General features: G+C 74.0%; 67 protein-coding genes (1 of these 67 only partly in view). 48 read left to right on the top strand and 19 right to left on the bottom strand.

Features of this window, described 5'->3' with window-relative positions; genetic code table 11:
• Positions 1–1,159: 1,159 nt before the first annotated feature.
• The 13 genes from ACH436_RS05360 to ACH436_RS05300 all read left to right on the top strand — a co-directional run bounded on the left by ACH436_RS05360 (position 1,160) and on the right by ACH436_RS05300 (position 17,919).
• The gene (locus ACH436_RS05360; RefSeq protein WP_430559120.1) at positions 1,160–1,993 is read left to right on the top strand and encodes a hypothetical protein; all 834 of its coding nucleotides are present in this window, start codon (positions 1,160–1,162) and stop codon (positions 1,991–1,993) included.
• Entirely contained in the window at positions 1,990–3,003 is a 1,014-nt protein-coding gene (locus ACH436_RS05355; RefSeq protein WP_430559119.1) for an HAD-IIA family hydrolase, read from the top strand. The genes ACH436_RS05360 and ACH436_RS05355 overlap by 4 nt, the downstream gene beginning before the upstream one ends.
• A 297-nt stretch (positions 3,004–3,300) precedes the next feature.
• On the top strand, positions 3,301–3,555 hold the full coding sequence (locus tag ACH436_RS05350; protein ID WP_430559118.1) for a hypothetical protein: 255 nt from the start codon (positions 3,301–3,303) through the stop codon (positions 3,553–3,555).
• 5 nt (positions 3,556–3,560) lie between these two features.
• Positions 3,561–4,451 (top strand): TlyA family RNA methyltransferase, encoded by an 891-nt coding sequence (locus ACH436_RS05345; protein ID WP_430559117.1) that lies wholly within the window; start codon positions 3,561–3,563, stop codon positions 4,449–4,451.
• Complete coding sequence (locus ACH436_RS05340) at positions 4,448–5,434, top strand: NAD kinase (RefSeq protein WP_430559116.1); 987 nt, start codon at positions 4,448–4,450, stop codon at positions 5,432–5,434. Before ACH436_RS05345 ends, ACH436_RS05340 begins: the two co-directional genes overlap by 4 nt.
• A 1-nt stretch (position 5,435) precedes the next feature.
• Entirely contained in the window at positions 5,436–7,211 is a 1,776-nt protein-coding gene (gene recN, locus ACH436_RS05335) for a DNA repair protein RecN (protein WP_430559115.1), read from the top strand.
• 5 nt (positions 7,212–7,216) lie between these two features.
• Positions 7,217–8,410 (top strand): putative cytokinetic ring protein SteA, encoded by a 1,194-nt coding sequence (steA, locus tag ACH436_RS05330; protein ID WP_430559114.1) that lies wholly within the window; start codon positions 7,217–7,219, stop codon positions 8,408–8,410.
• 62 nt (positions 8,411–8,472) lie between these two features.
• Positions 8,473–9,471 carry a copper transporter gene (locus ACH436_RS05325; RefSeq protein ID WP_430559113.1) on the top strand — a complete coding sequence of 333 codons (999 nt, stop codon included), beginning with the start codon at positions 8,473–8,475 and terminating at the stop codon, positions 9,469–9,471.
• Positions 9,471–10,379: a hypothetical protein gene (locus tag ACH436_RS05320; protein ID WP_430559112.1), complete on the top strand. Its 909-nt coding sequence runs from the start codon at positions 9,471–9,473 to the stop codon at positions 10,377–10,379. Before ACH436_RS05325 ends, ACH436_RS05320 begins: the two co-directional genes overlap by 1 nt.
• Positions 10,380–10,383: 4 nt before the next feature.
• Positions 10,384–12,072 carry a murein biosynthesis integral membrane protein MurJ gene (gene murJ / locus ACH436_RS05315; RefSeq protein ID WP_430559111.1) on the top strand — a complete coding sequence of 563 codons (1,689 nt, stop codon included), beginning with the start codon at positions 10,384–10,386 and terminating at the stop codon, positions 12,070–12,072.
• A gap of 58 nt (positions 12,073–12,130) precedes the next feature.
• Positions 12,131–13,819, top strand: a complete 1,689-nt coding sequence (locus ACH436_RS05310; protein WP_430559110.1) for a CTP synthase — start codon at positions 12,131–12,133, stop codon at positions 13,817–13,819.
• A complete protein-coding gene (locus ACH436_RS05305; protein ID WP_430559109.1) occupies positions 13,816–14,484 on the top strand; it encodes an NUDIX domain-containing protein in 669 nt (222 codons plus the stop codon). Before ACH436_RS05310 ends, ACH436_RS05305 begins: the two co-directional genes overlap by 4 nt.
• A 21-nt stretch (positions 14,485–14,505) precedes the next feature.
• Positions 14,506–17,919, top strand: coding sequence for an AfsR/SARP family transcriptional regulator (locus ACH436_RS05300; protein ID WP_430559108.1), 3,414 nt, complete (start codon positions 14,506–14,508; stop codon positions 17,917–17,919).
• Here the strand turns inward: ACH436_RS05300 and ACH436_RS05295 are convergent.
• From ACH436_RS05295 to ACH436_RS05270, 6 genes are all read right to left on the bottom strand, one after another.
• Positions 17,901–18,752, bottom strand: coding sequence for an ABC transporter permease (locus ACH436_RS05295; protein ID WP_430559107.1), 852 nt, complete (start codon positions 18,750–18,752; stop codon positions 17,901–17,903). The genes ACH436_RS05300 and ACH436_RS05295 overlap by 19 nt on opposite strands.
• Positions 18,749–19,735: an ATP-binding cassette domain-containing protein gene (locus ACH436_RS05290; protein ID WP_430559106.1), complete on the bottom strand. Its 987-nt coding sequence runs from the start codon at positions 19,733–19,735 to the stop codon at positions 18,749–18,751. The genes ACH436_RS05295 and ACH436_RS05290 overlap by 4 nt, the downstream gene beginning before the upstream one ends.
• A 98-nt stretch (positions 19,736–19,833) precedes the next feature.
• Positions 19,834–20,562: an aminotransferase class IV gene (locus tag ACH436_RS05285; protein WP_430559105.1), complete on the bottom strand. Its 729-nt coding sequence runs from the start codon at positions 20,560–20,562 to the stop codon at positions 19,834–19,836.
• Between the two features lie 29 nt (positions 20,563–20,591).
• Entirely contained in the window at positions 20,592–21,563 is a 972-nt protein-coding gene (locus ACH436_RS05280; RefSeq protein WP_430559104.1) for a heme A synthase, read from the bottom strand.
• 96 nt (positions 21,564–21,659) lie between these two features.
• Positions 21,660–22,433, bottom strand: a complete 774-nt coding sequence (locus ACH436_RS05275; protein ID WP_430559103.1) for an ABC transporter permease — start codon at positions 22,431–22,433, stop codon at positions 21,660–21,662.
• Positions 22,430–23,461, bottom strand: coding sequence for an ABC transporter ATP-binding protein (locus ACH436_RS05270; protein WP_430559102.1), 1,032 nt, complete (start codon positions 23,459–23,461; stop codon positions 22,430–22,432). Before ACH436_RS05270 ends, ACH436_RS05275 begins: the two co-directional genes overlap by 4 nt.
• Positions 23,462–23,529: 68 nt before the next feature.
• Here ACH436_RS05270 and ACH436_RS05265 point away from each other — a divergent pair, with 68 nt between their 5' ends.
• The 9 genes from ACH436_RS05265 (at position 23,530) to ACH436_RS05225 (ending at position 31,210) form a co-directional block, all read left to right on the top strand.
• Positions 23,530–24,168, top strand: coding sequence for an HdeD family acid-resistance protein (locus ACH436_RS05265; RefSeq protein ID WP_430559101.1), 639 nt, complete (start codon positions 23,530–23,532; stop codon positions 24,166–24,168).
• Positions 24,169–24,317: 149 nt separating this feature from the next.
• Positions 24,318–25,103 carry a helix-turn-helix transcriptional regulator gene (locus tag ACH436_RS05260; RefSeq protein ID WP_430559100.1) on the top strand — a complete coding sequence of 262 codons (786 nt, stop codon included), beginning with the start codon at positions 24,318–24,320 and terminating at the stop codon, positions 25,101–25,103.
• Positions 25,100–26,563 carry a Fe-S cluster assembly protein SufB gene (gene sufB, locus ACH436_RS05255; RefSeq protein ID WP_430559099.1) on the top strand — a complete coding sequence of 488 codons (1,464 nt, stop codon included), beginning with the start codon at positions 25,100–25,102 and terminating at the stop codon, positions 26,561–26,563. Before ACH436_RS05260 ends, sufB begins: the two co-directional genes overlap by 4 nt.
• Before the next feature lies 1 nt (position 26,564).
• Complete coding sequence (sufD, locus tag ACH436_RS05250) at positions 26,565–27,791, top strand: Fe-S cluster assembly protein SufD (protein WP_430559098.1); 1,227 nt, start codon at positions 26,565–26,567, stop codon at positions 27,789–27,791.
• A 7-nt stretch (positions 27,792–27,798) separates the two neighbouring features.
• A complete protein-coding gene (locus tag ACH436_RS05245; protein WP_430559097.1) occupies positions 27,799–28,146 on the top strand; it encodes a non-heme iron oxygenase ferredoxin subunit in 348 nt (115 codons plus the stop codon).
• Positions 28,147–28,199: 53 nt separating this feature from the next.
• Positions 28,200–28,967, top strand: a complete 768-nt coding sequence (sufC, locus tag ACH436_RS05240) for a Fe-S cluster assembly ATPase SufC (RefSeq protein ID WP_430559096.1) — start codon at positions 28,200–28,202, stop codon at positions 28,965–28,967.
• 48 nt (positions 28,968–29,015) lie between these two features.
• Complete coding sequence (locus tag ACH436_RS05235; protein WP_430559095.1) at positions 29,016–30,314, top strand: cysteine desulfurase; 1,299 nt, start codon at positions 29,016–29,018, stop codon at positions 30,312–30,314.
• Positions 30,315–30,335: 21 nt separating this feature from the next.
• Entirely contained in the window at positions 30,336–30,800 is a 465-nt protein-coding gene (sufU, locus tag ACH436_RS05230; RefSeq protein ID WP_430559094.1) for a Fe-S cluster assembly sulfur transfer protein SufU, read from the top strand.
• Positions 30,801–30,838: 38 nt separating this feature from the next.
• Positions 30,839–31,210 (top strand): metal-sulfur cluster assembly factor, encoded by a 372-nt coding sequence (locus ACH436_RS05225; protein ID WP_430559093.1) that lies wholly within the window; start codon positions 30,839–30,841, stop codon positions 31,208–31,210.
• Positions 31,211–31,277: 67 nt separating this feature from the next.
• Here ACH436_RS05225 and ACH436_RS05220 read toward each other — a convergent pair whose 3' ends face one another.
• The 5 genes from ACH436_RS05220 to ACH436_RS05200 form a co-directional block, all read right to left on the bottom strand.
• Positions 31,278–32,444 (bottom strand): alpha/beta hydrolase-fold protein, encoded by a 1,167-nt coding sequence (locus ACH436_RS05220; protein ID WP_430559092.1) that lies wholly within the window; start codon positions 32,442–32,444, stop codon positions 31,278–31,280.
• Complete coding sequence (locus tag ACH436_RS05215) at positions 32,441–33,214, bottom strand: heme ABC transporter ATP-binding protein (protein WP_430559091.1); 774 nt, start codon at positions 33,212–33,214, stop codon at positions 32,441–32,443. The genes ACH436_RS05220 and ACH436_RS05215 overlap by 4 nt, the downstream gene beginning before the upstream one ends.
• Positions 33,211–34,257: a FecCD family ABC transporter permease gene (locus tag ACH436_RS05210; RefSeq protein ID WP_430559090.1), complete on the bottom strand. Its 1,047-nt coding sequence runs from the start codon at positions 34,255–34,257 to the stop codon at positions 33,211–33,213. Before ACH436_RS05210 ends, ACH436_RS05215 begins: the two co-directional genes overlap by 4 nt.
• The gene (locus ACH436_RS05205; protein WP_430559089.1) at positions 34,254–35,306 is read right to left on the bottom strand and encodes an ABC transporter substrate-binding protein; all 1,053 of its coding nucleotides are present in this window, start codon (positions 35,304–35,306) and stop codon (positions 34,254–34,256) included. Before ACH436_RS05205 ends, ACH436_RS05210 begins: the two co-directional genes overlap by 4 nt.
• Positions 35,307–35,864: 558 nt before the next feature.
• Entirely contained in the window at positions 35,865–36,431 is a 567-nt protein-coding gene (locus tag ACH436_RS05200) for a TetR/AcrR family transcriptional regulator (protein WP_430559088.1), read from the bottom strand.
• Between the two features lie 114 nt (positions 36,432–36,545).
• Here ACH436_RS05200 and ACH436_RS05195 point away from each other — a divergent pair, with 114 nt between their 5' ends.
• A complete protein-coding gene (locus ACH436_RS05195; RefSeq protein ID WP_430559087.1) occupies positions 36,546–37,286 on the top strand; it encodes an SDR family oxidoreductase in 741 nt (246 codons plus the stop codon).
• Between the two features lie 204 nt (positions 37,287–37,490).
• Here ACH436_RS05195 and ACH436_RS05190 read toward each other — a convergent pair whose 3' ends face one another.
• Both ACH436_RS05190 and ACH436_RS05185 read right to left on the bottom strand, forming a co-directional pair.
• Positions 37,491–38,180, bottom strand: coding sequence for a sigma factor (locus ACH436_RS05190; RefSeq protein ID WP_430559086.1), 690 nt, complete (start codon positions 38,178–38,180; stop codon positions 37,491–37,493).
• A gap of 148 nt (positions 38,181–38,328) precedes the next feature.
• Positions 38,329–41,121 (bottom strand): AAA family ATPase, encoded by a 2,793-nt coding sequence (locus tag ACH436_RS05185; RefSeq protein ID WP_430559085.1) that lies wholly within the window; start codon positions 41,119–41,121, stop codon positions 38,329–38,331.
• 125 nt (positions 41,122–41,246) lie between these two features.
• On the opposite strand from ACH436_RS05185, the gene ACH436_RS05180 reads away from it, so the two are divergent.
• The 8 genes from ACH436_RS05180 to ACH436_RS05145 all read left to right on the top strand — a co-directional run bounded on the left by ACH436_RS05180 (position 41,247) and on the right by ACH436_RS05145 (position 49,144).
• Positions 41,247–42,977, top strand: coding sequence for an FAD-binding protein (locus ACH436_RS05180; protein ID WP_430559084.1), 1,731 nt, complete (start codon positions 41,247–41,249; stop codon positions 42,975–42,977).
• A gap of 136 nt (positions 42,978–43,113) precedes the next feature.
• Positions 43,114–44,064, top strand: a complete 951-nt coding sequence (locus tag ACH436_RS05175) for an alpha/beta hydrolase (protein ID WP_430559083.1) — start codon at positions 43,114–43,116, stop codon at positions 44,062–44,064.
• A 40-nt stretch (positions 44,065–44,104) separates the two neighbouring features.
• Positions 44,105–44,839, top strand: coding sequence for an alpha/beta fold hydrolase (locus tag ACH436_RS05170; RefSeq protein ID WP_430559082.1), 735 nt, complete (start codon positions 44,105–44,107; stop codon positions 44,837–44,839).
• A 620-nt stretch (positions 44,840–45,459) separates the two neighbouring features.
• The gene (gene rpmB, locus ACH436_RS05165) at positions 45,460–45,696 is read left to right on the top strand and encodes a 50S ribosomal protein L28 (RefSeq protein WP_430559081.1); all 237 of its coding nucleotides are present in this window, start codon (positions 45,460–45,462) and stop codon (positions 45,694–45,696) included.
• Between the two features lie 97 nt (positions 45,697–45,793).
• Positions 45,794–46,099, top strand: coding sequence for a 30S ribosomal protein S14 (gene rpsN / locus ACH436_RS05160; RefSeq protein ID WP_430559080.1), 306 nt, complete (start codon positions 45,794–45,796; stop codon positions 46,097–46,099).
• A gap of 165 nt (positions 46,100–46,264) precedes the next feature.
• Positions 46,265–47,641, top strand: coding sequence for a zinc metallochaperone AztD (gene aztD / locus ACH436_RS05155; RefSeq protein ID WP_430559079.1), 1,377 nt, complete (start codon positions 46,265–46,267; stop codon positions 47,639–47,641).
• Between the two features lie 88 nt (positions 47,642–47,729).
• The gene (locus tag ACH436_RS05150; protein WP_430559078.1) at positions 47,730–48,617 is read left to right on the top strand and encodes a metal ABC transporter substrate-binding protein; all 888 of its coding nucleotides are present in this window, start codon (positions 47,730–47,732) and stop codon (positions 48,615–48,617) included.
• Between the two features lie 116 nt (positions 48,618–48,733).
• Positions 48,734–49,144: a Fur family transcriptional regulator gene (locus tag ACH436_RS05145; protein ID WP_430559161.1), complete on the top strand. Its 411-nt coding sequence runs from the start codon at positions 48,734–48,736 to the stop codon at positions 49,142–49,144.
• Positions 49,145–49,235: 91 nt separating this feature from the next.
• Here ACH436_RS05145 and ACH436_RS05140 read toward each other — a convergent pair whose 3' ends face one another.
• On the bottom strand, positions 49,236–49,820 hold the full coding sequence (locus tag ACH436_RS05140) for a TetR/AcrR family transcriptional regulator (protein WP_430559077.1): 585 nt from the start codon (positions 49,818–49,820) through the stop codon (positions 49,236–49,238).
• A gap of 209 nt (positions 49,821–50,029) precedes the next feature.
• Between ACH436_RS05140 and ACH436_RS05135 the strand changes: the two genes are divergently transcribed.
• The 9 genes from ACH436_RS05135 to ACH436_RS05095 all read left to right on the top strand — a co-directional run bounded on the left by ACH436_RS05135 (position 50,030) and on the right by ACH436_RS05095 (position 63,044).
• Positions 50,030–51,898 carry a flavin-containing monooxygenase gene (locus tag ACH436_RS05135; protein ID WP_430559076.1) on the top strand — a complete coding sequence of 623 codons (1,869 nt, stop codon included), beginning with the start codon at positions 50,030–50,032 and terminating at the stop codon, positions 51,896–51,898.
• Positions 51,895–52,932 carry an SMP-30/gluconolactonase/LRE family protein gene (locus ACH436_RS05130; RefSeq protein WP_430559075.1) on the top strand — a complete coding sequence of 346 codons (1,038 nt, stop codon included), beginning with the start codon at positions 51,895–51,897 and terminating at the stop codon, positions 52,930–52,932. Before ACH436_RS05135 ends, ACH436_RS05130 begins: the two co-directional genes overlap by 4 nt.
• 320 nt (positions 52,933–53,252) lie before the next feature.
• A complete protein-coding gene (locus ACH436_RS05125; RefSeq protein ID WP_430559074.1) occupies positions 53,253–53,822 on the top strand; it encodes an alpha/beta hydrolase family protein in 570 nt (189 codons plus the stop codon).
• Positions 53,823–53,940: 118 nt separating this feature from the next.
• The gene (locus tag ACH436_RS05120; RefSeq protein ID WP_430559073.1) at positions 53,941–55,344 is read left to right on the top strand and encodes an ABC transporter substrate-binding protein; all 1,404 of its coding nucleotides are present in this window, start codon (positions 53,941–53,943) and stop codon (positions 55,342–55,344) included.
• A 74-nt stretch (positions 55,345–55,418) separates the two neighbouring features.
• A complete protein-coding gene (locus tag ACH436_RS05115; protein ID WP_430559072.1) occupies positions 55,419–56,402 on the top strand; it encodes a carbohydrate ABC transporter permease in 984 nt (327 codons plus the stop codon).
• Between the two features lie 5 nt (positions 56,403–56,407).
• A complete protein-coding gene (locus ACH436_RS05110; protein WP_430559071.1) occupies positions 56,408–57,349 on the top strand; it encodes a carbohydrate ABC transporter permease in 942 nt (313 codons plus the stop codon).
• A 5-nt stretch (positions 57,350–57,354) separates the two neighbouring features.
• Positions 57,355–60,555 (top strand): sugar-binding protein, encoded by a 3,201-nt coding sequence (locus tag ACH436_RS05105; protein ID WP_430559070.1) that lies wholly within the window; start codon positions 57,355–57,357, stop codon positions 60,553–60,555.
• A gap of 80 nt (positions 60,556–60,635) precedes the next feature.
• The gene (locus ACH436_RS05100) at positions 60,636–62,039 is read left to right on the top strand and encodes a Gfo/Idh/MocA family protein (RefSeq protein WP_430559069.1); all 1,404 of its coding nucleotides are present in this window, start codon (positions 60,636–60,638) and stop codon (positions 62,037–62,039) included.
• A 9-nt stretch (positions 62,040–62,048) separates the two neighbouring features.
• Positions 62,049–63,044, top strand: a complete 996-nt coding sequence (locus tag ACH436_RS05095; protein ID WP_430559068.1) for a LacI family DNA-binding transcriptional regulator — start codon at positions 62,049–62,051, stop codon at positions 63,042–63,044.
• Between the two features lie 33 nt (positions 63,045–63,077).
• Here ACH436_RS05095 and ppsA read toward each other — a convergent pair whose 3' ends face one another.
• From ppsA to ACH436_RS05080, 3 genes are all read right to left on the bottom strand, one after another.
• Positions 63,078–65,477 (bottom strand): phosphoenolpyruvate synthase, encoded by a 2,400-nt coding sequence (gene ppsA / locus ACH436_RS05090; protein ID WP_430559067.1) that lies wholly within the window; start codon positions 65,475–65,477, stop codon positions 63,078–63,080.
• 25 nt (positions 65,478–65,502) lie between these two features.
• Complete coding sequence (locus ACH436_RS05085; protein WP_430559066.1) at positions 65,503–66,354, bottom strand: pyruvate, water dikinase regulatory protein; 852 nt, start codon at positions 66,352–66,354, stop codon at positions 65,503–65,505.
• A 216-nt stretch (positions 66,355–66,570) separates the two neighbouring features.
• Entirely contained in the window at positions 66,571–67,557 is a 987-nt protein-coding gene (locus ACH436_RS05080) for a LacI family DNA-binding transcriptional regulator (protein WP_430559065.1), read from the bottom strand.
• 288 nt (positions 67,558–67,845) lie between these two features.
• Between ACH436_RS05080 and ACH436_RS05075 the strand changes: the two genes are divergently transcribed.
• The 8 genes from ACH436_RS05075 (at position 67,846) to ACH436_RS05040 (ending at position 81,083) form a co-directional block, all read left to right on the top strand.
• Positions 67,846–68,685: a carbohydrate ABC transporter permease gene (locus ACH436_RS05075; RefSeq protein ID WP_430559160.1), complete on the top strand. Its 840-nt coding sequence runs from the start codon at positions 67,846–67,848 to the stop codon at positions 68,683–68,685.
• Positions 68,686–68,688: 3 nt separating this feature from the next.
• Positions 68,689–69,603, top strand: a complete 915-nt coding sequence (locus ACH436_RS05070; RefSeq protein ID WP_430559064.1) for a carbohydrate ABC transporter permease — start codon at positions 68,689–68,691, stop codon at positions 69,601–69,603.
• 46 nt (positions 69,604–69,649) lie between these two features.
• The gene (locus ACH436_RS05065; RefSeq protein WP_430559063.1) at positions 69,650–70,996 is read left to right on the top strand and encodes an ABC transporter substrate-binding protein; all 1,347 of its coding nucleotides are present in this window, start codon (positions 69,650–69,652) and stop codon (positions 70,994–70,996) included.
• A 107-nt stretch (positions 70,997–71,103) separates the two neighbouring features.
• Positions 71,104–72,897 carry a beta-galactosidase family protein gene (locus ACH436_RS05060; protein ID WP_430559062.1) on the top strand — a complete coding sequence of 598 codons (1,794 nt, stop codon included), beginning with the start codon at positions 71,104–71,106 and terminating at the stop codon, positions 72,895–72,897.
• 111 nt (positions 72,898–73,008) lie between these two features.
• A complete protein-coding gene (locus ACH436_RS05055; protein WP_430559061.1) occupies positions 73,009–76,287 on the top strand; it encodes an RICIN domain-containing protein in 3,279 nt (1,092 codons plus the stop codon).
• A gap of 136 nt (positions 76,288–76,423) precedes the next feature.
• Positions 76,424–78,088 (top strand): FAD-dependent oxidoreductase, encoded by a 1,665-nt coding sequence (locus ACH436_RS05050; protein WP_430559060.1) that lies wholly within the window; start codon positions 76,424–76,426, stop codon positions 78,086–78,088.
• Between the two features lie 95 nt (positions 78,089–78,183).
• Entirely contained in the window at positions 78,184–79,317 is a 1,134-nt protein-coding gene (locus tag ACH436_RS05045; protein ID WP_430559059.1) for a PIG-L family deacetylase, read from the top strand.
• An 11-nt stretch (positions 79,318–79,328) separates the two neighbouring features.
• Positions 79,329–81,083, top strand: coding sequence for an ATP-binding protein (locus ACH436_RS05040; protein WP_430559058.1), 1,755 nt, complete (start codon positions 79,329–79,331; stop codon positions 81,081–81,083).
• Here the strand turns inward: ACH436_RS05040 and ACH436_RS05035 are convergent.
• On the bottom strand, positions 81,055–82,299 hold the full coding sequence (locus ACH436_RS05035) for a hypothetical protein (protein WP_430559057.1): 1,245 nt from the start codon (positions 82,297–82,299) through the stop codon (positions 81,055–81,057). The two genes, ACH436_RS05040 and ACH436_RS05035, sit on opposite strands and share 29 nt — an antisense overlap.
• A protein-coding gene (locus ACH436_RS05030) for a glycosyltransferase (protein WP_430559056.1) crosses the window boundary here: on the bottom strand, positions 82,227–83,483 show its 3' portion. Its footprint extends 18 nt past the window's final position; 1,257 of the gene's 1,275 nt are visible here — the last part of the coding sequence; the start codon falls outside the window, past its right edge; the stop codon is at positions 82,227–82,229. Before ACH436_RS05030 ends, ACH436_RS05035 begins: the two co-directional genes overlap by 73 nt.

The following is an 83,483-nucleotide window of genomic DNA, read 5'->3' as shown; positions in this document are numbered from 1 at the left end:
CTCGCGAGGGGGTGGGAGAGTAGGACGCCGCCGGACACCCATTCACGAAAGGCCCACCCCACACCCGGGGTGGGCCTTTCGCATACCCCGAACACTCGGTGTCATTCCCGGCGGGCGCCGACCCCGAACACCGGTCCTGACCTGTGCCCGTGATGACAGGGCCCGTACCCCGGGGGACGCCGTGCCTGCCGTCACATGCGGAGGGGCCCTTGCGGCCCGTCCCCACCGAGGCTGGCGTGGGAGAATACGGGTCGTGTCGGCGTCGGAGAGGAAGACCGTGAACGATTCATCGCGGGACGAGAGCAAGGGCGGTGCGGGCGGTCGCGCACCGTCGTCCCGTGACGGGGGCGCCCGCGGGGGATCGCGGGACGCGAACCGGGGTTCGCGGGGGTCGGCGGGCGGACGCGGAGATCGTCCGCAGCGCGGCTACACGGACCGTGGGCAGAACGCGGGGCGCCCGACGAGGGGCGACGCGTCACGCGACGAACGCGGCGGCTTTGGCGGCCGCGACCGCGCGGCACAGGCGGGGCGGCCGTCCGAGAGCCGTGGGCGGCCCGACCGCCGACCTGACGGCGCGCGCGATGAACGTGAGGACCGCCGGACGGAGCGTCGCCCGGCCCGCGGCGCGGGAGACCGGCGTGACTTCGCCACGCGCGACCGCCGGGACGAGCGTCCCGGGCGGGGTCGCGCTCAGGAGCGCGACGGCTACGTCAGCAGGGACGAGCGCGGAGGCGATCGGCGAGGATCGGAGTACCGGTCGAGCCAGCAGCGGGACGGCCAGGGTCGCGTCGACTCGAGGCGTACGCCCGGTCGGGAAGAAGGCCGCTACGACGGGCGTCCCAGCACCCGCGACGCCCGAGGCCGCGACGACCGCGCGTCGTCGGGTGACCGCGGGTACCGACGTGGTGACGCGGGGGACCGCGCACGTCCGTACGAGCGCGGTGAGCGCCGTGGACAGCAGGTCGAGCGCCCTGGGCAGCGAGACGGCAGGGGCGGTGGCTCGCGCCCGGACTCCCGCGTCGCAGGCTCTCGGGGACCGGCGACGGGTCGGCGCGGCGGGGACGGGCAGGGCCACGGCGGCGGACGTCCCGGTCGGCCGGCGGCGGGTGCCGAGCGGCGCCCTCGCGTCGTCGAGCCGGATATCGCCGATGACGCGTCGATGGGACAGCTGAGCCGAGATGTCCGGGGTCGCCTGCGCGGGCTGACCAAGGAGAACGCGGAACGCATCGGTCTGCACCTGGTGATGGCGGGCCGGCTCCTCGACGTCGACCCGGAGCGTGCCTACGAGCACACCCAGGCAGCGGTCCGTCGGGGCGGCCGGGTGGACGTCGTCCGGGAGGCCGCGGGCATCGCGGCGTACCGGACCGGGCGGTTCGCCGAGGCCCTCCGCGAGCTGCGCACGGTGCGACGGCTCAACGGGTCGTCCGAGCACCTGCCGCTCATGGCGGACGCGGAGCGCGGCCTCGGCCGTCCCGAGCGCGCCCTGGCTCTCGCCGCGAGCGAGGAGGCGCGCACGCTCGACGCCGAGGGGCGCACCGAGCTCGCCATCGTGGCGAGCGGGGCGCGCAGCGACCTGGGGGAGCACGACGCCGCACTGGCGGTGCTCGACCGCATCCCCGCGGCCGAGCGGCGCGGTGACCTCGGTCTCCGGGTGCTGCAGGCGCGCGCGGCTGCCCTGGAGGCGGCCGGACGCCAGGACGAGGCGGCTCAGCTCCTGGCCGGTGTCGACCCGGCCGACCTCGAGCGTGCGTCCGGCGCACCGCAGGAGGAGGACGACGTCGTCGTGTACGACACGTACGACGAGGACGCCGTCGACGAGGACCTCGATGTCGGTGCGGGGGACGCGGACGACGCCGGGCGGCCCGACCAGTCTGACGCCACCGTGGCGAGCGAGGGCGCTGAGCCGGTCGAGCCGGAGCAGACGGAGCAGGAGTCCGTCTCGGCGCCGGAGCAGGGCGACGAGGTGGACGGCCCGGACGCGGGCAAGGCATGACGGCCACGCTGTCGGGCACTGCCGTCCCGCTCGCTGCTGCGCACGACCTGGCCCTGGTCGACCTCGACGGGGTCGCGTACAAGGGCCACCTGCCCATCCCGCACGCCGCGGACAGCCTGACGGCGGCGCGGACCGCGGGGCTCCGGCTCGTGTTCGTCACCAACAACGCCTCGCGCGAGCCCGAGGAGGTGGCCGCCCAGCTCACCGGGCTGGACATCCCCACCGCTGCGGACGAGGTCATGACGGCTGCGCAGGCGTGCGCGGCCCTGCTGCGCACGCGGCTGGAGCCGGGCGCCAAGGTCCTCGTCGTCGGCGGGGCAGGCCTGCGGACGGCTGTCGCCGGGGCGGGCCTGACGATCGTCGACTCCGCTGACGACGCCCCCGACGCCGTGGCCCAGGGGTACGCGCCGGGGCTGGGCTGGAGCGACCTGGCGGAGGCCGCGTACGCGGTGGCCGGCGGTGCCCGGCACGTCGCGAGCAACCTCGACCTCTCGCTCCCGACCGCCCGGGGCTTCGCCCCCGGCAACGGCGCCCTGGTCGGCGCCGTCGTGGCCGCGACGGGGGTCGAGCCGGACAGCGCGGGCAAGCCGTCGCCCACGATGTACCGCCTGGCGGTCGACCGGGCCGGCGCAGAGCGTCCTCTGGTGATCGGGGACCGTCTCGACACCGACCTCGCGGGGGCACGTACCGGCGGGTACCCCGGCCTGCACGTGCTCACCGGCGTCTCCACGGCGCGCGACGCCGTGCTGGCGGAACCGGGCCTGCGCCCGGACTACGTCGGGGCCGACCTGCGCGCGCTGCACGAGCCGCACCCCCGCCCCGAGCCGGCGGACCAGGGGTGGTGGACGTGCGCGGGCCGCGCGGCGCGCGTCGTGGACGGGGCGCTCGAGCTCGACGGCCAGGGCCCGCGCGGGATCGACGTGATCCGCGCGGCCTGTGCGGCCGCGTGGGACGCCGCCGACCGGGGGCGTCCGGCCGCGGCGTCGACCGTGCCCGAGCTGCTCGCCTGACCACCGCGCCACCAGGTCTGCGCCACCGGACCTGCGCCTCACGGTCCGCGCGACGAGGTGGCCGCCGCCCCCCCGTGCGCGCCGCGGGCCGGCGCGGAGGCCCACGCCCCTGCGGGCTCACGACGGACCCGGTCGCCGGCTGTGCGTCGTGCGCAGGACGTCCGCGCCAACGGGTAGCGTGGACCCGGACCTCGGACGGCGGCTTCCCGCGCGACCAGCCCCCTCGGGCCGACGGTCCGCGCGCACCCGCACGGGTGCCGGCGACGAGAACAGGACCGCGAGCCGTAGGGAGGGATCATGACGCAGGACCCACCGACGCACGACGGCTCGACCGCGGGGACGAGCCACCGCGACGCCTCCGACCAGGCGCCCCGGCCGGTGCCGACGGCGCCCCGTGATCCCGGCAGCGGCGCGGGGATCGACGATCTCGACGGGCTGGACGACCTCCCCGTCGCCGAGCACGTGGAGCGCTTCACCCGGGTGCACGACGCCCTGCGCGCGCGGCTGGACGCCGGACAGGACGACGCCCCGGCCGCGGAGCCGCGACGTTGACGGCGGTGGCACGGACCGACGGGCGGATGGACGCCGAGCTCGTGCGCCGTGGCCTGGCCCGGTCGCGCCGCCAGGCCGTGCAGCTCATCGACGCGGGTCGCGTGCGCCTCGGTGACCGTCTCGTCACGAAGCCGTCCACGCCGGTGCCCGACGGCGCCCAGGTGAGCGTCCTCGCCGACCCCGCCGACCCGGGGTACGCCTCGCGCGCCGGCGGCAAGCTGGCCGGGGCCCTCGACGCGCTCGGGAGGGCGCCCGCCGGCCGCGAGCTGCTGCAGGCGGTCGAGGGCGGGTGGTGCCTGGACGTGGGTGCCTCGACCGGGGGCTTCACGGACGTGCTGCTGCGCCGGGGCGCGCGACACGTGGTGGCGCTCGACGTCGGCCACGACCAGCTCGTGCCGGCCCTGCGGGACGATCCCCGGGTCACGGTCGTCGAGGGCTTCAACCTGCGCGACCTCACGCCGTCGGACCTGGAGCGCACCCCCGACGTCGTGGTGGGCGACCTGTCCTTCATCTCCCTCACGCTCGTGCTGGCACCGCTCGCCGACGTGCTCTCCCCGGAGGGTCACGCGTTGCTGCTGGTGAAGCCGCAGTTCGAGGTCGGTCGGGAGCGCCTCGGCAGCGGCGGCGTCGTGCGCGACCCGGACCTGCACGTCGAAGCGGTCCTCGCCGTCGTGCGGGCCGCGGCGGCGCACGGGCTGCGCGCCCACGCGGTGGTGCCCAGCCCGTTGCCCGGGCCGAGCGGTAACCGCGAGTACTTCTGCTGGTTCCGGCCGGGCGGCGGCGCCGCGGCGGTCGGCGCCGAGCCGGCTGCGGAGGCTGCCGTCGCCTGGGAGCCCGGCGCCCCCGACGCGCCGCCGTCCGTCCCGCCCGTCCTGCCGATCGGAGGAGCACCGTGAGCCGCCGAGTCCTCATCGTCACCCACGGGGGCCGCCCGGAGGCCGTGGCGGCCCTCTCCGAGGCCGTGCGCGAGCTCACCGAGGCGGGCTTCGAGGTCGCCCTGCACGACGACGACCTGGCCGAGTCGTTCGGCGACCACATGGCCGCGGCGCGCGTCCGGGAGGGGGTGACCGACTCCGAGGCCGTCATGGTCCTGGGCGGTGACGGCACGATCCTGCGCGCCGCCGAGCTCACGCACGGCACCGGGGTGCCGCTCCTGGGCGTCAACCTGGGACACGTCGGCTTCCTCGCCGAGAGCGAGCGCGACGACCTGCGGCACGCGGTGCGGAGGCTGGCCGCCCGCGACTACGAGGTCGAGGAGCGCGCCGTCGTCGACGTCGCCGTCCACCTGCCCGGGGAGGAGTCGCCGCGCACCGGGTGGGCGCTCAACGAGGCCACCGTGGAGAAGGCGCGGCGGGAGCGGATGGTCGAGGTCGGCATCGCCGTCGACGGCCGCCCGCTGTCGTCGTTCGGCTGCGACGGCGTCGTGATGTCCACGGCGACGGGGTCGACGGCGCACGCGTTCTCGGCCGGCGGGCCCGTCATGTGGCCGGAGGTCGACGGCGTGCTGCTGGTGCCCCTGTCCGCGCACGCCCTGTTCGCGCGCCCGCTCGTCATCGGACCGCGCTCGACGTACACGGTGAAGGTGCTCGAGCGCAGCCCCGTGCCCGCGGTGCTGACCTGCGACGGCCGGCGGCGTATCGACCTGCCGGTCGGCTCGTGGGTGGAGGTGCGTCGGGGCGCCCTGCCGCTGCGGTTCGCGCGACTGTCGCCGGCGCCGTTCACCGACAGGCTCGTGTCGAAGTTCTCGCTGCCGGTCGTCGGCTGGCGGGAGCTGGCGGCGAACCGCCCCGACCACCGGGCCCCCGCGTCGGACGAGCACGACGCGCACGGCGAGCACGACACGCACGGCGAGCACGACGAGTACGACAAGGAGGCGTGAGGTGCTCGAGGAGATCGCGATCGAGAACCTGGGCGTGATCCGCGCCGCCCGGGTCCCGCTGGCCGACGGGCTGACCGTCATCACGGGCGAGACGGGCGCGGGCAAGACCATGGTGCTCACCGGCCTGGGCCTGCTCATGGGCGGCAAGGCCGACCCCGCCGCGGTGCGCCCCGGCGCGGACGGCGCGGTCGTCGAGGGTCGGCTGCGCGTGGCCGCGCATCCCGCGGTGGCGGCGCGGGTGGACGAGGCGGGCGGCGAGGTCGACGACGACGGGACGGTCGTGGTGCTGCGGACCGTTGCCGCGGCGGGCCGCTCCCGCGCCCACCTCGGCGGGCGCGGCGTGCCGCAGGCGGTGCTCGCGGAGATCGCGGACGAGCTCGTGACCGTGCACGGCCAGTCGGACCAGCTGCGGCTGCGCACGGCGGCCAAGCAGCGCGAGGCCCTCGACTCCTTCGCGGGGCCCGACCACCAGGACGACCTCGACGCCTACCGGGCCGCCTGGACGGAGCGCGCCGGGCTGCTGGCCGAGATCGAGGACCTCACCGCGCGGGCCGCCGAGCGCTCCCGCGAGGCGGAGCTGCTGCGCCTCGGGCTGGCCGAGGTGGAGCGCGTGGACCCGCAACCGGGGGAGGACGCCGAGCTCACGGCCCTCGTCGGGCGGCTGGGCAACGCCGAGCAGCTGCGCGTCGCCGCGCAGGAGGCGCACGACGCGGTCGCGGGCGACGACGTGGAGACCGCCGGCAGCGCGGTCGAGGCGGTCGAGCGGGCGCGTCGCGCGCTCGAGGCGGCGGCCGCCGACGACCCGGCGCTGGGCGGGCACGCGACCCGCCTCGCGGAGGCGGGGTACCTGCTCGCCGACGTCGCGACCGAGCTGTCGTCGTACGTGAACGACCTGCAGGCCGACCCGGCGGGCCTCGAGACCGCGCACGCGCGGCTCGCGGAGCTCACGACGCTCACCCGGAGCTACGGCGAGACCATCGACGACGTGCTGCGGTGGGCGAGCGACGCCGGCCTGCGGCTGCTCGACCTGGACGACGGCGGCGAGCGGCTGGCGGGGATGCGCGAGCGCACCGCCGAGCTGGACGCCCAGCTGGCCGATGCCGCGGACCGGCTGACCACGGGGCGCCGCAAGGCGGCGGAGGCGCTCTCCGACGCGGTCACGCAGGAGCTGTCCGGGCTGGCCATGAAGGGCGCGCGGCTCGTCGTCGACGTGGCACCCGCGGACGAGCCGGGTCCGTGGGGCGCCGACCAGGTCGCGTACCTGCTGGAGCCGCACCCCGGCGCGCCCGCCCGTCCTCTGGGCAAGGGTGCCTCCGGCGGCGAGCTCTCGCGCGTGATGCTTGCCGTCGAGGTGGCGCTCGCCACGTCGCGGGTGGAGGCGGGAGCCGGTGCGGACCCGGCGTCCGGCCGGGTCGTGGCACCGTTGCCGACGTTCGTCTTCGACGAGGTCGACGCCGGCGTCGGCGGGCGCGCTGCCGTCGAGGTGGGGCGCCGGCTCGCGGTGCTCGCGCGCAGCACGCAGGTGGTCGTCGTGACGCACCTCGCCCAGGTGGCGGCCTTCGCCGACTCGCACCTGGTGGTGACCAAGTCCACGCCCGAGGCCGGGTCCGACGCCGAGAACGGGACGGAGGCGGGCATCACCGTGACGGGGGTGCGCGAGGTCACGGACGACGACCGCGTCCGTGAGCTGGCGCGGATGCTCTCCGGCCAGGACGAGTCCGCGACCGCGCGTCAGCACGCGGTCGAGCTCCTGGCGTCCTCCACCGTGGGACGATAGGGGCGATGAAAATGATCCTGCGCAAGTCCGAGCGTGCGCCCGACGCCGGCGACGAGGGCACCGACGTGGCGGGGCCCGCCCGGGTCGGCACGCGGACCAAGGACCTGACGAAGCGGCTGCACGCCGGCGACGTGGCCGTCATCGACCACGTCGACATCGACCGGGTCGCCGCCGACGCGCTGGTGGCGGTCAGCCCCGCGGCGGTGCTCAACGCCGCGCGGTCGACGTCCGGCAGGTACCCGAACGCGGGGCCCGGCATCCTCGTCGACGCCGGCATCACGCTGGTCGACGACCTCGGCCCCGCCGTCATGGCGCTGCCCGAGGGCGCCGCGGTGCGGATCGACGGCGGCACCGTCCTGGTCGACGGGGCCACCGTGGCGGAGGGCGTCCGGCAGACCCCGGAGACCGTCGCGGCGGACATGGTCGCGGCGCGTGAGGGCCTGTCGGAGGAGATCGAGAACTTCGCCGAGAACACGATGACGTACCTGCGTCGCGAGCGGGACCTCCTGCTCGACGGCGTCGGCGTGCCCGAGGTGCGCACGAAGTTCGACGGCCGGCACGTGCTCATCGTCGTGCGCGGGTACCACTACCGCGAGGACCTGGCGATGCTGCGGTCCTACATCACCGAGAACCGACCGGTGCTGGTCGGCGTCGACGGTGGTGCGGACGCGATCATCGACGCGGGCTGGAAGCCCGACATGATCGTCGGCGACATGGACTCGGTGTCCGACCGTGCGCTGTCGTCGGGCGCGGAGATCGTGGTGCACGCGTACCGCGACGGCAACGCGCCCGGGCTGGACCGCGTGCAGGCGCTCGGGGTCGAGCCCGTGGTGTTCCCCGCGACGGGCACCAGCGAGGACATCGCCATGCTCCTCGCCGACGACAAGGGCGCCGAGCTCATCGTCGCCGTGGGCACGCACGCCACCCTGGTCGAGTTCCTCGACAAGGGCCGGGCGGGGATGGCCAGCACGTTCCTCACGCGCCTGCGGGTGGGCGGCAAGCTGGTCGACGCCAAGGGCGTCTCCCGGCTGTACCGCACACGGATCTCGAACCTGCAGCTCACCCTGCTGTCCCTGGCAGGAGTGGCCGCCGTCGTCGCAGCGCTCTGGTCCACGGCCGCGGGACAGACGCTCTTCGGGCTGATCGGTGCCCGGATCGACGACCTCGTCTCCTGGGTGGGTAGCCTCTTCGGCGGGTGACGCCCCGGCACACCCCTCCCCGCACCCGCCCGACCCGACCCGACAAGGAACCTCTGCCGACCGTGATCGACTTCAGGTACCACCTCGTCTCCCTGATCTCCGTCTTCCTCGCCCTCGCGGTGGGCATCATCCTCGGTGCCGGACCTCTCCAGGGCACGCTCGGCGACCAGCTCACCGAGCAGGTCGACGCGCTGCGCACCGAGCGCAACACGTTGCGGGAGGAGCTCGGGCAGGAGCAGACCACGGCGCAGGACCAGCGGCGCTTCATCGAGAGCGCCGGCGACCAGCTCGTCGCCGGCTCGCTCGCAGGGATGAACGTCGCGGTCGTCGAGGTGGACGAGGTGAGCGACGCGAACCGGAACGCCGTGCTGGACGAGCTGGAGGCCGCGGACGGGACGGTCGTCGCCCAGGAGCGTCTGGCCGCGTCGTGGACGTCGGCCGACGAGCTGACGATGCGACAGACCGTCGCCGACGGCCTGCGCGAGAAGCTGCCCGCCGACACGGTCGAGGGCGTCATCGACGACGAGTCCGGCCCCGCGGCCCTGCTCGCCGCGTCGCTGACCGTGGCGCTCACCGACGCTGCGCCGGGGGAGCCGGGCACGTTCAGCGACGCCGCCCTCGAGCAGCAGCACCTCCTGGAGCAGGTGGGCCTCGTGGAGCAGGTCGCCGAGCCGAGCGCCCCGGCGGACGCGATCCTCCTGCTGTCCGGCGGCGACACGGCCGCCGCCGCGGACGACGAGACGCAGGACGCCGACCCGGAGCAGACCGGGATGGGGGCGCTCGCGGCGCTCGCGGGCACCTCCGCCGAGATCGCCGGCACCTCCGTGGTGGCCGGCCCGACGACGCAGGACGGCGACCTGGTGGCCACCGTCCGCGCGGACGACGCGCTCGCCGACACGGTCAGCACGGTCAGCGGCGTGGAGCTCACGACCGGGCAGATCGTCGTGCCGCTCGCGATCGCTGCCCAGGCCGCCGGCGCGGTCGACCAGTACGGCTTCGAGGACGGCGCCTCGGTCCTGCCGCCCGTGGTCGAGCAGGGCGAGCCGCAGGGGAACGGCTGATGGCCCGGGGGAGCGGCGTGGGCGCGCTGCTGCGCGGGGCGCTCGTGGCGGCGGCGGGCACGACGCTCGTGCGCCGGGTGCTGGACACCGACCCGCCCGGTGGCGCAGCGCGCTGGACGCGCACCAACCACCGCGGCGAGCCCGTGAGCATGCTCGAGGGGCCCGCGGTGGCCGCGGGGCTCGTCGCCGGGACCCTGGCCGCAGGCGGCGGACGGCAGCGCGCCGGTGCGGCGGTCGCGACCGCGGGCGCGGCGGCGTTCGGGCTCGTGGACGACCTCGCCGAGGACACCAGCACCCGCGTGAAGGGCCTCCGCGGTCACCTGGGGGCGCTCGCCGAGGGCCGGCTCACGACCGGTGGCCTCAAGGTGCTCGGCATCGGCGCGACGGCGCTGGCGGGCGCGGCGGTCGGGACCGCGCGCCGGCCGGGCGGGCACGCGGCCGGGCACCTGCTGGACGTCGCCGTGAACGGCGCGCTCGTCGCCGGCACGGCGAACCTGCTCAACCTCCTCGACCTGCGTCCCGGCCGGGCGCTCAAGGCGTCCGCGGCCCTGAGCCTGCCCGTCGTGTGCGGGGCGGCGGGAGCGGGGACCGGCGTCGTCCTCGGGGCGGCCGCCGTGGCGGCGCCCGGAGACCTCGCCGAGCGCGACATGCTGGGGGACGGCGGGGCGAACGCCCTCGGCGCCCTGGTCGGTGCGCAGTGGGCGTTCGGTGCGTCGCGCCCGGCGCGGCTCGCCGCGCTGGCCTCCGTCGTCGGGCTGACCCTCGCGTCCGAGCGGGTGAGCTTCTCCGCGGTGATCGAGCGCACGCCGTGGCTGCGCGCCGCGGACGGCTGGGGTCGCCGCCCGGCGGAGAACCCGGCAGACGACCAGGAGCAGGGCCCGGCGCGGGAACCCGCCGCGGGGGAGTGAACCAATGACGTCGCGCCCGGGCGGGCTGCGGGCGGCGACCCAGACGCTCGCCGGCGCCGCCGTGATGATCACCGTCGTGACGGTGGCGAGCCGCCTGGTCGGCTTCGCACGGTCGCTGGTGCTGTCGTGGGCGGTCGGCACCGAGGGTGTCGGCCCGGCGTACAGCGCGGCCAACCAGCTGCCGAACGTCCTCTTCGAGGTGGCCGCCGGCGGTGCGCTCGCGGGCGCCGTCGTGCCGCTGCTCGCCGGCCCGATCGCGCGCCGCTCCGCGCGGGAGACCTCGGGGGTGGCCTCGGCGCTGCTGGGCTGGACGCTCGCCGTGCTGGTGCCGCTCGGCGCCCTCCTCGCGGTCCTGGCGGGCCCGATCGCCGCGCTGCTCATGGCCAGGCATCCCGAGCTCGTCGACGTCACCGCGACGTTCGTGCGCACGTTCGCCCTCCAGGTGCCCCTGTACGGCGTCGCGGTCGTGCTCGGCGGCATCCTGCAGGCCCACAAGAGGTTCTTCTGGCAGGCGTTCGCGCCGCTGCTGTCCAGCCTGGCCGTCATCGCCGTCTACCTCGTGTTCTTCGCCATGGCGGACGGGGACCAGGCCGACGTCGCGGAGCTGTCGACGGCCGCGATCGGCTGGCTCGGCTGGGGCACGACGGCGGGCGTCGCGGTCCTGGCGCTGCCCCTGGTGGCGCCCGTGCTGCGGACGGGGACCCGGCTGCGCCCGACGCTGCGCTTCCCCGGCGGAGAGGGTGTGCGCGCGCGCAACCTCGCCCTCGCAGGCATCGGGGCGCTCGTGGCGCAGCAGCTGTCCGTGCTCGCCGTGATGGGGGCGGCGTTCCGGTTCGGGCCGGAGCAGACCTTCCCCACGTACACGTTCGCCCAGCAGGTCTACCTGCTGCCCTACGCGGTGCTGGCGTTCCCGCTCGCCACGAGCGCCTTCCCGCGGCTCGCGGAGCACGTCGCGCACGGCCGTCTCGACCGGTTCCGCGGCCTGCTGGCCACCACCACCCGGACGCTCCTGGTGGTGTCCGGGCTGGGCGTGGGCGCGCTCGTCGCTGCCTCCGAGTCGGTCGAGGCGGTGTTCGCGCGCATCGCGAACGGCTCGGTGGCGGGGCTCGGGGAAGCCGTCGCGTGGATGGCCCCGGGGATCGTCGGCTTCGCGCTGATCCTGCACCTGTCGCGCGCGCTGTACGCGATCGACCACCAGCGCGTGGCCGTGATCGTGACGGCGGCCGGCTGGCTGGTCGTGGCCGGTGCGGCGTTCGCCCTGCCGGCCGCGACCGGCGTGCGGGACCAGGTGGGCGTGCTCACCCAGCTCGGCCTGGCCACGGCACTCGGCATGACCGTGGCGGCCGTCGGGCTGCTCGCCGCCGTCGGCCGGTTCGCCGGCCGGGACGCGTTGCGCGGGGTGCCGCGGACCCTGGTCGTGCTCGTCGTGGCGACGGTGCTCGGCGCGGCCGCGGGGGCGCTCGTCTCGGGCGCGCTGCTGCCGACGGACGCCACGATCCTGCCCGCCCTCGGCGTGGGGATCCTCGCGACGCTGGTGGCGGGGGCCGTCGTCGTGGGCGTGTTCCTCGTGGCCGACCGGTCCGCCGTGACCGGGCTGGTCCGGCGCGGGCGCCCGCCCGAGCAGCCCGTCGCCGACCCGGCGGACGCCACGGAGGACCCCGCTGCGGGCTCTGACGAGCGACGCGCGAAGTGACCAGGCGCACCGCGCGGCCCGCGTGCCGGCGTGCTACCCGCTGTTAGCATGGAGTTCCGTGGCCGACAGCGCGAACAGACTCCAGCCCCGCTCCTCCAGCCGTACCGGTGCCACGCACCAGACACGGCACATCTTCGTGACGGGCGGTGTGGCCTCCTCGCTCGGGAAGGGGCTCACGGCCTCCTCGCTCGGGCGCCTGCTGCGCTCGCGGGGCCTGCGGGTCACGATGCAGAAGCTCGACCCCTACCTCAACGTGGACCCGGGCACGATGAACCCGTTCCAGCACGGCGAGGTCTTCGTCACCGAGGACGGCGCCGAGACCGACCTCGACATCGGCCACTACGAGCGGTTCCTCGACGTCGAGCTGCCGGCCTCCTCGAACGTCACGACCGGTCAGGTCTACTCCCGCGTGATCGCCAAGGAGCGCCGGGGCGAGTACCTCGGTGACACCGTCCAGGTGATCCCGCACATCACGGACGAGATCAAGTCGCGCATGCGCGACCAGGCGGGCCCCGAGGTCGACGTGATCATCACGGAGATCGGCGGCACCGTCGGCGACATCGAGTCCCAGCCGTTCCTCGAGGCCGCCCGCCAGGTGCGGCACGAGCTGGGCCGCGACGACTGCTTCTTCCTGCACGTGTCGCTCGTGCCCTACATCGGACCGTCGGGCGAGCTCAAGACCAAGCCGACCCAGCACTCGGTGGCCGCCCTGCGGTCCATCGGCATCCAGCCCGACGCGATCGTGCTGCGTGCCGACCGGGTCGTGCCGGAGTCGATCAAGCGCAAGATCGCGCTCATGTGCGACGTCGACAACGAGGCCGTCGTCAACGCGGTCGACGCGCCGAGCATCTACGACATCCCGCGCGTGCTGCACGCCGAGGGTCTGGACGCCTACGTCGTGCGCCGCCTGGACCTGCCCTTCCACGACGTCGACTGGGACGGCTGGAGCCAGCTCCTGGAGCGGGTGCACGAGCCGGAGCACAACGTCGAGATCGCGCTCGTCGGCAAGTACATCGACCTGCCCGACGCGTACCTGTCGGTGACCGAGGCGCTGCGTGCCGGCGGCTTCGACAACGACGCCAAGGTCGGTGTCCGGTGGGTGGCGGCGGACGACTGCCAGACGCCGGAGGGCGCGCAGGAGGCGCTGGAGGGCGTGGACGCGGTGCTGGTGCCGGGCGGCTTCGGCGTGCGCGGCATCGACGGCAAGGTCGGCGCGCTGCGCTGGGCGCGCGAGAACCTGGTGCCGACGCTCGGCATCTGCCTCGGCCTGCAGTCGATGGTCATCGAGTACGCACGCAACGTCCTCGGGCTCGAGGACGCGTCGTCCACGGAGTTCGACCCGCACAGCACCCACCCGGTGATCGCCACGATGGCCGAGCAGCTCGCCATCGTGGGCGGCGACGGCGACCTAGGCGGCACGATGCGTCTCGGGGCGTACGACGCGCACCTCGGGGCCGGCTCGGTCGTGGCGAAGGCGTACGGCAGCGAGCGGGTCTCGGAGCGCCACCGGCACCGCTACGAGGTCAACAACGCCTACCGTGCGCGGCTCGAGGAGGCGGGCCTGGTCTTCTCCGGAACGTCGCCCGACGCGAAGCTCGTCGAGTTCGTCGAGCTGCCCGCCGACGTGCACCCGTACTACGTGAGCACCCAGGCGCACCCGGAGTTCAAGTCGCGCCCCACCCGCTCGCACCCCCTCTTCTCGGGGCTGGTCGCGGCGGCGCTCGAGCGGCAGGGCGGCCAGGCGTGACGACGTCGCCCGCCGTGCCGTCCGGCGCGGCGGGGGACGGCCCGTCGATCTCCGACGAGGCCGCCCCGCGCCCGGTCGTGCGCAGCGAGGTGCTGCACCGCGGCCGGATCGTGGACCTGGTGCGCGACGACGTCGACCTCGGTGCCGCCGGCACCGTCACGCGCGAGTACGTGGTGCACCCCGGGGCGGTCGCGATCGTCGCGCTCGACGACCACGACCGCGTGCTTCTGCTGCGCCAGTACCGCCACCCGGTACGCTCCCGGCTCTGGGAGGTCCCCGCGGGTCTCCTCGACGTCGACGGCGAGCCTCCCGTGCTCGCCGCCGCCCGCGAGCTCGCCGAGGAGGCGGACGCCACCGCGGAGCAGTGGCACGTCCTGGCGGACTTCGCCTCGTCGCCCGGCAGCAGCGACGAGGCGGTGCGGGTCTTCCTCGCGCGCGGACTCGGCGAGGTGCCGGTCGGCTCGCGCCACACCCGCACGGGGGAGGAGGCCGGCATCGAGGTCCGGTGGGTCCCTCTGGACGAGGCCGTCGCCCGGGTGCTCGACGGTAGCCTGCACAACCCCTCCGCCGTGGTGGGCGTCCTCGCCGCGGCGGCGAGCCGGTCGGGCGGCTGGTCGTCGCTGCGGCCGGCGGACGCCCCCTGGCCCTCCCGGCCGGGCGTCTGAGCGCCGGTAGGCTCCACAGGCGTGCGTGACACCTCCGGCCGGCTCCCCGGTCCCGACGACGGCGCGGCGGCCGGGAGCCCCGCGGTGCGCGTGCTGGGTCCGGTCCGCGTGGTCGGGCCGGACGGCGTGGAGCGCCCGCCGCGCGGGGCACGGTCGGCGGCGCTGGTCGTGCTGCTGGCCCTCGCCGGGCACCGCGGGGCGTCGTCGGCGACGCTCGTCGACCGGCTCTGGCAGGAGGACCTGCCCGCCGACCCCCGGGCCGCTCTGCAGAACCTCGTCTCACGGCTGCGCGCCGTGGCCGGGCGCGGCGTCGTGCGGGCCACCGAGACGGGATACGCCCTCGGTGTCCCCACGGACCTCGACCTGGTGCGCGACGCACTGGCGGACGCCCGCCGGGACGTCGTCTCGGGGGACCCGCGCACCGCGGCGGGCACCGCCGGGCACGCGCTCGACCAGTGGACGGGGTCGCCCGGCGCCGAGCTCGAGGGCGGCGGGCTCGCCCCTGTCGCACGCGAGCTGGCGACCGTCGCCGAGCGCTGCCGTGACGAGCTGCGGGTCGTGTACCGGGACGCGGCGGAGGCCGCGGGGCAGCACGCCGTCGTCGCCGAGCTCGCCGGCGCGGACGTGGCCGCCGACCCCACGGACGAGGACGCGGCACGCGCGCTCATGGGTGCGCTCGGCGGACTCGGCCGTCCGGCCGAGGCGCTCCGGGTGTTCACCCGACTGCGGTCGGTGCTGGTCCGGGAGCTGGGTGCCGAGCCGGGACCGGCGACGGCGGCCCTCTACGACCGGCTCGCCGCCGACGTCGAGCGCGCCGGTGGCGGGGACGCGCGGCCTCCGCGAGCGGCGGCCGCGGCGGCGGGGGAGCCGGACACGGCCGGGGTGCCGCCCGCCGGCGGCGGGACCGCCCGAGGCCTGCGGCGCTACCCGACACCGCTCCTGGGCCGCGAGGCCGACGTCGCCGCGGTGCGCGAGGCGCTGGCCGCCGCTCGCCTCGTGACCGTCCTCGGCCCCGGCGGGCTCGGCAAGACCAGGCTCGCGCAGGAGGTCGCGCGGCGGGCCTCGGGCGGTACCGGTCTGGTGGTCGTCGTGGAGCTGGTGGGCGTCCGCGCCGACGAGGACGTCGTGCTCGCGCTCGCCGACGCCCTGGGCGTTTCTCCCGGGGCGGGCTCGGTCCGGCTGGCGGACCGGCTCCAGGCCGGCGACGTGTCCGGCCAGGTCGTCGCGAGGCTGCGCGACGCCGACGCGCTGGTGGTGCTGGACAACTGCGAGCACGTGGTCGAGGGCGCGGCCCGCTGGGCCGAGACGCTGCTGGATGCCTCGCCGCGACTGCGGGTCCTCGCCACCAGCCGGACCCCGCTGCTGCTCGAGCAGGAGGTCGCCTACGCGCCCGCACCGCTCGGCTCCGACCTCGACGACGAGGACGGTGGCCCCGCCGTGCACCTGTTCGTCGAGCGGGCCCGCGCCGTGCGTCCCGACGCCCTGCTGGACCGTGCCACCGTCGCCCGCCTGTGCGATCGTCTGGAGGGTCTGCCCCTGGCCATCGAGCTCGCGGCGGCCCGCGTGCGCACGTTGAGCGTCGCCGAGGTGGAGGCGCGGCTCGACGAGCGGTTCGCCCTGTTGCGGGTGCGCGACCGGTCGGTGCCGGACCGGCACCGCACGCTCGAGGCGGTGCTCGACTGGAGCTGGAACCTGCTCACGGCCGCGCAGCAGGCGCTGTGGCGGCGGGCCGCCGTGCTGCCGGACGGGTTCTCGGCCGAGGCGGCGCGCGCGCTCGTGCCGGACGAGCCCGGCTGGCAGGTGGACGACGACGTGGCCGCGATCGCCCTGCAGTCGCTCGTCCGCGTCGAGGAGGCGGACGGCGCCGCCCGCTACCGGATGGTGGAGACGGTGCGGGAGTTCGGCCTGCTGCGTCTCGCCGCCGCGCGGGAGGAGGAGCAGACGGACGCCGCCGTGCTCGGCTGGTCGACCGGCGTCGCGCGGCGCTGCTCCTCGCGCCTCCTGTCGCCCGCGCAGCGCGAGGCCGTGTCCGAGCTGGCCCGCGAGCAGGAGAACCTGCTGTTCGCCGTCCGCCGCGCGATCGACACGGGCCGGCCCGACGCCGTCGTGCACGGGTTCGTGGCCCTGCTGGGCAGCTGGGCCTCGCGGGGCGCCGAGGAGCGTGTCATGGGCCTGGCCCCCGCGGTGCTCGACGCGCTCCGGGGGTGGGACGTCCCCGAGGAGCACGCCGACGCGACCGCCATCGCCCTCGTGGTGATCGCCGGGACCTCCGTCTTCGGGCCCCCCGGCCGGGCCGGGCGGTCGCTGGGGCGCCTGCGCCGCCTGCTGCGTACCAGCCGCACCGTCGGTGCACGCACCCGCGACCTGGCCCGCGTGGTGCTGTCGAGGACGACCGCGGAGCTCGCCGAGGTACTCACCGCGCTGCAGGCCTCCGACGACGGGTACACGTCGCTGATCGCGCACATGTTCGAGGCGCAGCAGCGGGAGAACGACGGCGAGCTCGCGCGCGCCGTGGACCTCGCCCGGACCGCGCACGAGGTCGCGCGGGCCCTGGGGGACGCCGCGGCCTCCGCCATGACGGCGATGGTCGTCGCGTCGTTCATGGCGGAGCGCGGCGACGCCGCCGAGGCCGTGCGCTGGGTGGACGCCGCCCGGGACGGGCTGGGCGCGATCGGGGTGGACGAGATGGAGCGCCAGGTGCAGTGGGTCGAGCTGAGCGCGGCGCTCCTGGCCGGGGACCTCGCGGCCGCGGACCGGACCGTCGCGGCGATGGCCGCGGCGCTCGACGGGCAGCAGGGCGACCGGGCGGCCGAGATGGCGTCCATCCTGGAGCTGGGGCGCGGCGAGGTGGCGTGGCTGCGCGGGGAGCGGAGCGCGGCGCTCGAGCACCTGGCCCGGTCGGTCGCGTCGTTCGGGCCGGGGCAGCCGCAGGGGGACGGCGCGCCGTGGCTCCTCATGACGGCGTCGGCGGCGCTGGTGCGGCGCGTGCAGGCAGGCGTGGACGTCAGGGCCGACGGTCTCGTACGGCGCATCGTCGACGTCGGACGGGAGGTCCGCCGGTCGGGTCGGGGGTTCGTCGACCGGCCCGTGCTCGCCACGTCGTCGATCGGTGTCGCGTACTGGGCATGCCTCGGGGACGGCGCAGGACCGGAGCAGCAGGACCGCGTGGCCGCCGGGGCGGAGCTGCTCGCGCTCGCGGGCCGCCTGGGCGCGCGCCAGGACCTGCCCGCCCTGCGACTGACGGACCTCCGGGACTCCGTGGCCGAAGCGCTCGGGGGACCCGGCGCCGGCGTCGTCCGGGAGACAGAGGCCCGGGTCGCCGCGCTGGGCGCGGACGAGCTGGTGCCGCGCGCGGAGGAGCTCCTGGCCCGCCTCGCGCACGAGGCGGGCCGGGAGCTCGGCCCCGACGCGGCCGCTCAGGCCTTCTTCATGTAGCTCCGCACGGCGAGCGGGGCAAAGACCAGCACGACGACGGCGCAGCTGAGGAGCGCGACGCCGACCTGCCCGGTCACGCTGCCGGTGCCGGCGAGGTCGCGCACAGCCGTCACCAGGTGCGACACCGGGTTGACGTTGACGAACCCCTGCAACCAGCCGGGCATCGTGTCCACGGGGACGAACGCGTTGGACAGGAACGTCAGCGGGAAGAGGATGAGGAACGACATGCCCTGCACCGACGACGCGGAGCGGGCCACCACGCCGAGGAACGCGAAGATCCAGCTCAGCGACCAGGCGCAGACGACGACGAGCAGGCCGGCGAGCAGCACGCCGCTGACGCCACCGCCCGGGCGCCAGCCCATGACGAGGCCCATGACGATCGTGAGGGTCGTGGCGATGAGGTAGCGGACCGTGTCCGCGACCAGGGCGCCGGCGAGCGGGGCGATGCGGGCGATCGGCAGGGACCGGAACCGGTCGAACACGCCCTTGTCCATGTCCTCGCGCAGCTGGGTGCCGGTCACCGCCGAGGTCGTGATGACGGTCTGCACGAGGATGCCCGGGATGATGACCGGCAGGTAGGCGGAGACGCTGCCGGAGATCGCGCCGCCGAAGATGTACGTGAACATCAGCGTGAAGATGATCGGCTGCACGGTGACGTCGATGAGCTGCTCCGGCGTGCGCCGGATCTTGATCAGCCCGCGGCGGGCCATGGCCAGCGAGTCGGACACGGCCTGGCCGACCGTGACGCGGTTGCGCAGCGTGCGCTCGGCGCCGGGGACGATGCGTCCCCCGGACGCGACGGACGCCGCGGGGGCGGTGGTGAGGGTGGTCATGCGGAGATCTCCTCGAGCTCGGGGGCACCGGCGTCGTCGGACTCGGTCGCGCCGTGGCCGGTCAGGGTCAGGAACACCTCGTCGAGGGACGGCTTATCCATCGACAGCGCGTCCAGGTCGACGCCGGAACCGCGCAGGCGGACCAGCAGGTCGGTGACGCGGGCGGGGTCGGCGACGGGCACCGTGAGGCGCCCCGCCTCGGGGGACGGGGTCGCGGCGACGCCGAGCACGTCCCGGACGGCCGCCACGGCCGCGGGGGTGTCTTCCGGGCGCACCAGGGTCAGCTGCAGCGACTGGGAGCCGACCGACGCCTTGAGCTCGTCGCCCGTGCCCTCCGCGACGACGTGGCCGCGGTCGATCACCGCGATGCGGTCGGCGAGCTGGTCGGCTTCGTCGAGGTACTGCGTGGTGAGCAGCACGGTGGACCCCGTCGCGACGAGGCGGCGGATCGTCTCCCACATCTGCGCGCGGGTGCGGGGGTCGAGTCCCGTGGTGGGCTCGTCGAGGAAGAGCAGCGGCGGCTGGGCGATGAGGCTGGCCGCCAGGTCGAGCCGCCGGCGCATGCCGCCGGAGAAGTTCTTCAGCGGCCGCGCGGCGGCGTCCGTGAGGCTGAACTCCTCGAGCAGGTCACGGGTCCGGCGCGCCGCGGTGGCGCCCTTGAGGCCGTTGAGGCGGCAGAACAGCAGGAGGTTCTCGGTGGCGCTGAGCGTCTCGTCGACCGACGCGTACTGCCCGGTCACGCCGATGAGCTGCCGCACGACGAACGGCTCGCGCGCCACGTCGTGCCCGAAGACGGTGGCACGGCCGGCGTCCGGGCGCAGGAGGGTCGCCAGCATGCGGATGGTGGTGGTCTTCCCGGCGCCGTTCGGGCCGAGCACCCCGTAGACCGTGCCGGTGGCGACCCGCAGGTCGACCCCGTCCACGGCGCGGTTGTCGCCGAAGATCTTGACGAGGCCCTCGGCCTCGATCGCGGTGGTGGTCATGGCACCACCGTGCGTGGCGGCGCTCGCAGCGCGCTGTCACGGCGCTGTCACGCGGTCCCACGCCGCCCGACGTCACCGGACGTCGCTGCCGGGAGGAGCTAGACGGCGTCCCACGGCACGGCGGCGACCGCGGACCGGACCGCCTCGACGCGCGCGGCCGCGTCCGGCAGGGGCGCGCCGTCGACGGAGGCCACGGCGACGATCCCGATCGAGTTCACGAGGAACGCCCCGGCGACGCCGGCCAGGTCCTGCAGGTGCACGGGGCGCGAGCCGCTCGGCGACGTCGCCGCCACGAGGGCGAGGCCGGTGCCGCGCAGGTGCGGCGCCGTGGGCCAGACGACGTCGCCGTCCGGCTCGAGGAAGCCCACGTTCGCGGTCGTCGACTCGGCCACGGCGCCGTCCGGCCCGACGAGCAGCGCGTCGTCGTAGCCCTCCCGGCGCGCCCGGCGGGCCCACTCGGCCTGGGCGAAGCCGCCCAGGTGCTTGAGGTGGGCGAACGGGCGCAGGTAGGGCACGGAGCGCAGGTGCTGCGGGTGGGCGGGCGGGCGGCGCGGGTCGGCCACCTGGACGGCGACGTGCTCGGGGTCGCGCAGCACGACCCGCACGGAGGCGTCGGCCTGCCCGGCCAGCGCGTGCCGCACGAGGTGGCGCACGCGGTCGCCGTCGAGCGGCTGCCCGAAGATCTCCCGGTGCGCCGCGTCGAGCCGGCTCAGGTGGTGTGCCAGGCCCTGGACCCCGCCGCCGCGCACCTGCATGGCGGTGAAGTGGCCGTCCGTGGACGCGACCTGCTCGGCCGTCGCGGGGCGGCCGTCGACCTCGATACGCACGGGTGCACCGTAGCGCGGCGACGGGCAGGTCAGGCGCGGGTGCGCAGCCTCAGGACGGCGTTCGCGGTGGCCCACGTGAGGCAGCCGGCGCCGACGAGGTGGAACCCGACGAGCAGCTCGGGCAGCCCGGTGAAGTACTGCACGTAGCCGATGAGGCCCTGGGCCAGGGTGACCGCGAGCAGCACCCAGGCGCCGGTCCGGGCGGCGCCCACGCGAGGCCCGGAGGGGGCGCGGTGCAGCAGCACCAGCAGCACGACGAGAGTGAGGAGGAACAGCCACACGCTCGCGGAGTGGGCGCGCGTCATGGTCAGCGGGTCGAGCGCGAGGCGGTAGCCGACCTCGGTGTCGCCGGAGTGCGGGCCGGAGCCCGTGACGAGCACCCCGAGCGTGACCACGGGGATCAGCAGCAGGCCGAGCAGGGCGCCGACGGTCGCGACGCCGCGGCCCGCGACACGCCGCGGGGGGCCGTCGCCCTCACCGTGCCGGTGCAGCAGGTACGCGCTGAACCAGACCAGCGCCGCGGAGACGCCGAAGTGCAGGGAGACCCAGCCGGGGTGCAGGTGCAGCAGCACCACGATCCCGCCGATGACCGCCTGGGTGAGCACGCCCGCGAGCGGCACGATGCCGAGCGCGCGGTACGACTCGGACCGCCTGCGGTCCGTCCAGACCAGGAGCAGGACCAGGACGGCGACGACGCTGAGCACGCCCGTCATCGTCCGGTTGCCGAACTCGACGTAGGAGTGGATCGAGGACGCCTCGTGGAAGACGGGGGTGAAGTGACCCGGCTCGCACATCGGCCAGGTGGAGCAGCCGAGCCCCGAGTCGGTGAGGCGGACCGCGCCGCCCGTGCCGATGATGAGGATCTGCCCGATGACGTTCGCCAGCAGCACGCCGCGGGTCCACGGGCGGAACCGGGCGAGGCGGTCGGGGCGGTCGGTCCGGTCGGGCGTGGCGCCGGCGCCCGCCTCGGGGGCGGGCACGGCGGGGCTCGGCGAGGTCACGGGTCCACGGTATCGCCAGCCGAACGCCGCTCCGGCGCCTCGGGCGGCCTCGCGGTGTGACCTTGGCCCGGTCGACGACCCGTCAGGGCGACGGCGTCACTGCCAGCGGAAGAAGCGGGCGGCGGCCCAAGAGAAGAGGGCGGTCCAGACGGCGAGCACGCCGAGCGCGAGCGCGGGCACGCCTGTCCCGAGCAGGGCGCCGCGCATCGCCTCGCCGAGGGCGCCCGAGGGCAGGAAGGTCGCGAGGTGCTCGAGCGGACCCGGGAGCTGCCCGGGGGGCACCAGCAGTCCCCCGCCCACGACGAGCAGCACCAGAACCAGGTTGGCGAGCGCCAGCACGCCCTCGGCACGCAGCGTGCCCGCCAGCAGCAGCGCCAGCGCGGTGAAGCACGCCGTGCCGAGCAGCCCCACGCCCGCCGCCGGCAGGATCCCCCCGGCCGCGGGCTGCCAGCCCAGTGCCAGCGCGACCGCGCCCACGACCACGACCTGGACGATCTCGACCGCCAGGACGCCGAGCAGCTTGCCGGCGAGGAGACCCCCACGGCCGAGCGGCGTGGTCGCCAGCAGGCGCAGCACGCCGTTGCGGCGGTCGAACGCGGTGGCGATGGCCTGCGAGGTGAAGGCCGTCGAGACGCAGGCGAGCGCGAGGACGCCGGGCGTCACGAAGTCGATGCGGGCCAGGCCGCCGGTGTCGATCTCGATGACGCTGGTCCGCGTCAGGCCGAGCAGCACCAGGACCGGCAGCACGATCGTGACGAGCAGCTGCTCGCCGTTGCGCAGCACGGCCCGGGTCTCGAAACCGGTCTGGGAGAGCACGCGCCGCCACGCGGGCGCGGCGAGGGCGGGGGCAGAGCCCGTGGTGGTGGTCATCGCAGGTGCCGTCCCGTCAGGTCGAGGAAGACGTCCTCGAGGGTGCGCCGGCCCACGGTGAGCCTGCTGGCGAGGACGTCCTGGTCGGCGAGCCACGCCGTGAGGGCGGCGAGGGCGCGCGGCCCCGCGGGGCCGGTGACGACGTACGAGCCGGCCTGCGGCTCGCTCACCGCCCAGGGGCCGGCCTCGCCGGTGGAGCCCAGGGCGGCCGCGAGGGAGGTCGGGTCCAGGCCCGCTGCGGCGTCGAACCGCAGCGTCCGGTCGTCCTGCGCGTCGGGGGAGAGGAGGTCGGGCACGCTGCCGCTGGCGATGACACGGCCGTGGTCCACCACGTGCACGCGGTCGGCGAGGTCCTCCGCCTCGTCCATGAGGTGCGTCGTGAGGACGACGGCGGTGCCCTCGTCGCGCAGCTCACGCACCAGGTCCCACACGGCGTGGCGGCTCTGCGGGTCCATGCCGGCGCTGGGCTCGTCGAGGAAGACGACCTCCGGCCGTCCGACGACCGCCGCGGCGAGGGACAGCCGCTGGCGCTGCCCGCCCGAGAGGCGGCGCACCGTGGTCCTGGCGAAGGAGCCGAGGCCGAGGCGCTCCCCGAGCTCGCCCAGGTCCCGCGGCGCGGCGTACATCGACGCGACGTGTCGCAGCACCTCGCCGGCGCGGGCGCCGGTGGGCAGCCCGCCGTCCTGCAGCATGACGCCGACGCGCGGGCGCAGCGCGCGGGCGTCCGCCACGGGGTCGAGGCCGAGCACGCGGACCGTGCCGCCGTCGGGGGAGCGCAGGCCCTCGCAGCACTCGACCGTCGTGGTCTTGCCGGCGCCGTTGGGCCCGAGCACGGCCGTGACCGCGCCGGCGTCGGCGACCAGGTCCAGGCCTGCGACGACGTCGCGCCCGTCGTAACGTTTGACCAGGCCCCGCACGTGGACGGCGGCCTCGGCAGCGGGCCGGCCGGCACGGGCGCGCGGGTCCTCGGCAGGGTGCGCGGGCGGCGTGACGCCGTCCGCGCCCGATGGCGCGATCGAGGTGGGCACCGGAAGATTCTACGGACGTCGCCCGGCCGGGCGGCGCACGGTCGTTCGACCCGAGGAGCACGACGGACATGACCTTCTACGCGTTCACGCCGCCTCAGGACGTCGCCGCCCTGGCGCGACGGCTCTGGTACTGGCCGGTGGTGCGGGGCGTGCTCGCGCTGCTGTTCGGGCTGCTGGCGATCTTCCTGCCCGACAAGACGCCGACGGCGCTGGTCCAGGTGTTCGGGGTGTTCGTGCTGGTCGACGGCCTCGTCAGCATCGTGGACGGGATCCGGCGACGCGGCACCTCGGCGGGCTCGGTCAACACGGGCGTCGGGATCGTGGCGCTGGTCTTCGGCGCCCTGCTGCTGCTCCTGCCGAAGGTGTTCCTCGGCGTCGTGCTCATCCTCGTGGCCATCTGGGCGCTGGTCTTCGGTCTGCTGCAGCTGTTCGTCGTCCCGGCGATGCGCCGGCGCGGTGGGGCGTCGTGGGTGTGGAACCTGGTCGCGGGCCTGCTGCTGGTGGCGCTCGCGGTCGTGTGCTTCGCCAACCCGCCCAAGGCGATCGTCGGGCTGTCGATCGTGATCGGCGTGTTCGCCGTGGTCATCGGCATCGTCATGGTCGCCCTGGGCATGAAGCTGCGGCAGCTCGGGCGCCAGGGGACCGGCCCGGGGGCGGGAACCCGCCCCGGCGAGGTCATCGAGGGCCGGATCGTCACCGACGAGTGATGTTCGCGACACCCGGCCCCGAGAGGGTCCCGGTGAGGCTTGCCTTGCTTGACATCCTGGATTACGCAACAAGGATGTTCCCTATATCGACGTCTCCGCCGGGGTGAGGTTTGCCCCTGGTGGTCCACGAGCCGCACGGGGGTGAGCGCATGCCGACGAGCACGACCGACCGCACGCCCGCGCCCGTCGAGCCGCCTGCCCGGGTCGCCCTGGACGGCGCCCCCGAGGCGGACGGCACCACCCGACGTCGCGTCCTCGAGCTCGTCGCCGGCGAGGGGCCGGTGACCGCCGGCGAGCTCGCCGACCGGCTCGGCCTCACCCCGGCGGCCGTCCGCCGCCACCTGGCCTGCCTCGAGGACGACGGCACCATCGCCGTGCACGACGCCGGCCCGGCGTCGGGGCGGCGCGGGCGCCCGGCGCGGCGGTACGTCGTGAGCGCGCGCGGCCAGTCCGACCTCGCCGGCGGGTACTCCGAGCTCGCGGCGCAGGTCATGCGCTACCTGCGCGAGACGGGCGGCACGGACGCCGTGGCGCGGTTCGCCGCCGACCGGTACGACGCCGTCGTGGCGCGGTACGCACCGCGGCTCACGGCTACCGACCCGCAGGAGCGCGCGGAGCAGCTCGCGGGTCTCCTCTCGGCCGACGGGTACGCCGCCTCGGTCCGCCCGGTCGCAGGACCGCTCCTGCCGACCGTCCAGCTGTGCCAGGGCCACTGCCCGGTGCAGCACGTCGCGGAGGAGTTCGGCGAGCTGTGCGAGGCCGAGGCCCGCGCGTTCTCCGAGCTGCTCGGCACCCACGTCCAACGCCTGGCCACCATCGCAGGCGGCGCGCACGCGTGCGTCACGAACGTCCCGACGGTCTCCGTGCACGCCACGCCCCAGAACCTCCCCACCCCGGCCCACCGCACGAGCGGCACGCAGGAAGGAACACGATGAGCGCTCCCACCCAGGACGCCGCCCAGGCGGCTTTGGCGCAGGGCACCGAGAAGCGGTCCGATGACGAGATCATCGACTCGATCGGTGCGTACGAGTACGGCTGGCGCGACAGCGACGCCGCGGGCGAGGCTGCGCAGCGCGGCCTCAACGAGGACGTCGTCAAGAACATCTCGGAGCTCAAGAACGAGCCCGAGTGGATGCGCAAGGCGCGCCTGAAGGCGCTGCGCCTCTTCGACAAGAAGCCGATGCCGAACTGGGGCGCCGACCTCACCGGGATCGACTTCGACCGGATCAAGTACTTCGTGCGCTCCACGGAGAAGCAGGCCGCCAGCTGGGAGGACCTGCCCGAGGACATCCGCGCCACCTACGACCGGCTCGGCATCCCCGAGGCGGAGAAGCAGCGCCTCGTGGCCGGCGTCGCCGCCCAGTACGAGTCCGAGGTCGTGTACCACCAGATCCGCGAGGACCTCGAGGCCCAGGGCGTCATCTTCGTCGACACCGACACCGGCCTGCGCGACTACCCGGAGCTGTTCCAGGAGTACTTCGGCACGGTCATCCCTGCCGGTGACAACAAGTTCGCCGCGCTGAACTCGGCCGTGTGGTCGGGCGGCTCGTTCGTCTACGTGCCGCCGGGCGTGCACGTGGAGATCCCGCTGCAGGCCTACTTCCGCATCAACACGGAGAACATGGGCCAGTTCGAGCGGACGCTGATCATCGCGGACGAGGGCTCCTACGTGCACTACGTCGAGGGCTGCACCGCGCCGATCTACTCGAGCGACTCGCTGCACTCCGCGGTCGTCGAGATCGTCGTGAAGAAGAACGCCCGCGTGCGCTACACGACCATCCAGAACTGGTCGAACAACGTGTACAACCTGGTGACCAAGCGCGCCACGGCCGCCGAGGGCGCCACCATGGAGTGGGTCGACGGCAACATCGGCTCCAAGGTGACCATGAAGTACCCGGCGATCTACCTGCTGGGCGAGCACGCCCGCGGTGAGACGCTGTCCATCGCCTTCGCGGGCGAGGGCCAGCACCAGGACGCCGGCTGCAAGATGGTGCACGCCGCGCCCCGCACGTCGTCGTCGATCGTCTCGAAGTCGGTCGCCCGTGGCGGTGGCCGCACGTCGTACCGCGGCCTGGTGCAGGTGCTCGAGGGCGCCAAGCACTCCGCGTCGACCGTGCTGTGCGACGCGCTGCTGGTCGACCAGATCTCCCGGTCCGACACCTACCCGTACGTCGACGTCCGCGAGGACGACGTGTCCATGGGGCACGAGGCGACGGTCTCGCGGGTGAGCGAGGACCAGCTGTTCTACCTCATGTCCCGAGGCATGGAGGAGACCGAGGCGATGGCCATGATCGTGCGCGGGTTCGTCGAGCCCATCGCGCGCGAGCTGCCCATGGAGTACGCGCTCGAGCTCAACCGCCTCATCGAGCTGCAGATGGAAGGGTCCGTCGGCTGAAATGACTGCTACCACTGATCTGTCCACGGATCACTCCCGCGCCGTGGCCGACGGCGCCCACTCCCACGGCGTCGTGCCGGCGGGCTCGCGCGCCGAGCGCAAGACGTCGTTCGACCTGGCCGACATCCCCGTGCCCACCGGGCGCGAGGAGGAGTGGCGGTTCTCGCCCGTCGCGCGGCTCCAGCCGCTGTTCGGCGAGGAGCACGGCGCCGGCGGCGTCCTGACGACCGTCGTCGAGGCCCCCGAGGCCAAGGTCGAGATCGTCGGCAAGGACGACCCGCGCCTGGGCACGACCGGCAAGCCGGGCGACCGCACCGCCGTGACCGCGTGGAACGCGGCCACCGAGGCGACCGTCATCACGCTCCCCGCCGAGGCCGTCGCCAGCGACGTCACCTCCGTGCGGGTCGAGGGCGCGACGAAGGACCTCACGGCCCAGCACCTGCTGGTGCACGCCGAGCACCACGCCGAGGGCGTCGTCGTCCTCGACCACCGCGGTGACGCGACCCTCAACCAGACCGTCGAGATCGTCGTCGACGAGGGCGCGCACCTCACCGTCGTCAGCGTCCAGGACTGGGCCGACGGTGCCGTGCACGCCTCCAGCCACCGTGCCCGCATCGGCCGCGACGCCAAGCTCAAGCACGTCGTCGTGACCTTCGGCGGCGACGTCGTCCGCCTCACCCCGGACGCCACGTTCACCGGCGAGGGCGGCGAGGTCGAGATGGTCGGCCTGTACTTCGCGGACGCGGACCAGCACCAGGAGCACCGCCTGTTCGTGGACCACGCCGTGCCGCGCTGCAAGTCGCGCGTCACCTACAAGGGCGCCCTGCAGGGCGCCGGCGCCCACGTGGTGTGGGTCGGCGACGTGCTGATCCAGGCCGAGGCCGAGGGCACCGACACCTACGAGCTCAACCGCAACCTGGTCCTCACGGACGGCGCCCGCGCCGACTCCGTGCCGAACCTGGAGATCGAGACGGGCGAGATCGAGGGCGCGGGGCACGCGTCGGCGACCGGCCGGTTCGACGACGAGCAGCTCTTCTACCTCATGGCCCGCGGCATCCCCGAGGTGGACGCGCGCCGCCTCGTCGTGCGCGGCTTCTTCGCGGAGCTGATCGAGGAGATCGGCGTCGAGTCGGTCGAGGAGCGCCTGCTCGCCTCGATCGAGGCCGAGCTCGAGAAGTCGATGAGCGTCATCACCGGCGTCGCGCCGGCGGCCACGACGGCGGAGTGAGGCTCCGATGACGGCTCAGCTGGCCTGCATGGCCGACGACCTCGCCCCCGAGGAGGCCATGCTCGTGGAGCTCGACGGCGCGGACGGGGCCCCGGTCCCGGTCGCCGTCGTCCGCGACGCGGACGGCGACTGGCACGCCCTGTCCGACATCTGCTCGCACGGGCAGGTCTCGCTGTCCGACGGCGAGGTCGAGGGCTGCCTGGTCGAGTGCTGGCTGCACGGCTCGCAGTTCGACCTGCGCACCGGCAAGCCGGTCCAGCTCCCCGCGACGCAGCCCGTGCCGGTGTACCCGGTGACCGTCGACGGCGACCGCGTCCTCGTGGACGTCGACGAGCGGCTCGCCGTCGCGTCGTGACCGCCTCGACCACCCCCACTCTTCGCAGCAACACAGACCTGGAGACACGAAGCATGCCCACCCTGGAGATCCGCGACCTGCACGTCAGCGTCGAGACCAAGGAAGGCGCCAAGCCGATCCTGCGCGGCGTCGACCTGACCATCAACTCGGGCGAGACGCACGCCATCATGGGGCCGAACGGCTCCGGCAAGTCGACCCTCGCGTCCGCTCTCGCCGGCCACCCGAAGTACACGGTGACCTCCGGCACCGTGACGCTCGACGGCGAGGACATCCTCGCGATGACGGTCGACGAGCGCGCCCGCGCCGGCCTGTTCCTCGCCATGCAGTACCCGGTCGAGGTGCCCGGCGTGTCCGTGGCGAACTTCCTGCGCACCGCCAAGACCGCGATCGCCGGCGAGGCGCCCGCCCTGCGCACGTGGGGCAAGGAGGTCAAGGGTGCGATGGAGAACCTCCGCATCGACCCGACCTTCGCCGAGCGCTCCGTGAACGAGGGCTTCTCCGGCGGTGAGAAGAAGCGCCACGAGATCCTGCAGATGGAGCTCTTCAAGCCGCACTTCGCGATCCTCGACGAGACCGACTCCGGCCTCGACGTCGACGCCCTGCGCGTCGTCTCCGAGGGCGTGAACCGCGCCAAGGCGAACACCGACGTCGGTGTCCTGCTCATCACGCACTACACGCGCATCCTGCGCTACATCAAGCCGGACTTCGTGCACGTCTTCGTCGACGGCAAGATCGCCGAGGAGGGCGGCCCCGAGCTCGCGGAGCAGCTCGAGGAGAACGGCTACGACAAGTACGTCGGCACCGGCGCGACGATGGCCTGACCTCCTCGTCGAGAAGCCTCGACCAGGAGCCGTCACCAGGAGGACAGCATGACCACCACCGACACCGTGCGCCCGTCGCTCTCCGCGGCAGAGCTCGCGGCCGTGCGGGCGGACTTCCCGCTGCTCGGGCGCACGGTGCGGGGTGGCCGGCCGCTCGTCTACCTGGACTCTGCCGCGACCTCGCAGAAGCCGAACGTGGTGCTCGAGGCCGAGGTCGACTTCTACGAGCAGCGCAACGCGGCCGTGCACCGCGGCGCGCACCAGCTCGCCGAGGAGGCGACCGAGGCGTTCGAGGACGCCCGGACGGCCGTGGCGGGCTTCGTCGGGGCGGACGAGGGCGAGATCGTCTGGACGCCCGGCGCGACCGCGGCCCTCAACCTCGTCGCCTACGCGTTCTCGAACGCGACCGCCGGGCGCGGGGGAGCCGCCGCCGAGCGGTTCCGGCTCGCCCCGGGCGACGAGATCGTGGTCACGGAGGCGGAGCACCACGCGAACCTCGTGCCGTGGCAGGAGCTGTGCGCCCGCACCGGCGCCGTGCTGCGGTGGTTCGGCGTCGACGACGACGGGCGCCTCGACCTGTCGGACGTCGCGGGCGTCATCAGCGACCGCACGCGGGTGGTGGCGTTCGGTCATGTCTCGAACGTGACCGGCGCCGTGGCTCCGGTGGCCGAGCTGGTCGCCGCCGCGAAGCGGGTCGGTGCGCTCACGGTGCTCGACGCGTGCCAGTCGGTGCCGCACCTGCCGGTGGACCTGCACGCGTTGGACGTGGACTTCGCCGCCTTCAGCGCGCACAAGATGCTCGGGCCCACGGGCGTCGGCGCCCTGTACGGCCGGCGCGAGCTCCTGGAGGCGATGCCTCCGGTGACGACCGGCGGGTCCATGGTCGAGGTCGTGACCATGGCCGAGACGACCTACGCCCCTCCGCCGCAGCGGTTCGAGGCGGGCACGCAGATGGTCGCGCAGGCCGTCGGCATGGGCGTGGCCGCGCAGTGGCTGGGCGAGCTGGGCATGGACCGTGTGGCCGAGCACGAGCGTGAGCTCGCGGCCGAGCTGGTGCGCATCGGGGAGATCCCGGGCGTGCGGATCGTCGGCCCGGCCGACGCGCAGGACCGGCTCGCCGTCGTCTCGTTCGTCGTGGACGGCGTGCACGCCCACGACGTGGGGCAGGTGCTCGACGACAAGGGCATCGCCGTGCGCGTGGGGCACCACTGCGCGCAGCCGCTGCACCGCCGGTTCGGCGTGGCGGCGACGGCCCGCGCGTCCGCCTCCGTCTACACGACCACCGAGGAGATCGCCGCGTTCCGGGAAGCATTGACGGGCGTGCGCGCGTTCTTCGGTGTGGACTGACGGCAGGCGGAGAGGAAAGCAGTGAGCTCGCTCGAGCAGATGTACCAGCAGGTGATCCTGGACCACGCGAAGCGCCCGCACGGCCGGGGGCTCGTGGAGGCGCCCGGCGACCACCGGGCGGGGGAGTCGCACCAGGTCAACCCCACGTGCGGCGACGAGATCACGCTGCGTGTGGACGTCGACGGGTCGACGGTGGCCGGGGTCTCGTGGGAGGGGCAGGGCTGCTCCATCTCGCAGGCCTCCGCCTCCGTGATGACCGAGCTCGTCACCGGGCACGACCTGGCCGACGTCGCCCGCCTGGACGCCGTCTTCCACGACCTCATGGCCTCGCGGGGCAAGGGTCTGGACGACGAGGACGCGCTGGACGCCCTCGGCGACGCGAGCGCGTTCACCGGCGTCTCGCAGTACCCCGCCCGTATCAAGTGCGCGCTGCTCGGCTGGGCGGCGCTCAAGGACTCGCTGGCGCGCAGCGGCGCGCTGGGCTGAAGCCGACCTGAACCTGAGCCTGAACCTGAGAGGACACGATGACCGAGAACACGACCGACGCGGTCGCCCCGCCCGTCGCCGAACCGGCCGCGGCCCCCACCCCCACCACGGCGGCGGACGTGGAGGAGGCCCTGCGCGACGTCATCGACCCTGAGCTGGGCATCAACGTCGTCGACCTGGGCCTCGTCTACGGCATCCAGGTGGACCAGAACAACATGTCCACGATCGACATGACGCTCACGTCGGCGGCCTGCCCGCTCACGGACGTCATCGAGGACCAAGCGGGCACCGCGCTCGAGGGGCTCGTCGACGGCTTCCGCATCAACTGGGTCTGGATGCCGCCGTGGGGCCCGGAGAAGATCACCGACGAGGGCCGCGAGCAGCTGCGCATGCTGGGCTTCAACGTCTGACGTCTCGCGCCGCAACGGCTCGACGAACGTGACGGCCGCGGGCACGCCAGCGGCCCGGACGCAGGGCTCAGGCGAGCAGGCCGGCCACCGCCTCCACGGTGCGCGGCACCCACCACGCCCAGTCGTGGCCGCCGGACACGACCTGGGACGACACGTCCGCGCCACGGAGCAGCAGCCCGCGGGCCAGCTCCTCCGTCGCGCCGGTGCCCTCGTACCGGCCGGCCTGGAGGCGCAGCCGCACCCGCGGCGCGACGCGCGCCAGCGGCTCCAGGAGCGCGCCGGGCGCGTAGCGCCACAGCGACGGCGACTGGGCGACGGCGGCGCCGACGGCGTCGGGGAATCGGGCGGCGGTGAACAGCGCGGTCAGGCCGCCGAAGCTCGACCCGGCGACGACGGTGCGCCGGGGGTCGGGGTCGAGCCGGTGCCCGCCCAGCCCCTCGCGCCGCAGCCGTGCAACCAGCACCTCGCCCACCCAGCGGGCGACCCCGCCGGGCACGCCGAGCACGCGGGCGCGGTCCGGGCCCGAGGCCACCATGACCACCGCGGTCGGCGGCAGCGCCCCGGCGGCGACGGCGTCCGCGAGCACGCGCGCGGTGCCGAGCCGCTCCGCGTGCGCCTCGCCGTCGAGCAGCACGAGCAGCGGCAGCGGCTCCCTGGCGAGTCGCTCGGGCGCCCACCACCAGGCGCGCGGCTCGTCGTCGCCCGTGGCGAGCCGGTGCGGGACGGCGGAGGTGTCGCCGAAGCCGTCGAGCCAGGGCCGCTCGCCTGCCCCGGGCAGCCACAGGACCGAGCTCGCCAGCCCGCGGCCGGCGCCGTGGCCGCGCGGGTTGAGGGGGTCGGTCCGGCCCGGGGTGTCCGGGTCGCGCAGGCCGCGGGACCACCAGCCCGGGTCCTGCCGCCCGTCGTGGCCGCCGTCGTGCACCAGGTAGCGGTAGCTCGCCTCCCAGTCGTCGGGGACGTCGAACGTGCCCTGCCACCAGCCGTCGGGCCGGGGCGCGAGGTCGCAGACGTCCGGGCGTTGCGGCTGCCACCAGCCGCTCGCGGCCAGCGCCACCGCCCGCGCGTCGGGCGCGTGCAGCCGGAACGTCACGTGCGCCCGGCCGTCCGGGCGCAGCACGACGTCGGGGCTGTGGCGGTCCCGCGGCGCCGCCGGCGGTTCCGGTGCCCGGAGCACCTCGACCGTGGTGCGCCCGGCGGGCCGGGGGAGCGGGGTCCAGTCGTCCCAGCCGGTCATACCGGAACCACCAGCGGCAGGCCGGACACCGGGTGGTCGAGCACGCAGACCTTCTGCCCGTAGACCTCGGCGACGCGCTCCTCGGTGATGACGGCGCGCGGGTCGCCGTCGGCGACCAGGCGGCCGCCGTGGAACATGGCGACGCGGTCGGCGTACCGGGCGGCGAGCGAGAGGTCGTGCAGCACGACGACGACGCACGCGCCCGCGTCGGCCAGGCGCCGGGACGTACGCATCACCGCCTCCTGATGGCGCAGGTCGAGCGCGGCGGTCGGCTCGTCGAGCAGCACCAGCGGCGTCTCCTGCGCCAGCACGCGCGCGAAGACCGTGCGCGCCAGCTCCCCGCCCGACAGCGTCGTGGCGTCGCGGCCCGCCAGCTCCTCGAGGTCGGCGTCCGCCAGCGCGGCGTCGACGACGGACTCGTCCCGGTCCGAGGCGCGGTGCGGGATGCGGCCCATCGCGACGATCTCCCGAACGCTGAACGCGAACCGCACGTCGTGCTGCTGCACCATGACCGAGCGCTGCCGCGCGAGGTCCGCGGCCCTCCAGTCGGCGGGAGCGCGGCCCGCGACGAGCAGCCGGCCCGACGTCGGCACCCGGTCCCCGGACACGAGGCCGAGCATCGTGGACTTGCCCGCGCCGTTGGGCCCGACGAGCGCCACGACGCTGCCGCCGTGCAGCTCCAGGTCCACGCCGTCGAGCAGGGTGTGCTCCCCGACGCGGAACCCGACGCCGTGCGCCTGGACGACGGGGACCTGCGCTACCGCCGTCACGATCCCACCCCCGGCCGCTCGCGCAGCACGAGCCACAGGAAGAACGGCGCGCCGAGCGCCGAGGTGAACAGCCCGATCGGCACCTCCGACGGCGGCGCCACGGTGCGCGCGGCGGTGTCGGCGAGCACGATGAGCAGGCCGCCCACCATCGCGGACATCGGGATCAGCGCGCGGTGCGCGGGCCCGAACGCCATCCGCACGATGTGCGGCACCACCAGGCCGACGAACCCGATGATCCCCGCGAAGGCCACGGTGACGGCGGTGAGCAGCGCGGTGACGACGACCAGCACCGCCCGGGCCCGCGTCACGTCCAGCCCCAGGTGGCGGGCCTGCCGCTCGCCGAGGGTCAGCATGTCGAGGCGCCGGTGCATGGCGACCAGCACGGCGACGCCGGCCACCACGACGACGGCGCCGATCGCGAGCTCCGTCCAGTCCACGGAGGCGAGCGAGCCCATCTGCCAGAACACGATGTCGCGGAGCTGGTCGTCGTCAGCCATGAAGGTGCAGAACCCGGTGACCGACGCGCACGCGGCGCCCACCGCGATGCCCACCAGCAGCAGCCGGGACGTGCCGGTGCCGCGGCCGGGCCGGGCGAGCGCGTAGATCAGGGCGGTGGCGAGCAGGCCCCCGGCGAACGCCGCGGCGGGCACCGCCCAGGTGGAGCCGGCGGCGGGCAGCGCGACGATCGCCAGCACCGCCCCGGCGGACGCGCCGCCGCTCACGCCGATGACGCCGGGGTCGGCGAGCGGGTTGTTGAACAGGCTCTGCAGCGCCGCGCCCGACGCCGCGAGGGCCGCGCCGGCCAGCGCGCCGAACAGCACGCGCGGCATCCGCAGGTCCATGACGACGGTCGTGGCGAGGCGATCGCCGCCGTCGCCCGCGCCGAAGAGCTCGTGGGCGACGACGGCGAGCACGTCGCGCGGCGCGAGCCCGATCGGACCGATGCCGATCGAGAGCACGACGGCGGCGAGCAGCAGCACGCCGCCGCCGACGACGCCGGCGACGAGTGGCGCCCGGCGGACGGCGCCGTCGCGCCGGCTCACTCCGCGGTCTCGGCGAGCGCCTGCGCGAGGGCGAGTGCACCGGCGCCGGAGGCCGGGCCGCTCACCTTGATCTGGTCGTCCGGCATGACGATCACGCGGTTCGCCTGGCCGGCGGGGGTGTCGAGCAGCGTCGGGAAGGCGGCGGCGAAGCCCTCGAGCCCGCCCCACTCCTCGAGGTCGGCGGTGCCGAGCAGCAGCACGTCGGGCTCGGTGCTCAGCAGGCCCTCGTCGCTGTAGTCGCGCGAGAACCCGCGCAGCTTCGCCTCGACGCCCACGCTGGTCACGCCCAGCGCCTCGGCGACGTCGGCCCCGGCGGTGCCCGTGCCGACGACGGCGTTCGCGCCGCCCGCGCCGGACGACGTCACCTGGAGCACGCGCAGGTCGCCGAGGTCGGCGGCCGTCTCGGACGCCTCGGCGAGCTGGGCGTCGACGTCCGCGGCGAGCTCCTCACCCGCCTCGTCGACGCCGAGGTAGGACGCGACGGCACGGATCTTGTCGCCGGTGCTCTGCTGGTCGTCGACGACGACGGCGTCCACGCCGGCCTTGCGGAACTGCTCCGCGACGTCGCCGTGACGGGCGGTGTTGTTGCCGATGAACAGGGTGCCGTCGAGCGAGAGCAGGCCCTCGGTGCCGGTCTCCTGGCTGAACTCGTACTGCTCCGGCGCGGCGAGGGAGATCTCCGACGCGCTGTTGGTCGGGGCTGCGTACACGAGGTCGGCGAGGCCCAGGCCGCCGAGGATCTCCGCGACGTCGTCGCCGCCCACGATGATCTTGCTCGCGTCGGTCACGGTGACCTCCGTGCCCGTGCTGTCCACCACGTCCACGGGCAGCGCGGGCTCGGCCTCGACCGACGGCACGTCCGACCCGGCGGCGAAGGTCCAGCCCTCGGGCAGGTTCTCCGGGGCCGGAGCGCCCGCGGCGACGTCGGCCGAGGCGGAGGCGTCGGGCGCGGCCTCGGAGGTGTCGGCGTCGTCCGACGAGCAGGCGGCGAGGCCGAGCGCCAGCGCGGCGACGGCGAGGGACGGGACGAGGCGGGACCGGGTGCGCACTGCGGCTCCTGGTGGACAGGCCGAAACAATCTCGGCGGCGACTAAGGCAAGGCAACCCTAAACAGTTGCTCGATGGTCGCGTAAGCCTCGGGCGAGTGGGGTGGTTCACACCCCTGCGTCATATCCCGGACAGTGCCGTACTCGCGTGCGGGCGCCAGGGCTTGTTCCGGAAGGGGTTGACGGGCGGTCCAGGATGCTTGCAGCGGTGTGCCTGGCACGGCTGCTGCAGGGATCGATGCAACCTGCCCAGCGGAAGTGTCGGGACGGACCAACTCCCACCTCTCCACGGGGCTGGCTACGAGGTACCCAGGCGACGGTGTTGCTGGTCAAAGTCGCGCCCGCGCGGCCGTCGTCGTCCGCTGCTTCGGCCTGCGACAGTGTCGGCCCTCGTGCGGGTCGATGCGAGTCACCTTCGGTGCCGCCGTCCCCGAGGATTCCTGTCCCCGGAGTCATTGACAGCTTGACTGGCCGACTCGATCGGTCAGAGGGGTTCGAAGGATGCCTCGGACCCACGATCGCCTACGAGAGTCGAAACGGCCCCTGCTCTGCGGCATGCCCCTATGGCGACTCGTGGGGTCCATGATCGGTCGTGCGGAGCCCCTCGACCATGACCGCGTGGAACCAGGGCCAGCGCCCCGGGTCCCCTGTCGCGCAGGCACCCTGGTAGGCGGCCGTCATGAGGCCGACCACGTCCCGGCCGGTCAGTCCGGGACGAACTAGTCCGGCGTCCTGCGCGCGCCGGGCGAGGAGGTCGGCGATCTCCTCGAGGCGCTCGCGTCGCTCGGCCAGGCCCGGGGCGGTCAGCTCGGCCGAGGCCGCCATCTGGCAGAAGGCCCGGTCGCTCGCCTGCAGCTCCGTCCCGGCGGCGACGAACTCGCTCAGCGCGGCCATCGGGTCGGACATCGCCAGCAGCTCTTCGGCCCGCTCGGCCAGCCCTTCCACGAGCCGGGCGACGACGGTCGTCACGAGCTCCTCCTTGGACGCGAAGTGCCGGAACACGGTGCCCTTGGCGACTCCCGCGCTCGCAGCGATCTCCGCGACCGAGGCGTCGAGGCCCGAGTCGGCCAGCACGGCCGCCGCGGCCGACACGAGCGCCTCGCGGTTGCGCATGGCGTCCGCACGCATGCCCACCCCCTCCGTCGGTCGGACGCTAGCACGAACATGACCCAAGGGTCATCTTTCATGCTAGCGTCGACAACATGACCGGTTGGTCATCTTGAAACGTCGAAGGAGCACGACATGGACATGACAGGTCGCCGGGCACTGGTCGTCGGGGCGTCGTCGGGGATCGGAGCCGCGATCACCGAGGCGTTCGCGGGCGCCGGCGCGAGAGTCGTGGCCGCCGGCCGACGCTCCGACCGGCTCGACGAGGTGACGGCGCGCGCCGCCGGACCCGCCCGGGCCGTGACCCCGATGCTGCTCGACGTCGCCGACGAGGCGTCCGCGCGGTCCGGGGTCGCAGCGGCAGCCGAGATCCTCGGGGGGCTCGACGTCGTCGTCAACAACGCCGGTGTGATGCTCTCCGCCACGGTGCAGGACTCGGATCCCGCCGAGTGGGAGCGCATGGTGCGCACGAACCTGTTGGGCACCCTGCACGTCTCGCACGCCGCGTTGCCACACCTCGTGGCCAGCAGGGGGACCCTCGTGCAGACGTCCTCGACGTCGGGTCGGGTCTCCTCGGCCGGCTCGGGCGTCTACGCGGCCACCAAGCACGGCGTCAACGCATTCTCCGAGGCGCTGCGGCAGGAGGTCGCGCCGCAGGGTGTCCGCGTGGTCATGGTCGAGCCCGGCATGGTCGACACGGAGCTCTCCGAACACCTCTCCGACCCCGCGATGCGGGCTCTGGCTGCGCGTATGGCCGGCGAGATCCGGGTGCTGGACCCGTACGACGTCGCCGAGACCGTCCTCTTCGCGGTGACACGCCCGCCGCACGTCTCGCTCAACGAGATCCTGGTGCGCCCGACGGAGCAGGTGCGCTGACGAGCCCGCTCGGGAGCGCGACAGGCAGGGGTGACGAGGGGGTCCAGTCGCTCTCTGCTTCCGGCGTGGCGACGCGCTGGCCGCCCCGGTGAAACCCGGTGAGTCTCGTCCTTACCTGCGACTCGACCCGCTGCCTGTCGCCCGTCCGACCGCGCTCCGGCACCGTCTGTGACACGTGCCGCGGGGCGGGCAGTCGGCGTGTGGCTACGCCGGCATCGCCGACCGGGATCCCCGGAGCACCAGGAGGCGCTCGAGGGGGCCGACCTCGCCCTCCCGAGCCGCGGCGAGGAACGCGTTCACGAGGTGCCGGTGGTCCGCGGCCTCGACGAGCGTCCGGGTCGGGCCGTGCGTGACCCGAGGTGTCGCCCTGCGGACGAGCTGCCGGGCGTTGACGACGCTCGTACGCAGGAGGCGCGCGATCTCGTCGTAGGGGTAGTCGAAGATCTTCCGCAGCAGGTAGGCGGCCAGCTCGCCGCCCGACAGCCGGGACAGGAGCATCCCGAGCGCCTCGGCGAGCGCGGCGGTCTGGTCCACCCGGACGGCCGGGTCGGTGCTGCCGCCTTCTGGCCGGGATGCCTGGGCGTCCGTCGGGTGCTCGTGGCGGCGGCTGGCCGACTGCACGACGTTGATCGCCAACCGCGTCGTCGCCGTGGTGAGGAACGCCTCGGGGTTCCGCACCTCGGCCCGCTCGGTACGCTGCCACCGCAGCCAGGCCTCCTGGACGACATCCTCCGCGCTGAAGGCGTCGCCGCCGGTCACGCGGCAGGCGATCCGGAACAGGCGCGCGCGCTGTGAGGTGAAGAACGCGCCTGCGCGCTCCAGGTCGTCGTCGAGGGGGCGCCGCGCCCCGGCCGTGTCGATCGTGCATACGGGCTCGGTCGTCGACGTGTCCATGGAGGCTCCTCCGGTCCGGGCCGCCCGGGAGGGCGACAAACCCACCCTTCGGCCGCACCGGGGCCGGCCGCGCCACGCAGTCCCGTGGTCCGGTGCGTGGTGGTGCGTGGTGGTGCGTGGGGGCGCCGGAGGCTGCGAGGAGCCGTGCTCACACGGGAGAGGACGCGCCGCCGGCCGTTGCGCCGAGGCGCCCCAAGGCCCGCGAGAGCTCGCGTCGCGAGGAGATGCCGAGCTTCGTGTACACCTTGCGGAGGTGCCACTCGACCGTGTGCGGGCTGAGGAACAGCTCCGACCCGATCTTCGGGTTCGTCATCCCGTCCGCTGCCAGCGTCGCGATCTGGGCCTCCTGCGCGGTGAGCTGCGCCGTCTCCGTCGCGTCACGCGCTCGGACCCGGGCGCCCGTGGCGAGCAGCTCTCGTCGGGCCCGCTCTGCGAAGGCGACGGCGGGCATCGCGGCGAACAGTTCGTGGGCTCTGCGCAGGTGCTCCCGCGCGGCGGCCCGCCGGCCCTCCCGGCGCAGCCACTCCCCGTAGAGCAGATGGGTGCGGGCGACCTCTGCGGTCACCCCGTCCCCGTCGAGGTGCTCGATGGCCGCGCGGTACAGCGCGTCGGCCTCGCCGCCCGTGCTCAGCAGCGCCGAGCACCGCGCCCTCAGCCCCTGCGCCCATCCGGTGTCGGCCACGCCGATCAGCGCGTCCAGGCGGGCGAATGCGGCCGCAGCCTGGTCAGGCTCGCCGCAGCGCACGGCCGCCTCGACGTGCTCGACCAGTGCCAGCCCGACGAAGTTGAACCCGTCGTGGTCGATCACGGTGCGCGACGCGGCGAGGGCCCGGTCGTACCGCGCCAGCCCGTTGTAGAGCACGCCCTGGACATATCCGGTGACGGCGAGCAGTGACACCTCGCCTCCCTCGGTGGCTCGCGCGAGCGCGTCGTCGAAGAGCGTGACGGCTGCCGCCTCCTCGCCGCGCCACGCCGTCAGGACGAGGGACGCGTAGGCGAACGGGGCGTTGCCGGTGGCGGCGGCGATCGTGTCGGCCTCGTCGATCTTCCGGGCCGCTCCCGCGAAGTCGCCGTGGAACACGTCGACGCCCGCGGTGTACACGAGTGACGGCGGGAGCACGCCCAGGGCCCCCGCGTCCCGGGCCAGGCGCACCGCGCGTGCCGAGATCAGGTCCCACGCGGCGAAGTCCCACGCGTGGTGGAAGAACGCCTCCATCGCGACCGGTGCCAGCAGGAGCCACCGGGCAGCGGCTCCGTGGTCGTCCAGCACCTCCTGTGCGAACGGCGCGAAGGCTGCCCGGATCGCGCCGACCCCCCGCTCCGTGCCCTCGTCGAGGAGAGTCGCGATCGCGTCGAGCAGGGCGTCCGAGGGACTCGCTCCGGGCAGCCGTGCCTCGAGGCCACGAGCCGAGCGCGCCGCTGCCGCGACCCCGGCGGGCCCGTGGACGCGACCGGAGAACACCGCCGCGCTGATCGCCTCGAGGTAGGTCTCCCGGGCAAGGGGCGAGCCGGCTGACGCGAGGCCGGCGGCGGCCTCCAGCAGCAGGGGAGCAGCCTCGTCGCTGCGGCTGCGTGCGAAGAGGACGCGAGCGCGGAGCCGATTCACCCGCGCGCGGTCCGTCGGGTCGAGCGGGCAGAGGTCGGCGAGGGTCGCCATCTCCGTCGCGCGGTCGAGTGCCGCCGCGGAGAAGTGCGCCTCGGCCGCGGCGAGGGCGCGCCGTCCCCGCCGCCGTGCGTCCGGCGTGAGCGCTGCGGCGCGCTCGAGCAGCACCGCCTCGGCGGCCATGCCGCCGCGCTGGCGAGCTCGGTCCGCGGCCAGCTCCAGGCCCTCGGCGACCTCCTCGTCCGGTCCGTCGCATGCCTGCGCGGCATGCCACGCGCGGCGGTCGGGCTCGTGCACGGGATCGGTGGCCGCGGCCAGGGCCCGGTGCGCCGCCTGGCGTTCCGCGGTGCTCGCCGCGCGGTAGACCGCGGACCGCGCCAGGGGATGGCGGAACCGGACGGACTCCCCAAACTCGACGAGGCCAGCTGCCTTGGCGGGCGCGACGTCGGGGACGACGCCCAGGTGCTCGGCGGCCCTCAGCAGGAGGCGCGTGTCGCCCACTGGCTCGGCCGCGGCGACGAGCAGGATGGTCCGGGTCGGGGAAGGGAGCGCTCCCAGACGACGGGCGAAGTCTTCCTCGACACGATCGGGGACCGAGCCGGCGGCATCGGTATCGAGCCCGTAGGCCAGCTCTGCGGCCTTGCGGCCCCGGTAGAGCTCCAGGAGCGCGAGGGGGTTCCCGTGCGTCTCCGCGACGAGCCGCGCCCGCACCGGAGCCTCCAGTCGCCCGTCGACGGCGGAGTCGAGCAGCTCACCGGCCGACCGCGGGTCGAGGCCTTCGACGTGCAGCTCGGCGAGGCCCGCCAGGACCCCGTGCCCCTCGGGATCACGCACCGCGGCCACCACCGCGACGGACTCGGCCAGGAGACGCCGGGCGACGAACTCGAGCGTGAGGAGAGATGCCTGGTCCAGCCACTGCGCGTCGTCCACGACGACCAGCACGGGCCGCGGCTCGGACGCACGGGTCAGGAGGTTGAGCACCGCCAGGCCGACGAGGAAGCGGGCGGGCGGTTCTCCGGTCACCGTCCCGAAGGCCACCTCCAGGGCGTCGCGCTGGGGTGCGGGGAGCCGCCCGACCTCGCCGAGGAACGGGCCGCACAGCTGCTGCAGGCCGGCGTAGGCCAGCTCCATGTCCGCCTCGACGCCCCGCGCCCGGGTCACGATGACCCCCGAGGCCTGCGCGGCCACGTAGTCCAGCAGGACGGACTTGCCGACGCCCGCGCCGCCGCGCACGACGCGCACCGCCGACCTCCCGCCGCGCAGGCTCGTGAGCACGTCGTCGAGCGCGGCGCGCTCGGTCCCGCGGCCGACCAGATGGGGCAGCGGATGCGCGCTCATCGGACTCCTGGGGCTCGCGGGGGCCTCGTCGGTGGCGCCCTCGGCGGCAGGCTACCGGTCCCTGTCACAGGTGTCCCCGCAACGCGGTCGAGTAAGGACAGTCGACGTCCGCCGCAGGAGGAACTGTGTCCCCACGCATCCATCAGCTCGCCACCTCGGTGCTCGTGATCGGGACGGGTGGCTCCGGCCTGCGCGCCGCGATCGAGCTCGCCGAGACAGGCGTGGCCGTGCTCGCCGTCGGCAAGCGGCCCGCGCCCGACGCGCACACCTCGCTGGCAGCTGGCGGCATCAATGCCGCCCTGGCCACGACCGACCCGGCCGACACGTGGGAGCAGCACGCCGCCGACACGCTCCAGGAGAGCTATCTCCTGGCCGACCCACGGACCGTGCAGGTCGTGACGCAGGGTGCGTCGCGGGGGATCGACGACCTGGAGCGCTACGGCATGCGGTTCGACCGTCAGCCGGACGGACGGATCGCGCAGCGCTACTTCGGCGCCCACACCTACCGGCGCACAGCCTTCGTCGGGGACTACACCGGGCTGGAGGTGCAGCGCACGCTGGTCCAGCGCGCCGCGCAGCTGAACGTCCCCGTGCTGTCGACGGTGTACGTCACCCGGTTGCTGGTGAACGACGGGGTGGTGTTCGGCGCCTACGGCTTCGACCTCGTCGACGGCTCGCGCTACCTCGTGCACGCCGACGCGGTCATCCTCGCGACCGGCGGTCACACCCGGATCTGGCGACGCACGTCGTCGCGGCGCGACGAGAACACCGGCGACTCGTTCCGCCTCGCCGCCGAGGCCGGTGCGCGGCTGCGCGACGCGGAGCTGGTGCAGTTCCACCCGTCCGGGCTGATCGAGCCCGAGAACGCGGCGGGAACCCTCGTGAGCGAGGCCGCGCGGGGCGAGGGCGGCGTCCTCCTCAACAATCTGGGGGAGCGCTTCATGGCGCGCTACGACGCGGAGCGGATGGAGCTGTCCACCCGGGACAGGGTCGCCCTCGCGTCGTACACGGAGATCAAGGAGGGGCGCGGCACCAGGGCCGGTGGCGTCTGGCTCGACCTCTCGCACCTGCCCCGCGAGACGATCCTCACCCGGCTGCCGCGCGTCTACCAGACGCTCATGGACCTCCAGGTGCGCGACGTGACGCGTGACCCGATCGAGGTGGCACCCACCGCGCACTACTCGATGGGCGGCGTGTGGGTGCGCCCCGAGGACCACAGCACCGACGTGCTCGGCCTCTTCGCCATCGGCGAGGCGTCCAGCGGGCTGCACGGCGCGAACCGGCTCGGCGGCAACTCGCTCATCGAGCTCCTGGTGTACGGCAGGATCACGGGCCGTGCTGCCGCCGAGTACTCGGCTGGGCTGGCGACGCAGCGCAGGTCCCTCGGTGCGGTGCGGGACGCCGAGTCGTCGGTCGACCGCCTCCTCGCGTCCGACGGCGACCAGAACGTCCGCGCGCTGCAACGCAGCGTCCGCGACCTGATGACCGAGCACGCCGGCGTGGTGCGCGACGAGTCGGGCCTGCGCGCCGGCCTCACCGCCCTCGACGAGGTCGAGCACCGCATGACGCGGGCCGGCATCCACATCGACATCGGCGGCTACCAGGACCTCGCCCACGCCTTCGACCTGCGCTCCGCCGCGCTCGCGGCGCGGGCGACCCTGGAGTGCGCACTCGAACGCCGGGAGACGCGGGGGTGCCACAACCGGTCCGACTACCCGGAACTGGACCCGGAGCTCCAGGTGAACCTGGTGTGGTCCCCGCGCGCCGGCGTCCGCCGCGAGGCGCTCCCGCCGATCCCGACCGACATCGCCGAACGCATGCACGACGTCTCCGCCGACGGAAAGCTCGTCGAGTAGGGCGTCCCGCTGTCACGCGCGGGCATCACGCCCGGTCGTTCAGGGCAAGACGGCACACGCCGTCGGCACCACCGGTCGTCCGGCCTCGCAGCACGCGTCCCGGCGACCTCCGGCCGACCCAGGAAGGACATCCCCCATGAGCGACCACGTTCTCGAGCCCGAGGCCCAGGCCATGGCCGACGCGACCGCGGAGCCACCCTACTTCTACGAGATGACGCCCGACGAGGCGCGCAAGGTCCTCGCCGACGTGCAGGCGCAGCCCACGCACCTGCCGGACGTCGAGGAGGAGTGGTTCGTGGTGCAGGCCTCCGTCGGCGACGTCCGGGTGAGGGTCGTCCGACCGGTCGGCCGCACCGGGCCGCTGCCCGCCGTCCTGTACATCCACGGCGGGGGTTGGGTCCTGGGCGATGCCGCCACGCACGACCGCCTGGTCCGCGACCTCGCCACCGGTGCCGACGTCGCCGTGGTGTTCGTCGAGTACGACCGGTCGCCGGAGGCCCGCTACCCGGTCGCGATCGAGCAGGCGTACGCGACGGCGCAGTGGATCACGCGGCACGGCGCGGACGCGGGCCTCGACCCCGCCCGGATCGCCGTCGCCGGCGACTCGGTGGGCGGCAACATGGCGGCCGCCGTCGCGATCCTCGCCAAGCAGCGCGGAGACGTCACCTTCTGTCACCAGTCGCTGTACTACCCCGTGACGGACGCCGGCCAGGATACGGCCAGCTACGTCGAGTTCGCGGAGGGTCCGTTCCTGCTCGCCAAGTCGATGGCCTGGTTCTGGGACGCGTACCTGCCGGACGTGTCCCGGCGCCAGGAGATCACCGCGTCGCCGCTGCGGGCCACGCTCGAGGACCTCGCAGGGCTGCCGGAGGCTTTCGTCGTCGTCGACGAGAACGACGTGCTGCGCGACGAGGGAGAGGCCTACGCCCGCACGCTCGTCGCGGCAGGGGTGCGGACCACGACCGTGCGCTACAACGCGACCATCCACGACTTCATGATGCTCAACCCGCTGCGGCCGTCGGCCGCGTCGTCCGGCGCGATCGCGCAGGCCGTCGGGGTCCTGCGCGCGGCGCTCCACGCCGGCTGACGACTCCCATCCACCCGTACCGAACCGACAGGAGACCGAGATGGACACCCAGTACCCCACCGTCGTGCTCGTGCACGGCGCGTTCGCCGAGTCCGCGAGCTGGAACGGCGTCATCGACCGGCTGCACGAGCTGGACATCGAGGCCGTCGCCGCGGCGAACCCCCTGCGCGGCGTGGCCGGAGACGCGGCCTATGTCCGTGACGTCGTCTCCGGGATCGGCCGGCCCGTGCTGCTCGTCGGCCACTCCTACGGCGGGATCGTGATCACGGAGGCCGCCGCGGGGAACCCCGACGTCGTCGGCCTCGTCTACGTCGCGGCGTTCGCCCCGGACCACGGCGAGAGCGCGTTCGAGCTCTCGGCGCGGTCCCCGGGAAGCACGCTCGGCGAAGCACTGACGGCCTACCCCGTGAGCAGCGGTGGTAACGAGCTCGCCATCCGCCTCGATGCCTTCCCCGCGCAGTTCGCCGCCGACGTGCCGCTCGCGGACGCGACGCGGCTCGCTCGGACGCAGCGGCCGGTCACGGAGGCCGCGCTCCGGGACGGGCTGCCCACGGACGCTCCGGCATGGCGGTCGCTCCCGTCCTGGTTCGTCTTCGGCGAGGAGGATCGCAACATCCCGGCCGCCGAGCTGCGGGCCGAGGCCGGGCGGGCGGGAGCGCGCGGCGTCAACGAGGTCGCGGGGGCATCCCATGCGATCGCCGTCTCGCGGCCGTTTGAGGTGACGAGCACGATCCTCGAGGCCCTCCGGGCCGACATCGCCGAAGAAGTCGCATGACCTGACGGCACGGCCGACGGCTCCGTCCCCCAGTCCGGGGGACGGAGCCGTCTGCCGTGCCGGGGTCACACCCGCCCGCGGCGATCTCGTCGACCAGCGCGGCGGCCTCCTCGCGCCCTGACTCGTTCTCGCCGAAGCTCACCAGCAGGGGCAGGTTCCCCGGCTCGTCGGTGGTCAGGGACACGCCCGAGTCGCCGGCGAAGCCACCGCCCCCGCCTCCGGGCATCCCCGCCCTCCGGTGGCTGGCCGCCTCCCGGGCGAGACAGATTCAGCGCGCGTCAGCCGTCGACCACAGGGGACGGCGGCACCAACTCGGTGACAGTGCCGCAGTCGTGGGGTGCGAGGCGTGACGTCGGGCTCTGCTCGCACCAGGACGAGCGGCATTCACCGCCCCGGGACAGCGGCACTCCTGTCGAGGGCTCGCGGTCCTGCTCAGCGGGGGAGCACGCCCGATTCGCCTTGGTTCCCCCCCGCACCCCTCGGGCCTTCCGGGTCTCGGACGGGGCGGGCGAACAGGGGCACGACCGACTCCGTATTGATAATGAGTATCAGATGTGTGAGACTCCAGCCAGTTGAGAAACGTTCTCAACAGCCGGTCCGTCCAGAAGGAAAGGGGCGTCATGTCCGCCCGCTGTCAGGTGCTCGGGACCGTCCCGGGCTTCGGCCACTCCGTCTCGCACTCCCATGTGCGCACCAAGCGTCGCTGGGACCCGAATATCCAGAAGAAGCGCTACTGGGTGCCCTCGCTCGGCCGTACGGTCACCCTGCGGGTGAGCGCCAAGGGCATCCGGACGATCGACCGCAAGGGGATCGACGTGGTCGTGTCCGAGATCCTTGCGCGCGGGGAGCGGGTGTGACGATGCGTCAAGACCGGTGGCCTGCTCCTGGGCGGCTCGTGCTCGGGAAGCCTGCCCGGCTGACCCGCGGGCGCGTCGATCGCCGCGGGGGTCGCTGATGGCCAAGAAGTCCAAGATCGTCGCGGACGAGCGACGGCGGGCGGTCGTCGCCCGGTACGCCGAGCGGCGGGCCGAGCTGAAGGCGATCGTCGCATCGCCGTCGTCGACCCCGGAGCAGCGTGCCGTCGCGGTGATGGGGCTGCATCGGCAGCCGCGCGACGCGAGCCCGTCCCGGGTCCGCAACCGCGATGTCGTCGACGGTCGTCCGCGTGGCTTCTCGCGCAGGTTCGGGCTGTCGCGGCTCCGGTTGCGTGAGCTGGCGCTCCGCGGCGAGCTCCCCGGCGTGACCAAGTCCAGCCGGTGATCGGCCCGAACCTCTGAAGAGGCGCGGCACCCAGCTCTAATCGCGAATGAGAATAATTCTCGTTCGTGCTAACGTCCCTGGCGGTCGTGGACGCGGCCGCCGAAGAACCACGGAAAGGAGCGGGCCCGAGCACCGCCGCCGGTGCACCGCGGGCCCACTGACCTCATGACTTTGACCGCACGGAAGCGGACGCGCTCCCGAGGGCTCGTGTCCCTCGGGCTCACCCTGCCGATCATCGCCCTCGCCGCCTGCTCGTCCGGGGACCCGGAGGCCGCCGCAGAGGCGCCGGCATCGGAGAGCGCCGCGCAGGAGCGGCCCCAGGCCACCGAGGAGGCCACGTACACCCCCCGGATCGCCGTCACCTACGACGGGGGCGTCCAGGTGCTCGACGCCGGGACGCTCGAGCCCGTCGGGCAGTTCGAGCTCGAGGGCTTCAACCGGCTCAACGGGGCCGGGGACGGCCGCCACCTGCTGGTCTCGACCACGGGCGGTTTCCAGCTGCTCGACGGCGGCGCCTGGGCCGAGCCGCACGGCGACCACTCGCACTACTACTCCGCCGCGCCCGAGCTCACCGACACGATGTTCGAGGCGACGACTCCGGGACACGTCGTCGTGCACGAGGGGCGCACGGCCCTGTTCGACGACGGCACGGGCAAGATCCAGATGTTCGACTCGTCGGCCGTCGCCGACCCCGAGCGCGAGGTCCGCGAGCTGACCACCCCCGAGGCCCACCACGGGGTCGCGGTGGAGCTGACCGACGGCACGGTCGTGGTGTCCGAGGGTGACGAGGACGCCCGCACGGGCATCCGGGTCCTGGACGCGGACGGCAAGGAGATCGCCGCTTCCGACGAGTGCCCTGGTGTGCACGGTGAGGCCATGGCCGCCGACGAGACCGTGCTCATCGGCTGCGAGGACGGTGTCCTCGTCGTCAAGGACGGCAAGATCACCAAGGTCGACAGCCCGGACGCCTACGGTCGCATCGGCAACCAGGCCGGCACCGAGGCCTCGAGCGTCGTGCTCGGCGACTACAAGACCGACCCGGACGCCGAGCTCGAGCGCCCCACGCGCGTGTCCCTGACCGACACGGCGACCGGCGAGATGACCCTGGTCGACCTGCCCTCCAGCTACACCTTCCGTTCCCTGGCGCGCGGTGACGACGGCGAGGCGCTGGTGCTCGGCACCGACGGCCAGGTCCACGTCATCGACCCGGAGACCAAGAAGCTCACGTCGTCGATCCCCGTCATCGACGAGTGGGAGGAGCCCGTCGAGTGGCAGCAGCCGCGCCCGGCGATCTTCGTGCTCGACGGCTCGGCCTACGTGACGGACCCGGCGAACAAGACCATCAGCGCCGTCGACATCGAGACCGGCGAGGTGTGGAACACCGCCACGCTCGACGTCGAGCCCAACGAGATCAACGGGATCTCCGGCAACGTCGAGGACGGGTCCACCGAGTTCGGTGAGGCCGACGACCACGACCACGACCACGAGCACGACCACGAGCACGACCACGAGCACGACGAGAGCGAGGGCGAGTCGCACTGACGCCCGGCGCGTCCTTCGGACGGCGGCGGCACCCGCGGGTGCCGCCGCCGTCGCATGCCAGCAGCAGCACAACCCCGGGAGCCTCCCCATGCGTCCGCACGCCCGCCGCACCCTCACCGCCCTGCTCGCCTGCGTCCTGTCCGCGGGGGCGCTCGGCGCCTGCGCCCCTGCGTCAGGGAGCCAGAAGCTGGACGTCCTCGCGTCCTTCTACCCGCTGCAGTTCGTCGCCGAGCGGGTCGGCGGCGTGCACGTGACGGCGAGCAACCTCACGCCCCCCGCGGCCGACCCGCACAGCCTGGAGCTCTCGCCCGCCCAGGTGCGGAAGCTCGGCAGCGCCGACCTCGTGGTCTACCTCTCCGGCATGCAGGCCGCGGTGGACGAGGCGATCGCGACGAGCCCGCCCCGGCTCGCCCTCGACACGGCCGAGGTCGCCGGCCTCACGGGCCAGGGCGCCGAGGACCCGCACTTCTGGCAGGACCCCGCTCTGCTCGCCGACGTCGCCCGGGACGTCGCGGACCGGCTGGCCTCGGTCGACCCCGACCATGCCGCCGAGTTCACGGCGAACGCCGACGCGCTCGCCGAGGAGCTCGCCATCCTCGACGAGGAGTACCGCACCGAGCTGGCGCCGTGCGCGGGGGCCACCGTCGTCACGTCGCACGAGGCCTTCGGCTACCTCGCCGAGCGCTACGACCTCCAGCAGGTCGGCATCGTGGGGATCGACCCGGAGGTCGAGCCCTCGCCCGCCAGGTTGCGCCACGTGCGGTCCGTGGTCGAGGAGGCGGGCGTCAGGACCGTCTACTTCGAGGTCATCACCAGCCCCAAGGTCGCCGAGACGCTCGCCGACGACCTGGGCATCGCCACGGACCGTCTCGACCCGATCGAGGGGCAGGCCGACCCCGAGGCCGACTACCTCGACGTCATGCGGGCCAACCTCGTCGCGCTGCGGGACGGGCTCACCTGCGACGCGCCGGCATAGCCCCCGGGCGGCCGCTCGGCGCCGTTCCCGCCGTCGGCCCGCCGCGGAACACCCGAGGAATCCTGTGAGATCCTCGGGTGTTCCCGTGGGTGAAGGAGGTGACCGCCGTGGCACGGATGACCCGCCAGCGCGCGGCGCTCAACGACGCGATCGACGACATGGCCGAGTTCCGCAGCGCGCAGGAGATCCATCGCACGCTCCTCGACCGCGGCGACAAGGTCGGTCTCGCGACCGTCTATCGCGGGCTGCAGCGGCTCGCCGACGCGGGCGAGCTCGACACGGTGCGGACCGGGGAGGGGGAGAACCTCTACCGGCGCTGCGAGACGCGGGCGCACCACCACCACCTGGTCTGCCGCGGCTGCGGCCGTGCCGAGGAGATCGACGGCCCGAGCGTCGAGCGCTGGACGAGCGAGGTCGGGGCGAGGTACGGGTTCGCGGACATCACCCACGAGGTGGAGCTCTTCGGCACCTGCGCGCAGTGCCGCGCGGAGGGCGCGGCGCGGGCGACAGCCGGAGCCGGTGCCTGAGATCGGCTCACCCTTCGACGCGATCCCTGCGCGGCGCGCGGTCCCGGGCGACGGGGCCTGACGGCGAAGCCGGCGGGACGGACCGCCGGGCTCAGCCTGGCGGTGGGGTGGTGAACAGTCCTCGGTGCAGGATCGTGCGGCCCTGCCCCCACCGGCGCGGGTCTCCGTCCGCGCCCTGGTGCTCGGCGGCCGCCTGGGCGGCCATGGCCATCGGCAGTGCGGCGAGGACGTCGTCGGTCGTCACCCCGGGGTGGGTGCGGCCGTGCCGGCGGGCCAGCCTCACGAGGGGGTCGAGGGCGTCGGCGGTGCGCCGGGCCAGGTGACCCACCCCCGAGCCCTGCTGCCGGGCGACGACCCTGGCGAGCCAGGGGGCGTCGCGCTGGATGTCGAGCAGGTGGTGGAAGAGCGCCTCGGCCCCGTGGGCGTCGCCCGCCAGGTCGGCGGCGTGGGCCTCGATGTCCGCGACGTTCTGCTCGAGGACGGCGGTGGCGAGGTCCTCACGGGTGGGGAAGTGGCGGTGCAGGGTCGTCCGGCTGACGCCGGCCGCGGCGGAGATCTCCTCGAGGGGGACGTCGGGGCCCTGCCGTGCCAGGACCTGCCGTGCGGCGGCGACGAGGCGTTCGCGGTTGCGCGCCGCGTCGCGACGCGTGGGAGCCCCCGGTGAACCCTCCGTCATGGACCTGAGCGTACCGACCCCTCGACACGCGGGGCGGCGGGCTGTCGCCAAAACGTACCGTGATGTACGTTTCCTGAGACGGGTGACCGGGGCACCGGTGCTCGTCGCCACGGTGAGGAGGCCGGGCCGGACCCCGGCCTCGGTGTGCCTCGGTGTGCCCCGGGCGTCGGGGCGCGGGCCCGGCCCGCGTCTCGACGAAAGGCAGCCCCTTGACCCACGTCAGCAGCACGTCCGACCCGGCATCCGCGACGCGTCCCGCGCTCGAGCCGGACCTCGGGTTCGACCCGGCAGCGTTGCGGGAGAAGTACCGCCGGGAGCGAGACCGCCGCATCCGCCCGGACGGCCTGGCGCAGTACCGCCGCGCCGCGGGGGAGTTCGGCTACTACGCGAAGGACCCGTACACGGAGCGCACGGAGCGTGAGCCGCTGACCGACCGCGTCGAGGTGCTCGTCGTGGGTGGTGGCTTCGGCGGACTGGTGACGGGCGCCCGGCTGCGCGAGGCGGGGTTCGGCTCGATCCGGATGCTCGACGAGGCCGGAGACTTCGGCGGCACCTGGTACTGGAACCGCTACCCCGGGATCCACTGCGACATCGAGTCGTACGTGTACATGCCGCTGCTGGAGGAGACGGGCTACGTCCCGTCGATGCGGTACGCGCCGGGCGAGGAGATCCGCCGGCACGCGGTGCGGATCGCCGAGCACTACGGCCTGTACCGCGACGCCGTCTTCCACACCCGGGTCACCGAGCTCACCTGGGACGAGGACGCCGCGGAATGGCTCGTGCGCACCGACCGCGGGGACGCGATGCGCGCCCGCTACGTGATCGTGTCCTCCGGCACCCTCACGCAGCCGAAGCTCCCCGGGATCCCCGGGATCGAGGACTTCCGCGGGCACACCTTCCACACCAGCCGGTGGGACTACGGCTACACCGGCGGCAGCGCCGAGGGCGGGATGGTGGGCCTCGCGGACAAGCGCGTGGCCGTCGTCGGCACGGGGGCGACCGGGCTGCAGGTGATCCCGCACGTGGCCCGCGACGCGGCGCACCTGTACGTCATGCAGCGCACGCCGTCGTCGGTGGACGTGCGCGACAACCGGCCCACCGACCCCGCGTGGGCGGCGTCCCTGCGGCCGGGCTGGCAGCTGCGGCGGATGGAGAACTTCCTCGCGATCCTGTCCGGCGAGGACGTGGACGAGGACCTCACGCGGGATGGGTGGACGGCGACGGCGCGCCTGCAGCGGCAGATGATCACCGGCGCGGTCGACACGACGCTCGAGCCGGCCGAGCGCGAGCGCCTCGACGAGCTGGCCGACTTCGCGACGATGAACCGCATCCGCGCCCGCGTCGACGCCGTCGTGGAGGACCCGGCCACGGCCGAGGCGCTGAAGCCCTGGTACCGGTACATGTGCAAGCGGCCCGGGTTCTCCGACCTGTACCTGCAGGCGTTCAACCGGGAGAACGTCACCCTGGTCGACACCGCCGACCACGGCGGCATCACCCGCATGACGGAGACCGGCGTCGTCGTGGGGGAGGCCGAGTACGAGGTCGACTGCGTGGTCTTCGCGACCGGGTTCGAGGTCGGGGTCTCCGGCGTCGTCTCGGGCACGATGCCGGTGCACGGGCGCGGCGGGACCACGCTGCTCGAGGCGTGGGGGCGCGGGCCGCGCACCCTGCACGGCTTCTCCTCCCACGGCTTCCCGAACCTGTTCCACCTGGGGGCGATGCAGAACGCGAACTCGGTGAACTTCGTGCACATCCTCACCGAGCAGGCCGAGCACATCGCCGCCGTCCTGGCCCGGGCGGCCAAGGCGGGCGCCCGGTACGTCGAGCCCACCGCCGAGGCCGAGCAGGCCTGGTGCGACACGATCCTCGACGTCGCGGTCGACAACTCGGCCTTCCTCGCCGAGTGCACCCCCGGCTACTACAACGGCGAGGGCACGCGGCGCGCGACCCCGACGTCGTACAGCCCCGGCCCCGTCGCGTTCCACCGCCTGCTGGCCGCGTGGCGCGAGGGCGACATGGGCGATGTCCTGGTGCCGCCCGACGCCTCCATCGGCGACAGCACGGGGGTGACCGCATGAGGCGCACGATCCGCACCCGAGCGGTCGCATGGACCGCCGTTCCCCTGCTGCTGCTCGCCGGGTGCGCGACCGCGCCGGCCTCGCAGTCGGGGGACGCGTCCCTCGGCGGCACCGACCGCACGGCGTCCGAGCGGACGGCCGAGCACGTGCTCCAGGTCAGCTCCGTGCACGAGGCGACGGGGATGACGCTGCTCGAGGGTCCGACGTTCGGCGACGACGGTCGCCTGTACCTGGTGGACGTCACCGCGCCGCCCGGCGGGCCCAAGGTGATGGCGGTCGACCTGGACACCGAGGAGGTCAGCACCGTCTACACGGACGACAAGGGCGCGTACACCTCCGCGCAGTTCAGCCCCGCCGACGGACGGCTGTACCTCACGGACTACGCGAACGGCCGGATCCTCAGCGTCACCCCGGGCGGTGAGGACCCGCGCACCGTCGCCGCCGGCCGGATCAAGGGCACCGCGATGCACCCCGACGACCTCGCGTTCGACGACGCCGGGAACATGTTCGTCACCGACTCCGCGTACACGACCTACCCGGACGCCGAGCCGTCGGGCCGGGTGCTTCGGGTCGACCACCGCACCGGGAAGGTCACCGTCCTGGCCGACCGCCAGCCCAACCCCAACGGCATCTCCTTCGACCTCGACGACGGCGCGCTGTGGGTCAGCCAGCTCGACGCCAACCGCATCGACCGCCTCACCCTGAACGACGACCGCACCTCCGTCACGGCCGGGCACACCGGGATGCACGTCGACAACGGGACGGCGCAGACGGACTCCAACGCTGTCGACGCCGCGGGCAACGTCTACCAGGCCGTGCACGGCGTGCCGCGGATCCTCGTCCACGCCCCCGACGGAGAGCACCTCGCCACGATCACCGTCCCCGCCGCCGACGGCGACCTCGACTCCGCCACCAACCTCGCCATCCGGCCCGGGACCACCGACGCGTACGCCACGGTGAGCGGGCCGGACGGCGGGCACGTCTACCGGTTCGACGCCCTCGCCGAGGGAGTGCGCCAGTCCAACGGCGGCTGAACAGGTGATCGACGCGGCGCCGGCCTCCTGGTCGCCGGCCCCACGTGCGGAGGAGAGCCGGAACTAGCGCTGTCGTCCCCGCTCACCCGGCTTCTGCCGGGCGAAGGTCCTGCCCTCGCGAGGGCAGGACCTTCGCCGTCGTTGCACGGGCCTGTCGTCGTCGAGCGTTCACGGTGTCGGTCACGACTTGCTCACCTCGGGGCAGGGGTGACACTCTTGCGCGTCCGTGAAACTGGTTTCAAGGATGGCCGATGACACATCATGCTCTGGTGCTCCCTGGTGGGGGCTACCGCACGCACGCTTCACACGAGGCGGAGCCGGTGGCGGCATGGCTGCAGGGCATCGGGCTGCAGGCCAGCGTGCTGCGGTACCCGCTCAACAGTGCACACCCGACGGCGCACCTGGCGATCTCGGCTCAGGTCGCCAAGCTCCGGTCGGAAGGCGTCGATCGGGTGCTGCTCGTGGGCTTCTCCGCCGGAGGGCATGCCGCGGGACTGGCCGCGCTGGCGCCCCCGAGCCCGTCGTCCCGCGTCGACGGTGCGGTGCTGGGGTACCCCGTCGTGACGCTCCAGCGGCACGTGCACCGCGACTCTGCCAGCGTGCTGCTCGGAGAGAGCGACACCCCGGAGCGGCGTGCCGCGCTGTCGCTCGACGCGCTGGTGACCCCCGAGGCGCCCCCCTTCTTCGTCTTTCACTCCTTCGACGACCCGAAGGTTCCGGCCGAGCACTCGCTGCTGCTGTCGTCGGCGCTGGCCGCCGCCGACGTGCCGCACGAGCTGCACCTGTACCCGGTGGGCGGCCATGGCTGCGGGCTGGACCCGGACTGGGTCGGCTGGACGCGGGCGTGCGAGGCGTGGCTCGCCCGCGAGGGCTGGACGGCCGCGGGCTGAGGATCTCCGAGAGATCAGGGGGTTGACAGTCCTGCGACCCGCGGGCACGCTGTGGGAACGAGCAGTGAAACCGGTTTTATGCGACCGGGTCCCAGGAGTTCTACGAAGGAGTAGAGGCATGTCAGAGCGTCGTTGGAGCCGCGTCGGCGGGATGGTCTCGAGCGTCGCGCTCGTGGGCCTCATGGTGAGCGGGTGCTCGGACGGGGCGGCGCCCCAGACGGGGACGCAGGCCGCGGCCACGTGCGACCCCGACGCCGACGTGACAATCACCGTGGGGGAGCGGCCGACCTCGGACCAGGCGGCCACGCTGGAGGCCTGGGAGGACGCGATCGCCGCGTTCGAGGAGCTGCACCCGAACATCACCATCGAGGACGAGGAGACGAAGTACGACGTCTCCACCTTCTCCGCCCTGCTCGTGGGCGGGACCCTGCCGACCACCCTGCAGGTGCCCTTCACCGACATCCAGTCGCTCATCGAGCGCGGGCAGGCCGCCGACATCACGTCGAACGTCGAGAACGACGACGTGCTGAGCCAGCTCAACCCGCAGCTGACGTCGGTCACGCAGGACGCCGACGGGCACACCCACGGCGTGGTCCGCGCCGCGTACACCATGGGCCTCGTCTACGACCGGGCGCTGTTCTCCAAGGCGGGCCTGGACCCCGACGCGCCTCCGGCGACGTGGGACGAGGTGCGCGACGCCGCCGCGACGATCTCCGAGAAGACCGGTGAGGCAGGCTTCATCATCCCCACCACCGGCAACGTGGGCGGCTGGCTCCTGACGTCGATGGCGTACTCGAACGGCGACGTCGCGGAGGAGGGCACCGGCGACGCCACCACGGTCACGCTGGACACCCCCGGGATGCGCGACAGCCTGCAGCTCCTGCACGACGTGCGGTGGGACCTCGACGCGGCGGGCGACGACTTCCTGCACGACAACAACACGATCCGCGACGACCTCGCGGCCGGCGCCGTCGGGCAGAGCCTCAACGGGGCGAACCTCTACAACAGCGTGGTCATCGCCCGCGGGATGCCCGCCGAGGACTTCGGGCTCGCGCCCTTCCCGGAGGGCGACGACGCCGTCGGCGTGCTCGGCGGCGGCAACATCCAGTGGTTCAACCCGAAGGCGACGCCCGACCAGGTCTGCGCGGCGCTCGAGTGGACGAAGTACTACTTCCTCGACCGGTACGTCGACGAGGAGGCCGCGGTCACGTGGGCGAAGTCGCAGGTGGCCGACGACCTGCCGGTGGGGCTGCCCGAGGTGCCCGTGGTCTCGGCGGAGCAGTACGAGACCTACCTCGGCTGGATCGAGCCGTACGTCAACGTGCCGCGCGAGAACTACCAGGCGTACATCGACAGCCTGCCGGACGCGACGATCGTGCCTGAGCCCGCGGTCAAGGCGCAGGAGCTGTACGCGGCGCTCGACCCGGTGGTCCAGGCGGTCCTCACCCGCGAGGACGCCGACGCCGCCGAGCTGCTGCGGTCGGCCCAGTCCCAGGTCCAGGACCTCGTCGACGCCGGCTGAGCCGCGTCCCGGGGTGCGCCCGTGCGCACCCCGGGACCGCGCCGCGCCCGACCCCCCCGAAGATGGAGAAGCCCGTGACCGTCACCGCCCCGCCCGCCGCCGACGCCTCGGCCGCGTCGCAGCGTGCGGCGACCGCGCCGCAGCGCGCGGCCCGCCGCCGCGGGTCCCCGCTCGTCACGCTCACCCGGTGGGCGCGCGGCGGAGGGCCCGCCACCCTCCTGATGTTCGTGCCGCTGCTGCTCGCCTTCGGCTACTTCGCCTGGTGGCCGATCGTGCAGAGCCTGGTCCTCGCGTTCCAGCACACGGACCTCATCACCGAGCCCACCTGGGTCGGGCTGAGCAACTTCCAGCGCGTCCTCGCCGACCCGCTGCTGTGGACCGCGCTCGGGAACACCGCGTGGTTCGCGGTGCTCGCCCTGGTCATCGGCTTCCCGCTGCCCATCCTCATGGCGGTGGTCATGGCCGAGCTGCGGCGCAGCCGGCAGATCTCCAGCGTGCTCGCGTACCTGCCGGTGATCATCCCGCCGGTGGTGAGCGTGCTCCTGTGGAAGCAGTTCTACGACCCGTCCGAGACCGGCCTGTTCAACACCGTCCTCGGCTGGCTCGGCATCGCCCCGGTCGGCTGGCTCCAGGACCCGGGGCTGGCGATGCCGAGCATGGTCGTCCAGTCCACGTGGGCCACGGCGGGCACCGCCACGATCATCTACCTCGCCGCGCTGATGTCGATCCGCACGGAGCTGTACGACGCCGCCGAGGTCGACGGGGCGTCGATCCTGCAGCGCATGTGGCACGTCACCCTGCCGCAGCTGCGCAGCGTGATCCTCCTCATGCTGCTGCTGCAGGTCATCGGCACGATGCAGGTCTTCACGGAGCCGTTCGTCATGACGGGCGGCGGGCCGGAGAACCGGACCGTCACGCTGCTGATGCTCGTCTACAACTACGCCTTCCTGTCGGGCGACTTCGGCAAGGCGACCGCCCTCAGCCTGCTCCTCGCCGTCGCCCTCAGCCTCGTCTCCGCGGTCTACCTGCGGCTCACCCGGAAGTGGAGCGAATCGTGACCAGCGTGACGACCAGAGCGACGACCCCCGTACGCGTGACCGGCCGGCGCTCCCCGAAGGACGCCGACTCCGAGGAACGCTCCAACATCTCGACGCTCGACCGGTCGCGCCGTTCCGTGCGCGTCGCGACGCGCGTGCTCACCGTGCTCCTCGTCGCGGCCCTGTGCGTGGTGGCCCTCGGGCCGCTGCTGTGGCTGTTCAAGTCGGCGCTGTCCACGAGCCAGGACATCCTGCGCGAGCCGTTCGCCTGGTGGCCCAGCGGCATCCAGTGGCACAACCTCGCCGACGCGTGGACGCAGATCCACGTGGGGCAGTACCTGCTCAACACGGTCTGGATGGCGGCGGGCTGCTGGTTCTTCGGCCTCCTCGTGGCGCTCACCGGCGGCTACGGCATCGCGGTGCTGCGGCCCCGGTACGCCAAGGCCGTGAACGCCGCGGTGCTGGCGACCCTCTTCATCCCCGGCGTCGTCTCCCTCATCTCCCTGTACGTCACGGTGCTCGACGTGCCTCTGCTGCGCGTCAACCTCGTCAACACGTTCTGGGCGGTGTGGCTGCCGACGTCGGCCAGCGCCTTCAACGTGCTGCTCGTGGCCCGGTTCTTCGACCGGCTGCCCCGCGACGTCTTCGAGGCCGCCAGGATCGACGGCGCCGGGGTGTTCCGCGTCTTCTGGTCGATCGTGCTGCCCCTGTCGCGGCCCGTCGTCGGGGTGGTCTCGCTGCTGACGATCGTGGCGTCGTGGAAGGAGTTCCTCTGGCCGCTGCTGGTCCTGCCCTCGCCGGACCTGCAGCCCCTGTCGGTCGGGCTCTTCCGCGTGAGCGAGACGGCTCCGACGCACCTGCTGATGGCGGGCATGTTCATCTCGGTGATCATCCCCGTGGTCCTGTTCGTGCTGTTCCAGCGCCAGTTCCTGCGGAGTGCCGGCCAGGCCGGCGCGGTGAAGGGGTGACGACGATGCCGACGACGATGCCGACGACGATGCCGACGACCCTGACGACACGACGGCCGCGGCGCGCCGTCCTCGCGCTCGCCGCCGCGCTGGCCGTGCTCGCCGGCGTGCTGGTGACTCCGCCTGCCCCCGCGGCGGCCGACCTCGCCGCGTCCGACTCGTTCGAGGGCTGGACCACGACCGTCTCGGGGAGCCCGGACTTCGTGGTCGCCGCGGACACCGCGGTGGCGCACGACGGCGCGACGTCGGCGCGGGTCGCCTTCGACTCGCCCGCCTCGAGCTCCTACGTCGACCTGCGGCAGAGCGTCCGCGCCAACGGTGGCGTCACCTACGACATGAGCGCGTGGGTGCGGACGGAGGACCTCTCGTCCGCGGGGGCGGCGTACGTCGTCCTCAGCAGCGACCACTCCCAGCGCGTCGAGCTCCCCGCGGGGACGAACGACTGGACCCGGCTGGAGTGGAGCGTCACCCAGCCCGCGGGGAGCATGACGTTCGTCGTGCGCTTCCTCGTCAAGGGCGCAGGCACGGTCTGGATCGACGACGTGCACATGGCCGTGGCCGGCGACGACGACAACCTGGTGGTCAACCCGTCGTTCGAGGAGCACGCCCCTCCGCCCGGCACCCTCGCGTTCGCCGACCCGGCCCTCGTGTACCGGGCGGGCGACGCGCACGTGGGCGTCCGCACGGTCGCGCAGAGCGTGGACTGGGAGCTCCGGGCGTCCTCGGGGCAGCGCGTCGACACGGGGACGGCGGCCGTGACGGACGGGGCGACGTCGATCGACCTGTCGGCGCTTCCCGCGGGCTACTACGGCCTCACCCTCTCGATCGCCGCGCCGGTCCCGCTCAGCAGGACCGGCACCCTCGCCGTCGTCGAGGAGCCGGACGCCGGGGGGTCGGCGGAGCACCCGGTGGGCGTCGCCGTGCACGTCAACCGGTACTCCGTGGAGCAGGTCGACGCGCTCATGGCGCCGCTGGGCGCCGGGACGATGCGCGAGGGGCCGTCGTGGGACACCGTCGAGACTGCGCCCGGGGTCTACGAGTTCCCCGCGCTCTTCGACGCGCAGGTCGCGGCGGCGAAGGCACGCGGCGAGCGGCCGCTGGTCATCCTCGCGTACTTCAGCCGGTGGTACGACGAGGGGAAGACGCCGAGCTCGCCCGAGGGCATCGCCGCCTACGCGCGGTACGCCGCGGCCGCCGCGGCGCACTACGGACCCGACGTCGACTACGAGATCTACAACGAGTTCAACCACACCTTCAACACGGGGGCCTGCGGGACGACCGCGGCCTGCTACCTGGACCTCCTCGCCCCCGCGGCCGACGCCATCCACGCCGCCGCACCCGGCGCGCGCGTCGTCGGCCCGGTCACTGCCGGGGCGCGGTGGGACTTCATGGAGGACCTGTTCGCCCTCGGCGGCCTCGACCACCTCGACGCCGTCAGCTACCACACGTACGACTTCCCGGTCGCCCCCGAGGGGCGCACGGAGGCGGGCGTCGCGACGCTGCGCGCCCTCGTCGACGAGTACGCGCCCGGGCGGGACATCCCCATCTGGCTCAGCGAGCACGGCTGGACCACGACGACCGGCGGCACCACCGAGCAGCAGCAGGCGGCCTACCTCGTGCGCTCGGCCGCGCTGCTGCAGGCGGCGGGCGTCGAACGGGTCGTGTACTACGAGCTCATCGACTCGGGGGCGAACCGCGCGGAGCCGGAGCACAACTTCGGCCTCGCCCGGCGGCCGGCCGCGGGCGCCACCGCCCTGACGCCCAAGCCGGCGTACCCGGCGCTCGCGACGTTCAACCGGCTCACGGCGGGCCGCACGCTCACGACCCTGCAGAGGCTGGACGGTGCGATCGCGGCCGACTTCGCCGACGCCGCGGGCCACGTCGTGCGCATGGTCTGGGCGGCGGACGGGCCGGTGACGGTCGCGGTCGGGACGGGCGCGTCGGCGCGCGTGGTGCGCGGCGACGGGCGGTCGTGGCGGGCGCGGCCGGACGGCACGCTGCAGCTCACGGTCGGCGGCGACCCTGTCTACGTGTCCGGCGCCGTGGGGGCCGCGACGGTGGTGGCCGACGCCGCCGTGCAGGTCGGCACGCCCGACGAGGTCGCGCTCGGCCAGGGCGCGGACGTCCCGGTGAGCGTCGACCGGGCGGCCCTGGGCGTGCCGGGCGACGTCAGCGTGGTCGGCCCGGTGGGCGGCGGGATCACCCTCGGCGGTTCCGGCACCGAGGCGCAGGGCGTGCTGGCCCTGGAGCCGCTGCGCGAGGCCGGCGAGCACCCGGTGTCGTACTCGGTGCGCAGCGGCGACGCGGTCGTCGCCCTCGTCGACGACACCGTGGACGTCGTGCAGAACCCGCTGCTCTCCTTCGCGCCGTCGGCCGGCCGGCGGGGCGACGTCGGGCTCGCCCTCGACGTCGAGAACCTTCCCGGCGGTGACGCCGCCGCCGTCGACGACATCGCCTGGACGGTCGGGGACACGAGCGGCGCTCTGGCGCCCGTCACGGTGGACCCGGGAGCCACGGCGTCGACGGCGGTCGTCGGTGCGTCGCTCACCCCGTGGCAGCCGTACCCGTTCACCGTCACGGCGACCGCGGCGGGGGAACCGCGCCGGCTGACCGGGACCACGGCCGTCGCGCCGGTCGCCAAGGACCCGCACCGGGCGGTGAGCGTCGACTGGCGGGACCGGGGCACCTACGTCCCGATCAGCGGCTCGACGCCCGACGAGGACGACCTCGGGGGCACGTTCGCGCTCTCGTGGAGCGACCGCGGGCTCCGGCTGCGCGCCGCGGTGCGCGACGAGGACCATCGCGTCTCCGCCACGGCCGAAAGGCTCTGGGAGGGCGACTCCGTGCAGCTCGCCGTGGCGCGCGGGCTGCCGGGTGAGGACCCCGCGTCCCGCGTCGAGATCGGCCTCCACCCGGACGTCGACGGGCCGAGCGCCTACCGGTACACGGCACCGGTCGGGGCGGTCGACGACCTCACGCCCGCCGTGGCACGGCGCGACGGCACCACGACCTACGACGTCCTGGTGCCGTGGGACGAGCTGGGGATCGACCCCCGGGACGGCGTGTTCTCGTTCTCCGTCCTGGTCAACGACAACGACGGTGGCGTCCGCCAGGGCTTCCTCGAGTGGGGGAGCGGCATCGGGCCCTCCAAGGACTCGGGGCTCTTCGTCCCGGTCGTCCCCGTGCGCTCCGTGCCCCGGTCGTGACCGAGCCCCCGCCTCCCGTCCCGCTGACACGCCTCACCCATCGACAGGCCGGCCGACCGCCGGCCGAGAGGACCATCTCCATGACACGCACGACGACGACCCGCACCACGCGGTACGCGCTCATCGGCACGGGCGGGCGCGCCCAGCTGTACCTCACCGCGCTGGCCGGACCGTACGCCACGACCGCCGAGCTGGTCGCCTGGGGTGACACCAACCCGGGGCGGCTCGACTGGAACGAGCGACGCCTCGCGGAGGCGGGCCTCGCGGCGCCCGAGCGGATCGACCTCGCGGCCGTGGCCGCGCACGTGGCCCGCTCGCGCATCGACCGGGTGATCGTCACCGCCCCCGACCACGCCCACGCGGACCTCGTGGTCGCCGCCCTCGAGGGCGGCGCCGACGTCGTCGTCGAGAAGCCGCTGACGACCGACGCCGAGGGCGTACGGCGCATCGCGGACGCCGTCGAGCGCACGGGGCGCGACGTCGTCACGACGTTCAACTACCGGTACTCGCCCCGGAACGCGGCGCTCAAGCAGGTCGTCGCCGACGGCCGCATCGGCGAGGTCACGTCGGTGCACTTCGAGTGGCTCCTGGACACCTCCCACGGTGCGGACTACTTCCGCCGCTGGCACCGGCTCAAGGAGAGCTCGGGCGGCCTGCTGGTGCACAAGTCCTCCCACCACTTCGACCTCGTCAACTGGTGGCTCGCGGACGTCCCCGCGCGGGTGTACGCCAGCGGCGGGCTCCGCTTCTACGGTGCGGACAACGCCGCCCGCCGCGGCCTGGGTGCCCGTCCCGCCCGGGGCACCCACGACGGCGCGGACCGCGACCCGTTCGCGCTCGACCTGCGCGAGCACGACCTCCTGCGCGGCCTCTACCTCGAGCAGGAGGTGCACGACGGCTACCTGCGTGACCAGGACGTCTTCGGGCCCGGGATCGACATCGAGGACAACCTGTCCGTCGTCGTCGACTACGCCCGCGGGGCGACCATGACCTACGCGCTCAACGCCCACGCCCCGTGGGAGGGGTACACGGTGGCGCTCAACGGGACCAGGGGGCGGGCGGAGCTGTCCGTCGTCGAACGCGGCGCCGTCCTGGCCGACGGCGGGACACGGCCCGTGGACCCGACGGCCCACGGCGACACGGCCCCCGACGAGGGGCTGCGCCGCACCGGGGAGCGGCTCGTCGTGCAGGAGCACTTCGGCGTCGCGCACGAGGTCCCGGTGCCGCAGGTCGCCGGCGGGCACGGCGGCGCCGACGACGCCCTGCTGCGTGACGTCTTCCTCGGCGCGGCGGACGACGAGCTCGGCCGCGCCGCGTCCTGGCTCGACGGGGTGCGCGCGCTCGCCGTCGGGGTGGCGGGCAACGCGTCGCTGGCCAGCGGGCTCCCCGTCGACGTCCGTGACGTCGCCCTCGGCGCGGCGCAGCCCGCGCTCGACGCCCCGACCGTCGCCGCCGCTCCCCGGCGCGCGGCCCTCGCTGGATAGGATCCTCTGATGGCTACCCAACGTGCCGTGCGCCTCAGCGACGTGGCCGCGGTGGCGGGAGTCTCGAAGGCGACCGCGTCGAAGGCGCTCAACGACAGCCCCGTCGTGTCCCCGGCCACCAAGGCGCGCGTGCGGGAGGCGGCGGAACGGCTCGACTTCCGGCCCAACGCGCTCGCCCTGTCGTTCGCGTCGGGACGCAGCCGGACCGTCGGCCTGCTCACCCACCGCGCGACCGCGACCTTCTCGCGGCCCGTCGTCATGGGCGCGATCCTGCGGCTCGGGAGCAGGGAGCGTGCCGCGCTGGTGTTCGACGGCCGTATCGACGCCCACCGCGACATGACGGAGAGCGTCCGCACCCTGCAGGACCGGCGCATCGACGGGCTGCTCGTCGTCGGGTCCGGGTACGCCCGGGTCACCCCGTCGATCACCCACCAGTTCGAGGTCCCCGTCACCTATGCGTTCGCCGCGACCGACGACGCCGACGACAGTGTCTTCCTGCCCGACAACGAGCAGGCGGGCTACCTCGCCGGGCGGCACCTGGCCGAGCGGGGCCGCACCCGCATCGCGCACGTCACCGCCGAGGCCGACGACCTGGCCGTGCGGCGCCGCGAGGCCGGGTTCCGTCGCGCCCTCGACGAAGCGGGCCTGTCGCCCGTCGCGACGCTCCACGGGAGCTGGCGCCGCGAGTGGGGGGAGCAGGCGGTCCAGATCCTCGACGACGGCCCCCACCCGTACGACGCGGTCTTCTGCGGCAACGACCACATCGGCTTCGGCGTGCTCGACGCGCTCGAGGCCCGGGGCCGCGCCGTGCCCGAGGACGTGTCGGTCGTCGGCGTCGACAACTGGGAGGAGGTGGTGATCGACCAGAAGCTGCGCCGGCTCACGACCGTCGACCTCGACCTCATGGGCGTGGGCAGGGTCGCCGCCGACAACGTCATCGAGCCCGCCTCGCAGGGCGGCGAACGGTTCGTCGAGCCCCACCTCGTGCCTGGTCCGTCGACCTAGGGTCCCGACGCGAGCTCCTCGCCACGATCACGGTCAGGGCGTCGACGTCCGTTCCTTCTGCGCCAGGGCCAGCCACGTGCTGACGACGGTGTCGGGGTTGAGGGACACGGACTCGATGCCGCGGTCCACGAGCCACTGCGCGAGGTCGGCGTGGTCGGACGGGCCCTGCCCGCAGATGCCGACGTACTTGCCGTGCCGGCGGCAGGCGTCGATGGCCAGGCCCAGCAGCGCGAGGACCGCGCCGTCGCGCTCGTCGAAGGCGTGGGCGACCAGGGCGGAGTCGCGGTCGAGGCCCAGGGCGAGCTGGGTCATGTCGTTCGAGCCGATGGAGAACCCGTCGAAGTGCTGCAGGAAGTCGTCGGCGAGCAGGGCGTTGGACGGGATCTCGCACATCATCACGACCTGCAGGCCGTTCTCGCCGCGGCGCAGGCCGTTCTGGGCGAGCAGCTCGACGACGCCCTCGGCCTCGTCGAGGGTGCGCACGAACGGGACCATGACGCGGACGTTCGTCAGCCCCATGTCGTCGCGCACGCGGCGCAACGCCTCGCACTCCAGGTCGAAGCACTCCCGGAAGTCGGGGGAGAGGTACCGCGACGCGCCGCGGTAACCGATCATCGGGTTCTCCTCCTCGGGCTCGTACAGCGTGCCGCCGAGGAGGCCCGCGTACTCGTTGGACTTGAAGTCGCTCAGGCGCACGATGACGGGCTCGGGCGCGAACGCGGCGGCGATGGTCGAGACCCCCTCGGCGACCCGCTGCACGAAGAACTCCCGGGCGGAGTGGTACGCGCCCACCCGTCGGCGCACCTCCTCGCGCACGTCGTCAGGCAGCTCGGCCGACGGGTCGTCGAGGTCGATCAGGGCGCGCGGATGGATGCCGATCTGCCGGTTGATGATGAACTCGAGGCGGGCGAGGCCGACGCCGTGGTGCGGGAGCCGGGAGAAGGTGAAGGCCTGGTCCGGGGTGCCGACGTTCATCATGATCTTGACCGGGGGCTCGGGCATGGCGTCGAGCTCGGTGGTCTCCTCGTCGAAGTCGAGCAGGCCGTCGTACACGTGCCCCTCGTCGCCCTCCGCGCACGAGACCGTGACGTCGCGCCCGTCGACGAGCGTCCGGGTGGCCGAGCCGGTGCCCACGACGGCCGGGATGCCCAGCTCGCGCGCGATGATGGCGGCGTGGCAGGTGCGTCCGCCGCGGTCGGTGACGATCGCCGCGGCGCGCTTCATGATGGGCTCCCAGTCCGGGTCGGTCATGTCCGCGACGAGCACGTCCCCGGCGGCGAAGTCGTGCATCTGGTCGACCGATGCCAGCACGCGCACGCGCCCGGCCCCGATCTTCTGCCCGATCGCGCGCCCGTCGAGCAGGACGGTGCCGTGGCCGCGGAGCGTGTGCCGCCGGATGACGTTCGCCGACTCCCGCGAGACGACCGTCTCGGGGCGGGCCTGCAGGACGTAGAGCTGCCCGTCGACGCCGTCCTTGCCCCACTCGATGTCCATGGGGCGCCCGTAGTGGTCCTCGATCTCCAGGGCGATGCGGCCGAGCTCCGTGACCTCCGCGTCGGTGAGCGAGAAGCGAGCGCGCTCGGCGTCGTCGACGTCGGCGAAGACCGTGCTGCCGCCCACGTGCCGGCCGTCGGCGTACCGCATGGCGACCGCCTTCTCGCCGACGGAGCGCTTGAGGATCGCGGGGCGCCCGGCGCGCAGCGCGGGCTTGTAGAGGTAGAACTCGTCGGGGTTGACCGCGCCCTGCACCACGGCCTCGCCGAGCCCGTAGGAGCTGGTGACGAAGACGGCCTGGTCGAACCCGGACTCGGTGTCGACGGTGAACATGACGCCGGAGGCGCCGACGTCGGAGCGGACCATCCGCTGGACGCCGGCCGACAGGGCGACGTCGTGCTGGTCGAAGCCGTGGTGCGCGCGATACGCGATCGCCCGGTCGTTGTAGAGCGACGCGAAGACCGACCGCACCGCGTGCAGCACGTTCTCGATCCCGCCGATGTTGAGGAAGGTCTCCTGCTGGCCGGCGAACGACGCGTCGGGCAGGTCCTCCGCGGTGGCGCTGGAGCGCACGGCCCACGTGACGCCCTCCGGGTCGGGGTCCGCGGCGACGAGCTTCGCGTACGCCGCGCGGAGGTCGGCCTCGACGTCGGGCGGGAACGGCTGCTCCTCCACCCAGCCGCGCACGGTCGACCCGACGCGCGCGAGCCCGGCGACGTCGTCGGTGTCCACGCCCTCGACCGCGGTCCGGATGCGCCCGGCGAGGCCGTCGTGCGCCAGGAAGCGGCGGTAGGCGTCGGCGGTGGTCGCGAACCCGCCGGGCACGCGGACGCCGGCACCGGCGAGCCGGGACACCATCTCCCCGAGGGAGGCGTTCTTGCCGCCGACCCGGGCCAGGTCGTCCATGCCGATCTCGTCGAACCAGAGGATGTTGGACATCGTCGTCCCTCTCGTGGGTGCTCGGTCAGTCGCGCAGCCTCATGGACTGCAGGATGACGGCGGACATCTCCTCGACGCTCTTGGTGGAGGAGTTCAGGAACGGCACGCGGTGGCGCCGGTAGAGGTCTTCGGCACGACGGAGCTCGAGCCGGCACTGGGCGAGGCTGGCGTACTGCGAGTGCGGGCGGCGCTCGTGGCGGACCTGGCTCAGCCGCAGGGGGGTGGTGGTGAGGCCGAAGCAGCGGGCGGCGTAGGGGGCGACGGCGGGCGGCAGGTCGTCGGACGGGAAGTCGTCCTCGGTCAGCGGGTAGTTCGCGACGAGGAGGCCGTGCTGCAGCGCGAGGTACATCGTCGTGGGCGTCTTGCCGCAGCGCGACGGCGCGATGATCACGACGTCGGCGAGGTCGAGCGCACGGTAGCTCTGCCCGTCGTCGTGCTCGATGGCGTACTCGACCGCGCGCATGCGCGCGAAGTAGCGCTCCAGGTCCCCGACCCCGTGGGACGGGACGAGCTGGTCGCTGGAGGGCGTGTCCAGGGCTCGTTCGAGCTCGACGAGGTGGCCGCCGAGCAGGTCGATCAGCACGGCCCGGGACCGGGCGAGCTCCTCGCGCACGGACGCCGTCCGCACCGTCGTGAACACGATCGGCCCGAGCCCGTCGGCCGCGGACCGGTCGATGGCGGCGACCAGGTCGCGGGCGCCGTCGGCGGTGTCGACGAACGGCACGGTGTGACGGCGGAACGTGACGGTCGGGAAGTTCACGAGCAGTGCGCCGCCCAGCGTCTCGGCGGTGATGCCGGTGCCGTCGGAGACGAAGTACACCGCGCGCTGGCTCGCGGGCGGCGCGCCCGCGCCGGTGGTCGTCCGGTCTGCCGTCATCGGTCGTCACCTCCGGAGCCAGGATCTCCTCGTTCGCGTCGTCCGGCCCGTCGGGCGCAGCGCGTGCCGTCCCGCCGCACCTTACGCCATGATGTGAATCCGCGTTAACTTCGGCGCCTGCGACCGCATCGCGGCACGACCGCCGTCGCCGCTGTGGCCGGGGGCGGTCCGCCGGTGCTGCCGCCTCGTGCTACCGCCTCGTGCTACCGCCTCGTCCTACCGCGGCGCGGGTCCCGTGCTCTCGCGCACGACGAGCCGCACGGGCACGGTCTCGTGCGTGCCGCTGAGGTCGACGTCGTCGCGCACCTGGCGCAGCAGGAGGTCGACCAGGCTGCTGCCGATGCGGGCGAAGTCCTGCTCCACCGTCGTGAGCGGCGGCCACAGGTGCTCGGCGAGCGTGATGCCGTCGAAGCCGACGACGGAGACGTCGTCCGGTACCCGGCGCCCCGCCTCGTGCAGGGCGTGCAGCACGCCGGCGGCGGTCTCGTCGTTGGCGCAGAACACGGCCGTCACGTCGGGGTCGGCGGCGAGCGCGCGGCCGACGGCGTACCCGGTCCGCGCGGTCCAGTCGCCGTGCAGGGGCTCGGGGACGGGCCGCCCGGCCGTCTCGAGCGTGGCGCGCCAGGCGTCGATGCGGCTGCGCGCCGGGAGCGAGTCGTCCGGGCCGGCCACGTGGTGCACGGTGCCGTGCCCGAGGTCGAGCAGGTGCTGCACGGCGAGCCTGGCGCCCTCGGTCTGGTCGGCGCGCACCGCCGGGTGCGTGCCGACGAACCGGGAGTCGGAGACGACGACGGGCAGCTGCGCCGGCAGGGCGAGCGTGTCGGGGGTCGCGGACTCGGCACGCACGATCACGAGACCGTCGATCGCCTGGTGGGAGAGCCGGGTGACCGCCGCCGACACGTCGTCGGGGGACGGGCTCTCGACGTCGACGATGGTGACGGTGTAGCCCTCCGCCCGGGCGGCCTCGACGACGGCCTCGACGGTGCGGGACTCGCCCGTGCGGGCGAGCTGGTGGGCGATGACGCCGAGGGTGCGGAAGCTGCCGTACCGCAGCGCGCGGGCGGCGGTGTTGGGCGCGTACCCGAGCTCCGCCATGGCGGCGAGCACGCGCTCGCGCGTCGCGGGCCTGACGTTGTCGAGGCCCATCGACACGCGGGAGACGGTCTGCGAGGACACGCCCGCGAGCGCCGCCACCTCGGCCATCGACGGTGCCGTCCGGGGGCGGCCCCGCCCTCGGGTCTGCGCGCCGGGTGCGCCGTTCGTCCCCACCGTCCCGCCTCTCGTGCGTCGTGGTGCCGACGCGATCCCGTCGTCGGCGGGGCTTGACATCCCTGCCGCCCCGCGACACTCTAATGCCGCCGGATGTTTACGTAAACATCCGCCCGTCCTCCTGGGAGTTGCTTCGTGACCGCAGACGCTCCGGCATCCTCGCCGCCCCTCGCGACCGCTGTGCCCGTCGTGCGCCGTAGTCGTCGGCGCTGGACGGGATGGATGTTCGTCGGCCCGTTCATGCTGGTGTTCGCGCTGGTGTTCCTGGCCCCGATCGCCTACTCGCTCTACCTGTCCGTGTTCCGCACGCAGATGGTGGGCGGCACCACGTTCGTCGGCCTCGAGAACTACGCGCAGGCGCTGCAGGACCCCCAGTTCTGGGAGGGTCTCGGCCGGGTCAGCCTGTTCCTCGTGGTGCAGGTGCCGATCATGCTCGGGATCGCGCTGCTCGTGGCCCTCGCGATCGACAGCGGCCGCCTGTACGGCAAGAGCTTCTTCCGCATCTCGATCTTCATGCCCTACGCGGTGCCGGCCGTGGTCGCGGCCCTCATGTGGGGCTTCATGTACGGCACGCGCTTCGGGCTGGTCGGCAACATCAACGACGCCTTCGGCGTCAGTCTGCCGAACCCCCTGTCGCCCGACCTCGTCCTGGCGTCGATCGGCAACATCGTGACCTGGGAGTTCGTCGGCTACAACATGCTGATCTTCTACTCGGCGCTGCGCGTCGTGCCGCACTCGCTGTACGAGGCGGCGGAGATCGACGGCGCGGGGCAGTGGCGCGTCATCGGGGCGATCAAGCTGCCGGCGATCCGTGGGGCGCTCGTGATCGCCACGATCTTCTCGATCATCGGCAGCTTCCAGCTCTTCAACGAGCCCAGCATCCTGCAGTCGCTCGCCCCGAACGCCATCACGACGTCGTACACCCCCAACCTGTACGCCTACTCGCTGTCGTTCTCCGGCCAGCAGTACAACTACTCCGCGACCGTGGCCATCATCATGGGCCTGATCACCATGGTGATCGCCTACGTGGTGCAGCTGCGCGGCATGCGCAAGGAGCCGTGACCCGTGTCGACGCTGACCGCCACCCCCGCCCGTCCCGCCGTGCGGCTGCGCACCCCGCGCCGCCACTCGGTGTCCCGCCCCCGCCGCAGCCCCCTGCTCACCGTGCTCACCGCCGTCGTGCTGGTGTACTCGCTGGTGCCGCTGGCGTGGCTGCTCATCAACGCCACCAAGACGCAGGAGGACCTGTTCTCCTCGTTCGGCCTGTGGTTCGGCGACTCGTTCTCGCTCTGGGACAACATCGTCACCACGCTGACCTACGACGACGGCGTCTTCGTGCGCTGGTTCGGCAACACGGTGCTGTACGTGGTGGTGGGCGCCGGCGGCGCGACGTTCCTCGCCATCCTCGGTGGCTACGCCCTGGCGAAGTTCGACTTCCCGGGCAAGCGCGGGGTGTTCGCCCTCGTCATCGGCGCCGTGGCCGTGCCCGGCACCGCGCTCGCGGTCCCCACGTTCCTCATGTTCAGCCAGCTCGGGCTGACGAACACGCCGTGGGCCGTGATCATCCCGTCGTTGATCTCGCCGTTCGGGCTGTACCTCATGTGGACCTTCGCGGCCGAGGCGATCCCGGGCGAGCTGCTCGAGGCCGCTCGGATCGACGGCGCGGGGGAGTTCCGGACGTTCTTCCGCGTGAGCCTGCCGCTGCTCGCGCCCGGCATCGTCACGGTGCTGCTGTTCACCATGGTCGCCACCTGGAACAACTACTTCCTGCCCCTGATCATGCTGCGCGACTCCTCCTGGTACCCGCTGACCCTCGGCCTCAACGCCTGGAACGCGCAGGCCGCCACCGCCGGCGGCGAGGCGATCTTCAACCTCGTGATCACCGGCGCCCTGCTGACGATCCTCCCGCTGGTCGCCGCCTTCCTGCTGCTCCAGCGCTACTGGCAGTCCGGCCTGGCCGCCGGGTCCGTCAAGGAATGACCCGTACCTCCCGCGTATCCCCGTCTGACGATGAAGTGAGGACCCCATGAACGCACGACCCCGCCACCTGGTGCGCGGCACCGCCCTCGCCGGCGTGCTGGCGCTCGGCCTGGCCGCCTGCGGCTCGGGCGACGACGGCGGCTCCGGCGGCGGCGGCGACGCCGCACCGGTCGACACCGCCGCCGTCCTCGACAAGGGCGGCGAGATCACCGTCTGGGCGTGGGAGCCCACGCTCGAGGACGTCGTGAAGGACTTCGAGGAGGCGTACCCGAACGTCACGGTGAACCTGGAGAACGTCGGCACGTCCAACGACCAGTACACCGCGCTGCAGAACGCGATCGCGGCCGGCGACGGCGTGCCCGACGTCGCGCAGGTCGAGTACTTCGCGGTGCCGCAGTTCGCGATCTCCGAGGCGCTGACCGACCTCGGCCCGCTCGGCGCGGACGAGCTCGACGGCACGTTCAGCACCGGTCCGTGGAACTCCGTGCACAGCGGCGACGGCGTCTACGGCCTGCCGATGGACTCCGGCCCGATGGCCCTCTTCTACAACGAGGACGTCTTCGCCAAGTACGGCGTCGAGGTGCCGACCACGTGGGACGAGTACCTCGAGGCCGCCCGGACCATCCACGAGAAGGACCCGAAGGCGTACATCGCCAACGACATCGGCGACGCCGGCTTCACCACCAGCATGATCTGGCAGGCGGGCGGCCAGCCCTACCAGGTGGACGGCACCGACGTGACGATCGACCTCACCGGCGACGAGGGCACCCAGAAGTTCACCGAGGTGTGGCAGCAGCTCATCGACGAGGACCTGCTGGCCCCCGTCGGCTCGTGGAGCGACGAGTGGTACCAGGGCCTCGGCAACGGCACCATCGCCACGCTCACCATCGGCGCGTGGATGCCCGCCAACCTCGAGTCCGGCGTGCCGCAGGGCAAGGGCAAGTGGCGCGTGGCCGAGATGCCGCAGTGGGAGGCGGGGCAGCACGCCACGTCGGAGAACGGCGGCTCGTCGCTGACGGTCCCCGCCGCCAGCACGAACGCGGAGCTCGCGTACGCCTTCGTCGACTACGCCACGCACGGCGACGGGGTGCAGACCCGTCTCGACGGCGGTGCGTTCCCGGCCACGACCGCCGACCTCGAGTCGGAGGAGTTCCGCGGCACCGAGTCGGAGTACTTCGGCGGGCAGAAGATCAACGAGGTGCTCGCCGACTCCGCGGCGAACGTCGTCGAGGGGTGGCAGTACCTGCCGTTCCAGGTCTACGCGAACTCGATCTTCAACGACACGGTGGGCCAGGCCTACGTCTCCGGCACCACGCTGGACGACGGCCTCGCGACGTGGCAGGAGCAGTCCGCCACGTACGGCAACGGCCAGGGCTTCACCGTCAACAAGTAGTCCCGACCAGCGTCTCCGCCGGCCAGGCGCCCGCCCGGCTCCTGGCCGGCAGGGACGCTCGCGTCCCGCGCGACCCGCGCTCCTCGACCCGGAGAGGTTCCCGACCCATGCCCACGTTCGAGATCGGCGAGCGGGACTTCCTGCTCGACGGCCGCCCCTTCCAGGTGATCAGCGGTGCGCTGCACTACTTCCGCGTGCACCCCGACCAGTGGGCCGACCGGATCCGCAAGGCGCGGCTCATGGGCCTGAACACGATCGAGACGTACGTGCCGTGGAACTTCCACGCGCCGCAGCCGGACGAGTTCGACCTCACCGGCCGCCGCGACCTGGGCCGCTTCCTGGACCTGGTCGCCGCGGAAGGGCTGCACGCGATCGTGCGGCCCGGTCCGTACATCTGCGCGGAGTGGGACGGCGGCGGGCTGCCGGCGTGGCTGTTCGCCGACGGCCCCGACGGCCGGGGCACGGGGGTGCGCCGGCACGACCCGGCGTTCCTGGCGGCCATCGGCACCTACTACGGCCACCTGCTGCCGCTGGTCGCCGAGCGGCAGGTGACGCGCGGCGGCCCGGTGCTCATGGTGCAGGTGGAGAACGAGTACGGCGCCTACCCGGGCGTGCCGGCGGACGAGCGCGCCCGGTACCTCCGGGCGCTGGTCGACCTCACCCGGGCGCAGGGGATCGACGTGCCGCTGTTCACGTCCGACCAGGCCGACGACGAGCACCTGGCGCTCGGCGGGCTGCCCGAGCTGCACAGGACGGCGAACTTCGGCTCGCGCTCGCTGGAGCGCCTCGCCGTGCTGCGCCGGCACCAGCCCACCGGGCCGCTGATGTGCATGGAGTTCTGGGACGGCTGGTTCGACTCCTGGGGGCTGGAGCACCACGTCACCGCACCGGAGACCACCGCCGCGGACCTGGACGACCTGCTGGCCGCCGGCGCGTCGGTCAACCTCTACATGTTCCACGGCGGCACCAACCTCGGCCTGACCAGCGGCGCCAACGACAAGGGCACCTACCTGCCCATCACCACGTCGTACGACTACGACGCCCCCCTGTCCGAGCACGGTGCCCCGACGGCGAAGTTCCACGCGCTGCGCGCGGTGATCGCCAAGCACGCCCCGGTGCCCGACGAGGTGCCGCTCGAGCCGGGCCCGGCGCCCGAGCTCGACGTCGTCCTGGACCGGTCGGTGCCGCTCGACGGCGTCCTCGACGTCGTGGCCGGGCGGGCGTCCCGCACGTCGTCCGGACGGCCGCCGACGATGGACGACCTGCGTCAGTGGTCCGGCTTCGTCCTCTACGGCACGCGGGTCGACGCCGACGACGCGGTCCTCGTGGCGGACGAGGTGCGCGACCGGGCGCTCGTGGCCCTCGACGGCGACCCGGTGGGCGTGCTCGACCGCACCACGCACGCCCGGTCGGTGCCGCTGCCGCGCCGGGCGGGCACCCTGACCCTGCTGGTCGAGGACCGTGGCCGGGTGAACTACGGGCCGCGGATCGGCGAGCCCAAGGGGCTCGTCGGGACAGTGCGCACCGCGACCCGCGTGCTCACCGACTGGGAGGCGGCGCCCCTGCGGCTCGACCCCGCCCGCCTGCCCGAGGACGCGTGGCGCGCCGCGGGCGGCGACGCCGCGCCCGTCGCCGGGCCGTCGTTCCACCGCGGCACCTTCGACTCCGTGGCGGGCGCGGACCACTTCCTGCGGCTGGACGGCTGGACCCGCGGCCTGGTGTGGGTGAACGGCGAGCTGCTCGGCCGGTACTCCAGCCAGGTCCCGACCGGCACCTACTACGTGCCCGGTCCGCTGGTCCGCGCCGAGGGGAACGAGCTCGTGCTGCTCGAGCTGCACGGCGCCGCCGCGCCGCGCGCCCGGTTCGTCGCCGAGCCCGACCTCGGCCCCACGGAGGCCTGACCCGCCCGACCGGCCCGCCTCCCGGCCGGACAGACCGCACGGCACCACCAGACCGCACGACCCGTCGCACGACCCGACCCCCTCGCACCGACGCGAGAGAAAGGTTCACCGATGAGCCCGACGAGAAGGAACGCACGACGGCGGCAGGCCGTCGTCACCGGAGCGGCCTGCGCGCTGCTGGCGGCGGGGCTGGTCCCGGCCGCGGCGCAGCCCGCCACGGCGGCAGCGACCGGGGCGGCGGCCGACGCCGTGACCGTCCGCCCGGACCCGTCGTACGCGGGGGAGCCGTTCGAGGGCTGGGGCACCAGCCTGGTCTGGTTCGCCAACGCCACCGGCGGCTACCCCGACGAGATCCGCGACCGGCTGGCCGACATGGTGTTCGGCGACGAGGGGCTGAACCTCAACATCGCGCGCTACAACGTGGGCGGCGGCAACGCCCCCGACGTGCCCGACTACCTGCGCGCGGGCGGCGCCGTCGACGGCTGGTGGAAGGCGCCCGAGGGCACCACCCGCGAGGACGTGGACTGGTGGGACCCGGCGAACCCGGACCACTGGGACGCGGACGCCGACGCCACGCAGCGCTGGTGGGTGGACCGCATCAAGGACGACGTCACGCACTGGGAGGCGTTCAGCAACTCCCCGCCGTGGTTCATGACGGAGTCCGGGTACGTGTCGGGGAACTTCGACGCGAACGCCGACCAGCTCAAGACGGGGAGCGTCGACGACTTCGCGCAGTACCTCGTGGGCGCCGTCGAGCGCCTCGAGGACGCGCACGGGATCGACGTCGACACGATCGACCCGTTCAACGAGCCGAACACGAACTACTGGGGCACCCAGCTCGGCGCGGACGGCGACCCGACCGGCGGACGCCAGGAGGGCGCGCACATCGGCCCGGGGCTGCAGCAGCAGGTGATCCCGGCGCTCGCGGACGCCCTCGACGGCTCCGGCACCGGCGCGGTGATCTCGGCGATGGACGAGACCAACCCGGGTCGCTTCGCCACCAACTGGAACTCGTACCCGGACGCGGTGCGCGACCAGGTGTCGCAGCTCAACGTGCACACGTACGGCACGGGCCAGCGCACCACGGTCCGCGACATCGCCAAGGGCGAGGACAAGCCGCTGTGGATGAGCGAGGTCGGCGGCTCCTGGTCGAGCACCGGGCAGGACTTCGAGTCGATGGAGTCCGGCCTGGGCAGCGCGCACCAGATCGTCGACGACCTGCGCGAGCTGGAACCGTCGGCGTGGGTGTTCTGGCAGCCCGTGGAGGACTACGACAACATGGCGCCCGGCGGCGAGAGCCCCGAGGGCGGCAACTGGGGCGAGATCCAGCTCTCCTTCTCCTGCACCGAGGACGACACGCTCGCGACCTGCCCGATCTACACCAACACCAAGTACTGGGTCACCCAGAACTTCACGCACTACATCGCGCCCGGGGACCGGCTCGTCGGGGTGGACGACGCGAACAGCACAGCCGCGGTCTCGGCCGCGGGCGATGCCGCGACCGTCGTGCACGTCAACGACACGACGTCGGCCCGCGAGGTCACGCTCGACCTGTCGGGCTTCGCGACCACGGCGGGCGCCACGGCCACGCCGGTCACCACCAGCACCGACGGGTACCTCGTGGACGGCGAGCCCGTGGCCGTGCAGGACGCTGCGGCCACGCTGACCGTGCCGCCGGAGTCGGTGACGACGTTCGTGGTGGACGGTGTCTCGGGCGTGGCGGACGACGCGGCGCTGGCGCAGGACGGCCACGTCTTCCGGCTCGACGGCGTGCAGTCCGGCCGCTCGCTCGCGCCTGACGGCGACGTCCTGCAGATCGCGACCGACGACCCGGCCGCGGCCGAGCAGCTGTGGACGCTCCGCGACCTCGGCGCCCCCGAGGGGTCGGGCTCGCACCGCACGCGGTACGCCGTGACGAACGTGGCCACGGGGCAGCAGCTGGCCGTCAGCGACGACACCTCCGCGGTGCTCGCGGACGCCCCGTCCGACCCCGCCGACACGCCGGCCGCGGCGCGGTGGATCCTGTCCACCACCGGCGACGGCACGTACACGCTGGTCAACGCGGCCTCTCGGACCCTGCTCGAGGTGGGCGGCGAGGCCACGGGCGACGGCGCCCCCGTCGGCACCTACCGGGCGACGTCCGGCGCCAACCAGCGCTGGGCGGTGGCCGACGAGACCGTGCTCGGCACCGAGCCGGTGGACGTGTTCACCACGCCCGGCACCCGGCCGGTGCTCCCCGACGCGGTGACGCCCGTCTACCCGGACGGCGCGCGCGGCGAGCTGGCGGTGACGTGGGACGTGCCCGGCGACACGGCGTGGGCGCGGCCCGGGACCGTCGAGGTCCGCGGCACCGTGCAGGTCCCGGCCGGTGGCACGGTCGAGGCGACGGCCACCGTGCTGGTCGACACGCTCGAGCGGACCGAGACGGCTCGCGCGGAGGCCTACGCGGGCGAGGCGGCGGCGGAGGTCGGGCTGCCCGCCACGGTGACCGCCGTCGCCGCCGGGGGCGGCGAGGTGCAGCGCCCGGTGACCTGGGACGACGTCCCCCCGGGCGCGTTCGACGAGGGGGGCGTGGTCGAGCTGACCGGCGCCGCCGACGACGGCGCGGGCGGCACGCTGCCCGCCGCGGTGCGGGTGCTGGTCACCGCGCCGGGCGAGGCGAACGCCGCGCTGGCCGAGGGCACCACGGCCTCGGCCACGTACACCGAGCCCGGCTACCCGGCGTCGCGCGTCGTCAACGGCGACACCTCCGACAAGGGCTGGTCCAACTGGCGCTCCGACGCCAAGAACCCCGAGGACACGCTCACCGTGACGCTGCCCGGCGCGCGCGACGTCACCGGCGTCGTGACGCGGTTCTACCGGGACGGCTCGCACCGGAGCTGGGCCACCGGGGTCGCGGTCGAGGCGCGCGTCGACGGCGCCTGGCAGGCCGTCGGCGAGGCGTCGACCGACGACGGGACCCTGGTGGCCGAGGTCCCGGCGGACGTGCGCGCGGACGCGGTGCGCGTGGCCATGACGGCGCACCCGGACACGCACCTGGTCGTCAGCGAGGTCGAGGTGCTGGCGAAGGTGCCCGGCGAGGCCGCGCCGGTGTGGGGCGCGACGGCGACCTACGACGACGGGGACGTCGTCTTCCACGACGGCGGGCAGTTCGCCGCCACCTGGTGGACGCGCGGCAAGGAGCCGGGGGAGTCGGTGCGCGGGCCGTGGCAGGAGCTCGTCCGCGCCGGTGACGGCACCGCCGTGTGGACGCCGTCGCGGATCTTCGACGACGGCGACGTCGTGGTGCACGACGGCACGCGGTACGAGGCGCGGTGGTGGACGCGCGACCAGGAGCCCGGCGCGACGAAGCGCGGGCCGTGGGAGGTCGTCGGAGCCGCCGGCCGGTGACCACCGGCGGGCGTGACCACGGGCGGCCGGGACCTCGCAGGAGGTCCCGGCCGCCCGTCCGTTGACGCCCGACGCCGGGTGGGGGAGGATCGACGGCAACGAACCGGACAGGGTTGTCCGGATGAGAGGAGTCGTCATGTCCGGTCCTTCCGCGCAGGAGCTCGACCACACCTTCGACACCAGCTACGACGTCGTCGTGGTGGGCAGCGGTGCCGCCGGCTTCGCGACCGCCCTGGGCGCCGTGGACGCGGGGCTGAGCGTCCTGGTCGTCGAGAGCACGGAGAAGTGGGGCGGCAGCTCGGCGATGTCCGGGGGCGGGCTCTGGCTGCCCGACAACCCGCTGATGCAGCGCGACGGCGCGGGCGACTCGCGCGAGGAGGCGCTGGCCTACCTCGAGGAGACGGTCGGCGACGCGGGCCGGTCCGCGTCGCGGGAGCGCAAGGAAGCGTTCGTCGACGGGGTGGCCGACTTCGTGACGACCGCGGAGCGGTACGGGATGCGCTTCGCCCGGGGCAAGGACTACCCCGACTACTACCCGGAGCTCCCCGGCGGCAAGGTCGGACGCTCGATCGAGGTGGAACCGCTGGACTCCAAGCCGCTCGGGGACTGGTGGGGCACCCTGCGGTCCGCGATGCCGCTGCCCGCGAAGACGGACGACGTGTGGCTGCTGGGGCGTGCCTGGTCCACGCCGTCGGGCTTCGTGCGCGGCGCGCGGTTCGTGTTCCGCGCGCTCGGCGGGCTCGTCACCGGCAAGCGGCTGGTGGGCATCGGCAACGCCCTCATGACGTCCTTCGGGCGCGCGCTGCTCGTCGAGCGCGAGCTGCCGCTGTGGCTGTCCTCGCCGCTGGAGGACCTGGTGGTCGACGGCGGTCGCGTCGTGGGCGTCCGCGTGCGGCACGAGGGGCGCCTCGTGACGGTCGGGGCGAGGCGGGGCGTGATGCTCGCGGCCGGCGGCTTCGAGTCCAACCCGGACTGGCGGCAGAAGCACCACGGCATCGACGGGAACCCCTCGGGCAACCCGGGGAACGTGGGCCAGGTCATCGACGTCGCCCGCGAGGCCGGCGCCGCTCTGGAGCTCATGGACGACGCCTGGTGGGGCGCGTCGGTCGAGGCGCCCCCGGGCGGCGCCCCGGCGTTCATCGTGGGGGAGCGGTCGATGCCGTTCTCGATCATGGTGGACGCGAAGGGCGAGCGGTTCGCGAACGAGTCCGAGTCGTACGTCGACCTCGGGCACCACATGCTCGCGCACGACAAGGACGGCCCCTACTGGCTCATCTTCGACGCCCGCGCCACCCGCCGGTACCTGCAGACGTTCGCGCTGGACCCCCGCGCCGGCCGGGCGATGAAGGAGGCAGGGATCGTGCACAAGGCGGGCACCCTCGCCGAGCTGGCCGACGCGATCGGCGCCGACCCCGGGACGCTGCGCGCCACCGTGCAGCGGTTCAACGGGTACGCCCGCTCCGGGGTGGACGGCGACTTCGGCCGCGGTAACTCGGCCTACGACCGGTACTACTCCGACCCGCTCGTGCACCCGAACCCCAACCTCGGCCCGATCGAGAAGGGCCCGTTCGTCGCCTACCGGGTCGTGATCGGCGACCTGGGGACCAAGGGCGGCGTGGTCACCGACGCCGACGGCCGCGCCCTGCGGGAGGACGGGAGCGTGATCGCGGGGCTCTACGCGGCGGGCAACACGTCCGCGTCCGTCATGGGCCGCACGTACCCCGGGCCGGGGTCGACCATCGGGCCGGCATGCGTGTTCGGCATGCGGGCGGCGCGGCACATGGCGCGCGACGCCGGCTGAGCGCGTCACGTCCCGATCCCGGTCCTTCCTCGCGCGTCCACGGCGGGCGGCGCGTACGGTACGAGCCAGACGTGCTGGCGTGCGAGGGAGGGTCGGTGTCGGACGACGTGTTCCGGGCTCTCGTGCTCGAGGACGACCCCGACTCGGCGGAGTTCGTCCGCATCGCGCTCGGACGGTACGGGGGGATGCACGTCGACCTCGCGGCCGACGCCGAGGAGGCGCTCGCCGCGCTGCGGCGGGCGACCTACGACGTCCTGGTGAGCGACATCCAGCTCCCGGGACGTTCCGGGCTGGACATCCTTCCGGAGGTCCGGGCCCTGGACCCCACGCTGCCGATCATGATCGTCACCGCGTTCCCGACCGTCACGCACGCCGTCACGGCCCTGCGCGAGGCCGCCGACGACTTCCTGGTCAAGCCGGTCGCCGCGTCCACGGTGGTGGAGAGGGCCACGGAGCTCGCCCAGCGCGCCCGCCGGGAACGGCAGTCGTCCCGCCAACGGGTGCTGGCGGTCGGGGCCCACCCGGACGACGTCGAGATCGGGGTGGGCGCCACCCTGGCCGCCCATGCCGCGGCGGGGGACGAGCTGGTGATCCTCACGCTCTCGGGCGGCTCGGTGGGCGGCGTGGCCGCGGAGCGCCACGAGGAGGCGCTCGCGGCGGCGGACGTCGTCGGGGCACGGCTGGTGCACCTCGACTTCCCGGACACCCGCCTCGACCCCGCCGCGGGGGTGATCGGCGCGATCGAGGACCTCGTCGCGGAGGTCGACCCGCACCGCGTCTACACGCACAGCGCGAACGACCGCCACCAGGACCACCGCGCGGTGAACGGTGCGGTGCAGATCGCCGCACGCCAGGTGCCGAGCCTGTGGTGCTTCCAGAGCCCGTCCGCGACCGTGGCCTTCGCGCCCAACCGGTTCGTGGACGTCGACGGGTTCGTCGAGACGAAGCTGCGGATGCTGGCGGCGTACGTGTCGCAGGCGCACCGTGAGTACATGCAGCCGGACGTGGTGCGCGCGACGGCGCGGTACTGGGCACGGTTCAGCCCGGCGCGCGAGGTGGAGCCCCTGGAGACCGTCCGGGCCAGCGAGACGCTCGCCCGGTCGTCGGCCGTGCGGGCGACACCCGCCGTGGACGGGCAGGACTCGGGCGTCCCGGTCGACCTGTCGACCCTGCTGAACCCGCCGGCCACTGCCGCGCACGAGCACGTCGGCCGCGGCGGCGCCCCCTGATGAGCCCCGGCGTGGGCCACCGTCTCGGCCAGGCGTACGACCGGGTCTGGACCGCGTGGTTCGCCGACGACGCCGTGGGGCTGCGGCAGCTCCCGCTCACCGTGTCCTTCCTCGTGGTGCTGGTGATCCTGCGGATCAGCGACATCGACGGGGACCCGGCGTGGCTCACGCTCGCCGTGACTCTCGTCGTCGTGGTGCAGCTGGTGGGCGGGCTCGGCCGGTGGGACCGCTGGCCGAAGGCCTGGCGTTCCGCGCTGCCCCTGGCGCAGATGGTGGCGATCGGGGCGCTGGAGATCGGCTCCGGCCTGGTCCTGGCGAGCTTCGACGTGCTGCTGTTCCTGCCGGTCGTGAGCCTGGCGCTGCAGCGCGAGGCCCGGGGGCTCGTGCTGGCGATGTGCGGCTCGGTCCTGGTCCTGTTCGCCCCGATCCTGCTGCCGCTGACCGCGGTCGAGCGCGTGCACCCGGCCATGCACGCGCTGGTGGTGCTGCTCGTGCTCGGCCTGGTCGCGGTGGGCACCCACGGCTTCGTGGGGGTGGCGCGCGACCAGGCCCACCAGCTGAGCCGGGCGCGGGACGAGCTCACGACGGCCGCGCGGCACCTGCGGGAGTCCCGGGACGCCCTGCGGGGCATCATGGCCGCCGCGACGGAGCAAGGCTTCGTCGCGACCGACGTCGCGGGCCGGGTCGTGTGGGCCAGCCCGGGCACGGTGCGCCTGTTCGGGCGCCCCGAGGAGGACCTGGTCGGCCTCGACGTGGCGCAGCTCGTGGACCGGACGGCCCTCGCCGCCCGGCTGTCCGAGCTCGGCGGGCCGGACACCGGACCGGACACCGGACCGGACACCGCGCCGGCCGCAGGTCCTGACGCGGCGAACCGGGTCGTCCTGGGCAGCGCGGTCACGGGGGCCACCCATGTGGCGGAGTGGCCCGTGACGCTGCCCGACGGGGAGCGCCGGTACCTCGAGCTCACCGTGACGGAGCGGCAGGCGCTCGACGGGACCGTGCCCGAGCTGCCCGGGGGCTTCCTCGTCGTCGCCACCGACGTGACCGTCCGCCACGAGGAGGAACGCATCCAGGACGAGTTCGTCGGGCTGGTGAGCCACGAGCTGCGCACGCCGCTCGGGTCGATCCTGGGATACGTGGACCTGCTGCGGCTCGAGGAGGACCGGCTGGACGACGAGCAGCGGAAGTACCTGGGCGTGGTCGAGCGCAACGCCCGCCGGCTGAGCGCCCTGATCGACGACCTGCTGACCAGCGCCCAGATCGTCGCGGGGCGTCAGGTGCTCGAGGGGCACGACCTGGACGTCGTCCAGGTGGTGCGGGACGTCGTCGAGAACGAGCGCCCCGCGGCCGAGGCCGCCGGGATCGAGGTCGTGGTCGAGGGGGACGCCGTCGTCCCGCTCGTCTCCGACCCCGACCGCCTGGGCCACGTGGTCGAGAACCTGCTCAGCAACGCGATCAAGTACAGCGCCCGGGGCACCCGGGTCCGGGTGGCCGTGACGACCGGCGCGACGCCCACGGGCTCGCACCTGGCGCGCCTGCTGGTGTCCGACGAGGGCACCGGCATCCCGCCCGACGAGATCGAACGGGTCACCCAGCGGTTCTACCGGTCCCGCGACACGCGGCGGCGCCGGGTGCGGGGCGCGGGCCTCGGTCTCGCGCTGGTGGACCAGGTCGTGCACGACCACGGCGGCGTCCTGTCGATCCGCAGCGTGCCGGGTCAGGGCACCGAGGTGGACGTCACCCTCCCCGACCTGCCGACCCGCTAGGCGCGGCGCCGCCCCAGACCTGGTCCAGGGTCGCCCAGTGCGCCGCGGACAGGTGCGAGAGCGGGGTGACGTTGACGTCGACGACGCCGTGCGTGTCGGCGGCCTCGAGGGTCGCCGCCATGCGCTCGGGCGAGATCGCCAGGGGCGGGTCGGCGTCCGCCGACGCCGCCCACAGGCCGACCGACATGGTGAAGCGGGACATGTCGAAGCCCGCCGCCTCCAGCGAGCCGGTGAGCCGCTCGACGTCCGCGGGGGTGCGGGCCTTGGCCCCGACGTACGTCCAGACGACCAGGCGGTCCGCCGACCGCAGGAGGATCCGGTAGTCGTGCCCGCTCGACGGGAGTCCGGACGCCGGGTCGTCCCAGTCGACGCGGACGTCCATCGCGAGCTCGATCTGGGCGCCCTGGCCGTCGCGCACCCCGTCGAGCCCGGTGCGCATCCGGGCCAGCAGCCCGGCCAGCACCTCCGACCGCCAGGTCCCGAGGCCGGGGTCCTCGTCGTCGATCTGCCCGTCGGCGTCCCGCGGCCAGTCGTCGGCGCCCGTCATCTCGCGGTAGAGGGCGAGGTCGTCGTCGCCGAAGCTGTAGAAGTTGAGGAAGAGCTCGGTGACGGCGATCCGGCTGGGGTCGTAGCGCTCACCGAGAGCGGTGACGTACTCGACGAGGCGGTCGCCGACCTCGCCCCTGGCGAGCTGCGAGGCCGACGCCCGGTAGGGGGACCGGGTGCCGTTGGCCGAGACCCCGGCGATCGACGGGTCGGCCTTGATCCACTCGGGGACGTACGCGTCCACGATGAGCCCGATCTCGCGCGGCGTGCCGCCGGCGGTCCGCTGCAGCGCGCGCGCCGCCCGCGACAGGTGGTCGCTGCCGGGCTCGGCCGCGACCTCCGGGTGGGCGGGCCAGTCGAACGCCGTGAACTCGACCCGCCCCGCGTTGAGGTCCACGCCGTTGGCGCCCGCGGCGTCGAGGCGCCGGTCGATCGCCGCCCAGTCCGTGCCGGGGTCGGTCACGATGCCGAAGTCGACGCTGACGGAGCGTCCCTCCGCGGGGACGACGGCGGGCCGCATGGTCGGCGGCACGTCCTCCCACGGTCGCGCGAGGAGCACGGCGGCGCCGACGGCCGCGCCGAGCGTGACGACGACGGTCAGGAGCCAGGGCCATCGTCGTCGACGAGCCCGCGCACGGACACCGTCCCGCTCCGGTCCAGCTTGTTCCATCGGTTCTCCGCGTTCCCCAGCTCGAGCCGCGCGGCGTCGAGCACGACGAAGGTCATCATCAGCGAGTAGACGGGCCACAGGGGGAGCGTCCACAGCTGCCGGAGGTCCCCGGGCGCCCGGTCCAGGAGGACCGCGAGGAGCAGCAGGGCGAGCGACAGCGGCAGGCCGAGCAGCAGGACCCACGCCCACCAGGACGACGGCGCCCACGAGGGCCCGTCGACGAGCACCAGGACCGCGAGCGCGATCATGGCGAGGACCTGCACGAACGGTGCGACGACCTGGGCCGCCGTGTTGTACAGCAGGTAGACGCCGAACGCGCCGTAGCGCGGGTTGCCGACCATCGAGCGGTGCAGGGAGGTCACCTGGAGCAGGCCGCGGGCCCACCGCACGCGCTGGCGCCACAGGCCGCGCAGCGTCGACGGGGACTCGGCGTAGACGAGGGCGTCGGGCGCGAACGTCACCCGGTAGCCCGCCCGCGCGACGCGCCACGTCAGCTCGAGGTCCTCGCCGAGGGTGTCGGTGTGCAGCGCGCCGACGCGGTCGAGCACGTCCCGGCGGAACGCGCCGATGTTCCCCGACACGATCGGCAGGCAGCCCAGCACGTCGAGCGCGCGACGCATGAGGCCGGTCCCGACGTGGCTGATGAGCGACAGCAGCCGGGTGAGGACGCGGTCGAGGTTGACCGGACGGTCGTTCCCGCACACGGCGCCGACCCGGTCGTCGCGGAACCCCCGCAGCAGCCGCGTCACCGTGTCCGGCCGGAACAGCCCGTCCGCGTCGACGAGCACGAGGACGTCGCCCCGCGCCGCGGCGATCCCGGTGTTGAGCGCGGCGCCCTTGCCGGCGTTGTCCTGGCGCAGGGCCCGCACCTGCGGGTGCTCGGCGGCGAGCCGCTGCATGCGGGCGAACGTGTCGTCGGACGAGCCGTCGTCGACGCACACGATCTCGAGCGACGGGTGCTCGCTGCGCAGCACGGAGCGCACGCAGTTCTCGATCACCACCGACTCCTCGTACGCCGGCACGACGACGCTCACCATCGGCGCCTCGGGGAACATCGGGCCGCACCCGGCCGGGCCCGGGTCGTCGCGGCGGCGCCGGGCCTCGAACACGAGGGCGGCCGGGACGAACGCGAGGCGGACCAGCCCGACGACCAGCAGCGAGAGGCCGAGGACGAGGACGAGCGC

The sequence above is a fragment of the Isoptericola sp. NPDC019693 genome (assembly GCF_044389085.1).
In the GTDB taxonomy this organism is placed as follows: Bacteria; Actinomycetota; Actinomycetes; order Actinomycetales; family Cellulomonadaceae; genus Isoptericola.
This window is presented reverse-complemented; position numbering and strand designations above follow the sequence as displayed.

Bases quoted from the DNA above. Each gene is read 5' to 3' on its own strand.
- sufB (WP_430559099.1), top strand. From the start codon at position 25,100: ATGAGCGCTCCCACCCAGGACGCCGCCCAGGCGGCTTTGGCGCAGGGC.
- ACH436_RS05200 (WP_430559088.1), bottom strand. From the start codon at position 36,431: ATGCGTGCGGACGCCATGCGCAACCGCGAGGCGCTCGTGTCGGCCGCG.
- ACH436_RS05295 (WP_430559107.1), bottom strand. From the start codon at position 18,752: ATGACCACCCTCACCACCGCCCCCGCGGCGTCCGTCGCGTCCGGGGGA.
- ACH436_RS05290 (WP_430559106.1), bottom strand. From the start codon at position 19,735: ATGACCACCACCGCGATCGAGGCCGAGGGCCTCGTCAAGATCTTCGGC.
- ACH436_RS05055 (WP_430559061.1), top strand. From the start codon at position 73,009: ATGAGCCCGACGAGAAGGAACGCACGACGGCGGCAGGCCGTCGTCACC.
- ACH436_RS05360 (WP_430559120.1), top strand. From the start codon at position 1,160: ATGGGACAGCTGAGCCGAGATGTCCGGGGTCGCCTGCGCGGGCTGACC.
- ACH436_RS05065 (WP_430559063.1), top strand. From the start codon at position 69,650: ATGAACGCACGACCCCGCCACCTGGTGCGCGGCACCGCCCTCGCCGGC.
- sufC (WP_430559096.1), top strand. From the start codon at position 28,200: ATGCCCACCCTGGAGATCCGCGACCTGCACGTCAGCGTCGAGACCAAG.
- ACH436_RS05225 (WP_430559093.1), top strand. From the start codon at position 30,839: ATGACCGAGAACACGACCGACGCGGTCGCCCCGCCCGTCGCCGAACCG.
- aztD (WP_430559079.1), top strand. From the start codon at position 46,265: ATGACTTTGACCGCACGGAAGCGGACGCGCTCCCGAGGGCTCGTGTCC.
- ACH436_RS05355 (WP_430559119.1), top strand. From the start codon at position 1,990: ATGACGGCCACGCTGTCGGGCACTGCCGTCCCGCTCGCTGCTGCGCAC.
- ACH436_RS05190 (WP_430559086.1), bottom strand. From the start codon at position 38,180: ATGGACACGTCGACGACCGAGCCCGTATGCACGATCGACACGGCCGGG.
- ACH436_RS05150 (WP_430559078.1), top strand. From the start codon at position 47,730: ATGCGTCCGCACGCCCGCCGCACCCTCACCGCCCTGCTCGCCTGCGTC.
- ACH436_RS05245 (WP_430559097.1), top strand. From the start codon at position 27,799: ATGACGGCTCAGCTGGCCTGCATGGCCGACGACCTCGCCCCCGAGGAG.
- steA (WP_430559114.1), top strand. From the start codon at position 7,217: ATGAAAATGATCCTGCGCAAGTCCGAGCGTGCGCCCGACGCCGGCGAC.
- ACH436_RS05105 (WP_430559070.1), top strand. From the start codon at position 57,355: ATGCCGACGACGATGCCGACGACGATGCCGACGACCCTGACGACACGA.
- ACH436_RS05060 (WP_430559062.1), top strand. From the start codon at position 71,104: ATGCCCACGTTCGAGATCGGCGAGCGGGACTTCCTGCTCGACGGCCGC.
- ppsA (WP_430559067.1), bottom strand. From the start codon at position 65,477: ATGTCCAACATCCTCTGGTTCGACGAGATCGGCATGGACGACCTGGCC.
- ACH436_RS05235 (WP_430559095.1), top strand. From the start codon at position 29,016: ATGACCACCACCGACACCGTGCGCCCGTCGCTCTCCGCGGCAGAGCTC.
- ACH436_RS05095 (WP_430559068.1), top strand. From the start codon at position 62,049: ATGGCTACCCAACGTGCCGTGCGCCTCAGCGACGTGGCCGCGGTGGCG.
- murJ (WP_430559111.1), top strand. From the start codon at position 10,384: ATGACGTCGCGCCCGGGCGGGCTGCGGGCGGCGACCCAGACGCTCGCC.
- ACH436_RS05265 (WP_430559101.1), top strand. From the start codon at position 23,530: ATGACCTTCTACGCGTTCACGCCGCCTCAGGACGTCGCCGCCCTGGCG.
- ACH436_RS05075 (WP_430559160.1), top strand. From the start codon at position 67,846: ATGTTCGTCGGCCCGTTCATGCTGGTGTTCGCGCTGGTGTTCCTGGCC.
- ACH436_RS05185 (WP_430559085.1), bottom strand. From the start codon at position 41,121: ATGAGCGCGCATCCGCTGCCCCATCTGGTCGGCCGCGGGACCGAGCGC.
- ACH436_RS05130 (WP_430559075.1), top strand. From the start codon at position 51,895: ATGAGGCGCACGATCCGCACCCGAGCGGTCGCATGGACCGCCGTTCCC.
- ACH436_RS05195 (WP_430559087.1), top strand. From the start codon at position 36,546: ATGGACATGACAGGTCGCCGGGCACTGGTCGTCGGGGCGTCGTCGGGG.
- ACH436_RS05170 (WP_430559082.1), top strand. From the start codon at position 44,105: ATGGACACCCAGTACCCCACCGTCGTGCTCGTGCACGGCGCGTTCGCC.
- rpmB (WP_430559081.1), top strand. From the start codon at position 45,460: ATGTCCGCCCGCTGTCAGGTGCTCGGGACCGTCCCGGGCTTCGGCCAC.
- ACH436_RS05220 (WP_430559092.1), bottom strand. From the start codon at position 32,444: ATGACCGGCTGGGACGACTGGACCCCGCTCCCCCGGCCCGCCGGGCGC.
- ACH436_RS05050 (WP_430559060.1), top strand. From the start codon at position 76,424: ATGTCCGGTCCTTCCGCGCAGGAGCTCGACCACACCTTCGACACCAGC.
- ACH436_RS05035 (WP_430559057.1), bottom strand. From the start codon at position 82,299: ATGGAACAAGCTGGACCGGAGCGGGACGGTGTCCGTGCGCGGGCTCGT.
- ACH436_RS05275 (WP_430559103.1), bottom strand. From the start codon at position 22,433: ATGACCACCACCACGGGCTCTGCCCCCGCCCTCGCCGCGCCCGCGTGG.
- ACH436_RS05260 (WP_430559100.1), top strand. From the start codon at position 24,318: ATGCCGACGAGCACGACCGACCGCACGCCCGCGCCCGTCGAGCCGCCT.
- ACH436_RS05100 (WP_430559069.1), top strand. From the start codon at position 60,636: ATGACACGCACGACGACGACCCGCACCACGCGGTACGCGCTCATCGGC.
- ACH436_RS05120 (WP_430559073.1), top strand. From the start codon at position 53,941: ATGTCAGAGCGTCGTTGGAGCCGCGTCGGCGGGATGGTCTCGAGCGTC.
- rpsN (WP_430559080.1), top strand. From the start codon at position 45,794: ATGGCCAAGAAGTCCAAGATCGTCGCGGACGAGCGACGGCGGGCGGTC.
- ACH436_RS05140 (WP_430559077.1), bottom strand. From the start codon at position 49,820: ATGACGGAGGGTTCACCGGGGGCTCCCACGCGTCGCGACGCGGCGCGC.
- ACH436_RS05145 (WP_430559161.1), top strand. From the start codon at position 48,734: ATGACCCGCCAGCGCGCGGCGCTCAACGACGCGATCGACGACATGGCC.
- sufD (WP_430559098.1), top strand. From the start codon at position 26,565: ATGACTGCTACCACTGATCTGTCCACGGATCACTCCCGCGCCGTGGCC.
- ACH436_RS05175 (WP_430559083.1), top strand. From the start codon at position 43,114: ATGAGCGACCACGTTCTCGAGCCCGAGGCCCAGGCCATGGCCGACGCG.
- ACH436_RS05350 (WP_430559118.1), top strand. From the start codon at position 3,301: ATGACGCAGGACCCACCGACGCACGACGGCTCGACCGCGGGGACGAGC.
- ACH436_RS05320 (WP_430559112.1), top strand. From the start codon at position 9,471: ATGGCCCGGGGGAGCGGCGTGGGCGCGCTGCTGCGCGGGGCGCTCGTG.
- ACH436_RS05080 (WP_430559065.1), bottom strand. From the start codon at position 67,557: ATGGCCGAGGTGGCGGCGCTCGCGGGCGTGTCCTCGCAGACCGTCTCC.
- ACH436_RS05085 (WP_430559066.1), bottom strand. From the start codon at position 66,354: ATGACGGCAGACCGGACGACCACCGGCGCGGGCGCGCCGCCCGCGAGC.